This window comes from Lacticaseibacillus zhaodongensis (genome assembly GCF_009687905.1).
Taxonomy (GTDB): domain Bacteria; phylum Bacillota; class Bacilli; order Lactobacillales; family Lactobacillaceae; genus Lacticaseibacillus; species Lacticaseibacillus zhaodongensis.
Window position 1 is genome coordinate 228,125 of sequence record NZ_BLBG01000001.1, and the last position, 113,838, is coordinate 341,962.

Sequence of the window (113,838 nt, forward strand, 5' to 3'; positions counted from 1 at the left end):
TCCTTCCATTTCCGAATGGACGACAACACGTTCTTGTCGCCTAAGTACATCGAGGCCCAAAAGGCTGGCACACCGAGCGGGATGTTTTATGATCGTTCGATTCTTGGCCTGTGGGTTACTGGTGAGGGCGTCATTTACTCCGACTTTGATGAGCGGTCGATGGTGCAGCCACATATCAGCCTCCCAAATGGCGCAACTGTCTACTGCGGAGTCGATTGGGGCTATGAGCACAAGGGCAGTATTGTAGTCATGGCTGATGACCAATGGGGCAACACGACGTTGCTCGAGGAGCACACCGCTAAATACAAGGAAATCGACTATTGGGTACAAGTTGCAAAGGATATACAGCAAAGATATGGGCCTACTGTTCCATTCTATGCTGACAGTGCTTAACACATCAGGCACTTAACCCTGTGAATTGCTGGAAAGCCCTTATAGTTCAACTGGCTACAACGTGATTGGAAACAATGAGCGTGAATGCTTAAAAACAGTTGAAATTGGGTAATCAGCAGCAGTTTCTTCACCTTTCTATTGTGATATAGTTAGACCATAAACAATGGGGGTGATTCGTTGTGAGAGTAAGAATAAACACGTTGCCTGGATATGAAAACATTAGCGACAATTATTGGATTTCGGATGATGGCAGTTTGCTTTCTGCAAGGCGGAAATTCAAGCCATTGAAGCAGGACAGAACCAAGCCAACAAAAAGGTCCAGGAATAGATATCTTGAATCATGCTTGCTTTGGAAGCATAACCGGACCAAGAAAACCTATGTTAAAACGCATAGGCTTGTAGCTCTGGCATTTGTCCCGAACCCGAATAATTTACCCCAAGTTAACCATATTGACCAAAACGGGTTAAACAATCGAGCTTCAAATCTCGAGTGGGTTACGGGTAAACAAAATTCACGTTATTCCAATGCCAAGAAAGTATATTGCTATGATATGTCCGGACTGGTAAAGGTTTACGGCTGTTGCGCAGACACCAAGGCAGACGGCTTTAATCCTGGACATGTTGCTAGTGTTTGCCGAGGCGATGTTGCTAAAGGTATGAAAAATCCAGCAATAAGGCACAAAGGCCATGTTTTTTCTTACAAGCCAATGGATCAAGAGGAAGTTGTTCAACGACTATCGAAAAGGCCTAATTACAAGCCAGATAATAGAGTGGTCCCACACCATTATCGTAAACGTAATCAGGTAACCAAGTAGAGTACATCCAAGTGGATGGAAGTGCAGGGGACGCATCTAGCGTCAAAATATAGTCTATTCTCATGTAAAAGCATGAGCTGCAGTATTGCGGCTGTGGATTAACGACCCACAGTGAATATAAAGAGACCTGAGCATGTGGCCCGGTTTATTGAAGAAGGATTCAACTGTAGTAACGCAAACAAATCAGTTCTATCAGGCATTGAAGCAGTGGCCTCGTTGATGAAACAAGGCCACTTTTATGTATCACGAGATGGCATTCCAGAGAAGACGCAGAACGATGACGTGATGGACGCAATTCGCTACGCAATCTACACGCAGCATCATCAGATGGTTACTATTTCAGCAATCAAAGATTAAGGAGGTGGCCTGAATGGCTCTAGAGGTATTAACACCAGCACTAAGCAATGAACATATGCACAAAGCTGGCGTCACAGACAATGGTGAGTACACCTATCCAGCTGGCGAGGAGATTACGGGACCAGACCTCCTTAGTCTCATCAGCAACCATGAGCAGGAGTACGCAACCCACTACTACAGAGACCGCAAATACTACAAAGGCGATCACAAGATAAACAAGCAAACACCCAAGGCGAGCTACAAGCCTGACAACCGGGTGATTTTTAACTTCCCGCGTAAGGCCGTAACGACTTTTAATGGGTACTTTATTGGTAATCCTATTAGCATCGACACGGCCAAAGATGCACAGGCTGATGCATTTATCACCGAGTGGCGACGCGCAAATGATTTTGATGCTGTCATGTCCGATGTCAGCAAGATGGCGTCCATTTACGGGCACTCATACATCCTGGTCTATCAGAGCGTGGTAAAAGACGACAGTGAGACCCCAGAGGCACGTATCACCGCACTGGACCCGCTAAACGCCTTTTTGATTTACGACGATACCTACGCTCATGAGGTCAAGTATGGCGTGCTCTACAGTTACGACTATCAAGGCCACCTGCAGGTCACACTTTACGATGACACCTTCATGCGGGAGTTTAGCCGCACTACTGACGGCCTGACACAAGAACACGCCTATGCCAACCCGTACCAAATGGTGCCACTCATCGAGGTGGACGAAAACTCCGAGCGCATGGCTTTATGTGACGACATTATCACGCTGGTTGACCAACTTGATAAGGCTGTCAGCAACAAGGCTAACGACAACGACTACTTTGCCGACGCGATTATGAAAATCGTGGGCGCTAAGGTTGATAAGAACACCTACAAGGAAATGCGTGACCAGCGGGTTATCAACGTTACTGGCCCCCAGGCAAAAGATGCTGACGTTGAGTTCCTGGACAAGCCGGACAACGACACCAGCCAGGAGCATCTCATTAACCGCTTAGTTAGCTCCATTTACGAGATTGCCAACGTCACCAACCTCAATGATGACGCCTTTAACGGCAATCCTTCCGGTGTTTCGCTGCAACTCAAGTACCAGGCCATGGACAACATGGCTAAGACCAAGACGCTCAAGTTCCAGCAGGCACTGCGGTCCTTGTTTAAGGCTGTCTTTGCTGTTTCCTACAACGAAGTGAGCCCTGATGCTTGGAAGTCCTTGGACTTTGAGTTTAAGCGGTCGATTCCGGTCAACATGCTTGAAGAGTCGCAAGTCTTGGCTAATGCGGCCGGCAAAATCAGCAACAAGACACTGTTTGCCCAGATGCCATTTGTTTCTGATCCCGACGAAGAAATTAAGCAGCTCAAGAAAGAGCAGCAAGAGGCCATGCAGACTACGCAAAGCGTGGTCCAGAATGCGCTCAATGGTGCTCAGACTGACCAGCAGAGAGCAGGTGTAGCAAGTGATAACAGCCAAGCAAACTCGTCAGCGGATAACTCAACTGGTCAAGCAGGACTCGCAAACCGCCCAGCAGCTAGATAAGGACACCAAGCAGGCGCTCGACTTTATCAAGCAGCACCTGACTGTTTTTTATGCCCACTACGCTAGTGAGAACGGCATTTCGGTGTCGATGGCACAGCAAAAGGTAAGCAAGTGGGACCTTGAGCAGTGGCAAGCCGTCGTCGATGAGCTCAAAGACGAGGACTGGCTACCAGAGGCCAAGACACGAGCTAACGTTATCGGCACCTTTGCGGGGATGAGCTTAGGCATGATGGTCGGTGCTATTGGCGCTATGGCTATCTTGCGACTGCAAAACCGCAAGCAACAGCTTGTGCAAGCCAAGCGTGACGAGGAGCAGCGAAGCAGCCTCGACCTGGTTAACAAGAATATGGCAAAACCTACCACCAAGAAAGCCGTTCAGAAGGCGTATGACGCCGAGATTGCTAAAGCCCAGGAGAACTGGGAGCAGAAAGCTAAAGCCGCACAGAAGGCCGGAAAACAGCCACCTGAGCGAATCTTGCCCGGTGCGGAGCTTAGCGACCGACTGTGGAGTGACTCAGACAAGCTATTAGCCGATGTGCAGACAAGCATGTTCGATACAATGACACGCTCACACACCGTGTCCGACCTCAGCAAGCTAGTTGACGCGCACCGCAAGGCAAGCAGCCGTGAGCCCGCAACGATTGGTGACAAGGCACAAGCCAACAACTACGTTACTGAGCGGCTCTTACGCACCGAGCTGGCCCGCATGACTGATTCAGTCAACACCGCGAGCTATATCAGTAATGGCATTGGTTGGGTCAACATCGTGACGGAGCCAGGTGTGTGTTCTTTGTGTGCGCCGCTTGCTTCTGGCGGGCCATACAAGATTGATTCAGCACCATTATTGCCCGATGATACACATCCTAACTGCAGGTGCGTTAAGGTGCCTGCTATGGGCCCTGCTGATAGTCCAGATTTGACCGATGACACCATCAAAGCTAGTGGGGCAGTGACTGGTAGGTACAACGATACGAATGACCCTCACTTAGACAAACGAGACGAGATTGCGACTACCATGTATGATGAATTTAAGAAAGCACGTCGATCTAATCTTGTATCCAAAATTTCCTTGAACACCAGTGTTGATACTGAAACAGTTGCATCGGCATTAACGCATGTTTTTGATAGTAAATACAGCCTATACTCTCCTACAGCTTACATTTCCGGTGGCCCCAGCCATGTTATTAAGCATTTTGACCCTGATTATGACATGGCATTATCCATACAACGTTTGAGGATTGGCAAGGCTATTTCGCCTGATATTATCATGTTGAAACATGAAGCGTTAGAAGCTAAACTTATGGATGAAAAGGGTATGAAGTACGATGATGCCCATGCTGAAGCTAATAAGAGCTTTAACTATGTTGCAGCATTAATCAAATGGAAGGAGGCTCATCACGAACAATGATTGTGTTTACAATGGTTTTAGACAATGATTCTAAACGTATCTACTCTGTCGATGCTGACCCTGATAAACACGGTAAGGTTACTGTTAATAAGAATGACTGGTCAACGAGTTACTCTGGCGATACTGGCGCGATGAGACCACCTCTATGGATGCAAGATAGAGCTCTGGAAGCTACGAAAGCTGGAATCCCAGATAAATCATTCACTATTGGATTTGGATAATCATTGAATCAATAAGACCTTAAAAGCGCTCATCTATAAAACATAGGTGGGTGCTATTTTTTTGTTCAAAATCTAGGAGGCATCATGGACAACAAAACATCAGGTGGCAAATTAGGCTTCTTTTTATGGGGCCTAGCTTTTGCTTTTATTGTGCTGCGGCTTGCACACATCATCAGCTGGCCGTGGCTTTGGGTGCTCACACCGATTTGGATTCTCATCGGATTGTGGGTGCTTTTTGGTATCGGCATGCTAATCGTGATGATTGTCGGCTTTATCGACATTCACCGGAGGTATAAGCGTGCCATTAAGGAATTAAACAAGTAACTAACAAGGACGTCCTCAAGTAGGGCGTCTTTTTTTGTATAGCCCAGGCGGGGAACGGCGTTAAAAGCTCCGGAAAGTGTAGGCGTGGACCACTTTAAAAGCTACGGAAGATGCAGGCACGGATCCATCTAAAAAGCTGTGGAGAGGAGTTTTCGATTATGTTCAAGAATTTTGCTTTGTCACGTCCTTTTGAGTTTCTCGATGCCGATACCGGTGATGGTGCAGGTTCAACTGCGTCCACTGGCGCTTCTGGCACTGATGGTGGCTCAACTGCGACTGCAGGCGACGACACAGGCAGCAAGCCAGGTGCGAACACCCCAGCATCTGACGACAAGCCCAAGAAGTACAGCGACGACGACGTGAACGAAATCGTCAAGCGTAAGAAGGCCGAATGGGCCAAGCAGGTCGATGAGTCTAAGAAGCTCGAAGGCATGTCTGACGCCGACCGCAAGGAAGCCGAAAAGCAAAAGGCAGTTGAAGAAGCTGCTGCTGCTAAAGCCGAACTTGCGACCTACAAGATGCGCGACACGGCTCGAAAGATGCTTACGGACGAAAAGGTTCCTGTCTCAGACAAGGATCTAAGCATTGTTGTTACTTCTGATGCTGACACCACTAAAGCCAATGTCAGCCAATTGATTGACTTTGCAAAGCGTGTTCGCAAGTCAGCCGAGCATGATTTCCTGAACGGCGAGCAACTCCACAAGAACACGAATAAGGCCGGGGCTAAAGGCACGTTGGGCGAGCAACTCGCTAAGACAACGATTGCTTCTAGTACCCGGCCCAATCCTTACTTTCAAACAAATAAGCAATCCAAATAGGAGGAATTAAGCAATGGAAACAAAGACTTACGGCGGTCCTACACAGATTCTCGGGACCCTTGCCAACAAGGTCGCTTTCAGCTGCATCGTCGATGACCAGGGCGTTGATACCGGCTCAGATGGTAAAAAGATTATTCCTGCTGGCACTCCTGTCGGCGGCGACAACGACTTTTTAGCCGATGACCAGAAGCCACTCACTACGTCAAACGACGCTAAGGCACAAGGCGTGCTTGAGCACGACGTGGACGTCACTAGTGGCCAGGGCAATGGCACTCTCATCGTCAACGGCTACATCAACGAATACCGCTTGCCAGCAGGCGTCACCATCACTCCAGAAGCCAAGGCGGCTCTGGCAGATGGCAAGGCTGGCAAGGTCATCTTTTTCAAGCGGAACAAGTAAAGGAGTGAACAAATAAATGGCTACAAACATTTTTGACGATATCAATGCTTCTGATATCGCGACATACTGGACCACACTCCAGCAGCAGGAAGCACCTTATCTTGGTGAAATCCTGTTCCCAAGCACGCGCATTCCAACCAGTGATGTGACCTGGTTCCGTGGTCAGACTTCCGCGCCTGTACCACTTGCGCCGTCTGCGTTTGACACCAAGACAAGCCTCCGTGGTCGTGATGGTTACACAAAGCAGTCCGTACATGCCAACTACTTCAAGGAAGGCAAGTACATCGACGAAGCCATGCGGCAGCAGTTACTGACCGTTGCTAACTCGCCAATCCAGGGGCAGAAGGATATTATCCTCAACCGGATTTTTAATGATGATGCGCAACTGATCCGTGGTGCTGCACTCACTCGCGAAATCCTGCGCATGCAGCTCCTGCAGACTGGTAAGTACAGTATTGCTGGAAACAAGCAGATCTATGCTGACGATTACCAGATGAAGGCAACCCACCAGGCAACTGCTGCTAAGGCTTGGAACGCCGATGGTGCAACACCAATCGACGATATCCGCAAGGCTAAGGACGTTGTTGGTGCTGATACTGACCAGACCATCACTCGCGCCATCATGAACCAGAAGACCTTTGATGCTCTGCTTGCTAACGAGCAGCTTAAGTCCACCATTTTGGCAAATAACGCAAACACAGCGCTCGCTACTGTGCCTCAGACCGTGCTTCTGCAGTGGATTCAGGCCGAATATGGTCTCACCATTCAGGTTTACGACAAGTCCTACACAGGTAGCGATGGCGCTATTCACCGCTTCCTTGATGATGGCAATGTCGTATTTATGCCAGACGGTGACTTGGGCTCAACGTCCTTTGCACCAACACCAGAAGAAACTGACCTGCTTGCATCTACAAGTGCTGACGTTTCTATCGTTGACGGCGGTGTTGCGGTCACGACCACACTGGAAACTGACCCGGTTACGAAGATGGTTCGTGTATCCCAGAACTTTGTGCCAACATTTGAAAACATCGACGGCGTATACGTACTCAAGTCTTTTAGCTCAGCCTCTGGTAGCACTACTCAGCCTACTGGAGGCACCACTAATGATGGCGGCGGTACAAAGCCAGCGGATGACAGCAAGCCAGCCGACAACACTCCTAAGACTGTAGCGGTCACTGGTGTAACTCTCGACCAGACTACGGCTAACGGTACTGTTGGCGGCACTGCACAGCTCAAAGCGACTGTAGCTCCTGCTGACGCAACCAACACCAAGGTCACCTTTAAGTCCAGCGATGAGACTGTCGCGACCGTTGATGGCAGTGGCAAGGTCACCTTTGTCAAAGCCGGAACTGCTAAGGTAACGGCTACTACTGACGATGGCGCTAAGACTGCTGATTGCACCTTTACTATCGCTGACAAGCCAGCAGCTGACGCAGGAACAGGCACCACAACGCCGCCAGAAGCTTAGTAAGGAGGTAGTCGTATGAGCTACACAACGATTAAGTCCTTTACTGACAAGAATCCTAATTCTGCCGAAGCTCCTGGTGCACCAAAGCACATCTACTGGAAAGGTGATCGATACCCGACCAAGGGTGGCTACATTGGTGCAACAACCAAAGCTCGTCTTGATGAACTTATTTCAGGCGGGTGGATTGAAAGGGATGATGACTAATGCCAGTTATTAACGTGGTTCGGAGTGGTCAGGCAACACGCAAAGTGCAGCCGGGTGACACGCTCTTTTCTATTGCTGAGGCTGCAGGCGTTTCTGTTGGCAGTATCCGCAAGCTTAACGACCTCAAGAGCGATGAGCTGCGGGTCGGCAAAGTTATCAAGCTCAAGTAGGAGGCGATTGCATGGCTGATGATATGACCAGCAATGTTGCGAGCCGTATCAAGATCATTGCTCCGCAAATCACGGGGCTCGATGATAGCAGCATGCAACAGTTTGCCGCTGATGCGCTTGCTGATGCGGCGGTCGATGGCTTTACGGACGACCTGTTAGAGCGAGCGGCTGGGTATCTGGCTGCTCACTATGCATTTATCGCCTTTAACCAAAATCAGAACGTCAAAAAGGAAGCCGCTGCGGTCCTGTCTCGTGAATATTTTGACTCGCAAGGGTCAGATGCTTACTTGGCAGAGTATGAGCGGCTTCTGGCGTCTCTGCAGGCAGAAAACGGCGGCGCAAGTCTAGCGAGGTTTATGTGATGGTCAGTGTGGATTTAAGTATCGATGTTAGTGGCGACTCTGGCATCAAAGACATGATTGAGCGGCTCAAAGCAGCTGACAATCAAGTTGTTGAGGCTGGGGTTTTTGGCGGCTTCGCTGCTGATAAAGCAATGTGGAACGAGTATGGCACTAGTCGGGGCATTCCTGCACGGCCATTTCTCCGCAACACACTGTATGAAAAGAGCGCTAGCTGGGCCGTCTTTGTGAAGCCAGTCTTCCAGAGCATTCTGGAGGGCGGTTCGCCTGATATTGCCGGAAAGCTGGGGCCAAAGATGGCTGACGATATTCGTTCGACCATTGATGGAGGCGGCTTTGCACCACTAGCGGCCTCAACTATCGCTCGTAAGGGCAGCAGTAAGCCTTTGGTCGATACCGGTGATATGTACGGCTCTATCACGTGGAAGAAGGGGTGAGTAGATGAGCTTTTACATTGATGCGACGTCCATGTTTGAGACGTTTGCGACTAGCCTCATCGTCTACCCCAAGAACACGCAAAAAGACGGCCATTATGAAGACGGTCGTTGGATTGATGACCCAGAACCGGCACCCAAAACCGTCGATGAGCCATTTATCCCGATGGGCCGCGTCAGCGACTACTCAGCAATGCTCATGACGCGTGATACTGGTGACCTGCAGCGCTACTCAGCTGAGTGGCTGTCCAAGGGTAAGTATGAGATGGGAACAGCGGTGATTGTCCACGGCGTGCGCTACATCGTGCGTGACAAAGATGACTACACTAGCTACTCCAACCTCACCATCTACTACCTGCAGGCTGACGATCAAGACCAAAAGGACGGGGATGAGAAGATTGGTACAAGCTCCACACTATGACTACAAGCTGCTATACAGCCTCTGCAGTGATGCATGCGAGGCTAACGGCTTGCACATGCGCGAATTAGGCGGCAAGGGTCCACAACCTGAGCCGCCTTTTGTGTCCTTTGATATCATCTCGCCTCATATCCGTACCAGTTACGTCGAAGACGACCCGAACAATGAGTTTGCGGTCGTTTTGTCGCTGACTGTGTACGACCTTGACCGGCAGAACGCCTATCAAAGCGCAGATGCGCTGCGTCAGTGCATCGGCAGCAAGAGCCAAGACGTGATGCAAGCTCTGCGGAATGCCGGGGCAGTTCTTGAGGAACGTATGCCGCTGCAGGTCCGCAACATAACCAACATTAACGAGCCAGCAACTATGGTCGGCTTTGACTTCAAGGTTCGGGTATCCGAGCCATACACAGAGCCTGACCAGATTGAAAAGATTAATTTTGAGGAGGAAACAAATGGTTAATACGCTCAGCGACGTCCAGATTATCTTGGACGTTCAGAAGCCAGCCGCGCCGGTTGAACTCGGCGAGCTGGCTATTTTTATGCCCGCAGCAGCCATGAATTTCAAGACCTACACCGCCATGGACGACCTGTCCGCTGACGTAACAGATCCTGACGTTCTTAAAGTTGCAGAAGGCTATTTTGACCAGGACGAGCACTACAAGGACCTGGCAATCATCTCCTACAACGACGTGACCAAGGCACTTGATGCGTACTTCAACAGCGGCTGGGAGTTTGCCACCTTGGCCGGTGCTAAGCCTGCAGCACAGACGACTACGCCACCAGCAAACACCAGCACTACGCCAACCGATTCTGGTTCTGGTGATGGCAAGACGGACGACAGCAAGCCCGCTGATGGCTCTGATACCGGTTCAGGCACATCTACCACACCGGCAGCAACGCCGGCTCCAGAAGCTGCACCAGCGCCTGCTGCGGACGATGCGCAAACAATCAGCAACTATATCGAAATCAAGAAGCGCCGGTTCTTCGTTGAGGGCCTGATTGCTACGACTGACACCGCCGACAACGCTGCAGACCTCAGCAAAAAGTACGACGGCAACGAACGGACGATTCTGTTTGCTTCCGGCACTACTCAGCAAGAAGCCGAGTACGGCGTTGGTGCCTTGATTGGTGAACTTGCCAACCAGGTAGTCGGCAGCATCACCTGGAAGTTCAAGACGCTGAACGGGGTCAAGCCTACTGACTACACCCAGTCTCAGGTCAACCGGATGCATGACGCTGGCATCTTTACCTACGTCTCCAAGGCTGGCATCGAGCAGACGTCCGAAGGCCTCACCGTTTCTGGCGAGTTTATTGACGCACTGCACGGTGATGACTGGGTTAAGGCCGAGATGGAATCTCAGCTGCAGGACTTGCTTAGCCAGTCCAAGAAGATTTCATACGATACCGCTGGCATCGCGGAAATCAAGGCGGTGGCTAACACCGTCCTCACTACTGCGACCGCTAACGGCATCGTCTTAATCGACGCCACGACAGGCAAAGGTACCTTTACTGTCACCACGGTATCACGTGCAGATACGCCAATCGAGGACATCGAGAAACGGCAGTACAACGGCATGAGCTTCACCTACAAGCGGAGCGGCGCTATCCACGCCATCACCGTTCACGGTCTGGTTCAGCTGTAGGAAGGAGGAAACTAAATGTCAGCACCTACTAAAATTCCACTCTACGATGCGCGAGAAGTTTCGCTGGTTATTGATAACCGGATTGTCCAAGGGTTCCAAGAAAATGACATGGCGGTCTTCACTGCAAAGGAAGACCGGATTCAGACTTCTGTTGATGCGCAGGGGTATCCTTCTGCAGCTGTCAACAACAACCACCTGTCCCAGTTGGTCGTTAACCTGTCTGGCAACTCGATTGATCACCAGCGTCTCACAGAACTGGCAAACAACAGTAACCAGTTCGCTGTGACGTTGGACTCACCGATTGAAACCATCACCGCTAACCAATGCTTTATCACTAAGGTCCCTGACTCGGCTTACGGTAAGTCAACGCCAGCACGGACCTACACTATTGAAATGCTCGATGCTAACTACACCGTCCACACGCCACAGACCAATTAACGCCAAGAGCGCCGGGTTCGACTCCCAGCGCTCTTTTTGCACCATAAATTAATTTCTATCACACAAATTTTGGAGGTTATCAAATGTCAGAAGAAATTCAGAACCCAACCGCACAAGTAACAGCTGCACCAAAGCCAGCTGTACCAGCACAGCCAACGCAACCAGTACCCGCAGCAAATGCAGCACTAAACGCCGGTGCAACGCCTGCGCAGCCCGCTCAGAGTGTGCCAACACCACAGCCATACAAGATTGATCGGCTTGGCGAGAACAAGGACTTCACATACACCGACAAGAACGGATATGTATGGCACTACACTTTGCAGTTCCCAGGTTTGAAGAAGATGTACGAAATTCTTGATAGTTCCAACAACGATAACGGGACTACATCACAGTCCAAGCTCTACGAGAACTACCTCAAGTTTGTGGTCGTAAAGCCTGCTGGACTGACCATCGACTCATTCAACACAATTCCTGGCTTCTCTGAATTAATGAACGCGGCCGACACCTTTTGTGGCGAGCGGATTAGCCTCTAAACCCAGCTGGAAAATTGAAAAGCAAGCCGACAACGAAGAACAGTATTGGTTGCCGGTTGCTATGGGCGCGGCGACCCGTGAGGAAGTCAATTGGGCCACAGCTAGTCAACTGCAGCTCTACAACGAGATAGCAATACGCATTTTCAAGCTCAAGTACGGACAAGGGGGTTCGGACACAGATGGCGAATGAGACAACAATTCAGGTCCGAACCGCTGTTACCGGACTTGATCAGCTCGAAAAAGCCAACAGCATGATTGAAAAGCTCAAGGCAAGTGCCAAGGGCTTAGGCAGCATGAGCGGCGGTGATTCTGGCTTTAGCAAGATGACTGCCCAAATCGAGAAGGCCACGCTCAACGCCGACAAGCTGAAAGTATCACTTAAATCGGCAATGGAAGCAGGCGGCGGTCACGATAGCGGCATCACGTCGATGCAAGAGGGCCTGTCAAAGAGCACATCATCTGCTGAAAAGCTGAACAAGGCTCTGCACGAGTCCGCCAGCGCATCGAAAGGCTTCTCCGAATCACAGTCGCGGACTGTTGACTACAACGAGCGGGCCGCTGCGTCAGCTCAAAAGATGGCCGAGTCTCACAAAGCCATTAACCAAATGGGCAACACCAATATGAACTCGGCGTCACGCTTTGCTGAATCATCAGCTAAGGCCGAGGGCTCATGGGGCAAGATTAAAGGTTCAATCAAAGATGCCCTGAGCATGTTTTCAGTGGGTATGATGGGGGCCGCCGCTGTTTCTGCAGTTGGTACCGGCATTAAAAAGGCCGTGAACCTCGGGTATGAGGGCATCAAGGAACGACAGTCAGGTCAAGCAATGTGGGCTACATCTGTTGCTGATGCTCACCCAAATGTCAGTGGTAAACAGCTGCGAAATCAATCCGCAAAGGCCAACATGGCCATGCTGTCTACCGCTATCAAGGCTGGTAACAGCTTTAACGAAGCCAACTCAATGGCTAAGCAAGTCTATTCTTCTTCTGCTGGGAGTTACTCTGGCAACCTGAAGAAAACCCAGTCCCTAGTTAGTGGGATGTTCAACATTCAGGATGCTAACCAGCTGAATCAAATGGATATGAACCGTTTCAAAATGTCCGTTGGTAACATCGGCGATCTTGGCAAAATGAATGGTGGGATTGCGAAATCTCTTAACTTGCTTGATGGCAAGATTGGTCAACACATTCGTGAAGAGTACACCAAAGAAACCGGTAAGCAACTGGCCAAGACAAAATCTGGCAACTGGGACTGGGGCCAGGTCAACGCGCAGACCGCCTATGCTGGGATTGATGAGTATGGACACAGCCGCGGTGTTGGTCATGCGTCCGAACGAGCTAATGCAACGCTAGGCGGCATGACTCGGGCCGGTGGCGAATTTGTTAAGCAAGCGATGACGAACTTTGAACAAAAGTTTGCTGGCAATATTGGTAAAGCGTTTGGCGGCAAGGGCGGCATTATCACCAAAATGTCGAAGTACTTCACTAATGACAAGAACTTCCAAAATCTGGGGGATGCTGCAGGCAACAAGCTGAGTGCCTTTGCAGTTCAGATTGGTAAGGTCGCTAAAGCCGTAGCAGGCGCGGGCAAGGCAATTGCCCCGTATGTAGCTACGTTTAGCAGTGGCTTTGCCAAAGGGTTTATTGGTGAAATCAAAACTGTTGGCACTGGCATAAAAGCCACTTACGACAAGATTAAGGGCCTTGGTAAGAGCGCCAGCAAGATTATTCCACCAAAGGCTTTATCAAGCATTGGCCAAATCACCGGTAAGGTTAGCGCCTTTTTGCTTGCTCTACGTGGTTTTGGGAAGCTGCCAGGCATGGCGGGAGTGGTTTCCAAAATAGTCACGCCGCTTACTAGCATGCTCAGCAAGCTGCCGATTGTCGGTAAAACAATCAGCAACATCATTTCTAAAATCACCGGCACCAATTCCCCACAAATGAGTGCTGGACAAACGATGATGTCTGCTGCCAACACGATGCAGGCTGCTGCCGACAAAATGCTCGGTGGTGGCACTGGAGCTGGAGGGGCGGCACTCAACCCTGATGGCAGTGTCATGACTCGCGAAGAACTTCGCAATGGTGGCAAGAAAATGCCGTGGTACACGCGGTTCAGTCAGGAAGGCGATGAGCTCCTGAACAACGGGGCTCACGCTGCTGACCGAGGCACTTGGATGAGCCGCCTTAAAGGCAACACGCTAAGCAAGCTCGGCGGCTGGGGCGAATCATTCGCCAACTCTAAGGCCGGTGGGCTACTTAGCTCTATTGGCAGTGGCATCGGCAAGACTGGCAGTTTTCTCGAAAAAGGCAATGGCGCTCTGAACGCGCTGTTCGCTGGCGTGGACGTTGCTAATACGATGTCTAAAACCAAAGCGGGCAGTCTATCGCGACACAAGGGCGTTGGCGCTGATATTGGTAACGGCGTGGGTGCAACGCTTGGCGGCGCAGCACTCAGCGGATTAGGGCCTGCAGGTATGATTGCTGGCTCAATGGCCGGTGGTTGGCTTGGTGGTAAAGCCGGTTCGTGGATTGGCGGTCTTTTTGGTGGCAGCAAGCCAAAGAAGCGTGGCAAGTCTGCGGCTCAGATGGCTGCTGAGGCATATCAGCACGCGCAAATAGATTCACAGGCGGCATCTGTCGTAAGTCTCGGCGGTGCAGCAAATACTGCCCAGGCTAAGGCACAGTACCGATCCATTCAGAAAGCTACTCAGTCCAAGAGCAAAGGTGCGCAGCGTCATGCTGCTAATGCCTCACTCGATTATGAGAATGGTGACATGGCTAAGTACCAGGCCGAAACCAAGGCGGCAGCTAAGGATACTGCGGTGTACTACCGCAAGCAGGCTAAGGCCAAGAAGTCGGAGGTTGCATCAGCTGAACGCGCAGCGGCACGAGCCAAGAGCTCATACCGTAAGCGTGAAAAGGATAATCCTGGTGCTGTGGTCGATGATTCCAAAGTCAAGGCAGCAAACAAGCGGCTCAGCTCTGCCCGTAAGGCAGCTCGTTCCGCTAGTGGCAAAGCTTCTCAGGCAGACAAGGACAGTATCGCGCTTGGCAACAAGTCCGCATCATCAACCAAGAAAGCAACCGAGGCTACTAAGAAACACACGGCTGCAGTTAAGAAGGACGGCGCGGCCTCTAAGAAGGCTGCTTCTGATCGTGACAAGGCCGACAGTAAGTCCACAAAGGGCTTTAGCAAGCTGACCAAATCACAAAAGAAAGAGCTTGCTAAGCAAACCAAGAACTTGAAGTCCGAGAACGCTAAGCAAGCCCGTCAAATCAAGTCGGCTAACGCCAAGGTCAAGCAAGCACAGAGCAGGGCAGCTAAGGATATTTCCAAAGCGGACAAAGCTGCATCTAAGGCGATGTCTAAGAATTACAAGACAGCATCAAAGCAGATCAGTAAGGCCGTCAAATCTGGAATGAGTAAGGCTGCCTCCGCTGCCAAGACTGGCTCCAACAAAATCAGCAAAAACATTAAGTCTGGGCTGAAAAATGTCGGGAAAGTCGGTAAGACCAGCTTCAAGGGCCTGACCAACGGCGTTAAGTCCGGCATGAAAGGTGCCGAGCGGGCGGCCAAGTCGGGTGCGAAGCGCATCGGCACGGCGCTCAAATCTGGGCTAAAGAGTGCAAGTCGTGTCAGCAAATCGTCCCTAAAGGGCGTCACTACTGCCGTCAAATCTGCACTCAGCAAAGCAACGAGCGCGGCCAAGTCCGGCGCTAACAAAATCGGCTCAGCTTTAAAGAGCGGATTCAGCAAAGCCGCTAGTGCGGTCAAATCCAGCATGAGCAAGGTCAACTCCGCAATGAGCTCAGCGATGAGTAAGCTGCAAAGCACGGCAAACCGGGCCACATCTTCAGTTGCTAAGAGCTTTAGCAAGATTGGTGCTGCTGCTACGGCGGCGGTCGGCAAAATCAAAGCTTTGGCTTCGGCGATGAACTCGCTCAAGTCCAAGACGATCACTTTAAAAGTCAACGTATCCGGCAAAGGTGCCAGCAAGCTATCGACTGGGACGCCTGGGGCTAAGGCTCCATGGCATCTGGCAGGCGGCTGGTCACCTAATGGCGGCACGCAGGCGGGAATCTACACGGTCAATGACGGTCACGGCGGTCACTGGCAGGAAGGTTTCCGCCTTTCTAATGGGCTGATGGGTCTGTTTCCAAAGAAGCGGGACTTTAAGGCGCACTTGCCTGCAGGGACGCAAGTCTTTAACGGCGACGATACGCACCGGCTTTTCAAACATTTGAAGGCTGGGACACCTGGTGCCAAGAGCAGCAAACCGCATGAGCGCAGCAAAGCACCAGTGATCAACATCACGGTCAACGTGACGGGCGACACTGGTGGCGGCTCGCGGGGCAGCGTCAGCACCAAGCTTGCAAACCAGATTGCTAATGCAATTGGTGAAAAGTTCTTGAAAATTTTCCCAACTAACGCGATTTAAGAAAGGAGCTAACGCATGGGCGTTTTAAGTGACGGCAAAAAGAAATTGAAGCTTTTTGTCCAGACCGAAGAAGAAACAGCAACCAACACAATTGCTCAGTACCCTGTGCAGCGTGGTCAGCCTATCATCGACCACACGCAGGCCGAGAGTAAGACTTGGGACTTTGAGGGTTGGATACAAGGCAAAGACCAAAAGGCGATTGACGCGACTTACCAGCAGCTTTTGAGCTGGCAGTTTTACGGCAATCTGCTGACGTGGAATGGTGCGGTGCATCACCCGAACATGATCATTAGCGAGCTCCACAAAAGCTATGACGATGGCGGAATGACCAACGCACTGAAATTTACCATGTCACTGACCTGGGTAAACCTGGTCAAGTCCTCAGCCAACACGGCCAAAAAGTCGCAAGGACCAAAGTCGCCGGTCAAAAAGGCGTCAGCGCCGAAAAAAGGCACGTACATGACCGTCAAGGCTGGTAACACTTACTGGGCATGGTCGCAAAAGTACAACGTGTCTGTGGCTCAGCTGCGGGCCTGGAACAAGTGGCCGGACCGCAAAATTCCGGTGGGAGCGAAGGTGAGGGTTAAATGAGTTCACGAGGCAAATTCGACCTGGACTTTTCCGAGTGCCCGTTTGAGTTTGAGGCCACGTTTGGCACTGACAGTTTTTACATCGGCATCAACTACAACGAACTGGGCGACTTTTACACGGCCGATCTATACGACGTGTCCCACAATCCGATGCTGCTGGGCGAAAAGCTGGTTTATGGCAAATGCTTGTGGCGGCGCATGGTCGATGAGCGGTTTCCGATGGTGGATATTCTGCCACTTGACGAGTCCGGTCAGACCCACGAAGTTACCAAAGCAACGCTAGGCACCACGGTCTTTTTGTACCAAGATTCAGCCGATGGTGATGAGCCAGATACAGGAGGTGATGACAGTGACAGTCCAGAAAGTTAGCGGCGCTAAGTACAACTTTGAGATTCGCTGCGAAGTTCAAAGCTCTGGCGGCGCGCTCTCCTTTATGTATGGTAAAGACCCAAAAAGCAGCATCGAGATTCATTTCGACGTGCCGTTCTCCGAACAGCCAGAAAAGAACATCTCTGAAATCACACTCTACAACATTGATCCGGCCGTTTTTAACAAAATCAAAAAGGGCGACAAGGTTACGCTCAGAGCCGGTTTTACTGGTGATATTGGAACACTGGTCGAAGGCACTATCTTCCGCACCACGGTCCCATCACTGGAAGATGCTGACACGGCCTATGTGCTGCGGGTACTGGAAGGGCAAGATTACTCCCGGTACAAGAAGCAGCACATCACCTTTAAAAAAGGCAGCAAGGCTAGCACCATCATCAAGTCTGTGGCCGCTAAAGCAGGCATTGACCTGACTTACGTCTCCCTCAAAACGGATAAGACGTACAAAGACGGCTACACAGCCGATGGACACCCGATGGACACGCTTAGTGATATCGCCGATGACTGTAAGACCTCACTGTTTTATTTGCGAGGCAAGCTACGAATCCAATACATCTACGGCGGCGCTAACACGGGGACTTTTGAGCTCACTAATCAAACTGGCTTGCTCCAAAGCCCTACGCGTGAGAGCCGTGATGATGATTGGGTCGATGATGACGACGACGATGGACTGGGCAAGTACAGCTGGTCTGTGGACTCGGTGCTCAACTACAAAATCTGTCCGTTTTCCAAGGCAACCATCAAGACGCCGTATGTAAATACGTCGATGATGGTGCTTAACGGTGAGCATGAGTTTGACGGTGATCAGCCAACCACATCATTTGAGGCGGTGCAGAAATAATGGCAGCAAGAAATTATGACACACAGTTTATTAAGTCCTTGATGCAAAATCTCAACGTTGGCATTAACGTGTCGCAACTGGGTCGCATCGTTAACCTTAACGGCAACACGGCGGACGTCCAACCGCTCGCTCATGACCTCAAAACGGACAACAAACGAGCTATGCTACTGGACGTGCCTATCACGCGCAACGTCACAGATGCTATCAAGGCCGCTGAGGACACGCTCAAAGTGGGTGATGCCGTGATTGTGGTCTTTCTAGACCGTTCAATGGAAAACTGGACTGGCGGCGCGGGTGACTTTTCGCTAGATTCGGGCCGCATGCATGATTTGAACGACGCGGTGATTGTGGGGGTGTTTTAAATGATTGATTTACAGCTTGACCAGCAAACACAAGACCTCACTTTTGACGATGATTTGCACCTCACAGACGGAGTGCAGGAAGTCATGCAAGCCGTGGCCACGTCGCTGCGCACCCGAGTTGGCGAGTTTTTTGCTGATGATCAGATGGGCCTCGACCAAGAATACGTGCTTGGCAAAGCCTACAACGCGGTTTATGCCGCCGGGGCTATCTCTGACTGCATCATGGAAGACCAGCGAGTGGTGTCAGTTGGCAACGTCGAGCTAGTGCAAGGGCCTAAGCGGACACTGACGGCTAACGTTTCCTTTGTGGTTGACCCGTCGGTTCCGGTACAGATGGAGGTGGACTTATATGCTTGATGAGCATGGCTTTAGCAGACCCACTTATGATGAGCTAGTTAATCTGCTGATAGACAAATGGCACGAGCTTTTCGGGGATAATGCCAATGTGGCCACCAATTCTGTTGGTGGTATTTTTATCCGCGTTATCGCCTTTGTGCTGAACCAGGTCTACCAGTTGGCCGAAAAGGTCTATCAGTCCCAGTTTGCTGACTCGGCAACTGGCGTCACGTTGGACCAGCTTGCGGCTAACCAGGGCCTTGTACGCAAGGCTGCACAGGACGCAATCGGTGGGATTCGCATCTTTGGAGTGGCTGGCTATGTAGTCCCGGCGGGCTTTCAGGTCCAGACAGCGGACGGCTTAACCTACGTGACTACCGAGGATATTAAGCTCGTGGGTACTGGACAAAAGGTCTTCCACCTTGACGAAGCGGGCTACACCACCATTGACTATAACGAGGAAGAAATCGGCACCGGTGAAAGCAAGCTACTGTATGCGCTCGGTACTGGTGCCGGTTATAACAAACCCGGCGCTTACGCTGATTACCCGGCAGTGGCCGTCAACCCGGTTGAGGAAGTCCGTGCTATTGAAGTCGAGCAAATCAGTGGTGGCGCTGACCTCGAAACTGACGACCAGTTGCGAACTCGCTTAGAGCAAGCCAGTGATGAGGGGCCATCAAGCCCAATGAACGGGGTTATCTCGGCAATCAGCAAGGTTATTGGGGTCAACTCCGTTAAGATCATTGCCAATGACACGCTGGAAAAAGATGATTCTGGTAACCCACCCAAGACATTACACATATACGTGGACGGCGGTATCAGTGATGACATTGGCCCAGCAATTTTCAATTCCGTAGCGGCAGGGGTGCAAACCTACGGAACTATTCCAGTAGTTTTAAAGGATATTGCTGGTATGCAGCACACGGTCTACTATGACCGGCCAACGCCACTCAATGTACATGTACACATCAAATTGACAACCAATGACGAGTTCCCCATCGACGGGAACGACCAGATTGTTGCGGCCGTCATGGCTTACGTCCAGTCCGTCCCGATGGGTGATGCGGTCCGCTACTCCTACCTGTACCGAGCCATTTATGACCAGGTGCCAGGCATTGTAGTTGCGGATATCACCATTGGCCCAGATACAGACCACTTGGCTGCACAAGATATCGCCTTGGGCGGTGTTCAGCGGGCTGCCTGCACTACGGACATGGTGGTGATTGATGCATGACCTACTTTCAGACCTTTATCGACCACCTGCCCAGCTCGCTTAACAAGGCCGGGACAAACATTCAAAAGATTGCCCGCTTTGTCACTGAGCCACTCGATGACGCCAGCTCATTGTTAAATCAGGTTGAGGCTTGGCGCAACATCGACAAGGCCGAGGGCAAAGCCCTGGACAAGCTCGGTCAGAAATACGGTCAGTTGCGTGGCCAAGCCGACGATGAGTTTTATCGCTTGATGATCAAGTCCAAAATCATCGTTCGTACTGGTGACGTTACTGTGGACGGTGTTTTGCGAGCTATTCAAAGCTCACTGAATGCTGACCCGACGGGCATCAAGCTAGAGACGTTGCGGCCCGGGCCAAAAGATGATGGTGAACCATTGGCTATCAAAGTCGAGGGCATTCCCCTTTCCATTGCACCAAATGAGTGGGAACAGGAATACCTCATCAACCGTGTACGTCAATCCGTTGCTGCAGGGGTGCGCGTGGCGGATATCAACTTCACAGTGACCACGCCAGCATATTTCTATGTTGGCTCCCTAGCACGTGAAGACCGCGAGATTCACACGCGCTCTGATTTGCTCGACGACCGTATCGCGACAGTTGACCCGACCGGCTTGTATTTGGCCGTGTTCGCCAGCATGGACCGCACGATTGAAACCCGGTCAGACTTACTAGATGACCGCAGCAGCAGCGTCACGGCGGGCCAGATGGCAAATCAGGGTATTGCTCGCACACAGCGGACGCAGGTCGTTCCAAGCGACGTCCTCAGCAATCGCCAGACAACTGCAACCGGCAATGCCTGCTTAGGCACAGCCGCGCAGAGCAATGTTTTGCTGACTACTGACGCAACTTACACAGATTCAAATTCATAGGATAGGAGGTAAAACATGGCTTTAACCTTACAATCAATTTTCACCGCTGCGGGTATGTCACTAGCCCAGGACGCCTTAGCGGGCAATTCCAAGATCGTTTTTACTCGCGGCGTTGCCTCCATTGCTGATTGGTCCAAAAAGAGTGCGGACGATATTCGTGCTGCCACCAAGCTTGATGATGAAACGCAAACGACCGGCATTGGCGGTATCGCTACCCGCAAAGATTCAGGCGGCAAGACCGAACAAAATGCCGTGGACGTTCTCATCACTTTCAATCAAAAAGACGTAAAGGCCGACTATCAGCTTATGACAGTCGGCCTTTTTGCTGCTCCAGTAGTCGATGGCAAACAGGGTGCAGAAGTGCTCTACAACGTCACTTGCTACTCAGAGCCGCAATGGATGCTGCAAGACAGCAATGGCAGCACCTTTACGCTCAGCATTGCAACTATCGTTGGTGACCTGGGCAACGTGACTGTTGTGCTGCCGTCCAATAGCGACGGTGGACTCACACAGGACGCGCTCGATTTATTCCACGCGCAGCTCACTAAGGAGTATGACGCCAAGTATCAAAAAGCTGGCTCCTACGCCACCAGCGATGACATCAAGGACATGGCGACCAATGAAGGCGTTGATGGCAAGCTCAAAAATTACGCCCAGAACGGCGCGCTCGCTGACATGGAGACTAAAACAGACGCCAAGGCAACCTATCAGCAAAAAGGCGATTGGCAACCTGCTCCGGAGGATATGCAATCCCAGATAGACACGTTAAATAACAAAATTTCTGCTCTGCAAGCCGAAATTTCGGGGGGAGGGCGTAACCTCTTGAAAGATACAACGTTTATTAAAAAACAATGGGCTGCGGACTATGGTCGCCCACAAATTGAGTTTACAGATGACGGCCTGAAACTAACGTCAACTATGTCAGGGCAGTTTGGTGCGCTTAATACAGCAGGGATTCCCGCATTGGTTGAGGGCCACACTTACACGGTTTCTGTGGAAGCACGTGGCACAACCAAAGCACAGTTTTACATGATGGGTACGCCGAATAACTCGCAGCTGTTTGACTCTGACGGTAAAAGTGGCGAGGAAGTTGATAGTGCAGACTGGACGCCGATTAGCGTAAGTTTTGTTTACCATGCGCCAACGACTAGCATATCTGGTTTTGAGATTTTTGGTGCAGAAGGCGGGTGGATCGAATTCAGAAAGAACACGCTTATGCTCACCGAAGGCTCAGAAGTTGTTCCTTGGGAACCAGCCGCCGGAGACCCTGCACTGACTCCCGACTTGGCGGCATTAACAGCCCGAGTTGCAGCCCTGGAAGCGAAGTAAAAATGAAAAAGGAGGATACACATGGCAGATGAAATGCGGTCAGTCTTTACTAGCGCTGGCATGGCGCTAGCGCAGGACGCGCTTGCGGGTAAGGTGAAAATCACATTTACTCGTGGGGTCGCATCAATTGCCGACTGGTCCCAGCGAACGGCCGATGACCTGCGAGGGGTCACTAAGCTGGCAGATGAGACGCAGGTCACAGGCATTGGTGGCATCGACACCGAGAAGCAAGCGGACGGATCCACGAGCCCGGATAAAATAGATGTAAGCCTGATTTTTAGTCAGGGAGCAATCAAGACCGACTACGCGATGAGCACAGTCGGTCTTTTTGCTGCCCCGGTTGTGGACGGCAAGCAAGGTGATGAGGTGCTGTACACCGTCACCACCTTTAGTAAGCCTCAATGGATGAGTCAGGATAATAATGGCTCGACCATCACGCTCAAGGTGTCCACCATTATCGGGGATACTGCACAGCTCACAGTCATTTTGGCATCTGCGCAAGGTGAGGGTGGCTTGTCTCAGGGCGAGCTGGACGTCTTTAAGGCACAACTGGATAAAGAGTACGACGGCAAGTACGTCAAGCTCTCATCGCTCCCAGATGACACAGGCGCGGCTACTGGCGACAATCCGGTTGTCACCAAGTCCTACCTGGTCAAGTATCTGGCGGATAACGTAGTCGGTAAGCCTGGTGCTGATGGTGCTTCGGCCTATGAAGTATGGGTCAAAGCAGGCAACACCGGCTCACAGGACGACTACCTGAAATCCCTGATTGGGCCTAAAGGTGCAGACGGTAACTCCGTCACTGGGCCCAAGGGTGATCAAGGTCCCGCTGGTCCTGCCGGGCCAAAAGGTGACACTGGTCCTATCGGTCCTGCGGGTCCCAAGGGTGATGCTGGCCCTACCGGTGCGACTGGGCCTGCAGGTACGGTCGCTATTGGTACTGTCACCAAGGGCGACACGGCTGCAGTCACTAATGCCGGGACACCACAAGCGGCCAAGCTAAACTTTACGTTGCCCAAGGGTGACACAGGTGCGCAAGGTCCTAAAGGTGACACGGGTGCTACTGGTCCCAAGGGCGACACCGGGCCACAGGGTCCAACTGGCCCTGCTGGTAAGGACGCGCCTGCTAATGCAGTGCTGCAGCCGCAGCTTGGCGGCATTACGCAGTTTGTCACTATCTCGGCGGCTGACTACAACAAACTGGCGACCAAAGACCCGACAACGCTGTATCTTGTATCAGAATCGTAGGTGACATAGATGCCTGCACATTTTAATACCACACGCATAGGCGCTGGTTACTTGGACAAAGCCAAGTTCACCGGTGCCTATTTAAATGGCGCGTATTACCCATTTGGCTCATTGCTTGAATACGCCGTTTATACAGGCTTGGCTGTTCCACCCGAATCTGAATGGAAGCCTTTTGTTAGTACCATTAGTGGTACATGCCCATCAGGCAGCGTGCTTTGGATTGATATTCGTTCAACCGGAAGCAAGATCGTATCAGTTTCTGGGCAGGATGCGTACACAACCTTTAACAAAAATTCTAGTCTTCCCAACGTTCTGAATATCGTCATTCCGGGCGCCGATGTTGCTTATGACGGGGTGGTAGAGCCTGGCACTTTTACTATTACGTTTGCCAACGGCTCCAAGGAAACGTTGGTGGCAAAGGGCGACGGGAAGAACACCGTAACCGTTTCAATCGAATAGGAGGATTCAAAATGCTGTTATTTAATTCGGGGGGGGACACTAGCCCTCTAACACGTTACAGAAAGTGGGCGTTATAATGCCTGCTTTTTTTGATGGAAAATCAGTCTACGGTCTCTACTTGAATGGCAAGCGTGTGAACGTTGCGTATATGAATGGCGTTAGATATCCGTTTGATTCAGGGCTCATGTATGCGTGGGATGTCGATGAATGGAAGCCACTAGAGAGTGGCGTATTCCTTGAAGCACCGTCTCAATCATCTACTTTCAACATCAAGGCTGCTCATGGGAAACTAGCCAGCTATACCGATAGCAACGGCTATGTCGATACTCGAGATGATGGCGTCTTGATTTTGGCCCCCTCAGCTTGGGGACTGCAGAAAGGTGTCACTGCATACATCACTCTGACGGATGGTGAGCAGATTCACTATCATACAAGCTTCAACAATTCGACCGGCGTCACGTACTACTTTGATTAGGAGGAAGATTATTACTCTGGCGGCGCGCCGCTACACAGCAGTAATAAAACAATCTCAATCGAAATTGAAAATGCGGACGGCATCAAGTCAGAAATGACTGGCAGCCTGCAGGTATCGTAACACGGCAATAGAAAGGAAGATTTAAATGACAGACGCACAACCAATGAAGACGATGTACCAGATCAGCACCGCACCAGTAGATGATGCTGGTAATTTTTATTTTCCAGTCCTCGTACCAACGAACGTTAAGGATTACCCGGTCACCTTTACCGACGTGGCTCCAACCCAGGAACAGCTCGCGGCTGGTAAGGCTTTGAAATTTAATTGGGCTACTCAGACTTATGTACCAAGTGGTGCTGACCCGATCGTTCTGCAGATGGCTCAACTTGCTAAGAGTTTTGCAACTCAGACAGCTGCAACCAAGCAGCAACTCGCAAGTATCGGACTTGCTGTCGCCAAGTCACTCAAGCCAGCAGATGAGGCACAAAAGCCGGACGCCTCAGATGCAACGACGACCACTCCATCAACTGATAGTGCTCAGCCTGCAGCTGACAGCTCATCTCAGACAGCAAATTCCACACCTGTAGCACCTACAAACGGCGATACAGCGGCATCTACTGGCCAGACTGCTCCAGCACAAAACACCGACGCAACTCAGGCTTAATTTAGGAGGATAAGACATTATGGATAGCTTTGTAGAATACTACGACTCAATTTACAGCAAAGACGACCTGCAGACATTTGCGGACGCCGGTCTGATTGCTCAATCAGTTGTCGATGCTCGTATCGCGGAAGTTGCTGCAGCCAAGCAAGCACCAGCGGCCTAGCCTATGAAAGAGATACGTCGATTACTGGCTAAGCTTAAAGCCAATCATAGTTGGATTTTTATTGGACTTGAGACGCTCGTCGTCGGCGTGTACTTTCTGGCCTGCCGCAACAGCGTCAATGGATTCGTTCCGGGCCACATTCCTATCGGCGGCCTTGACGATTGGTTTCCGGCGGTCATTTGGATTTTGCTTGGTGGGTTTACCATCGTTAATAACTTGTTTGATGTGTTGCCTGATCGCAACCGCCCGACAGCCTACTTACTAATAGGTTTGTGGGGCTTTTATTTTGGATTGATGTTAGTGCGCGACCTTAACGACCCGCATCCGCCGGTCATTGGTATGAGCACTATTTTTTTCGGCATTATCATGCTTCGCATCATTGTGCTGCTGCTATTTGATGAGACTAGTCAGCACCCACATCCACATCGGAAACGGAAAGGAGGCCGCAAGTGAGCACAGCTCTTTTTAGCGGCCTGATATCTGCTGTGGTAGCCGTGACCGTAGCCATGGTTTCCGCAAAGACGGATTTAAAGACCACAGATAAAAACGCAGCTGCAAGCACTGAGGGCATTTATGCTCAGCAACTGCCTGAGCTGCTCGAAAAGATTGGTGACCTCCAAAAAGAGCGGAGTCACTTGTCCGACCAGCTCTTAAAAATGCAGGAAGAAAACGGGAAGCTACGTATTTCGGTACATGATCTCAATGCAAAGATTGACCAGCTCACCCAGTTACTAGAAAAGGAAGGTATTAAATATGGAGATGACTAGTATTCTAGTCGCAATGCGCACTGCTGACGTTCTCGAAGGTCGTGCAACTTTAGACATGGTGGAACCCGCGTTAAAGGCCAAGGTAACCGAAGCCTACGCGGTCTACACCCAGGCACGCACTGCACCAGTAATCGACAAACTGGATAATGATGACACCTTGCCCGATAAACCAGCTGATGCAGACGCTGATAAAGATGCACCACAGGACGGCAAACCAGCAACACCAGTCGCACCAGCACCTGCGCAGCATGCAGCTCCAGCACAGCCAGAGAATACGGCTCCCTCCCAGCCGGGGGAGGTGAGTGCAAATGAGCCAGCAGCTTAGCAGCATCCTCCGCGATTTTCTGACGGTTGTTGTAGTGCCACTGATTCCGGTGGCCTTTGACTATCTGTATGCACAAGCTAAAACTGTCAAGCAGAAGGCGTTCATCAGCAACCTGGAAAAGTTTGCGGAGATGGCGGTGCATGAAGTCGAGCCCGCTGCGACTGATAAGAAACCGCTCAGCAATACGGACCGTAAAAACACTGCTATGGAAATTGTTACTCATGCGCTCGGTAAGAAGGGCCTCAAAGCCGATCCAGAGCTCATCTCCGGCGCGATTGAGACGGCAGCGGATAAGATGCACCAGGAGCACAGCCAGTCAGGTGTGATTGAAACACCCGTGTCACCAATGCAGACGGCGCCAGCAGCAGACCAGGTCAAGGTATACAAGCCAATGACCAAGACGGCCGTGGCTCCGGCAGTATCAGCTCCGCAGTCAGCACCGGAAGATACAGCCAAGCACCTACATTTTGGAGGTGATGAGAGTGACCAGAACGCAGGGAACTGATAACGCAGTATACCAGGGCAGCCTCGGCATGTACGGCCAGGCTTCTGACACCTTTTTGATTGCACAGATTGGTGGTTATAACGGCCGGATGTATTGGCAGCCCACCTATGCCAGCCAGGTGCGCAACGCTTTAGCCAAGGGCAAACACGCACACGCCTATATCTGGGGCCAGTTTGGTGGTTCGCAGACTATTGCCAAGCAAGTCATGGACACCTTTTTGCCGCACATTGGCTTACCCAAAGGTGCAATTGTCGCGATTGATTACGAGGCCGGTGCCTCACATAGCAAAGCGGCTAACACGGCGGCGATTGCTTACGGCATGCGGCGTATCAAGCAAGCTGGATATACACCGATGTATTATTCGTACAAGCCGTACACCCAGCTTTACGTTGACTCAGCTGCCTTAGTTCGTGAGTTTGGTAAAGACAAGCTGTGGATTGCATCATATCCATATTTGAGGCCAGTCCTGACGCCAGATTTCAACTACTTCCCTTCATTAGAGGGCATTGGCATCTGGCAGTTCACCAACAAGTACGGGCGTGAGGGCGGCCTCGATGGCAATGTTGATCTGACCGGTATCACGCTCAATGGCTACACTAAAAAGCCAACAGCAATCAAGCTGCCAGCTAAGAAACCTGTGAAGAAGGAAGATGAAGAAATGCAGAAGCGCAGTTTGTGGCCTGTCGATTATGTGGGGGTCGCGTATCCATACGAGGATGCTGACACCTATAAAGACGTGGCTATGCGCACCAAGTTCCATCGAATCCAGAAAGGCAAGGCATACCGCATTTTTGAATTGCGGGATGGGGTAGTTGACCTGGGCAGCCAGTGGGCCGCAACGGGCAACTTGAATTGCAACTTTAATCCGCTGCCGTCTGGCGGCCAGAACGCGGTCTACAACGCCAAGCCAGTGCTAAAGACGAAGAAGGACGGCTCGACCGTCACTCTCGAAGCGGGCAAGTGGAAAGCATTTGGCCTGAAAGATGGCCGTGTTGATCTCGGCGGCGGCGAATCTGGCAGTGCGTCTGATTTTCGCGTGCTCCTCTAATTTAATACAGAAAGAACAGCTCACTCGCTTCGGCGGGTGGGCTATTTTTTTGTGCTCAAATGAAACCACGATTCAGCACATCTCTTACTATAGTGGTATAAAATTGTGTCAAATGAGTAATGGAGGCCATGCAAAATGAATGACGAACGGTTGCGCTCATACCACCTGGGCGAAGCATACGGACTATATATGGCACTGGCTTCAACGCATCCAGACACACCGAGCATTGGAATGGAAGATGGAGATGCTAGAACTGCATTGCGAGAAATACATGATTTTCCAAAGCATCCGATCACTTCGTTGAACAAGCTCTTTCATCGTAGCAAGCCAGACACGCGTTACTACGCTTTGCACAAAGTGTTGGCTGACAAAATCAGAAAAGGCTCGGAGTGGACCGATGAGCCACTAGTAACAAAGGGCTACCTTGCTGGCATTCGTGACGTCAATAATCGCATGCAGGCATTCGAACAACACGTTCCCGACCGACAATCGGCGGCAAGCCTCCTGACCAGAGCAATGATGGATAAGTATGTGACCAATAAATTCAACAAGGCGTATATATACGAGCAGGATGCTGATAACAGAGCGGCGTACTGGAAGGCAGTCAAAAAGGCCATATAACAATTAAGGCCTGTCCGTTTTGGACAGACCTTTTTTGAATTGTGCAAATCTGCATCCGTTTGCGAATCCTATATGAGTAGCACACAAAAAATGGTATTCATATAGGAGGAACAGACATGGACAAACGTTCAGCAGAATGGATGACACAGACTTTTCAGCAGTTGATTTGTGACCGGACAGCAGTCCAAGTAAGGATTGATGCACTTAAACGCACCACAAAGGTACCAGACAGCGCTAAGAGCAAAGAGTTTAACGAGGGCTATATCGCTGGCCGTCTCAGTGCATGGCGGACAATCGAAGTAGAACTACACTATCGGTTTACCGACATGAATGAGGCAGCCCTTATTGCGGGCGGAAAGGAGCACGTCAAGCAGCTTGTTGGCAGTTCTGAGCAATGTTGCAAGGCAGATACGCGTGCCATTGCTCTAATGCACCTTTACCTAGACTTGAGGTCGCAAGGACGCTATGCTGAAGCACAAGTGATTAGTGAGAAGATTGCTGTACAACAGGACGAGGTAGACTTACTTGCTAAGGAAAATCAGCAGAAGATGTTGGCCCTAGCCAAAGCACTCGAAAATAGTCGGGCGGGATGGCCGGACGGGGAATTATTGACTGCCTGGGCAGGTGAAGGACAGTACGACCCGCTCAGGGAGTTTGACGAGCTGTAGCTCCGCAAAATTGGTAAAACCCACAGTAAAGAAAAAAGTATAGACGCCGGTAAACGGCTGGTATTGATAAAATGTCAGATGCTACGATAAACGCCGTTGCTGAGGCATTTGTTACCTGACGATATTTATGAAATACCCCTTGTATACAAGTCCAACATGTTCGCTCTTCTTGGCCGTCCTGGCTACGAAGAGAAGACCAAGGAACTCAACTCACGCCTGTAATTACCGCGTGATTGTTCAATCCTGAGTAAAAAAGTGACCGCTCGTTTCGGCATTAGTCGAAGCGGACGGTCATTTTTTATGCGCTGCCGGGGATGTGCAATCAATTAATTCATGTTGCTTGTGTTATGCTGAAAGCGAGAATGATTAAAAAAGGAGTCCAAATATGATCTATCGGCAATTAGGTAAGACTGGTTTTAATATCAGTGAGGTTTCGCTGGGCACGTGGCAGCTCGGCGGCAAGTGGGGCGCACCCTTTGACCAGCAGGTTGCTGACGCGACCCTGGCAGCTGCGTATGAGGAGGGTGTGAACTTTTTCGATACCGCTGACGGCTACCAGGATGGCGCCAGTGAGCGCACGGTTGGGGCCTTCGTGAAGAAGCACCCCGACGTGCACTACACGACCAAAATTGGGCGGAAGGACCCCGAGTTGTCCATCGCGCATTTCCAGCCGGCTGCTCTGGACCGCTACGTTGACGCGTCGCTGAATAACATGCAGACGGATGCGCTCGATCTCGTTCTGCTGCACTGCCCGCCAATGCCCGCGTACTATGATCCCGAGATTTTTGCCCACTTGGACCAACTCAAACAGGCCGGTAAAATCCGCAACTACGGTGTCTCCGTTGAGCGGGTTGAAGAGGGCTTGAAGGCCTTGGATTACGGCGTCTCGACCGTTGAAATTATCTTCAACATGTTCCGCCTGCGTCCTGCCCGCTTGTTCTTTGAGCAGGCTAAAGCGCATAACGTTGGGATTCTGGCCCGGGTTCCACTCGCATCTGGCTTGCTGTCCGGCAAGTTCACCGCGGACACCAAGTTTGCCCCGACTGACCAACGCAGCAATAACCGCCACGGTGAGCTCTTTGACAAGGGTGAAACATTCTCCGGCGTCGATTACCTGACCGGGGTCAAGGCTGCGCAAGAGCTGAAGAAGCGGCTCAAAACCGATAATTTGGCCGCAATCGCCCTCCGCTACATTTTGATGTACGATGCAGTCTCTGCCGTGATTCCAGGTGCAAGTAATCCGAACCAGATTACGCGCAACACGGACGCCGCTGCGCTGCCAGCATTAACCCACGAACAGATGGGTATCGTGCAGGATGTTTATGATGAATACATCAAGAATCCAGTTGAATATCTGTGGTAAAACAAAAACAAGCAGGTTGCTCACGTGGGTGAGAAGCCTGCTTGTTTTGTACATAATGTAGCAATCAGTGGTGTATTCAAGCATCAGCCGCCCTTAGTGCCAGGCAGTGAAGGCGGCAATCAGCGCTAAGGTCACAATTAAGCGGGTGACATGGTGCCCGAGGTGGACCTGTTTGGCGTTTGTTCCGTTCCAAAATGCTAGCGCGGCAACGGCGACAAGCCCGAGAATTAAAATCGCTCTAGCGGTGATAAAGTCCGGGATGAGCGGGGCGAACGCGATAATTACGCCTGCCAGAGCAAATAATAGTACGCTTTTTGCTTGCCGCTCGCGGTAATCCATGATTCCGGCAGCGACTCCACTTAAACCATAGAGCATAATGATAATTTTAACTAAGATTGCCATTAGTCTTCGTACTTGCTGCCCTGGATGATGGTGAGGATGCCACTAGCAAGTGCCAGCGCACTTGCTACCAGTGCGGTTCCGGCGGCGCTGGTCGCAATGATGCCTAATACCATAGTCTTTTTTGCCATGAGCGGGTTCTCCTTTGTTTTGATAGCCCAATTCTAACGCAGTTGTGACAGCTTGTCGTTCAATCCAGCGTATTTACTGGGGGTAATTACGGAAGTTAGTGGCTGACAGTGAATTCGGGGCTTGACACTGGGCTGAATTCCTGTAGAATGTTTCTTGTGCTTAAAAAGTTTATTGCCCGTTGGTCAAGGGGTTAAGACGTCGCGTTCTCAGCGCGAAAACATGGGTTCGATTCCCATACGGGTGATCATGGTGCTAAACCAGCAGGGTTTAGCACTTTTTTTGTGCATTTTTATAAAGTTTGGGCAATACAGTTCCAAAAGTGGTGGTAGTACCAGGTGCGAACTCGATGCTATCCAAAAGAAATCCAATGTAGCTGACTGGGTAATCCTGATCTGGTTAATATTAATTGACAGTTAAAAACTACTAGTTAATCATTGGCTAAAGATTAAGAAATGGTGTACTGTTAGTGGCAAATATTAAATGTGAATCGCACATAGCTAGAAGGTAGCGAATGTCAGGCTAATACTTTGGCACAGGCTCTTTGTGCTATCAGCCGTTTGCTTTAAAGAGGTGCTACATATGGGGAAGATTCTGGCTCAAAGTAAACTACGCACTTTGGTGATCCTGCTCGTGCTTGCAGCAGGTCCCGGTGGGGAGACACTCAGTGCGTTTGCCATTGCGGCGGCAATTAACGCGATAGTGGCAAGGCACCTGCGCCTGTTTTTGCTGGATTCACTTTTGGCTGCTGTGTGCTTCTTTGGCGGCTCGGTGGGGATGTACATTGGCCACGTGCTCTACGCAAAAAGCACGCAGGAATTCCTGCACCAGGCCCGGGCGGCGTACGTGACAACGGCAAGCCGTGATTATGTTCCTTTTAGTGATGTCAACGTGACGGACGGTTTGAACGCAACGACCAACGACCTGAATCTGATCAACCAAACCAGTTTTACTGGCTACATTGGGGTTTACTTAACGGCTTTGAACGCTATATTTGCCAGCATTGGCCTCTTCGTGTTTCACTGGTCACTAGCCGTGCTGGCAATTGTGCTCGCGGTGGCGATGTTCCTGATTCCTAAGCTCGCCAAACCGGCTCTGCTCAAGTCCACTGACGCCATTTCCGTTGCTAACGCCCGGTATACGCATGATTTCAAGAACTGGCTGACCGGGCTGAATGATTTGTTCTGGGCGAACAACATTAACCGGACCTGGCAGCGCATTTGCGGAACGTCCAAAGAAATTGAGACTAGTAACGTTAAACAGACACGAACCAACCAGTTGGTGTCGGCACTTGTTTTGAGTCAAAATATGTTGTCGCAAACCCTGATGTTGATTCTTGCCGGCATCTTGGCTTTCAATGGTCAGGTCAAATTAGGGGTTGTCATCAGTGTGGGTAACTTGGCGAGCCAGTCATTCAGTGCGCTGGGTGCAATGGCGAACAGTATGGCTCTAGTCAACTCGGGGCGCAGTTTGCTCACGAAGGCCCAGAATCGTGTTGCCGCTGCCCAGGCCGCTGGTAATGCATCCCCAAAGCCACTTGTTGTACCTGATGATGCAACGATTCAGTGCAGCGGGTTAACGGTCCGTTTTACCGGGCAGCCCCGCATCAACTATCCTGATTTGCGTGTTGCTGCGGGCGAAAAGGTGGCCATTCTTGGCGCCAGTGGTTCGGGCAAAACGACCCTGCTCAAGGTGCTCGCGGGGGTGGTGCAGCCAGCCAGTGGTAGTGTGACAATTGCCGGCCAAGATGTTACCCAACTTAGTCCGGATCAAATTGCGACCATCGTGGACATGGTCCCTCAAGCACCGACGATATTTGACGCCAGCGTACGCGAGAACGTTAGTCTGGGGCAAAAGCTCACGACCGAGGATGTGCAGAAAATTTTGCAGGCAGTCAACCTGGAAGACCGGGTTCAATCCTTAGGCGCGGGGATCGATACGCCGATTAATAAGGACACGCAATTGTCCGGTGGGGAGCAGCAGCGGCTGGCGCTGTCGCGGGTGCTCGCGCGGCATAAACACATACTGCTGGTCGATGAGGGGACTTCCGCGCTTGATACCGCCAATGCGCGTAGCTTCGTCAACCTACTGCTAAAACTCAAGGACACGACCATCTTGTTCGTGACCCACTCAGCGGACCAAACCATGCTGAATAGTTTTGACCGCGTCGTTAACCTGACTCCAGCGGCTGCCAGTTAGTGGTCATAAGATTGGCATAATGGAACATAAAAAAACACGCTGACGAAAATTCGTCGGCGTGTTTTTGCATTGATCACCCGTATGGGATTCGAACCCATGTTTTCGCGCTGAGAACGCGACGTCTTAACCCCTTGACCAACGGGCACTAACAATTAACCGTACATTAATTATACGGGAATTGCCTGGATTGTCAACAGGTCTTGGCGTTGTGATTAGCGGCTAAAAATTACGGAATTGATACCCATAATGTTGAATACGTAGAGTACGGCGACTAACGCGTTAACGACAAAGGAGAGCGCGATGATGCCGAAACGGAAGGTGAAGGGGTGGTAAGTATCGGTCCAGTAACGGTGCCGGCGCCGGCCTTGGTAGCTGAAGCACATTACTAGCAGTACGAGGGTCATTAGGATCTGGAAGCCGGTGCCGACCATCAGCAGGGGCCGGGCCATTGAACTCTGGGCCTGGAAAAAATAGGCGCCAGTCGTGATGATATCGATTAAGATGGCAATAATTGACATGGCTTATCTCCTTGTATAAAAAATGGTGTTGGGTTACTTGCCCAACACCATTATACGATATTCATTTTGCCGAAAAAATCAGGCGCAAGTCTTAGAGATTCTTGTCCATGTCGAAGGTCAGGCGGGAGAGGTTGATACCTTCCATGATCATCTGGTTGATCTGGTCCTTAGTCGCAGCCTTGGTCATCGCAACGACTTTGTAGTTGGCTTCGGTCAGGTACTTGGTGAGGTCCTTGCCGCTCAGCTCGCTGGCACCGTTGTCCGTGTCGTAGACGAACTTGCGGTAACGCCGGTAGAGTTCGGTGAGGTAATCGCGGTTGCCCTGCACGAACTTGCTGTAGTGACTCTCAACGAGCATGGAGTTAGTGCGGTGCAGCCAGTATGCGGAGTCGGCGTCTACATCCATCTTGAGGGGCGTGGTGCTGTAACTCGGGTCCGTGTCCGTTGCGTTCGTGTAGAACGGTACGTAAGGACTGAACTCAGGGTAACCCAAGCAGAGCCACATAATGCCTTCGAGACCTTCCTGGACGTTATCACGCACTTCGAGCACGTGGGAATTCTGGGTCCGGTTGAGCCCGATTGGCCGGTAACGCAGGCGGTCCTTGTCATCGCCGTGGCCGAATGGGTCGAAGCGAGTTTCGTTGTAGTGGCTGCCGAGAATCTGTGCAATATCCTCAACGCTGATGCGGTGGCTGGTGCGCATGATGAATGGGAGTTCAGCTGATTCAGGCTCTTCAGGCGTCTCGGGGTTCAGAATATGGTGCGCGTACCAAACCCGGGGCGTGTTGTAGTGGCGGTCCTTTTCGTTCATCGTCCCGAAGATGTGGCGGAAGTTCCAGCCGCTCTGGTCGGGGTTGAGCTTGTGCTCAGCAACGAATTCCTGAATGCCTTCGCTCCAAGCAAAATTATCGGTGTCGGTAAAGTCGACTTGTTGAATCGCAACCTGGTTAGCCGCAACCGCGTAAGCATCATCGGGGATGCGCTGCGCAACCCAGTGGTGACCAGTAACGATTTCCATGTACCACACGTTGTCCTTGTCGGAGAACAAGACGGAGTTACCAGCGGGTGAACCGTACTGCTTGATCAGCTGGCCGAGGTACTCAACCCCGTGGCGGGCGGATTCAATGAAGGGGAGGGTCATGTTGACGATGAGGTCTTCATCGAGCCCGTCCTTAACGAGGGGGTCAAAAGCGAGGGTGCGCTCGTTGCCGTAAGTACTCTCGGTAGCACTCATCGCGACGTTCTTTTCGTTAATGCCGCTTTCCTCGTAATCACCCAGGTGCTCGCGGTCCACGTTTGGCACCGCGTTGTAACGGTAGCCATTTTCTGGCAGGTCGGCTTCGAAACCGTTGAGTGGGGACTTCAGGTGCAGGCCCTTTTCACCCTTCCAAGCGGGGTGCATGTAGAAGCGCTGGGGGGTGAGGGGCAGGAACGTGTCGTCGTTACGGGCGATCATGGTGTTACCGGTCAGGCTAGCTTTTTTGCCGACCAGAATCGAGGTGCAAGCAGATTCGTAGTTCATCGAATACCGATCCTTTCCATTGCAGGTGGCAGCTGGGCAATGCGCTCAGCCGTCAAACCCAATCCAAAACGATATGTTACGGTGGTACAGACAATTAAGTGTTGAAGCATCCGCTACGGACACGTTCAACACATTCTTAAGTAAATTCTAAACCCGAACGCCTATAAAAGCTAATTCGATGTAAACTGGCAGATCCGCGGTCCCTCAATGCAGTTGATTATTTGCAGCGATTAGATGCTTGGCAAGCGGGCCGTGCCTGTTAGCAGAAGTGTGTGTCTTTGCCCGTTCAAAAAAGTTGTGGCATTTTAATACGACCCGTTGACAAGGGCTGCGAAAGCCGGTATAGTAATATTCGTTCTTGATTAAGGACGAGCAATGTTATTGGGTATTAGCGAAGTGGTAACGCAATGGACTCTGAATCCATAATCCTAGGTTCGATCCCTAGATACCCAATTGCCAAGTGGTGGAATAGTGATATGTATCGCTTGACAAGTATATGGTTTCACAATATAATTGCTTTTGTTCTTCAAATGAATATTTTTTATTGGGTATTAGCGAAGTGGTAACGCAATGGACTCTGAATCCATAATCCTAGGTTCGATCCCTAGATACCCAATCAGTGTAAACGGAGCAGGCGCTCCGTTTTTTTTTACCCCAATTTCTTGGTCGCCGATCCGCGGTCGCCCGCATGACGTGTTGTCCACTGTGGATAATAAAAGGATTGAGAACAATGAGTGGCTTCGCAGTGACTAACTACCATCGCTGCCGGCCGACTCCTGACCGTTCGTAATTATGGTGAGGAGTCGGCCTGTAAACGTGGCCCACAATGCACCTCCTTGCGCTTAGCTAAGAAAACACTGTATTCCCAAAGTTCGGAAATACAGTGTTTTCTTTCTAATGCTCAGGAGCTGACCGCATTGTGGTCCACTATTGCAATAGATGCTCATTATTCAAACGAAATTTGAATCAACCAGTGGTGCATTTGCGGCATGTAGCTTCCAGTGAACCAAATCTCCTTTGGTTCGGGGATGGCTTTGTCAGGACTGATCAATTTAGCCAGCCAGCGCACCAGGTCAGGGGCGTCAGTTTTGAACGTCGCGGCCAAACGGGTAGCGTGCAAACGATTTTCTGGAAACAGTTCCTTGTGACCCGGGAAAATAATGTTGTCACTGACGAAGAAGGTGACCTCATTTTGATACATATCGCGTCCCAGGGTGTAACTTGCTGGCCGTTCTTGCAAGTAGTGAAGCATGTCCATGACTAAGCTGGTTATTTGCATTGCCAGCACCTCCGCATAATTAGATGCTTTCATCATAGCACGTCCGGCATGCCGGTGGTATTCACTACTGGATTTACTTACAGAAAATGGTGCTAGGGCATTGACGATTTACTTACTAAGAGTATAATGACAAGTTGTCACATGACACAGCGTCATGAATACTTGGGCGAAAGGAGAGTCGGCATGCCGAAAGCAACGTACTTCCACTTACCAGAAGAAAAGAAGCAGCGCTTGATGAATGCTGCGATGAAGGAATTCACCAGAGCACCGTTTGCCAAGGCGTCAATTTCTAACATCATTCAGATTGCAGAAATTCCGCGGGGCAGCTTCTATCAGTATTTTGAAGACAAGGAAGACATCTTTCAGTATATGCTAGCCAATCTGGGCGCAGAATTAGGCTCACGTTTTCGGGAGATAGTTTTGCGGAATAAAGGGGCTTTGATTCCCAGTCTGCGTGAATTCATCAATTACGCGTTGGATCGGTCACTTGAGGGCCAGCAGAGCCAGCTGTTTCAAAATATCTTCATATATATGGATTATCGTTCAGCTTCAAGTGTGTCACTCGGAACGAAGAAAAACCACCAGCACGACCTGCGCACATTTTTAATGGACAACGTTGATTTCAGCAACTTGCGCATTAATAATGAACGGGAGCTCGCCTTATTTGTCCACATGGCGATGGGAATCCTCATGCAAATAGTCAGCAAGTTTTATTTCGCCGCTCGCTCCGGACACCCGATGGATGTTGCGGAAGCCAAGCGGACCATGAGCACCTCTCTCGATTGGCTAGAGAACGGTGTTGCTAAAAACCAAGGAGGCCGCCATGATTAAAGTAGCAAAGGGCCGCATGTCCGTTTGGGCAATTGTCGGCTCAGTATTTTTTATGATTGTGCAGGTTATTAGTAGTCTGTACCTGCCAAACTTAACTTCTGATATCGTTAATAATGGTGTTACAACCGGGAACATTGCCTACATTTGGCGGGTGGGTGGCAAAATGGCCATCTTCGCACTGATCAGTGTGCTCGCATCCGTTTGCAACGTCCTGCTTGCCGCAAAAGTGTCCCAACGCTTGGGCTCTAACTTGCGGAAGGACATCTACCGGAAAGTAATCAACTATTCCCACGATGAAATGGATCAAGTGGGGACCAGTAGTCTGATCACCCGGACTACCAACGACGTTGTGCAGATTCAAAACGTTGTGATGATGTTTCTGCGGATGATGATCATGGCACCAATCATGCTGGTCGGCGCTAGTTTCCTCGCGTACCAGAAGAACCACACCTTGACGATGATTTTCATTATCGTCATTCCAATCATGATGGTTCTGATGGGCATTGTGATGTTCTTCGCAGTGCCACTGTTCCGCGCGATGCAGCAAAAGACTGATAACATCAACCTGGTTTTCCGTGAAGGTTTGACCGGGGTCCGGGTGATCCGGGCCTTCCGTCAGGACCAGTTCGAACAGGACCGCTTCGACGGCGTCAACAAGGATTACACTAACAACGCCGTGAAGGTTTTCTCCATCATGGCGGTAATGTTGCCAGTCATGACCCTGATCATGAGCGGGACCAACATCGGGATCACCTGGTGGGGCGGTCACCTCATTGCTCAGCAAGCGATGAACACCGGGAACATGATTGCCTTCATGACCTACGCGATGCAGATTCTGATGAGCTTCATGATGCTCGCGATGATTTTCGTCTTCGTTCCCCGGGCCCAAGCTTCAGCAGTCCGGATCAATGCGGTCCTCGATCAGACGACGACCATCAAGAACCAAGACGAAACGGTTAGCTTGAAGGAAACGCAACCTGAACTGCATTTTGATCACGTTGATTTCCGCTACAAGCACGCCGAGAATCCGGCTCTGACCGGGCTTGACTTCAAGGTGAAAGCCGGCGAGACGCTGGCCATCATTGGTGGAACTGGATCCGGTAAGTCGACCTTGGTTAACCTGATTCCACGATTCTACGATGTGGAAAAGGGTAGCGTCAGTGTTAACGGCATCGACGTGCGCAAGTTGAACATGAAGGATCTGCGTGATCACGTTGCCTTTGTTCCCCAGAAGGCCGTACTGTTTGCCGGGACCGTGCGCGACAACATGCGTTACGCCAACGACAACGCCACTGATGAGCAGATTTGGCACGCCCTCGAAGTTGCCCAAGCTAAGGACTTTATCGAAGCTGGTGGCAATGGCCTTGATTACCCTGTTGAACAGGGCGGGGATAACTTCTCCGGTGGGCAAAAGCAGCGGCTGGCGATTGCGCGGGCGCTCGTTAAGGACGCCTCCATCTACGTCTTCGATGATTCATTCTCCGCACTGGACTTCAAGACTGACGCTGAATTGCGGGCAGCCCTGAAGGAAGACGAGATGATCAGTTCCCGGATTGTTGTCATTGTTGGGCAGCGGGTTTCGACCGTTGCCGACGCGGACCAGATCGTCGTGCTTGATGAAGGCAAGATGGTTGGTTTAGGCAAACATGCTGAACTGAAAGCAAACAATGATACCTACCGAGAAATCGTTGAGTCACAGATTCGCAAAGGGGATGAAGACTAATGGCTGAAAGTAAAACACGGCGGCCAGCAACTGGCGGTCACGGCCCCGGGATGCGCGGTGGCGTCGTTGAAAAGCCGAAGAACTTTTGGCACACAACCGCCCGCTTGTTGCGGTACATGCACTCCCGGCTGCTCGGGGTTGCGGTAGTCATCATTCTGGCAATTGTTTCCGTAATCTTCCAGATTCGGACACCAAAGATTTTGGGTAAAGCTACAACCGAAATCTTTAAGGGCGTAATGAAGGGCCAGTCGCAACAAAAGGCTGGCATCCACATGACGCAGTACCCGATCAATTTTGACAAAATCGAACACATCATCGTCATCGTCATTGCGATGTACCTTGCCAGTGCCCTGTTCAGTTTCTTGCAGCAGTTCATCATGACCCGCATCAGTCAGGTCACCGTTTACGACTTGCGCAAGGAACTGAAGGACAAAATGCAGCGGGTCCCAATCAAGTACTACGACACGCACAACAATGGTGACATCATGTCCCGTGCCGTTAACGATATGGATAATATTGCCAGCACCTTGCAACAGAGTCTGACCCAGATGGTTACCAGTACGGTGACCTTCATCGGGACCTTGTGGATGATGCTCTCGATTTCCTGGCAGTTGACCCTGATTGCGGTCATTACCGTACCGTTGTCCCTAGTCATCGTCGGAATCGTTGCGCCAAAATCACAACGTTACTTCGCTGCTCAGCAAAAGTCCCTGGGGCTCATTAACGATCAAGTTGAAGAAACTTATGGTGGTCAAGTCATCATCAAGGCCTTCAACAAGGAAGACGATGAAATTTCCCATTTTGAAGAGGAAAACGAGCGCTACTACCAGGCAGCTTGGAAGGCGCAGTTCGTTTCCGGAATCATCATGCCGCTCATGACCTTCCTGAACAACATCGGCTACGTCTTCGTTGCCGTCTTTGGCGGGGTGCAGGTGGCTAACGGTAGCGTCACTCTTGGGAACGTGCAGGCTTTCCTGCAGTACACGCAGCAGTTCAGTCAGCCAATTTCCCAGCTTGCCAACCTCGCTAACACCATTCAGTCGACCATTGCGTCCGCTGAACGTGTCTTCGAAGTTCTCGATGAAGAGGACATGAAGGACACAAAGAGCGCCGAGCCTGTGGTCACCAAGACCGATAACCTACTCGAAATGGATCACGTCCAGTTCGGTTATGGCGACGACCTCTTGATGAAGGATTACAATCTAGACGTCAAGAAGGGCCAGATGATTGCGATTGTTGGGCCAACTGGTGCCGGCAAGACGACCATTATCAACTTGCTCGAACGTTTCTATGACGTTCGCGGGGGCCAGATTCGCCTGAACGGGGTCAACACGATGGATATGGACCGTGCTGATTTGCGGAGCCACTTCGCGATGGTCCTCCAGGATACCTGGCTGTTTACCGGCACCATTTGGGATAACCTCAAGTACGGCCGTGAAGACGCGACCGACGAGGACATCCTGAACGCGGCCAAGGCAGCCCACGTTGACAGCTTTGTGCGCCAGCTCCCTGATGGTTACCAGACGGTCTTGAACGAAGAGGCCAGCAACATCAGTCAGGGCCAGCGCCAACTGCTCACCATTGCGCGGGCGTTCGTTGCCGATCCTGAGATCCTGATTCTGGATGAGGCCACGAGTTCCGTTGATACCCGGACCGAGCTGCACATTCAGCACGCGATGGAACGATTGCTTACCGACCGGACCAGTTTCGTTGTTGCCCACCGGCTGTCAACGATTCGGGATGCTGACAACATCATCGTGATGAACCACGGTTCCATTGTTGAAACTGGGAACCATGACACCTTGATGGCCAAGAAGGGCTTCTACGCTGACCTCTACAACAGTCAGTTTAGTGGTAGCACCACCATTTAAAAGTTGGGTTCGCTGAAGAAGCCACTTCCGCATTTGGAAGCGGCTTTTTTTGCAGCCAAATTGCGTTAAAATGGGCCTATTGAGTTAATTATGGAGGCTGATATTTTGGCGCTAGTAAACGCACACTTAGCGATGGTTCAAGCACGGGTTGACGAGGGGCTGCACCATCTGGTCACGTCCGAGGTCACACCGGGTGTGAGTTACGCAATCATCGACCATGGTTCGGTATTGGAACGGCATTTTGGCGATTTGCAGCGGCTACCAGAACGTAAACCCTTGCCAGGCAACTATTATTACGACCTGGCGTCCTTGACTAAGGTCATCGGCACGACGCCGCTGTTGCTGCGGGCACTACTAGATGGCCTGCTGCAGCTGGATGAGCCGCTGGTTGCGGTGTTGCCGGACTTCAGTGTCCCCACAGTGACGATTCGTCAGCTCGCCACGCACACGTCCGGGCTGGAGGGTTACATTCCGCACCGGGACGAGCTTAGTGCGCCTGAACTGCGGCAGGCGTTCATGACGCAACTGCACGCCGGACCAGACGCCGGGCGCAAGGTCGTCTACCGGGACTTTAACCTGTTGTTATTGGGTTGGGCCCTGGAAAAGGTTTATGGCGGCGAAGCGATTCAGGACTTAATTAGTGACAGAGTGCTGCCGGCGTTTGGCATCGAGCACACCGCTAGCTTTGTCCCGCCAGTGGAAATGTGCGTGCCGACAACTTATTCTGTCACTGCCGGTTTGCGGCAGGGGCTGGTTCACGATCCGAAAGCCGCAATTTTGGGTGCACATTCTGGCGCAGCGGGACTGTTCGCCCAGCTTGATGGGGTGGTTGGCTTCGTCCAAGCCGCCTGCAATCTGCGGCCGCAAAGCTTGCTGCCGGCGGATTGGGCGGCCGACTTGCAGCGCGATTTCAGTGGCGGCTTGGGCCGGAGCATTGGTTTTGACCTGCGCCGCGGGCCAATCAGCGGTCGTTTATGGCTCTACCACACCGGTTATACCGGTACCTTCTTCTTGATTGATCCGCAAAGCCAGTCGGGACTCGTGGTCTTGGCAAACCGGGTTCATCCGGATGTGCATCCAGATTTTCTGCGGCAGCGGGATATCATCGTCCAGCGGTATTTAGCGGCCACTGAAAGCGCATAATGTGTTACCATTGCAGGTGGAAAACTAATTGATCAGGAGTTGATAATTGTGACAGAGCCATTTTTCTTGAAACCATTTTTCCAACCCAAAATCTGGGGTGGACGCAAGCTGGAACAGTTTGGCTATGATTTGCCAGAGGGTAAGATCGGTGAATGCTGGGCTATTTCTGCGCACCCACACGGTCCCGCAACGATCGAGAACGGCCCGCTTGCCGGCTTGACGCTGGCTGAAGCTTACGCGCAGCACCCTGAGTATTTTGGCAACCCCAAGGCTAAGGTCTTCCCACTTTTGACCAAGATTCTGGACGCTGAGGACAGCCTCTCCGTGCAGGTGCACCCTGACGACGAATACGCCGCAGTTCACGAACACGAACTGGGCAAGACTGAGTGCTGGTACATCATCTCCGCTGAGCCAGGTAGCTACCTGATTTACGGCCACAACGCCAAGACTAAGGCTGAGCTTAAGCAGATGATGGACGATGAAGACTGGGACGGCTTGCTCCGGAAAGTGCCAGTCAAGACCGGTGATTTTGTTTACGTCCCAAGCGGCACCATTCACGCCTTGAACAAGGGCATCATGGCTCTTGAAACGCAGCAGAGCTCTGACACGACATACCGGCTTTACGATTACGATCGCAAGGATAAGAATGGCAACAAGCGTGAATTACACTTGAAGCAGTCGCTTGATGTGACGACTGTGCCGCACGTCGACCCAAAGCTTGATATCAAGACTGATCAGGTTGGCGATTCCACAGTTACCACGCTGGTAACTGCACCAATCAGTCCCTTCTTCTCCGTCTACCACCTGCAGGTCAAGGGTGACTTGCAGCAGCAAAAGGGTGCTAACTACACCTTGTTCTCCGTCCTTGACGGGAAGGGCACGATTACCGCTGATGGCAAGAGCTTCGACATCAAGCGCGGTGACCACTTCCTGATGCCAAGTCAGGTTCAGGAATGGACCCTGAGAGGTGATTTGGATATCGTCTCCTCAACCCCAGCTGCTGAGAAGTAATTATTGATGCTTAATTTAAAAAGAAGCCTCAAGCGGGGCTTCTTTTTTGAATTGCGGGAGGTTCAAAATGGAAATTACTGACGCTCAGGGCCAAATAGTTAAGCTAAGCGCGCAAAATGCGGACATCACCAAACTTGCAGTTGACGCAATCGTGAACGCCGCGAATCCAAGTTTGTTGGGCGGCGGGGGTGTTGACGGTGCGATTCACCGCGCGGCTGGCCCCGAACTGTTAGCCGCATGTCGCAAGTTTAACGGCTGTGCGCGCGGGCAGGCGGTCATCACGCCGGGCTTTAAATTGCCAGCCCGTTTTGTCATTCATACCCCCGGGCCAATCTGGCGGGGCGGTAAGGAGAATGAGGTTGTGGTCCTCGCGCAGTCCTATGCGAACAGCTTACGGTTGGCCGCCGCTAACAATTGTCAGAGTGTCGCCATTCCGGCAATTAGTGCTGGGGTTTATCACTTTCCGTTGCAGTTGGCCGCGGCGGTGGCGGTCAGCGCGGTGACCAGCTTCATCAGCACGCAGCACAGTCAATTAGAGCAAATTAAATTTGTCGACGTGAATGCCGCCACGGTTGCGGCGTTTGCTAAACTGATTGCGGTGCAGTAAGGCGACTAGATGTACATGTTGATGTTGAGCTGCCGGCCGACTTCGGACCCTTCTTACTAGGAGCTAATTGGTGCGAAGTCGGCCTAAGAACGTGCAACGGAAGCTAACTCCCTCTCCGATGTCCATTCCACTATGGGCAGTAAGCTGCACTAGTGGAAATGGCTCCGCTTAACACAAAAACCGACTAAGCACAAATTTCGTGCCTAGTCGGTTTTTACGTTAATGCTCAGGAGTTAAACGGCTTTCGTTGCACTCCGATTTACTTCTCGAATCCTGCCTTAATCAATCCGGCATCCGCGAAGCTCTTGCGCAGGGCAAGCATGGCAGTGTAGGTTGCGAGCAGGTAAACCTTCTTTTCAGGGAAGCGCGCGATACGGTCGGGCAGCTTGCTGAGGTCAGGTTCGGTGATCAATTCAGCTGCGGGCACGCCGGCAACTTGAACCCGGTACTCAATGTCCTTGTAGCGTTCGCCACCGACAAGGTAGCTGGTGGCGCGCTTGCTGGCGACAAACTGCTCCAGATTGGTGTCCCAGATCCAGGACGTATCTTTCCCGTCGGCATACTTGGCGTTGAGCAAGAAGCCGAATGCAAAGTGCTCGTCGTCGTGGCCGATCATTTCGAGAACTTGGTTCATGCCCACGGGGTTCTTGACGAGGACGAGGGTAACGGCCTTGCCGCCGACCTGAATGACTTCTTGGCGGCCGAAGACCTGTTCATCGTAGGCGAAGGCCTTATCGATCTGTTCGGGCGTGATGCCGAACTCCTTACCGATAGCGCAAGCGGCGAGGGCGTTGTAGATGTTGTAGGTCCCGCCGATGCCGAGCTGGTAGTCGTGACCGTCAATGGTGAAACTAGAACTCGTTGGCGTCTGTGCGGTGATGGCGGTCATCTTGGTGCTCAGAGCCGGCCGCTTGAAGCCGCAGGTAGGGCAGAAGTAATCGCCCAGGTTGCTGTAGATGATTTCGTGGTAGTGCAAAATGTGCTGGCAGCGCGGACAGAGCACGCCATCCGTGTTGACCGGGGCGAACTCATCGGCGGTGCCGCCGCGGTCGAAGCCAAAGTAACGGACTGGATTCTTGAATTCCTTGGAGTGGAAAATTGGGGCGTCACCGTTGGCAATAACGGTTGCGTCCGGGTGCATTTCGATCCCGTCCAGGATTTTCTGGTAAGTGGTGTAGAACTCACCATAACGGTCCATCTGGTCCCGGAAAATATTGGTCAGCACGTAAGCCTTTGGGTGCAGGGCGGCTGAAACGGGGGCAACGTTAGCTTCGTCGACTTCCAGTACGGCCAGGCCGCGGCCCTTACCGTGCTTCTTGTGGGCAAGGAAAGCGGCGATGATGCCGCGCATCATGTTGCTGCCGGTGGGGTTGGTGAGAATGTCGTCGTACTTTTGGCTGAGCACCTTGACCACGAGGTTGGTGGTCAGGGTCTTACCATTGGTACCAGTAATGATGATGACGTCGTAGTTGCGACCCAAACTGCGCAACACGTCAGGATCAATTTTTTGTGCGAGCTTGCCGGGGTATGAGGAGCCGCCCTTAAAGATTCCGTGGAGAACGGAATAGGACAGTTTGCCCATCCCAATGGCGAGCGGTGCTTTGATGGGTGATGTCTTTGTCGTGATGACTCTTCCTCTCTGCGAACATAATGCTTTAATTCTAGCATATCTGTCCCAAAGGCGGTGCCCGCTGGTTTTAAAGATGGCTAATTTTTTGTATACTAGATGGGATTGGGTCGTGCCAGCCATTTTGAATCAAGACGGCGCGGCCAGAAAACGATGTGGGGGACACACATGGCACAACTTTTCTATCGTTACGGAGCAATGAACAGCGGCAAGAGTATTGAAATCCTGAAGGTGGCGCATAACTACGAGGAGCAGGGTAAGCACGTGGTCATCATGACCAGCAGTGTTGACTCCCGCTCCGGCCTGGGGATGATTGCCAGCCGCATGGGGCTAGAACGTAAGGCCGTGCCCGTATACCCAGAGACGAACATTTTCGAAATCGTTAAGGACATGCCGGAGCACATCGATTGCATTCTGATCGACGAGGCCCAGTTCCTGCAGAAGAAGCACGTACTCCAGTGCACCCAGGTCGTCGATGAACTCAACATTCCGGTCATGACTTTTGGCCTCAAGAACGACTTCCAGAACCACCTGTTCAGTGGGAGCGAGGCGCTGCTGCTGTACGCGGACAAAATCGAAGAAATGAAAACTATTTGCTGGTTCTGCGCTAAGAAGGCCACGATGAACTTGCGGGTGCACGATGGCAAGCCAGTTTATGATGGCGAGCAGATCATGATCGGCGGTAATGAGTCCTACTACCCAGTCTGCCGGAAACACTACAACCACCCGAATCTAGAGGAACTGGCTGCCAATGCGCAGGGCAAGGATCCGCTGAAGCACCGTTAGCGGCGCTACCAGTGCAATTAGTAGTAGCAAGGTGCAAAAGTATAGGAGGACCAAATGGATAAAATTTTTGACCAGCTCGAAGGCGTGCTAGAGCGCTACGAGGAGCTGGAAGAACAAATGTCAGACCCCGAAGTCATTAACGACACGAAACGCTACATGGCACTTTCCAAAGAGGAAGGGTCAATGCGGGAAATCGTTGCGGCTTACAAGAAGTACAAGGAAATCCAGGAAGACCTGGACGAGAGTGAAGAGTTACTGCGCGAGAGTAAAGACCAGGACATGATCGACATGGCCAAGGAAGAAATCGACAGCGACAAGGAGCAAAAGGACAAGCTGGAGGAACAGCTCAAGGTCCTGATGCTGCCGAAGGATCCGAACGATGACAAGAACATCATCATGGAAATCCACGGGGCCGCTGGTGGGGATGAAGCCAGCCTCTTTGCCGCCGACCTGCTCAACATGTACACCCGTTACGCAGAACGCCAGGGCTGGAAGACCGAAATCATCGACGAATCACCAACCGACGTCGGTGGTTACAAGGAAGTTGTCATCATGATCACCGGTGACAGTGTTTACTCCAAGCTGAAGTACGAAAACGGGGCGCACCGGGTGCAGCGGATCCCCGCAACTGAAAGTGCCGGCCGCGTGCACACCAGTACCGCAACCGTCGGCGTGATGCCTGAATATGAGAAGGTTGACCTCGTGCTCGACCCGAAGGACATCCGCACCGATGTTTACCGTTCCAGCGGTGCCGGTGGTCAGCACATTAACAAAACTAGTTCCGCGGTGCGGATGACGCACATTCCGTCCGGGATTGTCGTTGCGATGCAAGATGAGCGTTCCCAGCAGCAGAACCGGGTCAAGGCACTGCAGATTCTGACCGCGCGGGTTTACGACTACTACGAAAGTCAGAACGAAGAGGAATACGCCAACAAGCGCAAGACCGCAATCGGTTCCGGGGACCGGTCCGAACGGATTCGGACTTACAACTACCCGCAAAACCGGGTTACTGACCACCGCATCGGGCTGAGTCTCAACAAGCTGGACCGGATTATGAACGGTGAGCTGGACGACATCATTTCGGCCCTGATCGTGCAAGACCAGACCAAGAAGATGGAGCAACTGAATGTCTAAGACTTACCGGGAGGCGCTCCAAGGGGCGTCTCTCTTGCTGGAAAAGGCCGGGATTCCGGCTGATGGAGCTAATTTTGTGCTCGCCAGCCGCCTGCACTGGTCGCGCAGCCAACTGATTTTGCACGGCCGGGACGAAATGTCAGCCGCGGTTGCCGAGCAGTTTAACGCGGATCTGCACCGCCTGCTGCAAAATGAGCCGGCGCAGTACATTGTCGGCACCGCTCCGTTTTGGGGCCGCGATTTTGCTGTCGATGAGCGGGTGCTAATTCCCCGTTTTGACACCGAACTGCTTGTTGAGTGGGTTCTGAATGAGCAAACGGCTGCGCAAACAGGGCTCGACCTCGGTACCGGCAGTGGGGCGATCGGCATCACCCTGAAGTTGGAACAGCCACAGCTGAAGATGACACTCAGTGATTTGTCAGCGGGGGCGCTGGTGGTGAGCCGGCAAAACGCACAGACATTAGGCGCGGATGTTGAGTTTGTGCAGAGCGACCTGCTGGCGAATATTGACGGGCGCTTCGACTTCATCGTCAGCAACTTGCCCTACATTGATGTGGCCGAGCAGGACGTTATGGACACGAGCACGAAGCTGTTTGAGCCGGCGCTGGCGCTGTACGCACCGCAAAAGGGCTTGGCACTGTTCGAACAACTCTTCAGGCAGCTGCCGGCGCACCTGAACCCGGACGCTGCAGCTTACCTGGAGTTCGGCTACCACCAGCAGCCCGCCCTTGAGCGAATGATCAGTACCATGTTGCCAGACGCGAGCGCTGAGTTCCGGTGTGATGATGCCGGCAATCCGCGGGCAGTCAAAATCAGTTTCTGATTTCTTGGGTGGGCTTAACGCTTATTTAATATGAAAGGTCATTACGATAATAATGGAAACAAAGATTTTCACCAAGGCGACCGTTAAAGAGGCTGCCAAGTTGATCCAGGCTGGGGAGCTCGTTGCGTTTCCAACTGAAACGGTGTATGGACTGGGGGCGGACGCGACCAATGAAGTGGCCGCCGCTAATGTCTACAAGGCCAAGGGGCGGCCAAGTGACAACCCACTGATTGTCACGGTCGCGGACGTTGCAACGGTTGAACGTTTTGCAATCATCACCCCGGCAGCGCGCAAGCTCATGGACAAGTTCTGGCCGGGTTCACTGACCATTATTTTGCCGCTGAAGCCTGGCGCGCTGAACATGACGGTTACCGGGGGCTTGCACACTGCGGCCTTCCGGAATCCAGCCAACGAAACGACGCTCGCGTTGATTCGGGCTGCCGGGACGCCAATTGTTGGCCCGTCAGCTAATCTGTCTGGTAAGCCCAGCCCGACGACCGCGCAGCACGTGATGCACGACATGAACGGGCGCATCGCCGGGATCCTCGATGATGGACCGACCACGGTTGGGGTCGAGTCAACTATCATCGATATGTCTACCGATCAGCCGGCAATTTTGCGGCCCGGTGCAATTGATGAAGAAATGCTCAAGCCAGTTATTGGTGAGGTGCAGACCGACAAGCACCACGTTGGCGCCAACGAGACGCCCAAGGCACCAGGGATGAAGTACAAGCACTACGCTCCGGACGCTCAGGTAGTCATCGTTGACCACGAGGCGGATTTTGCGGCTGCACTGGCATGGGCGAAGGCTAGCGGCAAGGATTTCGGTTTGCTGGCAACGGATGGCATCTTGCAAAAGTATGGTCAGGATTTGCCGACCTACTCACTGGGCAGTGACATCACGAGTGCGACCCGCGATTTATTTGCTGGTCTGCGCTACTTTGACCTGCACCCCCAGGTCGAGATGGTGCTTGCAGAGGGCTTCCCGGCCCGTGGTTTGGGTGAGGCCTACATGAACCGCATCGAAAAATCTGCTGGTGGCATGCATTTTTCCGCAGATGCGCGTGCATAAGTTCGGAATTTGGATATAATAGAACAGGCTGTGCCTGCGTGGGGCACTCAAAGATAGGAGAACGCACAATAATGGGTAAGTTTACCGTTTTGAATCACCCGCTGATTCAGCACAAGTTGACACTGATTCGCGATAAGAACGCAGGGACTAAGGAATTCCGTGAGATTGCTAACGAAATTGCAGAACTCATGGTTTACGAAATTACCCGTGATTTGCCACTTCAGGACGTTGAAGTCGAGACACCAATGGGCAAGACGGTGCAGAAGGAATTAGCCGGCAAGAAGCTGGCTGTTATCCCGATTCTGCGGGCCGGGCTCGGCATGGTCGATGGCGTTTTGCGTCTGATTCCTGCAGCTAAAGTTGGGCACATCGGTATGTACCGGGACGAAAAGACTCTGAAACCACACGAGTACTTCGTCAAGATGCCTGCCGACATCGAGCAGCGTGACCTGTTCATCGTTGACCCAATGCTCGCCACTGGTGGTTCAGCGAACATGGCCATTGAGGCACTGAAGAAGCGTGGGGCAACCTCCATGCGTTTGATCGTGCTGGTTGCGGCTCCAGAAGGGGTTGCGGCAATTCAAGAGGCCAACCCTGATGTTGACATCTACGCTGCGGCGCTTGATGATCGCCTGACGGATTCCGGCTACATTTTCCCAGGTCTTGGGGATGCCGGGGACCGCTTGTTCGGAACTAAGTAAAGAGTGGGCCACAATGCGGTCAGCTTCTGAGCATTAGAAAAATCGGCGCCTATTCCCGAATTTTGGGGATAGGCGCCGATTTGGCTAAGCGGAGCCATTTCCACTAGTGCAACTTGTTGCCCGTAGTGGAATGGACAACGGAGTAGGAGCTGCATTGTGGGCCACGTTTGTATGCTGGGAGAGTTTGCGACTTGTCGCTTACTCTCCCACATCCGTAGCGTAGCGTAGGTGGCCGACTCCTCACCATAATTACGAACGGTCAGGAGTCGGCCGTGGGTGGTGGCGGTTAATGGTTGCGATGCCTACGCGGGACTTGTCCCCGGCTCTTTTGTTATCTACAGCTATTTTTACCCCCGTTTTCATGAAAAATAGTGGCATTGCGACAAAAAAATTTGATACAAAAATCTGTAATTGTTGCATCAAAATGCCGAATTAGTCAACACTACAACTGTTAAAGCCCGTTGCCATTGCGAGTTGGCGCTTTCATAGCGCGATGCTTGCTAAGCGCCGTCATACCGGCATTTGCTTTTGTCTTTTCATTGCCAAGGTGTTAAAGTAATCAGTGTATTTTGTGGGATGCTCTGCAAAATTCCGTAATTAAGAAAGTTGGGCCCTCTGCGCGTGTTTACATACACTCTGGGTACATGTTTTCGAAAAGGAGGTGAATTCTGTGAACGACAAATATCCCGAACTGCAAATTGGTCCGCTCCGTTTCAACCTTGCTAATGATATTGGCTTGCTTGTTGCCGCGGTGGTAGTGTTCCTGCTGGTTTACTGGTTATCTCGGAATCCGAAAATTCGGCCTGATGGTAAGCAGAACCTGCTTGAATGGGTCATCGATTTCACGAACGGTATTGTAAAGGGAGAAATGCCGGGTACTGAAGGAAATAAGTTTAAGCTGTTTTCCTTTACGATGTTTCTCTTCGTAATTGTGATGAACCAACTAGGTCTGTTCATTAACGTCAATGTTAATGGCTATACCTGGTTCCACTCACCGACCGCAAACCCACTCATCACGATGACGCTTGCGTCGATCGTGCTGATTTTGTCCCATTACTATGGGGTTGAGACGAACGGCTTAGGTGGCTATCTTAAGAGCTATCTGAACCCGATTAACTTGATTGAAGAGTTTACCAACTTCATGACGCTTTCCCTGCGTCTGTACGGTAACATTTTCGCTGGTGAAATCTTAGTTATGCTCTTACGGAACATGGCTTTGAGCGGTGGTTTGACCGGGATTCTTGCCTTCCCATTCGGATTTGTTTTCGAAATGGTCTGGCAAGTGTTCTCAGTGTTCATTGGCAGTATTCAAGCTTATATCTTTGTTATTCTCGGGTCAGTTTACATGTCCCACAAGGCAGTTAAAGAATAGTTTTTAGGAGGAAGAAACACTCATGAAAGATCTCGCAGCAGCTCTTGTAGCTGGTATCGCCGCCCTCGCCGCTGGTTATGGTAACGGGCAAGTTATTAGTAAGACAATTGAAAGTATGGCTCGGCAGCCAGAAATGTCTGGTCAGCTCCGTGGGACGATGCTTCTTGGTGTCGGTCTTATCGAAGCTGTGCCAATCATCGCTATCGCCATTTCATTCCTGATTCTCTTCATGTAATTGTTGAGACAGTCAAAAAGGAAGGGAGTGGCATAGATGATTCACGGATTAATTGGTGCCGCTGGCCTTGAACTCGGCGATATGCTCTTCACGCTGGTAACCTTTATTGTTCTGATGCTTCTCGTTGGGAAGTACGCTTGGGGTCCTGTCACCAAGATGATGGCCAAGCGTCAGGACAAGATTACTGATGATCTTGATTACGCTGACAAGTCCCGTGCGGAAGCACAGGAGCTGCTGAACAAGCGGCAGAGCGAACTCAAGAACACGCAGGCAGAAGCGGTTTCCATCGTGAACACTGCTAAGGCTAACGGTGAAAAGCAGAGCAAAGAAATCGTTGCCCAGGCGCACGCAGAGGCCTCAGACCTCAAAGCTAAGGCACAAGACGATATCGCCCAGGCTAAGCAAGACGCCCTTAACGGCGCCCGCGATCAGGTTGCGGATCTGTCCGTTACAATCGCAAGCAAAATCATCGGCAAGGAACTTAACGCTGACGATCAGCAGGCCCTCATTGACGATTACATCAAAGGGCTAGGTGATTAGTATGGCGCTTACGAATGCAATCGTTGCACCACGGTACGGAGCGGCGCTTTTCGCGCTCGCCAGTGAACAGGGTCAGGTTGACTCCGTTCACGAAGAACTGCAACAGCTTGAAGCCGTCATTAATGACCAACCTCAGCTATTAGCAGCCCTATCCGCACCGGAACTTACACCAGAGACTAAGCAGAGTTTTGTTGACATCCTGAAGAAGGACGCCAGCCAAATCACGCAGAATCTGATTCAAATGGTGTTTGATTACGGTCGCATCGCTGCACTGCCCGCTATTATTGATAATTACGAGCAGCAAATGCGCCAGGATGCTGGGCTCGTTACCGGTACGGTGACGACCGCAGTTCCAATGTCAAACGAGCAAGCCGCAAAGCTCTCAGCAGCAATTGCGACGAAGATCGGTGCTAAGAAGGCCGAACTTAAGCAGAACGTTGACACAAGCATTATCGGCGGTGTCCGGGTAGAGGCAGCCAATCTTGTTATTGACGGCACTGTCCGTAGTCGCATTAACAAGATTCGCGCCACACTATTAGCACATTAGAATTATTAGCGAAGAGGTGAAGTCATGGCTATTAAGTCAGAAGAAATTAGCGCACTGATCAAAGAACAGTTGACGCATTATGAATCCGACCTCTCCGTCGAGGAAGTCGGTACCGTAACCTACATTGGTGACGGGATTGCCCGTGCTCACGGGCTCGACAACGCCATGGCCGGTGAACTTTTGCAGTTTGCAAATGGTTCATACGGTATGGTTCAGAACCTTGAAACGAATGACGTCGGTATCATCATCCTTGGTGATTTTGACAACATTCGTGAAGGCGACACCGTGAAGCGCACCGGCCGGATCATGGAAGTTCCAGTTGGCGATGCCCTGATTGGGCGTGTTGTTAACACACTGGGACAACCTATTGATGGTCTTGGCGACATTAAGACTGACAAGACGCGGCCAATCGAGGCGAAAGCCCCAGGTGTTATGCAGCGGAAGTCAGTCTTCGAACCACTGCAGACTGGGCTCAAGGCGGTTGACGCCCTGGTTCCAATCGGCCGTGGCCAACGTGAACTGATTATCGGTGACCGGAAGACTGGTAAGACGAGTATTGCGATTGATACCATCATTAACCAGAAAGATCAGGACATGATCTGTATTTACGTTGCGATTGGGCAGAAGGACTCAACTGTCCGTAGTACTGTCGAAACGCTCCGTAAGTTCGGTGCCCTGGATTACACGATCGTCCTTTCAGCTGGTCCTTCAGAGCCAGCACCTATGCTGTACCTGGCACCTTATGCCGGTGCAGCGATGGGTGAGGAATTCATGTACAATGGCAAGCACGTCCTCATCGTGTACGATGATTTGACGAAGCAGGCTAACGCATACCGTGAAATTTCCCTGCTGCTCCGTCGGCCACCGGCACGTGAAGCTTACCCTGGTGACATTTTCTACACCCACTCACGTTTGCTCGAACGGGCTGCAAAGCTTAGCGACAAGCTCGGTGGTGGTTCAATGACGGCTTTGCCGATTATTGAAACCCAGGCTGGTGACGTTTCTGCGTACATTCCAACCAACGTTATCAGTATCACTGATGGTCAAATCTTCTTGCAGAGTGACTTATTCTACGCTGGGACGCGGCCAGCTATCGACGCAGGTACCTCCGTTTCCCGTGTTGGTGGGGACGCTCAGGTTAAGGCCATGAAGAAAGTTGCCGGGACCCTGCGTCTTGACCTTGCTTCATACCGTGAACTGGAAGCCTTCAGTCAATTCGGTTCCGATCTGGATGCGGCAACGCAGTCCAAGTTGAACCGTGGTAAGCGGACCGTTGAAGTATTGAAGCAGCCACTCCACAAGACCCTGCCAGTTGAGGACCAAGTGCTTGCACTTTACGCCTTGACGCACGGCTTTATGGACAGTGTTCCTGTTGGCGACATCGCTCGCTTCCAGGATGAACTGTTTGATTACTTCAAGGCTAACGCTAGTGACCTTGCTGACAGCATTGCTAAGACTGGTAAGTTGCCAGACACCGACAAGATGGATGCAGCAATGAAGTCATTCAGTGACGGTTTTGCCCCAACTGATGACGACAGCTCCGCCGAATAGGAGGTGCAACCATGGCTGATTCATTAATTGATATTAAGCGCCGGATTGCTTCAACGAAGAAAACCCGGCAAATCACCTCGGCCATGCAGATGGTTTCTGGTGCAAAACTGAATCAGGTTGAAAAGCGCTCTGGAGCGTACGAAATCTATGCCGACAAGGTCCGGGAAACCGTTACCCACTTGGCACAGAGTCAGTTGCTCACACTGGCTGCTCGCGAAGCAACCGATAAGAAAGACGACGACATGAAGGTCCTTGTCAGCGACCTGCTGCAACAGCGGGAAGTTAAGAAGGTCGGCTACCTCGTCATCACGAGTGATCGTGGTCTTGTTGGAAGCTACAACAGCAACATTTTGAAGTCCATGCTCGACGTTCTGAAGAGCGATGAGCACCCATCTTCCATCATGGCTATTGGTGGGGTCGGGTCCGACTTCTTTAAGGCGCGCAACGTGAACGTGGCGTACGAATACCGGGGTGTCTCTGACATTCCGACTTTCGATGAAGTGCGGGAAATTGTTAAGACCGCCGTTTCGATGTATCGGAACGAGGTCTTCGATGAACTGTACGTCTGCTACAATCACCACGTTAACTCACTTACATCAACGTTCCGTGTTGAAAAGATGCTGCCAATCAACGACCTTGATCCTGAGGAAGTTAGTGACACACCGATTCAATACCTGACCGAGCCAGATCTGGATTCAGTTCTGGATGCGGTCTTGCCCCAATACGCCGAGAGTTTGATTTTCGGTGCGATCATCGATGCCAAAACGGCGGAACACGCTGCATCAATGACAGCGATGAAGGCGGCAACTGACAACGCTGATGATCTGATCAGTAACCTGTCGACGCGCTACAACCGCGCCCGGCAAGCAGCCATCACCACCGAACTGACAGAAATTGTCAGTGGTGCGGCTGCGGTTGAATAGACAATAATTTTGCGGGGAGGACGACGCAATTGAGTAATTCTACAGGGAAAGTCGTACAAGTGATTGGCCCTGTCGTCGATGTAGCCTTTCCCATTAACGATTCCTTACCAAAAATCAACAACGCCTTGAACATTAAGATCAACGACGACACAAACCTGGTTTGTGAAGTTGCCGTTGAACTTGGTGATGGCGTCATGCGGACCATTGCGATGGCCAGCACGGATGGTTTGCAGCGTGGTGCTGTTGCCGTCGACACTGGTGCGTCAATTTCCGTGCCAGTTGGTAAGGACACTCTTGGTCGAGTGTTCAACGTTTTGGGAGACACCATTGATGACGGCGAGAAGTTTGGTCCCGATCACCAGCGCGATGTTATCCACAAAAAAGCTCCAAAGTTTGACGATCTGAGCACAAGTTCAGAAATTCTTGAAACTGGTATCAAAGTTATCGACTTGCTTGCCCCATACTTACGTGGTGGTAAGATCGGTCTCTTCGGTGGTGCCGGTGTTGGGAAGACGGTTCTTATCCAAGAGCTCATCCACAACATTGCTGAAGAACACGGTGGTATCTCCGTGTTCACCGGTGTTGGTGAACGGACTCGTGAAGGTAATGACCTGTACTTCGAAATGAAGGGTTCAGGTGTTTTGAAGAACACCGCCATGGTCTTCGGTCAAATGAACGAAGCCCCTGGTGCCCGGATGCGGGTTGCACTGACCGGTTTGACCATCGCGGAATACTTCCGTGATGTTGAAGGCCAGGACGTGCTGCTCTTCATCGACAACATTTTCCGGTTCACGCAAGCCGGTTCTGAAGTTTCCGCGCTGCTTGGCCGGGTGCCAAGTGCCGTTGGTTACCAACCAACCCTTGCTACCGAAATGGGTCAGTTGCAGGAACGGATCACTTCCACCAAGAAGGGTTCAATCACGTCTATCCAGGCCGTTTACGTGCCTGCCGATGACTACACTGACCCTGCACCTGCAACAACCTTTGCCCACTTGGATGCCACCACTAACCTGGAACGGCGTTTGACCCAAATGGGTATCTACCCAGCTGTTGACCCATTGGCATCATCATCCAGTGCCCTCACACCCGAGATTGTTGGGCAAGAGCACTATGACGTTGCGATGGAAGTTCAACACGTGCTGCAGCGTTACGCTGAATTGCAGGACATCATTTCCATCTTGGGGATGGATGAACTGTCTGATGACGAAAAGCTGGTCGTTGCGCGTGCGCGGCGCATTCAGTTCTTCTTGAGTCAGAACTTCAACGTTGCTGAACAGTTTACTGGGCAGCCAGGTTCCTACGTACCAGTTGCTGAAACTGTTAAGGACTGCAAGGCAATTCTTGATGGCAAGTACGACGATGTGCCTGAAGAGGCATTCCGTTTGGTTGGTAACATTGACGACGTTTTGGCAAAAGCTAAGACCCTCGGCTACGAACCAAAGACTACTGCCGCAGCTGCTGAGTAGGGGGGATCAACATGGCCGACGATAAGAACGTGCTGACGGTCAACATCGTCACGCCGGACGGATTGGTTTACGACCACCACGCCAAAATGGTGGTTGTCCGGTCCACAGATGGTGATCTCGGCATCATGGCTAACCACGAGCCAATCGTGGCTCCTCTGCAAATCGGTGAGGTTCGCATTCAGCGGATCGACAAGCCTGGTCATGAAGACCGGGTCGCCGTTAACGGTGGGTTCATGGAGATGAATGGCAACACTGCCTCCATCATCGCGGACTCCGCCGAACGGGCACGCGACATTGACTTGACGCGTGCGCAGGCTGCACGGGAACGTGCGCAGCGGCGCATCGATGCTGCTAAGCAGAAAAACGATGCTGACGAGCTTAAGCGCGCCCAAGTTGCTCTGCAACGCGCGGTTAACCGAATCAACGTTAAGAACAGCAAACTTAATCAGTAGATGTTCGCCAAAAGGCTGCTCCGTGTGCAAACACGGGGTGGCTTTTTGCTGTACATAGTGTTGTGTTGAAAGTCCGCCGGGAGGGGTACCACTGCTGTACTTCGCTACCCGGGCGGCGGGCGCATTTTCCTCCCACTTCGCTCGCGGTAGTGACAGACAGGCATGCTGGGGCCGTTGCAGGCTTGGCAAAGTGCGCCAAGTCTTCCACTGAGTTCCGAGCCCGCCGTGTTAGGGCAGCCCGAGCGGTAAACTAACAATCAGCGAATATATCCTCCTTGCGGTCTCTCCACTCTCCCCGATTATTGATAGTAATAGGCTGGTAAAGCCCACCAGCCTATTACTATCAATAATCGTTTCAGCATGGTCACTACCGCCAGCTACGTTCCCGGAAAAGGCGCCCGCTGCCCTACAGTGATGTTCTTAATTTATAGAAATCAACCTTACGGCGACTGTGTAGACGTCTACTGGCTACCTTAATTTCGCTGCAAGTGTTCGGGTTCTCCGGAACACTTGATAATATATTTAATTATATAGTTGCTGAGCGTCAATCAAGCTAATTTAACATCCACGTTGTCTAATTGATACCTTAGGCAACGGTGCAAATTAGTTAACGACTATTTGTTACGTAGTTAAACAATAGGGATGATATGCGAACTGCACCCTAATCAACAGGCTATGGTGACCATCGGAACCTGTTTCGCGTATTCACAAACTCAGAGGGGGCAGGTGATTAGTTAGTTGGTCTAATTCACTATCTGACGATTAGAAGTGAATGTAGCCGGGAGGGGCGTCGCAGCGTAGTGGAGTATATGCCGCGTAAAGCCCATACAGTTGTTAAGCAGTGGGTTTCTGCTTAACAAATGGGGGTGAATTTGGGACCGCGACTGAACGCAGTGAGGGCGGCCCCAAATTTAGGTGAAAGCCACACGGAGCAAAGCGGAGTTTGGCTGTAGCCGGCCCCGGGCTGTTCCACGCGAAAGCATATACGGAGCGAAGCAGTGGCGCCCCTCCCCGCGGCCGATCACTGCCAGCCCTGCAATTTTCTCACCACGGTAGTAGTAACGGTAAATAACTGGCTGCGGATTGCACTCAATTGTGAATCAATGGCGATAGCAGGCTCGATTTCTGAAAGTATTTATAATTATGTGCATACTTTTACTTGTTCTTAACCAAGAAGCTGCTATCAACGCTTTTTGTGGCCGCGATTTTTTGGTATGATTACAAGCGGAGGATTCTGTAATGACCCAATCGTTCGGTATTAACGGTTTATTCACTTTGTTATCGCATCTAGTGTTCATCATCATGGTTTGGCGAACACTGATTGCGCTGCGTTTTGACAAAATTTTGAAACCCAACCGGGTCCGGGAGAGTCAGTTACTGCTGTTTTTCGTTGCGGTTGCGTTGGGATACCTCGTGTCATCATGCTTCTTATCGCTGGTTCAAGCGGTACGGGACATGACTTACTTGATTAAATAATAATTGCCGCAGTTATTGCGGTTTAAAACTCTGAGGGGAGCATCATCCATGGCTAAAGACATCGGGATCGATTTGGGAACGGCGAACGTTCTCATCAACGTAAAGGGGAAGGGTATCGTTTTAAACGAACCTTCCGTAGTTGCTATCGATACCTCAAACGGCAAAGTAGTAGCGGTCGGCGCTGAAGCTTACCGCATGGTCGGGCGGACGCCTGGCAACATTCGTTCAATTCGGCCACTGAAGGACGGCGTTATTGCTGACTTCGATATCACCGAAGCAATGCTCGAATACTTCATTAACAAGTTGAATGTTAAGGGCTTTCTGAGCAAGCCGAACATTCTGATTTGTGCACCAACGAACATCACGTCAATCGAACAAAAAGCCATTATTGAAGCCGCTGAACGTTCCGGCGGCGGCAAGGTTTACCTTGAATTCGAACCTAAAGTTGCCGCTGTTGGTGCTGGCCTCGATATTTTCCAGCCCCAGGGGAACATGGTGATCGATATCGGTGGTGGGACCTCTGATGTCGCTGTTTTGTCCATGGGTGAAATCGTTACGAGTGAGTCATTGCGGCTTGCCGGTGACAAAATGGATGCGGCCATCGTTAGCTACGTTAAGAACAAGCACAAGCTGCTGATTGGTGAGCACACTGCTGAACAGCTGAAAATCGAAATCGGTGCCGTTTATGAAGCCAAGGAAGACGACACGATGGAAGTTCGCGGCCGCGACATCGCCACTGGTTTACCACGGGAAGTCGTTGTGACCTCTGTTGAAGTTCAGGACGCCCTCAGCGATGTCATGAACAGCGTAATTGCTGCCGCCAAGGAAGTCTTGGAGAAGACTCCACCTGAGCTCTCTGCGGACATCATTGACCGCGGCGTGATGCTGACTGGTGGTGGTGCGCTCCTCAAGGGTATCTCCAAGTTGTTCTCTTCCGAATTGCACGTTCCTGTCCTGCTGGCTGAAGACCCACTGGATGCCGTTGCTCTGGGGACCGGTGTTTTGCTTGACAACATTGCGCACCACAAGCAGTACTAAAAATCGAGGCTAGAGAATGAGTACATTCACCCAGGTGATGCGATACATTTTGATTATCATTCTTGTTTGCCTGCTTGCACTCGTACTCGGCAGTATGATCGGTTACGCGATTGGTGGCGGCAATCCTTTTGCTGTGTTCTTACCGAGCACGTGGGCGCACATCTTTGAATTCTTGAAGTGAGCATCATGAAGACGATTATGATTGGCCTCATTCACTTCTACCAGCGCTTCATATCGCCCCTGTTTCCGCCGTCCTGTCGTTACTATCCGACTTGTAGTCAGTATGCAATCGATGCGGTCGGCAAGCATGGCGCGATCCTAGGGCTCATAATGGGGACTGCCCGGATCCTGCGGTGCAATCCCTTTGTGCGTGGGGGGTACGATCCGGTTCCAGACCACTTCACGCTGCGCCGGAACAAACAAGTTGATAAGAATCAGTAATTTTCGAAGCGGAGGCAACATGACTAAAGAAAGAAAAATTAGTATAAGCATGGACGCTGTTGAGCGCAATGAGCGTACTGTGTCCGTATTAAAGATTGGCAAAGATGAAATTGGTGTGATTGAACCCCGGGGCGAGAAGTTTATGGCTTTCCCTAGCGGTAGCGATGGGGAACAACTCTTCAAGTCTGAAGAGGATGCTGTCAACTATGTGATTTCGACCTACCATTTGCACCAAGCTTAACGCGCCAATGGTAAAGGAGTGACTCTTTGACTGATAAATCAAGTTCCAAAAAAAACGATGGCGACCGGATCGACTACGGAATTATTTTGACCATCATGTTGCTAGGTCTCATCGGGATGGCGGCCATTTATATGGCGATGCGCAACGATGGGACTCAGGCCTCAGCAATCAAGGGCGTGATCATGCAGCTAGTTTGGTTTGCGATTGGTAGCGTCGGGGTGATCTTCGTCATGCGCTTCGACTCCGAGCAGTTGTGGCGCATCGCTCCGTATCTGTACGCGCTGGGAATTTTTCTCCTAGTTGCTGTGCTAGTCTTCTATGACCGGACGGTTGCGGCGAGCACCGGTGCCAAGTCTTGGTTTAAACTCGGGCCGATTACCTTCCAGCCTAGTGAAGTGATGAAGCCGGCTTACATCTTGATGCTGAGTCGGGTCGTTACCCTGCACAACACTGCGCGGGAACACAGCTGGAAGAACGATTGGGTCCTGATTGGCCGCATGCTTTTGTGGACCTTACCGGTTGCGGCACTGTTGATCTTGCAACATGACTTGGGGACCACCTTGGTCTTCCTGGCCATCTTTGCCGGGATCGTGCTCGTTTCAGGAGTCACTTGGAAAATTATCGCCCCAATTTTTGGGGGTGCGATCGGGATCGGTGGTAGTGCCTTGTACATGGCCGTGCAGCCGTGGGGGCAGGCAATCCTGCGCCACGTCGGCTTCAAAGCCTACCAGTTCGCCCGGATCGACTCGTGGCTCAATCCGTCTGGTGCAACCAGCGGTAGTAGTTACCAGATTTGGCAGGCGATGAAGGCAATCGGTTCTGGTCAGTTAACTGGCTCGGGACTCGGTAACATCAAGGTTGTCGTTCCGGTTCAGGAGTCCGACATGATTTTCTCCGTGATTGGGGAGACGATGGGCTTCGTTGGTGCGGCGATTCTGATCATTCTGTACTTCCTGCTCATTTACCAAATGTTGCGCGTGACCTTTGATACCAAAAATGAGTTTTACGCGTACATTTCCACCGGGGTCGTGATGATGATCGTCTTCCACGTGTTTGAAAACATTGGGATGAACATTGGATTGCTGCCACTGACCGGGATTCCGTTGCCGTTCATTAGCCAGGGGGGTTCCTTCCTACTAGCGGATCTCTTGTGTATGGGGATGGTGCTGTCGATGCGCTATCACCACCAGAGTTATATGTTCAGTAACAACGAGGGCTTTACCAGCCCAGAACCTAAGAAATAAGCACCAAGAAAGCCCGCAGCGATTTGGCTGCGGGCTTTCTTCATGGATAAATTCAGCTACTTCTTGAGGTACTTGCTGTAATCGGTGCCACCAAAATTGGGATTACCACTTGGCTTTTCGGGTATCTGGAGCAAAATTTTGCCATCCTTTAATTCACTTTGGTAATCATGATTAACAGCCTGTACAATCAGGTCGGCATCGATGGCGGTCAGCCCGGATTGCGCTTGGGTCTGCTGGTCGATGTTCATCATGTGGACATCTTCCCGGCCGCCAACGTCAGCGGAAATTTTGAGGCCCGGCAGACTGCTCCCAATGGTGTTCATGATTTGCGCAAGTGGTGAGTAGGGCCGGTGGTTGACGGTCATCCGCGCGCTAACTAGTTCTGCGGCGGCACCGTCAAGCGTGAACGGGGTGGTCTTGGCCTTGATTGCGGCTAAAAATTCGGGAATACTGCGCACTGTTTGCATAATCGTACCTCTTCGTCAGTGGTCCGGCAGCTCGCCAGACCGAATATAATTTAACCATAGCGATATTGAATGCCAAAAGCAACGGCTTTGGGGCCCGGGAGTCCGTGAATGCGGGTGTGTCGCTATTTTACCATCTAAATTAACTGTTAATTCTTAGTTTTGTATCATTAATTATTTTGGCGAGAAACCCCTGACTTTAGACAGGGGAGGCAAGATCGCACTGACTAGCGCTATTTTAACCTTTTTGCTGGGGTGCCCTGGCCTTTCTCCTTTCTGTTCTCTAATTTTGAATGTAATTGGCGACGGTCTCTTTTGACATGTCACCCAGCGTCCCCATGTAATAGCTTGGCGCCCATGAATGACTGCTCCAAAGTAGTCTCTTGGTTTCTGGGTGCGCGACAAACCAAGTCCGTGCTGACACACCTTTTAGAATTTTAACCACGTTTGCCGGTGCATACTTCGGTTTGAAGCTGAGCAATAAGTGTATGTGATCTGGCATCACTTCTGCCTGCTCGATGGTAATTTCGTTGTCGTTGGCAGTCGTGTTCAGAATCTCCAGCATATCTGCGACAAGTTGTGGCGTAGTAAAAACAGCGCGGCGACACTTAGTTATCCAAACCAGATGATTGTGAAAAGCACAAGCATAGCCGCATTCATTAATTATATTATTTGCTATCAAAGATATTATACTAAAGATATTGAAATAACGAAACTAATATTGCCTACATCATACTAAGCCAAGTATAATGTAAGAGCAAGGATGTGAAATTAAATGGCCAAGAAAATGGCAGATTTGAACTATTACTACGGCATCAAAATGCGCCTCTTTCCATCGTCCGAACAAAAGCGAGTAATTGACAACAACATCAACGCCAGTCGCTTTGCTTACAACGAAATGGTCGCCATCGACAAGGAGCTGTATTCGCTACGTCAGGTTAAAACTCCAATCGCCATCGTTCAAGACCGCATTGCTTATTTACAACGTCGCAAGAACAATACGCAAATGTTGTTCGCCATCCACCCATGGTTAGCTGGCACTGGAGTTGGGACGGACGTGGTTGACCAAGCGCGCCGGGCTTATCAAAGAGCATGGCGGCTGTTCCGCCAGGTACACCGCTCTGGGGTGCCGGTCTTTCATCGTAAACGTGACGCTGGCAGTTACCAATTGCCAACTCGCTACGCAAAAACTGGAGTAGGTCTTACGAACGGTTCCAACCGTTTCCTCGATAAGAAACATGTTGTTCTCAGTGGCCTTGGCAAAATCCGTGTTTCCGGCTCGCAGAAACGCCTATTCAGCCAAGTGAAGAGCATTCGTATTGGTACAATCACGATTCGTCGTGACGCCACCGGACGGTATTTCGTGTCCATTCAGTTAGGATCTGACACGCCATTCGTGCACGCTGCTAAGCCCGTTCAGTCGGCGGTAGGCATTGATTTGAATACTGACAATTTCTTAACTGACTCAAACGGCACTGTTGTTGCCAATCCGCGCTACTACCGTGCCATCAAAGGTCGGCTGGCAAAAGCTCAGCGCATTCTTGCTCGGCGGCGCTTACGGGCCAAGAAGGAACACCGGTCACTGCAGAATGCCAAGAACTATCAAAAGCAGCGGGTGCTGGTCGCTAACTTGCAGCGTAACGTGGCCAACCGCCGTAACGCATTTCTCCATCTTGTGTCGACGACATTAATCAAGAACCACGATTTAGTCGTAGCCGAAGAGTTGAGAAGCAAGAATATGTTACGTAATCACGCCCTGGCAATGAGCATTGCTGACGTTGGCTGGCGAACGTTTTTGAGTATGCTGGCGTACAAAGCCGACTTATATGGCCGCCAGTTTGTAACGGTCAATCCGCGGAACACTACGCAAACGTGTAGCGACTGCGGTTTCGTGATGGCCGGTGACCAGAAGCTCACGTTAGCTGACCGAAAATGGACGTGTCCGCAATGTGGAGCCTTTCACATTCGTGACCATAACGCATCGAAAAACATTTTGGCAAAAGGATTAGCTCTCAATTAGCAAGACAGTCCGTCTGGCCCTTCGGTGTCCGACGGAACTAAGGCGCTAAAGCGCCAAGTCCGTCTGGCAACCTGCGGACTCTAAAGGCTTTGGTAATTAGCACGTAAGACCCGCTTGCGGGCAAACGCTGTATCTAAGCAAATTGTAGTCGTGCCATCGTTAGGCGGCGCTCTTACAAGCCTCTGACTTTAGTCGGGGGTGGTTGATGCTCTTGACAAGCTCTAAGCAAAAGGCCATAATACAGACAATTGATTAAGACGAAACGAAGACGTGAGAGAGATAGCTACAACGGTTTGCAGAGAACCCCGGTTGCTGAGAAGGGGAAAACCAGTTGGCTTGAAGATGGCTCACTGATCGGTGCACTGAGGCCTGGGGCTAAGGTGACAATGGCTGGCATCCATTATCTTGCACAGGGGTTATCTGCCCCTTAGTGAGGTTCACGCGTGCGTGGACGAATTAGAATGGTACCGCGGAAAAACCGCTTCTAAGTTTAGCTTAGGAGCGGTTTTTTATTTTGTCTCAATCAGATTTACTTTAATTAATGGCTATTATTCCAAACATTTTAGGAGGATTCATCAATATGAAGAAGAACATTTTTGCAATTGCAGCTGCGGCTGTGCTCGTTCCATTGTTGCTGGCAGGTTGCGGTAAGAGTAGCAGCAGTGCGCCAAAGACAACTACCGTTAAGCTCGGGGTAATCGGTTCTGACGCTGACGTCTGGAAGCCAGTTGCTAAGCGCCTCAAGAAGCAGAACATCAACTTGAAGCTGGTCCAGTTCACCGACTACAACAAGCCTAACCAGGCTGTCCTCGACGGTGACCTCGACATGAACGCAATGCAGCACTACGACTTCTTCCACAACTGGGAGAAATCTAACCACGACAACTCACTCACCGCGATCGGTAAGACTTACATCGGCCCGCTGCGTGTTTACTCCAACAAGATCAAGAGTTTGAAGGACCTCAAGAAGGGGGACACGATCGCCCTTCCTAACGACCCAACCAACGAAGGCCGCGCATTGATCCTTTTGCAGACTGCTGGTTTGCTCAAGCTTGACCCTAAGAAGTCCCAGCCAACAACTCGTGACATCACGAAGAACAAGCTCGGCCTCAAGTTCACACCAGTTGACGCTTCCCAGACCGCTCGTTCACTGAGTTCCACACAGGCCGCCGTTGTTAACAACGACATGGCCCTGAACGCTAAGCTCAAGCCTGCCGATGCTATCTACGTTGAAAAGATCAACAAGGCCAGCGAACCTTGGGTCAACATCATCGTTACTAAGAAGAGCGAAAAGAACAACAAAGTTTACAAGAAGATCGTTAAGGCCTACCAGACAGCCGCAACCAAGAAGCAGATCAAGAAGATCTACGACGGCTCAACGATTGCCGCTTGGAACTACAAGTTTTAGAAATTAATTTCTACTGCTAGTTCTAAGGCTTATAATGTAACAGGAATTGTTAATTTCGGGCTTATCCGGTTTGCGGGTAGGCCCGAAGTTAATATTGGGCCCCGTAAAACGCTTACGGAGGCCAGAAAGATGCACGCTGGCTGGCGAACCGTCAATTTAGCTGCAGGATAAGGAAGGAAGTCACACATGAGCGCTGAAACAGTTGTTGATTTTAAAGACGTTGATGTCATCTTCAAAGAAAAAAACAAGAAGGCCGTTCATGCCGTTAATCACGTTAGTCTGAACGTTGAACGGGGCGACATCTACGGAATCGTTGGATACTCTGGTGCGGGGAAGTCGACACTGGTCCGGCTCGTTAATCTCTTGCAGCGGCCCACTAGTGGTAGTGTCACTGTCTTGGGTGATGACATGGCTAAGCTCAGTGCCAGCGAGCTGCGGCAGAAGCGGCGCAAAATTGGGATGATTTTTCAACACTTCAACCTGATGGCTAGCCGCACGATTGCCGATAACGTGGCCTTCCCCCTGCGCGGTGTTGCCAGCAAGGATGAAATCAAGAAAAAGGTTGCCGACCTGCTCGAACTAGTTGGTTTGACCGACCGCGCTAATGCTTACCCAGCCGAATTGTCTGGTGGGCAAAAGCAGCGGGTCGGGATCGCCCGGGCGCTGGCGTCTGATCCGGAAGTGCTGATTTCCGATGAAGCGACCTCAGCATTGGACCCCAAAACCACCGTCTCGATTTTGGACCTGCTCAAGTCAGTTAACCAAAAGCTGGGCATCACCATCGTGCTGATCACCCACCAAATGGAAGCCGTGAAGCAGATCTGTAACCGGGTTGCGGTCATGGATTCCGGGCAGGTGATCGAACGGGGCACGCTGCTCGACATCTTTGCCCACCCGCAGCAAAAGCTGACCAAGGATTTTGTCGACACGACGATGCAGATGAGTGCAACCATCAAGACCATCAGCAAGCAAAAGGCCGTACAGAATCTGGGTCCAGAAAAACGGCTCGTCCGCTTAACCTACCTGGGTTCTTCAACCGACCAGCCGATGATTGCAACGCTGTTCTCGCAGTACAGCGTGACCGCGAATATCCTTTTTGCGGACATTCAGAGCTTGCAGAACACGCCATTCGGTAATCTCATCGTGGTCCTGACCGGGACCGAGCAAGACATCGACAACGCTCTTAAATACCTGAACGATTCAGATGTCACCGTGACGCCAGTTGACTTGAAGGAGGTCGAAAGCAAATGATGGACTTAATTAAACATTTCTTTCCCAACGTCGTACCGCTGTGGAGCGGGGATGGTGGTGTGGTTGAAGCCATTAATCAGACCCTGTACATGACCTTCTGGACGACGCTGATTGCCGGGATTCTCGGCCTGATTATCGGGATCGCATTGCTGCTGACCGATGAAAACGGCTTGTGGGCTAACCGGCCGTTCTATTCCATTTTGGATAAACTGGTCAACATCTTCCGGTCGATTCCATTTATCATCTTGCTCGCGGCCTTGAACAACGTGACCCGGCTGATCGTGCACACCGGGATCGGCCCAACCGCTGCCCTGGTGCCACTGATCGTTGGTTCTGCACCGTTCTACGCGCGGCAAGTACAAAATGCCCTGGTTACCGTTGATCCTGGGGTCGTTGAGGCGGCTGAGTCAATGGGCTTGTCGCCAATGGCCATCGTCTTCCGCGTGTACTTGCGGGAAGGCTTATCTGAACTCATTCGGGTCAGCGTCTTGACGATTATTAGTATCATCGGGCTGACCGCTATGGCTGGTGCCATTGGTGGTGGTGGTCTTGGTAACTTGGCCATCAACACTGGGTACCTGCGTTACGAGAATGATGTCATTTGGGTTTGCCTTATCTTCCTGCTTGTCCTGGTCTTCATCATTCAATTTATCGGCGACCTGTTCGCTCGCAAGACGAACCACGCTAGCTAAACAAAACAAAATGAGCTCCCATTTGGGGGCTCATTTTAGTTTACTTGCCGATTGCGCGGCCGGGGGCGGGGCGTTCTACTTCATTTCGGCTCGGGGTTGCTCCATGCACAGGGCCGCGTTCGAGCCTTGCAAAAGCCGCAAGTCTCGCCGCTTAGCTCGGGCCAACGCTCCCGTTGGTCGCACTGTTGGTCCTGCGCTATCCCCAACAATTAACGGCAAGCCTGCACAAATCGCAGTCTCGCCGATAATTGTTGCGATGGCATGGAGCACCCCCGTGCCTCCGTTCCGTAGAACGTCCCGCCCCCTACAATGGATGTTTGTGACTACTGCGAGTGGCGGGGGGGGGAATCTTGTAGAAACTATTCCTATGGCTTTTGTTGTTCGTGTCTTTGCTGTGGATTGAAAAAGTTTCATCCTCAGCCCAAATGAATTCTGAATGGAGAATTGTTTTTCCCGTGCCCGCGTGCGAAGATGTTTCTAAACCAAGTGAGGAGATTACCCATGCAATTCATTATTGCTCCGGCTAAAAAAATGCGGGTTGATACCGATAATTTTGCCATCCAGAGTTGGCCGCAATATTTACCAGAGGCGGAACGGTTATTGGCGCGGCTGCAGACTCTTTCTTATGACCAAGCCAAGCAGTTGTGGCGCTGCAGCGACAAGTTGGCGCGGCCGAATTACGAGTGGCTCCAGCAACTGGACCTGCGCAAGAATGTGACGCCTGCTGTGATGAGTTTTATTGGCCTGCAGTACCAAAGCATGGCGCCAGACCTGCTGCCGAAAGCTGGCTTGCAGTACTTGGCGGCTAATTTGCGGATTTTGTCGGGATTTTATGGTGTCCTGCGTGCTTTTGATGCGGTGGTGCCGTATCGCTTGGAGCTAGGTAGTCGTTTGCAGGTGGGCCGCGCGAAGAACTTGTACGCATTCTGGGGTGACCGCCTGTACCGCGCATTGGACTGGACGCAACCGGTGGTGAATTTGGCCTCTGAAGAATACGCCAAGGCCGTGCGCCCGTACTTGCAGCCGGGTGATCAATTCGTCACGGTGGTCTTCGCACATTTGGCAGCAGGCCAGCTGCAGACACGGGCAACTTATGCCAAAATGGCACGCGGTGCAATGGTTCGCTACGCCGCGGAACAGCAAGTCACGAGCCTGGATAAGCTCAAGAACTTTGCAGATCCGCACTACCACTTTGCAGAGGCGTATTCTACGGCTACCAAACTGGTATTTTTGCGGGCTTCCTCCGCCAACTAAGCGCAAAGTCTGACCGCGCGTAGTGGTCAGACTTTTTGTGCGCTTATAGCGATTGCTACTTCCAAAATGGTGATTATGCGCAGTACTGAACATGTCGTAGCGCGTGCCACACATAATTTACAGCTTATGAATGCGCGGCGGGTGCAATTTTGTTGATATTATTTCCCCTCACAACTGAATATAATTTTAGACATAAGGAAGCGCATCCTTGTACTTGTCACTATCAATTATAGAGGGAGTGGTTTATATGAACAAAAAGGGGAATAAACAGCAACATGTGCGGGTGATTCAGGTTCGCGGGGCCCGGATCCGCACGCTCCGGCAACAACACGGATTGTCCCAAAGCCAGTTAGCGCGGGGCATCTGCACGCAAGCGACCATTAGCCTGATTGAAAAGCAGAACAAGTTACCCAGCATGAACACCTTATTGCAGCTTGCTAAGCGCTTGGACGTTGATATTGCCGAGCTGATCGATGGGCAAGAGCTTGGGGTGCGGGGCGCAATGCGGGAGGCTGAGCAAGCCATTCAGCGGCGGGACTTTAACCACGCCCTGGCCAAGCTCGCGCAGACTGGTGGCGAAAAGATTGCGGACACTAATGACCGCCGTCAGTACAATTACTTAGCTGGTGTGTGCGAGCTCTGCGGTCGGCACCGGGCGGAGGAGGCTATCTACCACTTCATGCGGGTGCTCGCACCGGGCGAGGGTGAGCGGAGCAACATGGACAGCCGGGCCGTTCTGGCGACGCTAGGGCTGGCGTTAGCCTATGCCGAGCAGGGCAAATTAGAGGGCTGTAAAGTTTACCTGACCGAAGCGCGGCATTACCAAAAGGCGTTGCGGCTGGATCAGGAACGCAACTTAGAGGTGCAACTTGTGATCAACCTGCATGGCGGCAAGTGCGCACTCGCGCTCGGGCAGTACCGCGAAGCCTTGCAGGCCGCTAGTGATGGCATCGAGCGCGCCGTTGCGAGTGGGCGCCTGTACCTCTTGGATGAGCTGTACGCCCTGCGCGCCGCGGCCAAACACCAACTCCAACAGGATGATGCAGACGACGAGCACACGGCCACGGTGTTAGCACAGGTGCTTGGCAATGAGCAGGCGAACGGGTCACCGCTCGCAATCCTTAATACAAAAGTTGCGACAGCCCCTTAAGTAAATTGAATCAAAAACACGAAAAATGGCTGTGTGCCCCCTTCTGAGCAGAGAAGGGAGCACACAGCCACTTTTTTTGTTTATAAATTTAATTAACAGTTTTTTCTAGCTTTGATCAGTTTTTCACTTCTGGTCCTTAGGCTTCCGGGTCGAAGCGAGGGCAGGCTTGTTGTCGAGATCCGTCCGCACAACGAGCACGTCGCAGCGCGCCTGGCGGGTAACGTACTCGGTAACGGAACCAATGAGGAGCCGCTCAACGGCGTTAAGACCAGTTGCACCAATCATGATCAAGTCGATTCCCCGTTGCTTAGGAATGTCGCGGGCAATAATCGTCTTCGGCGCGCCATACTCAATGGAGTAGGAGACGTTGTCCAGACCATTGTCCTTGGCGGTCTTGACGTATTCTTCCATCGTCTTCTTCGCCGTGGCGGTAACCTGTTCGACCATTGCGGAGTCGAAGCTGGAAACATTTTGGAAAGCGCGGGTGTCAACGATATGGATTAAATAGAGTTCAGCATTGTTTCTTTTGGCAACCGAAACCGCCTTCTTGAAGGCCAGTTCTGCCTCGTAGGAACCATCAACTGCAACGAGAATGTGTTGGTATTGTTGCAACATGACTAACACCCCTTTCAATTTCTAACCTAAGCATACATGGTTGTGAAAGCTTTTTCAAGAACACGCGACGGATTAATGGTTGAGGACGCGGGTCAGGCTGTTAGCGAAGAAGAAGATGAAAACTAAGGAGAAGGCGATGACGATCAGTGCAACCATCTTGGAACCGACAAACGCGGCCACGACCGAGGCGATGGCGCAAATGATGAGCAGGGTGGCGGTCACGGCCATGTTGGCGGCGAGGTCCTTGCTGGGCATGTTGAAGACTAGAAACTGGCGCTTGCGGTGCGTGAAGAGATAACCCGCCACCACAATCAGCAGCAGGGCGTAAAACAGCATTAGTATCCGAATCAAAATAAAATCCTCCAGTAAGTAGTCTGTATAATCAAAAAAACTGGCGCGAGGCCAGTCCAAAAGAAATCTTTTGTTATGAAGAAACTAGTAGTGCCGTTTATACTTCCCGAATCGAGTGAACCCGCTGGTTAGCAGGGGGGACAAGGTATTCGTGAGCTGTGTCCTACGTGATATAGGGCAATTGTCAAGAACACGCGACAGTCCCGATGTATTGAGAATGTTCGGTCAACTGATAGGTGGGAATCGCGCACACCTTAGTAACTTCATCCATAATATAGCATCTTGACGGACCCAATGCAAGAATCTTCGTAAGCGGTAACAATAATTGCTGAAGGCCACTGCTGCGCGCCTGTGGTATCATTTTGGTAAGAGAAACGGAGGATGACCATGTCAGATTATACGAAAATGCAAGCTTTGGGGATGGCGCCATTACGGACGGCCCTGCGCGTGCGGCTCATGCGCCTGTACTCATGGACTGAGGCGCTGGGTAGTAAGAAGCAGCTTGCAACCCGTTACTCGCCGTTTTACTTCGAGATGGCGAGTGACAATTTAATTATTGCGTCCAAGGCCGAGCAGAATTTGGCCTTGGCTCAGGACGAACTGGCTCTAGCTGTCCAGACTGCACCGCAACTGCGCCCGGGTGGGGAAATCAAACCGGTCGGCCTCGGAGTGCGGGTGCAGCTCGTCTTGCCTGAGGTCATTTTTACTGATCTGTATGAGTCTGAGGACTTCGGCAAAAAGGCCCCCCAGTATATTGCCTACCGCAACGCAATCTACTTGCGGCTTGCTAGTAAGCTAGCGGCTGTCAGCACGCAGCTCGTCCACATGCTGGGCGGCGCCGCGGCACCGGTTAAGCAGGCGGACCTCAGCTCGCTGAAAGCGTACGAGGACAGTAACCGGGACAGTCCGATCGGGGCCAGCCTCGGGCGCGTCACCCTGATGGGCAACCGGATGGCTGAACGGGGCATTTTGGGGCTCGAAATCGATGTACCAATGGTGACCGCCCAGAGCCGGGCCGCACTCAGCCTGCTGCGGGACACCGTGTGGGCACTGCTGGCTGCAGATGGTGCAATCACGGACCTGCAGGCTTACTTACGGGACTTTTATGCAGACAAGCTGCCGACTTGGCTACAAGATCAGCAGTCGGTGCTGGCACCGCCCGCAACCCCGTTCAAGAACCTGCCGGGCGCAACGCGAGCCTTCTTGGCGGCCGCAATTGCTGCTGGGGCTGATGTTGACGTTTTGGATGCCAAGCGCGGCGTGCTCCAGATCAAGCGGCACAAGCAAGCTGCGCTGGTCGTGGGTGGAACCGTTCGGCTGAACAACGCGGCCGCTCAAGAGCTGAGCACTAACCGTCTGGCCCGGTCCGTGATCTTAGCCGCGGCCAAAATTCCTGTCCCTCAATTAATGGCTTACAGTGACGTGGAGACGGCGATGCAGGATTTTGCTGGCCTGGCGCACAAGAGTCTAGTGCTCAAGCCCCAAGTGACTACCGCTAGTGGCCAGATGCGCTTGTATCCGCAGCCGGTCAGTGCGGACGCCTATCGTGCTGCAATCACACCGCTGATTGCGGACGGTGGGGCAATCACGGAGATGTTTGTTGCCGGTGATGCCTTACGCTTGCTCGTCCTGAAGGGAAAAGTACTCGGGGTGCTGGCAATCGATTCTGCCAGCGTTGTCGGCGATGGCCGTAGTAGTTTCAGTGCTTTGCTCGAACGACGGAACGCGCAACGCCAGACGCTGCCGTATGCCCCGTTAACGCTGACCGCGGCGGACGAGGCGGCGCTTGAGCAACAGGGCGTCAGCGCCGATACGGTGATTGCTCGCGGCACGCAGGTGTATCTGGAACGCAATTCGCGGAACTTGGCTTGCGGGGAGCACATGAACGGTTTGGGGATGCTCGATAAGAGCTATTACCCGCTTGCTGTGCAGGCAGCTGCCGCCTTGCAGCTCAAGTACTGCACTGTGGACATCGTGGTGCGAAACAGTTATGCGGCTTATGATGCAAGCAATCCCGACCAGTGCAGCGTGGTGGCGGTTGACGCGGCGCCTGATCTTTTGGAATTTGCCAACCCAACATACGGGCAGGCCCAAGAAGTCGTTAGCCCAGTCATCAACGCGATTCTGCGGACCCAGAAAAAGAAGTAACCGCAGCAACGAAAAAAGCATGATTTTCACCGTGAGAACGGCGGAAATCATGCTTTTTTTACTGAAATAATGAATGGAACCAACCAGTCTTTTTTTTAGGCGCTTCCGGAAGTGGTGGCAGGTCAATGTTCTCCTGGTTGACAGCCGTTCTGGCCACAATCAGCAAACCGTTGGCATCGGGGTCGAGTTGCGCGTTGTCATTGTTGATCAAGGTGAAGGGAATCGAGTTCTCTGCACACAGCTTGACGTACGGTCCGGTGATGCCGTTGCCCTGCTTGCCATTGATCAGAACGCTTAAGTCCTTGTTCTCGTATTGTGGCAAGATGTCACGGAAGCGGCGGACGGTGCTAGGAATCGCCATGTCGTGATTGGTGAGCCGCAGCTCCACGCGTTCCCGAAGCGAACCGAGGTAGTGCCGCCGCTCATCCGGCTTGGTGACCCGGGCGCCAAAGATGGCATTAGTTAGGTGGTCTTGAACATTATTATTATCATTATCAGCCATCAATAATCCCTCCTCGGCACTAGTAAGGTAATTGTAGCAAAAATGGGGCGGAATACCAAAAATGCGGGTGTGCATATACTAAAGTTTAAGAATTAACTGGTGCACTGACTGCTGGCGGTGGGCAATTTTTTCATGCGGATAAATAATCGATGCATTCAGTGCAGATTATTTAGGGCCCAGCAGCAGGCATGATCCGCAACAATCAGCTGCGTTCCTTACGGGAAAATGTTGTTATTTTAACTATGCTGTTTAATAACGTGCTTGCTGACTGCAAAGCGGTTCCTGCCGCGCTTGATTAGCAAATAAGTTAAGGGAGATGACCGGTGCTTTTGCCAGTAATTGGCTTATACTTATGTTCGCGCTTAAAAATAGCTAATGAAATCGTTTACTTTGGTAGGGGCGAGCCGATATAATTAATCTTGTAAGTTGCATATACAAGATTTTGGCCGAAATCATTTGCAAATTAATATTGCTGTGAAATGTCAATTTACAAATCAACCGTGCAGCGGCACGGACAAAAAGGTGGTTGAAATCATGAATGACTTTATCAACGACAAACTCTTACCCGGCGTGATGAAATTTACCAACAGTAAAATCATCACCGCACTCAAAAACGGGATGATTTACACCATCCCGTTCATCATCGTCGGTTCGGTATTCTTAATTCTTAGTTCGCTGCCAGTGGCTTCTTGGGCGGCCTGGATGAACAGCACCGGCCTGGTTCCGTATTTCAACCAGGCGACCAACTTTTCCTTTAATGCGATGTCACTGATTGCCGTGATCGGAATTGCGTACGAGTGGGCCCGCAACGAGGGCGTTGACCCGCTGCCGGCGGGGATCACCGGTTTCATCAGTTTCCTCGTGGTGTTGCAGCCGACCGCCCCAATCGTGGACGGTGCGGGCAAGGTGCTCGTCAAGGACGTGCGGCACCTCACCGGCTTCATAGACACCAGCTGGCTCGCGGGCAAGGGGATGATCGCCGCGATTATCATCGGGCTGATCACCGGTTGGATCTACTGCTGGTTTGTGAAGAGCAAAATTACAATCAAACTACCTGAACAGGTACCAGCAAACGTTGCGAACTCCTTCACGGCCCTGATTCCAGCGGCGGTTCTCGTGACCTTCTGGATGCTGGTTTACATGGCCTTTGATCACTTTGCCCACACATCGATGCTCCAGTGGATCTACAACGTGATTCAGACGCCGCTACAAGGAGTAACTGATTCCCTCGGCGGTGCGATAATCGCGCCACTGCTCATCTCATTCCTTTGGTTCTTCGGGATTCACGGTTCCTCAATCGTCAGCGGAATCATGACGGCGATTTTGCTCTCCAACGGGACCCAAAACGCGCAACTCTTCGCTGCCGGCCGCTTGACCCAAGAAAATGGCGGGCACATCTTCACCCAGGCACTGCTGGACCAGTTCGGAACCGTGACCGGTGCCGGGATCACGATCGGGATGGTGGTCTACATGCTCTGGTTTGCAAAATCTGCCCAGCTGAAATCTCTGGGCGGTTTGGAAATTGCCCCAGCCCTGTTTAACATTAACGAACCAATATTGTTTGGGATTCCGATCGTGATGAACCCGCTCCTGGCGATTCCGTTCATGTTGGTGCCAGCACTGTCCATGGGGCTGACCTACTTGGCAATTCAGTTCCAACTGCTGCCACTGTTCAACGGGGTTTACGTTCCTTGGACCACACCACCGATCATCTCTGGTTTCCTGGTTGGGGGCTGGCAGACCGCACTCTGGCAAGCATTCATGCTGCTGATGAGTTTTGCAGTCTACTTCCCATTCATTCGCCGGGTCGACCGGGTGCTGTACAAGCAGGAACAGGACAAGCTAGCCGCTGAGGAAGCTGCAGCTGGCATTAGCACCACAAGTGACGAACTTGGCGGCGTTATTGTTGCACCAACGGCCGATGAAGTGTAAGCCGTTGGACAACTAATAGGGAATCAGCAACGTGGACAAAACCACCGGGTTAAGGTCCCTTTGACCACCATCGTTGCTAGCTACCAATGAAAGGGTGATGAAAATGTTCCGCTACCACTTCCTCCGCGATAATATTCAAAGTGAGCAGGCGTTCTTGCAGCGCCAGGCGCAACAGGGCTATCAGTTACGCCGCTTCCGGGGTGGCCGCTATGATTTTCGGCAGCGCCCGCACGCTGTAAACCAGCCAGAGCAGGTTGCGTTGATAATCACCACAACGCCGCTGCGCTCAAAGCGACCCGGACAGCGGGTGACGACGGTGCGCTTGAGCCGTAATTTGTACTACAACGCACTATACGCACCGGCCGCGCAGCAGCTGGCGGTCAACAGTGATTCCGTTGCGCTGGCGGCTTTCCACCGCTACATGCTTGAACACGGTTCGCGGCAGCAGTGGAAGGGCGGTATCGCAATCTTTGCTGGCATCTTCTTACTCACATTGCAGGCGGGGGTAACTCAAGCAACTGGGCTTCCAAGTTCCTGGCCGCTCCGCATTCCGCTAATTTTAACCGGGGCCGCAGCAGTGCTTGCAGGTAGTTGGGGCTTGATGATTGGCCTGCGCAACACACTGGCGGCAGTTCACGCCAAGCAGCCGCGCGTTGTGGTTAAGGAATAGGTTTTCGAAAAAATGAGTCCCACCGCACATGATGTGCAGTGGGGCTCATTTTGGACTATTTGGCTCAGTTCATTTTGAAGGTCTTACCATCAATCGTCATGGCATTACGCCCGTTGTGCTTGCTTTGGTAGAGGTAGTGATCCGCTTTGCTGTAAATGTCGAGGTAGTTGTTATCCTCAGGCACGACGATCTCGAGGCCGATGGAAACGGTGATGTGGAAGTCAGTATCTGCAGCGTGGAAGCTCAATTCCTGAATTCGTTTGTTGATTTCCAGCCCAATCGCGGTTGCATCCTCCTTGCTGGGGTCATCGGTGGCCATGACGATGCCGAATTCTTCACCACCCATGCGGTACACCTGCGCATGGCCGTGCGCGACCGCAATTTGCTTCAGCGTTGCGGCGACCGCTTTGAGCACCTCGTTACCGGTGGGGTGGCCGTAAGTGTCATTGACGCGCTTGAAAAAATCAATGTCCAGCTCGTACAGGCGGTAACGAGCCCCCGTTGTCCTGTAATTCTTGTACAGTTTAGTGAGGTCGGTGTTGAAGGTACCCATGTTTTTCACGCCGGTGAGCCGATCGATCGTTGCCTCGTCATGGTATCTGAACATTTCCTGATTCTGCCGCTGGAGCGCATCGGCAGCAATCACCGCGCAGAGGTAGATAATGACGAGTGCACCAATTTGCCGGACCCAGAACCAAATGTCATTGGGCGCAGTATAGAGCATGCTGATGATTCCTAGTGCACTAGCACTGAATGCGGCGAAGCACAGATTGCAAAACAGCAGGTGCTCCTGCAAATACTTGCCGTGCGTTGAGATCCAGTACATCAGCAGGATTACAATGACCAACAGGATGAAGATGCGCAGACTGTAGCGGTGCGCGAAGACGAGAACGTATGCGGTCACGGAGAAGGCAAAAATCCAAAATTCCCCTTTGGATTGTAGAATCATGTTGAAGAGGAAGCAGGCAATGATCACGATATTTAAAAAGGTCCAGTGCATCCCGAAAGCATGCGGACCCAAATAGGTATTCGTTAACGACTCCAAGAAAATGTAGAGTATATAAATTGAGCTGATGACGTATTGCAACGTTGTGCGGTGCTTTGCGACAAACTGATTAGTCACGTTTCCCCGTACCCAGTAGAAGATGGCTAGCACGCCCAAAAAGACCGCAACGTTAGTTATCAGTGACATCCAAAAAGACACGCTAACCCATGCAAAGTCCATAAAGAGTCCCCCCAGGTTTCTTGCCCAATAATTCCATCCAGTAATAGTATAGACCGTTAAACAAGTTAGGAGGATACATTATTGCAATATTTGTTAGTTATAATTGGTAATTTGCTGTAAACAGTACACCGGAACGATTGGCCGCGCTGTCACCGCGTAACGGTCATGGTTCAAAATGGTGGGTCCGACCCGCGAAGGTCAGCGCATTGCGGCCGTTTTGCTTACTCTGGTACAAGTGGTGGTCAGCCTGACTGTAGATATCGAGGTAATTGTTGTCATCCGGATCAACGACAGCCAGACCGATTGAAACCGTGATGTGGAAAGTTTGACCCGCCGCGTGAAACGTCAATGCGTGCAAGCGCTGGCTGATTGTGGACCCAATCTTCCGGGGATCCTTGACGTCAGCAGCCCGCCGGGCCACTAGGAAGCCAAATTCCTCACCGCCCATGCGGTAAACAGCGGCGTCCTTCTCTTCGGTGGCTAACTGGCTGAGGGTGGCCGCGACTTGCTTCAAGACCTCGTTACCGACCAAGTGGCCATAGGTATCGTTGATCTGCTTGAAGTGGTCAATGTCGAGCTCGTACAGTCCGTAACTGCTGCCAGTCTTTGTGAAATTCTTGTACCTTGCAGTTAAGTCCACGTTAAAACTGCCCATGTTTTTGATGCCGGTCAGCGGATCGCGAGTGGCTTCCTTTCGGTACTCACTGAGCTCCTCGTTGCGCTTACCCTGCATCACCGCATATTGGGAAACGACCATACTGACCATAATGAAGGCTCCTACCTGGCGCAGCCAAAACCAGCCGTCAAGGTGGGCTGGGAAAAGTAAGGTCATGAGGGTAATAATCGCCGCCCCGAAGGCATTCAAGAAGAGGAACGATGCCAGTGGCTTCTTAATGAAGTAGTAGCCGCTGGTCCCGAGCCAGTACACCATAACGAGGACGATCAGGAGCATGCCCACGAGCGGAATGGTGTAGGTCTTGATTTGCAGGACGCAGTAGAGGAAGGTGCTGACGGAGCAGATGGCGGCGTGGACGCGGGATTGCCGTGAGAGGCTGAAGGTGAAGTAGGAAATCACCAGGAGGTTCGTGAAGCTCCAGTGCAGTCCGTAGGCATTGGGGCCGAGCCGGGGACTAACTAGTGATTCAACGACCAAATAGGCTTCAAACAGGAAGAAAATGGTCAATTGCAAGCCGTACTGGTGCTTGACCACAAAGGCGTTCTCCACGTTGCCATTCACCCAGAACAGCAGGGAGAGCACCCCTAAGAAAACAATAATATTCGTTATTAGTGACATCCAGAAGGACACACTCACCCAAAAAACACTCATTAATTAAGCCCCCCCAGGCTGTGGTACGACAACACTTACTTGATTTTACTTATGTATGATCACCGATTATGCAGGCAATTACTCTTTTATCATAGCATGTCCCTTGCAAAAACGCCCAATCTACCTGAGCAGCAGGTAGATTGGGCGCTTGCGGAGATCGTCAGCTGAAACTGTAGGTTTTGCCATCATAAGTAATGGCGTTACGACCACTGTGCTTGCTTTGGTACAGGTAGTGGTCGGCCTTACTGTAGATATCCAGATAGTTATTGTCTTCAGGAAGCACGACTTCAACGCCTAGGGAAACGGTGGTGTGGAAGTTGCCCTTAGGCGAAGTGAATTCGAGGGCGCCGATGCGCTGATTGATTTCCTTGCCGATTGTGTGGGCGCGATGCGGATCTGCTGCTGCGGTTTGCAGGATGATACCGAACTCCTCGCCCCCCATCCGGTAAACTTTAGTATCGCAGCCTTGTTCTAGAGCAATTTGCTGCAGAGTTGCGGCGACTTGCTTCAGAACCACGTTGCCGACCGGATGGCCATAAGTGTCGTTGATTTGTTTGAAATGGTCGAGGTCAAGTTCGAAGAGCCGGTAGCGCGCCCCTGTTTGCTCAAACTGGGCATAGAGGTGCATCAGGTCGGAATTAAAACTGCCCATGTTCTTGATCCCAGTCAGCGAATCGGTCAGCGCCTCGCTGTGGTATTTGTTCATATCATCATTGCGCCGTGATAGTGCTTTTGCGTACAGACCCGCGGCGATGGCCAGAATCAGAAAGCCCGCGATTTGACGCAGCCAGAACCAGCCGTGGGGTGGCACTGGGTCAAGCAGGTAGATAGCGGTGATACTGGCGGCAGCAAAAATCATGAGCGCTAGGCTGGCGGGGATGGGGTGGTGCAACAAGAATGCACCGTAACGGGTCAGTAAGTACTGCAACAAGACGATCACAACGATACCGAGGACGACACCAGCAGTGATTTGATTGCTTCGACTCAATACGTACAGAATTGTGGCGCCCATCCCGATCAGGAATTCCCACTTGGATTGCAGCACGATACTGAAGACGAAGTAGGCCATGATGAGTAGGTTCAGGAAGGACCAGTGCAGACCAAAGGCGTTTGGTCCGAGCCGGACGTTGGTGACCGATTCAATAAACAGATATGCTTCAAAAGCAAAACAAATCGTTAACTGCAAGCCCAGCGCGTGTTTGTGCACGAAGCGATTACTGACATTACCGCGCACCCAGTAGAAAAGGGACAAGACGCCCAAGAACACGACCACGTTGGTTATTAACGACAAGCCAAAAGATAAACTGATCCATCCGGTACTCATGCTGCTCACCACCTTCCATTTTGGTATAGTTATGTCGGCACTAAGTCCTTGCGTGAAAAATGAATATATTCAGCAATATGCAGACGTATATAACTGGGAATTATAAAGGATTAAGCGGGTGAACACCAGCAGACTTTTGATGATTATTTCTGAAATCTTCACGTTCTACACTAATCAAGTGCTAATGTGCATTTCTAGTGCTGATGGAAGCAAAACACCGTCCTTATGATGCTTGTCGGTATTGACCAAATTCGGCAGTTTATGTAAAAGAGCGTTGAAAATAGCGACAGCTTATTAAGATGCTTTGCAGACGGGCTGCTGGCGCTTAATCTAACTTAGATAATTTTTTTCGATTCAAAGGGCGCATGTTTTCAAGAGGGCACGTCGTTATTCGCTGCCCTTAGAAATTGGCCTAGCTTTTTACCGCAGATCAGAATGCTTGCCGTTGACAAGACATATCGCGGGGGTTAAGCTCACTGCAACAAATCAGGGAAGTTTTGCTGATGAATAGCGCCGGTGGTAAATATTCTGGGTATGCCTACTATCTTTAACCAGTGTGAACACGCGGGCGGGTCCTTGCTTCCCAGGGCCACATTCGGATGCATACCGGATCATTGAAACTATACTGTTAGCACCCGGATGAAGCGCAATTCAGCTGGGTGGCTTAAGGAGGAATCTCAGTGGAGTTTATGAAGGCCATGCGCGCAGAGCTGGCGGCCATTGCCGTGCCGCTCACCGCGAACACTGCGGCGGCCATGCAGACGCAGCTACAAGCTTTTTGTCAGAGCCCGGCACAAGTTGCCGAATGGCGTGTGGACGCGTGGCCGGACGTTGATGACCAGACCGCGGCGATCATCGGGACCCGGGTGCACGCGGCGGGCAAACTGTTGTTAATGACACTGCGGACGCATGCGGAGGGCGGTGCGTTTACGGGGGAAGAGGGTGAATACGTCGCCATGTACAGCCGGCTCGGCCACCGGGCACACCCGGACGCAATTGACGTCACGGACATTGTGTCCGTGACCGCGCGCCTGCTGCTTCTGGAACAGGCGCACCGACACGATTGCGCGGTGGTGGCTAGCCACCATGACTTCCAGGCGACGCCAATCGTGGTCCAGGCGGAGGCCCGGTTACGCGCGCAGGCCGCTTGGGCGGACGTCGTGAAGTTAGCGGCCATGCCGCAAGAACCTGCGGACACGCTGAATTTGCTGGCAATCAGTGCCTGGGCGCGGGCCAATCTGGCCAAGCCGGCAATCGTGATTGGAATGGGAACGCTGGGGCAACTGACACGAATCGCGGCGGGCCCGTTTGCACCCGCACTGACTTTTGCCAGTCTCGGAGCCGTGCGTGCGTCCGGTCAGCTCAGTGTTGCAACCGTCAGCGCGCTGCAAGTTGAACAAAAATGAACAAAAGCACAATGTTCCGGAAAATCGTCATTATTTCTTCACAAGCTGCCGCTAAAATCGATTCTATTAATTAATTGATAATTTTCGGGGGTAGCGCAATGCTTGCGTATGACTTTTTAGCTCCGCGTGCAAAGGATGCGGGCAAGACAATGGTTTTGGACAAAGGATTGGGGCTGCACGCCGCAGCGGACTTGGTGCAGACGGCGGGGGCGACGATCAGCTTCATCAAGCTCGGCTGGGGCACCGCCGCAACAATGGATCAAGAATTAGTGCGGCAGAAGATTGCCTATTACAAGGAAGCCGGAATCGTTGTTTATCCAGGGGGGACTCTGCTCGAAGTCGCTGAGGCGGCGGGCAAATACAGCCAATTCTTGACTGCAAGCAAAGAACTCGGCTTCACCGGTGTTGAAGTTAGTGATGGTTCCACGCAAATCAGTACCGAGCGGCGGACCGAGTTAATTCAGGAGGCACAGGCCGCCGGTTTTTACGTGATTGCCGAAGTGGGCAAAAAGAACCCGACGCTCGACCACGAACTCACACCGCAGGAACGGGTGGTTCAGATCAAGCAGGATTTGGAAGCGGGCGCTAATTACGTCATTATTGAAGCGCGCGAGGCCGGTAAGAATATTGGGATTTATGACCAAAACGGCAATATTATCGAGGATGAATTAGCCACCATTGCGCGGGTCGGAACTGAGCACCTGATTTTCGAAGCGCCACTGAAGAGTCAGCAGGCCGCTTTGATTTTGCAGTTCGGCCCGCAGGTGAACCTCGGGAACATTGCCACTGATGAGGCCACGTCGGTCGAAACCTTACGCCGCGGTTTGCGGGCCGATACAGTGGGGCGAATTTAATGAAACGGATATTCATCATTCGGCACGGCAAAACGGCGTGGAACCTCGAGAAACGCCTGCAAGGTGCTCATGCCGACAGCGAATTGCTCACTGATGACCTGACCGGCTATAAGCAATTGGCCCATTACTTGGCTGATTATCATTTTGCCGGGGTGTACTCCAGTCCGATTCGGCGGGCCACGCATACTGCCGAAATCGTGACGCAGGCGATGGGGTTGCATGGTGTGCACATTCAGCCACTGCCGGGGCTGACAGAAATTTCCTTTGGCCAGTGGGAGGGCAAGCGGCGCGATGATTTGATTGCCCAGCACCGCGAATTATTCGTCAAACTCTCGCATCGTGAAGATGACCCGCGGTTGCAGGCGCTTGGCATGGAATCTTTCGCCGCAGCCGGGCAGCGCTTCACGCAGGCACTGCGTGATATTGCGGGTCAACTTGGTGCCGATGACAATGCCCTAGTGGTTACCCACGGTGGAATTGGTCAGTTAGGAATTCGGACCGCAACTGGTAACGACCGCTTGCTCGGGCTGAAGAACCTGTCCACATCCATTGTTGCGTTTAAGGATGGGCAATTTTATCTTGATGTGTACAACCAGACCGCGTACCTGAAGAATGTTGATTTAAATGAAGGCAATGTTTCTATTCTCTAGGGTCAGTAGTTCAAAATAACCGTTATGGCAACAATGCTGTAGCGGTTATTTTGGTGCGGTGGAGATTAATTGCCTATGCTTTGCGCCTATACTAAGAGATTCAATATAAGCATTCGACATAGTGGACGGATGGCTTTACTCTTAAATCATTAGCAATTAACTCAAGTTGAGAAGAGGCAAAATTAATGATTAAAGATAAAGTTGTTGTCATCACCGGCGCATCTAGTGGGATTGGTGCCGAAACCGCCAAGTTGCTGGCAAGTCAGGGCGCCAAGGTAGTTCTCGGTGCCCGGCGTGTAGAAAAATTGCGGGCCTTGACCAACGAAATCAAGGTCGCTGGTGGTGAGGCGGTTTACCGCGTGACTAATGTGGTGCAGCCAGAGGACAGCGTTGAGCTGGTCAAGCTCGCCCAGGACACTTTTGGCTGCATCGACGTGATGTTCTTGAATGCCGGTTTGATGCCGAACTCACCACTGTCAGAACTCAAGACTGATGAGTGGAACCAGATGGTCGACGTTAACTTGAAGGGTGTCCTGAACGGGATTGCCGCCGCCTTGCCAATTTTTAAGGCGCAAAAGTCCGGGCACTTCATCGCAACGAGTTCCGTTGCCGGTTTGAAGGCTTACCCTGGTGGTGCTGTTTACGGTGCGACCAAGTGGGCCGTTCGCGACCTGATGGAAGTGTTGCGCATGGAGTCGGCGCAGGAGCACAGTAACATTCGCACTGCGACGATTTACCCGGCCGCGATCAAGACGGAACTGCTGAAGACGATTACAGATCCACAGTCTGCTAAGGATATGCAACAGACCTATGATGCGTACGAAATCACCCCGGACCGGGTGGCCAAGGTGGTGGCTTTTGCCATCGACATGCCGGAAGACACCAACGTTAACGAGTTCACAGTTGGGCCAACGAACCAGCCATGGTAATGGGTTAGGGTTTTAGAAGATACTTTTTAGCAGGCACTAGTCCGGATGGGGCTGGTGCCTGTTTAAGCATTTTGCCGATTTTGTCCTTGCCATGCAGCTAAGGACAGGGTTTACACTGAAGTTAACAACGCGGAAGCAGTCTTTTCGCTAGACAAAATAAGGAGCGGACATGACAACATATCAAGATCAGTATTTTGAAGGCGAACGGTCATTGTTTGCCGAACATGACGCAACAATCACGAACACGACTTTTGGCCCGGGTGAATCCCCGCTGAAGGAGAGCAGCAACATCACGCTGCGCGATTCGATTTTCAAGTGGAAGTACCCGCTGTGGTATAGCAAGCACATCAAGGTCGACCACAGCATTTTTGAGACCATGAGCCGCTCGGGTATCTGGTACACGACGGACATTGCCATCACGAACAGCACGCTGCAGGCGCCAAAATTATTCCGGCGCAGCCAGCAGATCAAGCTCGACCACGTACATTTTAGCGATGCGCAGGAGACTCTGTGGAGTTGTGACGATGTGCGGCTGACCGATGTGCAGGCAAGCGGGGATTACTTCGGCATGAACAGCAGCAATCTCTACTTGGACCACGTGAACCTAGTGGGTAACTACTGTTTCGATGGGGCCAAGAACGTTGAGGTCCACAATTCCACTTTTGTCTCTAAGGACGCCTTCTGGAACTGCGAGAACGTCACGATTTATGATTCAACCATCAACGGGGAGTACCTCGGTTGGAACACCAAGCACCTGACGCTCATCAACTGCACCATCGAGAGCGACCAGGGGCTGTGCTACATCGACCACCTGACCATGAAGAACTGCAAGCTGCTGCGGACCGACTTGGCCTTTGAATACTGCAGTGACATCGATGCGGATATCACGACCGCCATCATGAGTGTGAAGAACCCAATCAGCGGCACGATTCGCGCGCAGAGTATCGGCACGCTGATTCAGGACGACCCCAAGCTGGACACAAGTAAGGTCAAAATTGTGACCGCAACGCCAATTGGTAACGGGGAGGTGGCGTAATGTTTGATTTCACGCACGCACCGCAGCGGCGGCACAGTGATTCCATCAAGTGGCACGTTCAGGACGACGAGCTGCCGATGTGGATCGCCGACATGGATTTCCAGACGGCCCCGGCCATCGTTAGCGCGATGCAGCGGAAGCTGGAACTGGGCGCATTCGGTTACGAAGAGCCCCAGGCGGATTATTTTGGCGCCGTTGCGCAGTGGTACCAGCATGTCCACCACGCCACTGCTGACCCCGAGTGGATGACCTTCACAACCGGTGTCATTCCGGCAATTTCGGCAATTGTCCGCCGCATCAGCCACATCGGCGACAACGTGCTGGTGCAGGCACCAGTCTACAATATGTTCTACCACTCCATCGAAAACAATGGCCGCCACGTCCTGTCCTCCGACTTGGTCTATACGAAGGGTCAGTACGCCGTTGATTGGGCCGACCTCGAGCAAAAGCTGGCCGAGCCGCTGACGACCCTGATGATTCTCTGCAACCCGCACAACCCGATTGGCAGGGTCTGGACGCGGGCTGAATTGACGCGCATTGCTACGCTCTGCCAGCAGCACCACGTTGTCTTGCTCTCCGATGAGATTCACGGCGACTTGGTCCTGAACGGGCCAGACTACACACCAGTCTTCAGCCTGGATGCGGAGCTGGCACAGACCACGATCACGCTCGTCTCACCGAGCAAAACCTTCAACGTGGCGGCGCTGCACGCGGCAACGGCCATTGTGCCGAACACCAACCTGCACGCGAGTGTGGACCGCGGCCTGAATAGTGATGAAGTCGCCGAGCCGAACCTGCTGGCGATTCCGGGAACTATTGCCGCGTACACAAAGGGCGAGGAATGGCTGCAAGCTTTGAAGCAGCAACTGTGGCGTAATCACCAGTTGGTTACCGAGTTTGTGGCCCGAGAACTGCCTAGTGTGCACGTTGCTTCCGGTCCGGCCACTTACCTGATCTGGCTTGACATTAGCAGCTACGGTAAGAGTGCCACGGAGCTCACCCAGCAGATTCGGGAGCGGAGTGGGCTGATCCTGTCGGACGGTTCCGAATACCGTGGTAATGGCAGTCACTTCTTGCGGCTGAATTTTGCTTGTCCGGAGGCGATGCTGAAGGACGGGCTGCAGCGGCTGAAGAAGGGGCTCGCGGAGTAAGGATGATTTTGAATCTGCATGGAAAAGCCGCCTCATGACTTGGGGCGGCTTTAATGTCCGCAGAACGCTTAGCTGACTGCCTGCAACGAATTCGCGTTACACTTGAGACTGCAGGCGAAACACGTGCTGAGCTGAAAGGCGTAATTTTGCTTCGGGACATATTTCTAAATATGCGCAGCGACCCGCTGTAACCCGCGCCAGAACAGCGTTTGCGTCGATGGCAAAAATATGGCGACAACACACATCATGGTTTGCTTATGGTAAATTTTGGGATGATTTATAAGCGCCACATCCGGTGTGGATGGTTTATATTGCGACCTTCCATATTTTGTAACAATCGCGCAGCCCGCGTGGTTGTAGCTTTTTCAACGCATATTGCGTAAAATTGAAAATATGTCCCGAAGAATTTTTGACCATAGCACCGGTCCGGCGTTTGGCCGCGACCGCTCGGCAGAGGAGGAACGCAATGCAACAGGAGCCAGAACAAAAACTTGCCCGCAATCTCAAAGGACGGCACGTGCAGCTAATTGCTATCGGCGGCACGATTGGCACCGGCCTGTTCCTCGGTGCCGGCCAGTCGATTCACGTCGCCGGGCCCTCGCTCCTGCTTGCGTATCTGCTGACGGGGCTGGTGTGCTTCCTCATGATGCGCGCAATGGGCGAGCTGCTCATGTCGGACCTCACCCAACATACATTTGTCGATTTCATCAAGCGTTACCTGGGTGAAAAGGCGAGCTTTGTGACCGGCTGGACCTACTGGCTGTGCTGGCTGGCACTGGCGATGGCGGAGGTCACCGCGATTGGGCTCTACATCCGCTTCTGGTTCCCGAGCCTGCCGCAGTGGGTGCCGGGGCTGATTGCCGTGGTGCTCTTGCTGCTGATCAACTTGCTCTCCGTGGGCCTGTTCGGCGAGACGGAATTCTGGTTATCTTTGATCAAAATTGCCGCCATCGTCGGGCTCATCGTCATCGGCTGCTGGATGATTGCGGTGCATTACCCAACGGCCAGCGGGCACGCGGCCGTGACCAACCTGGTCAGTCACGGTGGCTTCTTCCCCAAGGGCCTGCACGGCTTTTTGGCCTCGTTCCAGATGGTGATTTTCAGCTTTACCGGCATTGAGGTCGTGAGCCTGACCGCCGGCGAAGCGCTGGAACCGGAGAAGGTGATTCCGGAGGCCATTAGGAAGGTGATGCTGTGGATGATTCTGCTGTACTTCGGGGCGCTGGCGGTTATCATGTGCATTTACCCCTGGTCAGCGGTGACGCCTAACTCGAGTCCGTTTGTCCAGGTGTTCAGCAGCGTCGGCATCAAGGCGGCGGCGAACATCATCAACTTTGTCGTCCTCACCGCGGCCGCATCGGCTTGCAGCTCAAGTTTGTACACCACGGGGCGGATGCTGTACTCGCTGGCATTGGAGAGTAAAAGTCCAATGCTTAAGCCCTTCGGCAAGTTGTCGCGGCGGCAGATTCCCGCCAACGCGATTGTTGGTTCCGCTGTGGTCGTGGCGCTGGCGGTACTGCTGAACATTTTCCTGCCGAGCGCGGTGTTCACCTTGATCACCTCCGTAGCCACCACCAGTTTCCTCTTTGTGTGGGCGATGATCGTTCTCGCTCACATCAAGTACCGGCGCGTGACGCCGCGACTGACCAGTTACGTGGCGCCGTTCTATCCGGTCGCCGACTACCTAGTATTGGCGTTCTTTGCGGGTGTCATTGTTATCATGTTGCTAGCGAAAACGACGGCGATGCCGGTGTTGCTTGCTGTTGCCTGGCTGCTCGTGCTCACGGTTGGGAAAATGGTGGGTGACCGCTATGCTCATGCTTAACTGATATTAAAAACAGCTTCTCCGCGTGACGTGAACCCCAAAATTTGAAAGCCTTGGTGTACTTTACGTAGGACTTACGTTTGGTAATGCCTTTAGTTCCATCATTGGCGTACATTTTTGGCCAGTTTGTGATGGCCTTGATGTTAACCTGATGCAGACGTGATTCTTCGGTGGGAGTATGAAGACCATTTTTAATTTCTCGAATGATAATTAGTCGGCTGTTGACCGTGGATTTTGATTTGGACAACTAAATAACTTCTATTTAAAGGATGTAGATATTTAATTGTCTCCCCAAACAGGACCATAGCAAATACAACAAGCAGCATGGCAGTTTTCCCAAACGTGAAATGCCATGCTGCTTGCTTCAGTTATAAGATTGGTGGGTTCGAAATATTTGTGAGACGTATCAGTTTGCGAGTGTTTGCTGTGATACTTACAGTTGCCTGCAGTTTAATTTAATTCGGCAAATTTCAGAAGTGTCCGGATCATCTGGCAGGTGAAGCCGTATTCGTTATCGTACCAAGCTACGGTTTTGATCAACTGTGTGTCGCCAGCCGTCACGATTTCGGTTTGGGTTGGATCAAACACAGACCCATAGGTGGTATTGATAATGTCCGCAGATACGATGTGATCTTCATTCCAGCCGAAACTTTCATTATCCTTGGTGTAGGGCTTGATGTGGGCGTTGACGTCGTTTGCGGTCAGATTATTAGTGTTGAGCACGGTGACGAGTTCGGTAAGGGAACCATCAGGTACTGGTACCCGCTGCGCGTGACCCTTCAGCTTGCCATTTAGACTTGGCAGTACTAAGCCAATCGCCTTAGCAGCGCCGGATGAGTGGGGAATTGTGCTGACGGCTGCGGAACGTGCAGCCCGCGGATTGCCACCACGAACGGGACCGTCGAGCAGCATCTGGGTACCGGTGTAGGCATGCACGGTGGTCATCGTGCCGGCAACGACCCCGAATTCTTTATCAAGTGCGTCAGCCATCGGTGCCAAGCAGTTTGTGGTGCAAGAACCGGCGGAAACAATCTTGTCGGCTGCAGTCAGGGTGTCATCGTTAACATTGTAGACGATTGTCTTAACGTCGTTGCCAGCGGGAGCCGAAATCAAAACCCGCTTTACCCCAGCATCAAGATGGGCCTGCGATTTTTCCGCTGAGGTGTAGAAGCCGGTACATTCGAGCACGAATTCAACCCCATCATTTTTGACCCAAGGAATCTTAGCGGCTTTTGGTTCGGCGTAGACATGGTACGCTTTGCCATTGACGACAATCGCGTCATCCGTGGCGCTAACATCGGCGTCTAACGTACCGTGTGCACTATCGTATTTGAGCAGGTGGGCCAACATTGCGGGGCTGGTCAAATCGTTGATTGCCACAACCTCAATGCTCTTGGATTCCTTGTTCAATTCCAAGATGCGCCGGAAAGCCAAGCGCCCGATGCGACCAAAACCGTTAATACCAATTTTTACTGTCATGAAAATTTCCTCCTTGTTGTTGTGTCCCTCTTGAACGGTTATAGTATGCAAGGAATGGAAATCATTATTAAGAGCGTGTTTATCAGGGGATAAGTTATCCCACCTTGGAGGTTAACGTGAACGAGAAAGTTTTAGGCCATTTTTTGCGCTACAAACGCGAGCATGTTGATCCCGCCGTGTACTCAATTGTCCCGGATAGTCGGCGGCGAACCCCCGGCTTGACTAGGGATGAGGTCGCGAGTATGGCGCACGTCAGCGTTGACTGGTATACGCGCATCGAACAGGGCCGCAGTAATGCGACACCATCAGCAGATGTCCTAACAGAGGTGTGCCGCGTGTTGCTCTTTGCGCGTCCGGAGGTTGAGTATGTGTTCAACCTGCTCAGCCTGGCGCCCCCGCGTGACGAGCGCAAGGGAGTAACTAACGCGGTCATGGACCTAATTGAGTCTCGTAACCCAAGCCCGGCCTTTGTCATGAATCAGAATCTCACGGTGCTTACGACCAACAAAGGCTTTCAGCAGTTGTACGGCGTTTGGGACCGGCAACTGCCATTGACCCGCAACTGGGTGTGGCGGACGTTTAATAGTGACTATTTCCGGCAGAGCCTATCCGGTTGGGAGCAGTATTCCCAATACGTGACCGCCGTGTTTCGCAAAATTTACAGTGAAGATACTGATTCCAAGTTCTTGTCTGAACTATACACTGCTGTACAAGAAGATCAGGCATTTATGAACGCCTGGAATTCACTGGCGGTGTCGGATTTCAAAACGCAGTATTTGTTGTTGGATAATCCCGATGTTGGGGAATTATATTTGATTGAGAACATTTTAGCGATTCCGGGAGCCAATCATTATGTCGTTTTTGAGGATGCTGGTGACCAGGCGACGCGGGTCAAATTAAAGCAGCTTGCGGCTAAAGCAGGTGACACAAAAAGCTGAGATTAATTCTCAGCTTTTTTGAATCGTTTTGTTCAATTGTTAGAGTCTTACAACTGTTTTGATGCCAGTAAGTATGATTCCAGTGGCCAACACCAACACGACAGCAAGTGCAATGAAAGTCGGGCTAATTGCCGCAACGCCCCAGCCAGTGAGCGCCAAAATTACGGTTAACACGCAGTTGCCAGTGATCGCTATGGCAACAGCGCGACTAGGGGCAGAGCGCCAAAATACCTTTTTGGTTCGGGTCATGATAATTGTCAGCATCGCACTGAAAATCAGGTAAACGTAGAGGCCGGTGCTGACCTGGCCATTTGTGAGGCCAATATTATTCAGCCATAGTAACCAGCCGTAACCTACCGCAGTCCAGCCGCCAGCCAGCAAGCCGGCAATTTTGCCGAGTTTTCGGATGCTCCAGTTTTCCGGCCGTTTGGTGATGGTGGTGTTATCTGTCCCGAGAACCAAGGTGACACAATCGTTCAGAATTGCGATCAAAATCATGGCGTTCAGCGCCAGCGGAATGAAGCGGAGGAAGAGGTAGCCTAGGGTCAGTAACATTGTCAGCTCGGCGGTCCGCGCCAGCTTGGTGATCGTCCAGGTCAGCATGCGCTGGTAGACGCGGTGCCCACTGTCCAGTATTGCGATGATTGGCGTGAGGCCTGGCGTTAGCAGGACCATTCTTGCTGAACGCTTGGCGAGGTCGCGCGCGTTAGCGACGGCAATGCCGACATCGGCTTGCTTCAGCGCCGGTGCGTCATTCACACCGTCTCCGGTCATCCCGACAATATAGCCCGCACTTTGCAACCGTTTGGCAATTGCCAGCTTGTTTTCCGGGACCACATCGGCGATTCCGGCTAGGGTGGCAACATCCGTATCAGCGTTTAAGTTCGCATAGGACACGACCTTGCCAGACAGGCCAACGGATTTAGCCACGGCAGCGGCAGTTTCCTGCTTATCACCCGTCAACATGATCGTCTTGACGCCCCGGGCTTGAATCTTCTTGAGTGCCGCCGCGGAATCGGCGCGGGGCTGATCTTGCAGGATGAAGAGCGCCACTAATTGGTCATCAACCGCCAGTGCGACCGTGCGTCCGGCTGTGTAATCAATGTTGGGCAACTCTGGTTTGTTGGTGGTGACAGTGGTGAGCTTTTTGAGCGCACCAAGTCGCAGCATCTTTATTCCGCTAGCGGTGGTCACGTTAGTTTGTGCATAGCCGGTGGTCGAATCGAAGGGAATGAAGTTGGCCTGTGCTAAAGGCGTAACGTCTTGCGAGCGCGCATGGTTTACAACGGCGGCGTCAATGACACTAGCGTTGCGCTGATCCGTGGCGGAAGCTGCTAGTTGCATGACGTTTTGATCTGCCAACTGCGACAAATTATAGAATGCGACTACTTCCGGTTTGTTAGTCGTGATGGTGCCGGTTTTATCAACTAGGAGCAGGTTCGTGTTGGCTGCTTCCTGAATACCCGTTAGGTCACTAACCAGAACGTTGTGCTTGCTTAAGACTTTGGCCTCCACGGAGTTAGCGACCGCAAAACTCGATGGCATCGCGATGGGGATGGTGGCGATGAACAGCATTGCAAGGAAGGGCAGCATTGCAATCAGGCTCTCGTGCCGGATAAACGCCGCGCTGATCAAGATGACGGCAAGGATGCTGTCGACAGCGGCGAGGTAGCCGATGACCTTACCGAGGAGCTTTTCCAAGTGGCCGGGAGCAGAGCTTTGGTTGATGAGACTGATCGTTTTGCCACTGCGGCTCGCCGCACCAGTGGCCGTGACGCGGGCGAGCGCGCTGCCCGTCACAATTTCGGTACCGGCAAAAGCGGTGGTGCCGGGGTGGTGGGTGATGGTTTTGGATTCGCCGGTGATGGAACTCTCATCAATTTCCAGCGCGGCGGAAAGTAACTTCACGTCGGCGGGAACGATATCGCCCTGGCGTAAACTGATGAGATCACCGACTACTAACTTTTTGGCTGGAAGCTTGGCCCACTGGCCGTCGCGCTTAACGGCGGCGGTGGGGGTCAGGTCGTGGGCCAGACTGTGCAACACGATGCTGGCCCGCCGAGATTGAATTGCGCCATTCACGGCAGCAAAAAGTAACATGATCACGATGAACGCAGCTTGGATGCCTTTGCCCAGCACGATTTCGAGAATCAAGGCTGCTTCCAAAATCCAGGCACTCGGTTCCCACAACCTGCTCAGGATTGCCTTAGTGAAATTAAAGGCGGGTTCTTGGACTTCATTTGGGCCGTCCGTTGCCAGCCGTTGTTCAGCTGCAGCTTGCGTGAGTCCCTTTGCTTCAATATTATCTTGCATGTGCGCCCCTCACTTTCTATGTACAAGCAGCGGCTGAAGCTGGCTCCAGCCGCTTAGGAAACTAATTAGTCAAATCCAACTGACACTAACTGTGGTTTACTAAGTTTGTATCGGCCGTAACAACATGTCCAGAACTTAACAGTTTCGATTACTACGGACATAAAAGTACTCCTTCCGGTAAAAAAAGATGACGCCTACTGCAAGAAAAAAATTGCAGTAGACGTCATCAAATTGCTTACCAATTAATTTTAGTGGCGAACGTCATCGCCGATTAACTTTGAACAGCTACAGAGTACACCCGTGTGCAAATCCGCGCAAGTAGCATTTGCAAATTTTCAAAACAGCAGCTTGCGTCCGGAAGAACAGTTTTGCTATAATGCTGGTCGTTATTCAAAATTATTCACGAGCCAAAGCTGATGCATTCAGGCAATTGGCGATGAGAGGTGAGCACTATGTACAGAATCAAGTACCCAGATATTGCTGCCGTGTTTATCGGCGGTTGCTGCGGTGGGGCCGCACGTTATGGCATCGGTATCTGGCTCAACGATAGCAAAACGTTACTGGGTACCACGGCGGTCAACCTCGTGGGGAGCTTCTTACTGGCGTTGATCACCTATGGCTTGGCTGAGTATTTCGATTTGCCCAACTGGCTGATCTTAGCCCTCGGGACCGGTTTTGTGGGGGCGTTTACGACCTTCTCAACACTCGTGTTGAATCTAGTCAAGCATGTGGGGCAGCAGCCGGTTTACGCCCTGAGTATCTTCTTGCTCAACTTAATTGGCGGTTTGCTAATGGCGTTATTGGGTTATCTTGTCGCGGAGTGGTTTGGAAGGCGGCGGCAAGCATGGTGATTTTTGTTGCATTAGGTGCCGGTTGTGGTGCGGTAATTCGTTATTTGTTGACCCAAGCTGGTAAGCAGTGGTGGCCAGGAACGCCGCTGGCAACGTTAGTGATTAACGTGACGGGCGCTTTTTTGGCGGGCTTGCTGGCACTACTGTTGCTGCAGGAGCCGTGGTCACTGTTGCTACTAACAGGGTTTTGCGGAGGCTACACGACCTTTTCAACATTCATGACCGACGCGTTAATCTTGCTATGTAACGGCCGGCGCAAGGCGTTTGCATGGTATTACCTAGGGACCAGTGGCGCTGGTATTGTTGGGTTATTACTGGGCGCTGGGTTAGGAAGATTAATCACTCGTTAAATACTTTGCTTAGCCCAAAAATAGGTTCAAAATGCTCTGTGCTGGTTAATGCGCACAATGGGGATTTTGAACCTATTTTGGTTTGCGCAAGGCGTGCGCACTTATTTCTTCATGATCATTTTAACTGCTTGCTTGATGTGCTCCTCTTGTTTACTACTGTCATCCGTCAGTAAACAGTCCGTGAGGTTTTCGGCGACGATCAGTCCAATTAAATTATCGAGACTTGAGCGGACGGCGGTCAATTGACTGACGACGTCCTGACATTCAGCATCGCTGGTCATCATGCGCATGGTGCCTTGCAGCTGCCCATCGGCGCGTTTGAGCCGGTTCGCCATGGCTTTGGTGTAGTGGATGGTCATGTTAGTTCTCCTTCCGGTCGGTGGTCAGTAATTCGCTGCGGACTTGCTGGTAGAGGCCAATCGCCCCGTCGAGGTTTTGCACGTGGAAGCCGTGGCCGCGGAGCAGGCGCTCGGCAATGTAACTGCGCAGGCCGGTCTGGCAACTCACGATGTAGTCCTGCTTGGGGTCGAGTTCATCAAGGTGCTCCCGCAGCTGATCAAGGGGCATGTTAATTGCGGCGGCAAAATGCCCCTGGGAGTATTCGTCTGGGTCGCGCACGTCGAGTAGCTGTTTGCCCTGAGCGAGGGCAGCCTTGAGCTCGTGCCACTGGATGGTCTGCGAGGTGCCGCGGGCAACATTACTGGCGACGTAGCCGAGCATGTTGACGGGGTCCTTGGCAACGCCGAATGGTGGGGCGTAAGTCAGCTCGAGCTCCGGCAGGTCGAAGACGGTCAGCCCGCCCTTGATTGCGGTAGCGAGAACGTCGATCCGTTTGTCCACGCCGTCGGTACCCACGGCGGCGGCACCGTAGATTTTGCCGCTATCCGGAGCAAAAATTGCCTTCAACCAAATTGGCTGGGCACCCGGGTAGTAGGTGGCGTGGCTCTTGGCGGAGATGTGGGCGACCTTGAGGTGTAGGCCGAGTTTGTGCGCATGAGCTTCACTGAGGCCGGTCGTCGCTGCGACCGTCTCGAAAACGCGCACGATTGCGGTGCCAATGCTGCCGCGGTTGGTCGTGGGCACACCGGAGAGCACGTCGGCCACCTGGCGGCCCTGACGGTTGGCCGGGCTGGCGAGGGCAATGAGCGCTGGCTGCTCGGAAATCTGGTTGGTGACTTCGATGGCGTCGCCGACAGCATAGATATCCTTTTGGGAAGTCTGGTAGTGTTCGTCCACGGCAATGCCGCCGGTCGGGCCGAGCTTGATGCCGGTGGATTGCGTCAAGTCGGTATTCGGTTTGACGCCGACCGCGAGCAAAATTATATCGGCTGGCAACTGTTGACCGGAGTTCAGGGTAACAGTTTGCCGCCCGATTTCCTTGACCGCATCGTTCAGGTGGACCTGGACGCCGTGCGTCCGCAGACTAGTTGCGAGCGGGGCGGCCATTTCCTCGTCGAGGGCGGGAAAGACGTGGCTGCCGGCCTCAACTAAACTGACCTGGAGTCCGCGCCGCCGCAAATTTTCCGCCGCTTCCAGACCGATGGCGCCACCACCGATTACAACTGCAGTCTGGGCGCCGGTCGTTTGGAGATAGCTATCGATGCGGTCCGTGTCGGGGATGTTACGCAGGGTGAAGACATTATCTGCAGTTTTCAGCCCCGGTAATTGCGGCACGATTGCTTTGGCGCCCGGTGAAAGAATCAGCGCGTCATAATTTTCGCTGTAGGTGTGGTCCCCACTTTGGACGGTGACCTGCTTGGCAGTGGGGTCGATCGCGGTCACGGTGCTGTTTTCGCGGACATCGAGGTTAAACCGCGCCTTCAACTTGGCTGGAGTTTGCACCAAGAGGGCTTCACGGTCCGTGATTTCGCCACCGAGGTAGTAGGGTAAGCCGCAGTTAGCAAAAGATACGTGCGGACCCTTTTCAAAAACAATGATTTCTGCGTCTTCTTGTAAGCGCCGCAGCCGGGTAGCGGCGGACATCCCGCCCGCAACGCCGCCCACGATTACATACTTTCTACTCATTAGACTGTTCTTCCTTCCCACGCCAGCATGCCGCCAGCAACATTAGTCACATTAAGTCCGCGTTTGTGCAGCAGTTTATAGGCCTGCTTGGACCTTGCGCCCGAGCGGCAAATGACGTACAGCTTCGTGTTTGCCGGCGGGTTGTAGTCGGCAACGCGGCGCAGGGGCACGTTTTTGGCGCGGAGGATGTGCCCCGCCCGGTATTCGCTCGGCTCCCGTACGTCTAATAGTTGCACGTTGGGTTGCTGCAACTGCTGCGCCAGTTCAGCGGTCGAGATACTGTGGACTGGGGTCAAACCAAACATTATTCTACCTCCGTTGCGCCGGGCCAGGCCAGCATGCCGCCAGTCACGTTGATCACGCTCTGACCTTGCTGGGCAAGGTATTCTTGAGCCGAGGCGGAACGTGCACCAGAGCGGCAGATCACGTAGGCACCGTCAGGGATTTCCTGATGGCGCGCGACCATCTGGCTCAGCGGAATGTTTTGCGCACCGGGGATGTGGCCAGCGGCGAATTCGTCTTCTTCCCGCACGTCGATGATGACGGGGTTAGTTGTTAAATTGTTAGCTAAGGTTGTAGTGTCAATGTTTTCCATGGGTTTCCTCCGTGATGTAATCTGCAAAATACCTATAGGGGTATCTTCTCAATAAGGCCAGAATATACCCCCATAGGTATCTCGTCAAGAGCAATCATGCTACCTAATTTGATGCTGAGTCGCCGGTAGAGGCACTTTTTTCAGAATGATGGCTTTTGACCTACAGTAATGGTTCATACCACCGCGGTGAGTGGTACGATAATAACCGGTTGGCAACAACAATGCCGCTAACAAAGAGGGAGATAATTGTCATGAGCAAAGTACTAGTTATCAAGGCGCACCCATTTGGCCCTGACCGTTCCCGTAGTATGCGGGTTCTGGAAACATTTATGAAGAGTTATGAAGCAGCGCACTCGGATGATGAAATCACCGTGCGGAGCCTGTACCAGGAAAACTTCCCGGAGCTGGATGGCGCAATGCTAGCTGCTTTTGCGCCCGATGCTCAGCCAAGCGCTGACGTCGCTGCTAAGCTTGCGGTCTTCAACAAGTCACTTGCAGAATTCAAGGCAGCTGACAAAATTGTCATCGCTAACCCAATGTGGAATTTGGGGATTCCCACCAAATTGAAGTCCTGGTTCGATTCAGTCACCGTCGCTGGCCAGACTTTCCGTTACACCGCCACGGCTGCCATTCCGCTGTGTCCTGGCAAAAAGGTACTGCACATCCAGGCCGCCGGTGGTAAGTACGCCGGCAAGGACCCTGCGACCCTGTACGTTCACACCGCGTGCCAGGCGCTCGGTTGTCAAGAAGTCATCGACCTGCCCGTTGAAGGCATGGACCACTTCCCAGATGAGGCCAAGGACATCGTGGCCGCGGCTGAAAAGCGGGCTGTGGAGCTTGGTAAATCATTTTAATTGAATAACGCAACAACGGCCACCGAGGATAAATCCCCGGCGGCCGCTTTTTATTTTGCTAGCTCGCGACTCGTTGCCACCCGCTTCATCAGTACATTTTGGGGTGTACCAGCGTCCAGCTGGTAAGACAGCCAGTGCTTCTTGTTCATGTGGTAGGCGGGCAGGGCTGCTCCGGTTTGGAGCTGCTCAGTAATTGTCTCAGGTTCTGCCCGTAGCACCAAAACGTCTGTTGGGTCCGTGCCGCTTAAACCCACCTTATCCGCGCTCACCTTCACCAGCAGTGCATACCACTTGCGGTTGTCGCTGCGGCGGACGATTGCGTTGTTGGGGAAATTGGCCCATAAGTACTCGGGATGTTCACCGTACTGCTCGCCAATCGCCGTAATAATTGCCGCCATTTGGCCCGCGGCAAACATGCTGGATGTGAAACAATCCTTGGCAATTTTTGTCAGGGTTGCGGTATAAGCAGTCCGAATTTTGCCGACAAAGGTGCCTGAGTTGGCGGGGTCAAGGTGCAGGGTGTAGGGCAGACCGGAGTCCGTATCAGTGACCTGCGTGGTGATCGTGTCCCCGGTGATGGTGACGTCCAGTGTGAAGCCTGGGGTGAGCACGGTTTGGTACGCCCATGTGTCACCAGTGTGCGTGAACCCATAGGCAGCAAGCTTGTTGGTGTCGGGCTGCTTGTCCTTAAAAATCTCTTCTTGAATACTGGTCATGGTGTTTCCTTCTTTCAATGGCAAAAGGCAATCATAAAATTTGAAATCAGTGCTTGACTGTCACGTAAGAACACAGTTTAAACTGAATTTGTTGCGAGGAAGATGTTGGTAAAACGACTGCCGTGAAGCCGCCGCTAGCGCTTTAACTATGAAAAGCATGTACGTAATCGTTGCGCTACAATAGTTATAAACTATAACGTCACGTAACAGTCAAATCAAAGGATGACAGAATGCTGAAAATCAGTGAGATGGCAGAACTTGCCAATACGACCCGGCGCACATTAATTTTCTACGATGAGCAGGGCGTGTTTCAACCAGCGAAGAAGAGCAAAGCGGGCTACCGTTACTATGACTACAAGCAGCTCTATAGTTTGCTAACGATTCTCGGGATGCGCAAAATTGGCTTGTCACTTGAGCAAATCAAGGCGGTGCAGTCGGACAGTCAGCTTGTGCCGGAAGAATTGCACCAGGCGCAGGCAAAAATTAGCAAGCAGATTCAGGAATTGCAACGGGTCCAGGCGGTTCTCGAGCAGCGGATACACACGCAGACCAAAGCCGCGCCACCACAATTATACCAAGCTGAGATTGCGACACTTGGCCCCGCAACATTTTGGTGCTCCCGCAAGGCCGTTGATTGTACCGAGAAGGAAGTTGCGCAGCTATTTGCGGAGTTCTACCGGGATCTGGACACACTGGCGCTCTTGGACACGGCGACATCTGGTTTTCTGACCGATTTGCCCGTCAGTAATCCTGAAGGCTATATGGATGCCGCATTCCGCATTCTAAAGGCCACGGACCAGCACGCCGGCGAAAACTACATTCCCCTGATTGAGAAACCGGCGGGGCGCTACGTGCGCGTTTGGGTCGCAAACACTGCGGCGGGGATCGACCGGGGCTTAAAGGCACTCAAGACGTATTGTCAGGACCAGCAATTAAGCTGCTCTGACCGCTTGTGGCAACTTAATTCCACTGATGCGCTGGTTGAAAACGGCGCGACCAAGTACGGCTGGCTCGAGTACGCCCTTAAATGATTGTCGTTAGCTAAGTAGCTGCACATTAATAATGTACGCAGCCAGGAAAATTTTAAGGAGGAACATTGATATGCAAGCAATTCAACTAACGGGCCCATGTGCGGCCAGCGAACTGAAACCAGTGACGGTACCAACCCCTGAACCGAAACCAGGCTACGACCTCGTCCAGGTCAAGGCTTTTGGCGTCAACGAATCTGAAGTCACCAGTCGCAAGGGCGAGTCCGACGCAGACTTCCAGTACCCACGGATTCTCGGCATTGAAGGGGTCGGCGTGGTGGCAGATATCTCTGCCGATTCACCTTTCAAAATCAACCAAAAAGTAGCGATGATGATGGGCGGCCTCGGCCGGGCCATTGACGGCACATACGCGGAGTACTGCCTTGTTCCGCACGCAGCCATGATTCCGATTACGACCGACCTCAACTGGGACATCGTTGGTGCTCTGCCAGAGATGCTGCAGACTAGTTACGGCTCCCTGCATGAGGGTCTGGACTTGCAGGCCGGCGACACGCTCCTTGTGCGCGGCGGTTCTTCCACCGTTGGCTTGATGAGTATCGCGCTGGGCAAAATGCTCGGTGCGACCGTGCTGGCCACGACGCGGAACCCGAACAAGGTTGCGAAGATGCAGGAGATCGGTGCGGATCACGTACTGATCGATGACGGCAAAATTGCCGCCAAAGTGCACACAATCGTCCCTGCAGGCGTGGCTAAGGCCCTGGAACTCGTCGGCACAACCACGGTCTTTGATACATTTAGCGCCGTTGCTGCCGGCGGGCGGGTTTGCATCACCGGTGGCCTTGGTGGCGGTTGGGAGATCGAGCACTTCTCACCATTCATGATTCCAACCGGCAAGTTGCTGACCAGTTACGCTGGTGAAGCTAAGGACTTGCCAGCCAAGATTTTTGACCAAGTGCTTGCGGAAGCAGCCAGCAAGGAGCTGACGGTGCCGATTGCAAAGGTTTATCACGGCCTGGACCAAGCAGGTGCTGCACAAGCCAACCTTGAATCTGGCCACTTTCTGGGCAAGCACGTGGTGGTATTGCACTAATACCTTCGTTTCTTCCACAATCCGCGGATATATTCGCAGTTTTATTTTGGCCAACTAACTGTTTCTGCGCACCAATAATAGCCACCTTTACCAGCAAATTCTGGGGAAGGTGGCTATTATTATTGATTGATTTTTAATTTTCCCAAAACCGTGTTCAGTTTGGTCTAGATTTCTGGTGTACTTCGCTTAGCGACTAATTCCTAGCATCTGGTAAGGTGATAAATACAGTTCGCGCATGATAATGTGTGCGACTTCACTGCTAGTTAGGTTGTCGTTACCGCTCAACCAGACCATTATTGTGCTAACAATCGTGTTGGTTACTAGGTTGATAGCATAGGTACGCGGAATTTCCGAAATGAAGTTTGCATTTCCTTTGATGGTGCGCAGTTCGCGAACGATAGCCGCTTGTAATTCATTCACGATTGTGCCGTAAAAGGATGCATCACCATTTGGACCGAGCAGTAAGGCCATTAGGGGCTTGCTGCTTGAGAACAGTGAAAGCACATCGATAAGAATTGGGTACGGTTCTCCAGCGGCCAGTGCCTGTTCGTCCATGGTGTTAATCATCTCTCTGCCAATTATTTGCCTGAATTTAACCATGAAGTGACTTTTTAACTCTTCGAGAAGGTCTTCCTTGTCGAGATAGTGCAGGTAGAAGGTACCCCGACTGATGCCAGCGTTTTTGATGATATCAGTGATTGTAATTTGGTTTAGCGGCTTGTTGTGACCGACAGTGACCAGGGCGGCAACGATTGCCGCCTCAGTCTGGGCATTGCGTTCTTTGTGCGTTGTCATGTGAGCCTCCAGTTATTTGATGAACACCTTTTTAATTATTGACCATAGAAAAATATGGCCGGGATGGTTTAATAGCCACATAGTTTGATAAACACAGTGTTCATTATTTGCCAAGTGGAGGAGATATGCAATGACAAGTTTTATTTCGGTCAATGATGAGACCAAGACGTACGGAACAGGTAATCGTGCGGTGACCGCGAACAAGGCTATCAGCTTTGAAATTGAACCGGGCGAGTTGACGATTATTTTAGGTGCATCGGGGGCCGGCAAGTCGACCCTGCTTAACGTGCTTGGGGGTATGGATCATCTGACCTCTGGTTCCGTGAACGTTAATGGTGTGGAGTTGGGTGAGTTAGACAAACGTGGCCTTAATACTTACCGACGCAAGCAAGTCGGGTTCGTTTTTCAGTTTTACAACTTGGTTCAGAACCTGACGACCGTTGAGAACGTTGAACTCGCCTCAGAAATCGCGCCGGACGCCGTCGATGCGGTTCAGGCATTAACACAGGTAGGGCTGAAAGATCGCATCGAGAATTTCCCAGCTCAGCTTTCCGGTGGGGAGCAGCAGCGTGTGGCAATTGCCCGCGCCATGGCCAAGAACCCCGACCTGCTGCTAGCGGACGAACCGACTGGTGCCTTGGATTACAAGACTGGTAAAAAAATTTTGCAGCTGTTCCAAGATTTCGCGCGGGAATCTGGGAAAAATGTGATCATCGTGACGCATAATTCAATGATTCGGTCCATGGCAGACCACGTGATCGAAATCGCAGACGGTCAGGTCAAGGCGGACGAGCGCAACGAGAAGCCAACGCCTGTGGCCGATATTGAATGGTAGGCGAGCGCGATGAAGATGCTGAATAAAAATATCGCGCGTGAGTTTAAGCTTTCGATTGCCCGTTTTCTCTCGGTTTCGGCGCTGCTGATGCTTGGTGTGTTCGTTTTGATTGGGCTGAATGTTACTGGCCCGAACATGCGCCAGACCGCACAGAAGTCCTATACCGCTGAGCGGCTTGCCGATGCCAAAGTGACATCAACGGTGGCGCTTGATGCTAAAGACCGGAAGACGGTGCGTCAGTTGTCCGGGATCAAAACCGCAGAGTTCGGACACACGACCGACGTGCTAATCAAAGGCAGTCGGCACACCATGCGGATTCAGAGTAACCCGGAGACGCTGTCGAAGCTCACTTTAACGAAAGGCCGCAAAGCGCAAGCCGCTGATGAAATCGTCTTGAGCGATAAGCTGTCTGGCAAGTATCAGCTCGGACAGCATGTCACTTTTACTTCCGGCAAGACCGGCAGGACAGCCGGCTTGAGGAAGCAGAACTATAAAATTGTCGGCTTTGCCACTTCAACCGAATTTCTGAAGAAGGATAGTCTCGGTTCCACCAGCCTTGGCAGCGGGACGCTTTATGGTTTTGCTTACGTGACCAAGTCGACATTTTCCAGCAGCAAGCCGAATGTCGCCCGCTTAGCCTTTACTAATCCCAAAGGCCAGGCGTACTCAAGCAGCTACGAGCACCACGCCAAAACGCTGACGGACAAGCTGCAAAAGAAGCTGAACGCACGCAACAAGACGCGGGTGGCGGACCTGCGCACAGAGCTGAATGACAAGGTCAACTCTGGGGAAAGTCAGATTCAGACCAATGAAGCAGCAATCAAGACTGCCAGCACACAGCTGACTGCAGCGCAGCAACAGCTGACAACGCAGCTTGCCGCAGCCCAGGCAGCGAATAGCCAGGTGGCAGTTGCTCAGGTTGAGGCCAGGCAACAAGCACTCAAGAAACAAACGGCTGCATTGAAGTCTAAGCAAACAGCCCTGGTGACCGCCAAATCCGATTTGGCAGCGGCCAAGACAACGCGCAAGCAGCTTGGCGACGTTACCTTTACCGTTGAAAGCCGGAACGATTATAACGATGGCTACAATAATTATGGCGAAGACGCCCAGCGAATCGACGTCTTGGGCCGCTCCTTCCCAGCGTTCTTCTTCCTGATTGCGATTCTGGTTAGCTTCACAACGATGCAGCGCATGGTCGAAGAAAAGCGAATTGAAATGGGGACTATGCGTGCGCTTGGCTACACCAACGGTGAAGTCATGCGTGAGTTCCTTGTTTACAGCGTGACCACGGCAGTCACTGGGACGGTGCTTGGTAGCGCCCTTGGGTTGGTGGTTTTGCCGCGCATCATCTTTAACGCCTACACGGCTAACTTCAACTTTACGACACTGCTGCTGGCACCCCATCTTGGCTATGTAGCGGTGAGTCTGGTATTAGCCTTAGCCTCAACAGCTTTGGCATCGTGGCTGGCAGCTCGGTCTTCTTTGAAAATCATTCCGGCTGAGTTGATGTTGCCGAAGCCGCCGGCGAACGGCTCGCGCATCCTTTTGGAACGGATCAAACCGTTGTGGCGGCGGATGAGTTTTTCCTACAAAGTGACCGCCCGCAACCTGTTCCGTTACAAAGGTCGCATGTTCATGACAATCATTGGGGTCGCCGGGGCTACTGCGCTGATGATTACTGGCTTTGGGATTCGTGACTCACTGAATACCATTGTTGATCGGCAGTTTGGCAACATTAGTCACTACGATCTCGTGACCGTGTATAATCCCAATGCCGGCACCAGCACAGTGCGTAAGGCGCAGAAAGCGGTGACGGATTCAAACCAGGTCAAGCGCGACACCGCGGCGTATTTTGCCAATGTGTACGCGACCGTAAGTGGTTCTGATACGCGGGAGAATATTGCGTTGATGGTGCCGCAGTCTGAGGGGCAGCTAGATCATTACATCAAGCTGCGCGATTACAAGACCGGTAAAAAGCTTTTGCTTACCAAAGACGGTGCAGTGCTGTCGCAGAAGTTAGCAAAACTGCAAGGTGCGAGCGTCGGCGATACGATTAGTCTAAAAGATACTGATGGCACAGCACACAAGGTTAAAGTCGCCGCGATCACCGCCATGTATGCCGGGCATTACGTTTATATGAACCGGGCATATTACCAGAAGGTCTATGGCAAGTCGGCACTGCCAAATGCCTATCTGGTCACCTTGAAGCACAACACAAGCAGGTCGGTGAACACTTTTGCGGCACGGTTCAACCACCACGAGGCTGCCGTCGAAACCGTCCAATCTAGAGAAACTAAGAAGACCATTACCAATATTTTGGGCAATCTGAGCAACCTTATTCTTGTGCTGGTAGTCAGTGCATCACTACTGTCGCTGGTCGTGCTTTACACATTAACGAACATCAACGTCTCAGAGCGGATGCGGGAACTATCAACCCTGAAAGTATTGGGTTTCTATCCGCGCGAAGTGTTGATGTACATTTACCGCGAGACCAACATTTTGACCGGTGCAGGAATCCTGGTCGGTGTCGGTGTTGGCTATCTGTTCCATGCCTACATCATGGGTCTGCTACCGCCAGCAACAGCGATGGTTGCTCCGGGACTGACGTGGATCAACATCTTGATCTCCGTTGGGTTGACCATCGTCTTCTCGTTGATGGTCATGTTCCTGATGAACCGGAAGATTCAAAATGTGGATATGCTTGAAGCGTTGAAGTCGGTGGATTAGCGATTATGCCAAAGTGAATAGGACCCTGCAGCTGATTATGGTAATCAAGGCTGCAGGGTCCTATTTTTTGAGTGGTAGTAGTAGACAACAAGTTACTAAACATCCAGTTGCCAGGAACTGCTGGCGGTCATTTGACCGACAAGTACGATGAGCATGTGACCTTGCCAATTGCGATGGGTAAGATTGTCAAAGCAGACAACTGAAACCACATTAAGGCTTGGCACACGTACCAGTAGCTAGAAGTAATTAAACGTGCATGAGCCAAACAGCCACTTGAATGTGGCTGTTTGGCTGACTGCCGTTAACGATATAGAGTCCAACATAAAGTGCAACGAAGAACTAAATAGCGGATCAGGGGGGACAATTCAATGACAAAAATGGATTCTTTTTGGCCGCGAACAGTCAGATCTCACGAGTCGTTGAGCATCCTCTTTTGACCGGGACACAGCTTGATGATGTGCATTTCAGTCTATCTATACGCAAACAAGCAGTCAGTGTATCAGACTATCGTCGTTGCCGACGGGGAATAACTACTTTCTGATGTGGATTGGTAAAGAATTATGATAAACTTTTGGGAACAACTTGAAAGGGGCTCATTATGAAAAACTTGCAGGCTGGCGGCTTCCTCTTCGTTGGCGGCGCCATCATCATGACGGTCACTCAGTTTGGTAAAGTCGTTCCCATCATCGGCGGGGTGTGCGCGCTGCTTGGCGCAGGCATGCTGATTTATTATCTGTTTAGCAACGAAGGTAAGTATTAAACGAGTTGAGTCTGGGTGACCGTTTGCGGTCGCCCATTTTTTTACCCTCATTTGGTGGGATTAATTTTTTCCCGCGGAGCCGGCGGGTGACCTTCGTTGGGACCTCGTCGCCCAAGTAGATGAGAATAATGAACGAGCCAATGATTAGGGCGACGTATGGGACAAGCGCGCTGAGAATCAGGCCGATGATTTGCAGCGTAATCGTAAAATAGATACCGCGGCTGGTAGGAACGCAAGCCAGAGCACGACTGCCATGCGCAAGACTTCCATGTCGCGACTTATCAATTGCTATATAACGCATCAATCATGGTCAGCGCCGTCTTGGAGGTGGCAATTTGTTTGGACTGGATTATTAACACTGCTGCAAGCAACTTACGCTTCATTCCGCTTTGGCTAATAATTGAGGGCTGAGCCAGTTTGATTTGGCCAAAGGCAGTTCCGCTGTCCCCAGCCGCGCGGGTGTCCGTGGACGCAATGATGGCAAGTTTGCAGATTTAGGTCTGGTAAGGCCCACACCGACTATGTAAAGTTGACAACACAAAAAGCATTGACCAAGTGGCCAATGCTTTTTGTTTACAAGCAGTTGCTGAATTACAGCATCTGGTTGTAGTATTCAACGACAAGAGATTCGTCGATTTCTGGTTCGAGTTCTTCGCGCTGTGGCAGACGAACAAGAGTACCAGTCTTCTTGTTTTCGTCAAAGCTGACGAAAGCAGGGCGGCTAACGGTTGCTTCAAGAGCAGCGTTAACTACGACCAGGTTCTGTGAACGTTCGCGCAGGCCGATTTCCTGACCAGGCTGAACTTCGTATGAAGGGATGTCAACGCGCTTGCCGTCAACAGTGATGTGACCGTGGTTTACAAGCTGACGAGCCTGTGCACGTGTGGTAGCAAGACCGAGACGGTAAACAAGGTTGTCAAGACGCTGTTCGAGCAGGATCATCAGGTTCTCACCATGAGTCCCTGCAGTGATCTTGCCGGCGCGAACGAAGAGGTTACGGAACTGACGCTCAGTCAAACCGTACATCATGCGTAACTTCTGCTTTTCGCGAAGCTGTGTACCATATTCAGAAATCTTACGGCGAGAGTTAGGACCGTGGTCACCAGGTGCGTAAGGGCGACGAGCGAGTTCTTTACCAGTACCGGAAAGGGACATCCCGAGACGACGGGATACCTTCCATGTAGGGCCAGTATAACGTGACATAGAGTAATTCCTCCAAAAATTTTTATTGGAGTAAAATATACGTTGATGGATTTAGCACACGGGCAGTTGCACTACGTTTCGGCCTTGCAGCAAGCTTACTTCGATGTGTTGCTTGTGCAACTGGAGCCGACCATGCCGTCCACTGCTGCAGTATTTTACACGCTGACTAGCTTAACGCATTCACGGTAGCGGTGTCAAGGTGTTTTCCTAGACGCGCTGCAAATTCATTGACAGTTTCCTCGTCCGCAGCAGAAAAACGGTCCAAATCAGGGGAGTCAATGTCGAGCACCCCGATGATTTTGCCATTAACGCGCAGTGGGGTCACTAGCTCGGCGTTACTTGCGGAGTCACAAGCAATGTGGCCTGGGAACTCGTGGACGTTTGCCACGCGGATCGCTGTTTCCTTCTGGTAGCAGTTGCCAACCACGCCACTGCCGGGTTTGATGTGCATGCAGGCCACCTTGCCCTGGAAGGGACCGAGGTCTAATTCACCGGTCGCATTATTTAATAGGTAAAAACCACACCAGTTGATGTCGCCGAACGCGTCGTACAAAAGTGCGCTCGCGTTCGCAAGGTTGGCCACGTTGTTGTGTTCATCGGTCAGTAATGCGTCCACCTGTTCATTAACGATTGGGTCGAGGGTCTTCAAGTTAATTCCTTCTTTCACAAGTAAATTGGAATAAAGTGTTTCCACATGCGGCTTTTTTTGTCATACTGGAGCATGAGAAGTTTTATAATGGTACAACTACTATAGATTAACATAGTTTGTGGCGAGATTTCGGCTGTTTACTTACTTTTATTCCGCTTGGAGACGTCATTAAGAGGGTGCATTAGATGCTGTGGTTCGCAATTATTCTGTTGATTATCATTTTAGCCGCGCTCATTGCCGTGTGGGTGGTGCAACGCAACTACCGCAAGAAGCTGAGTGATCTGGATAAGCAGATGACCGGCCTGCCGGTGGCCCACATCGACAAACAAATTCGGGCGCTCAAGGGGCTGCATTTGACTGGTGAGAGTCTGAAGTCCTTCACCAAATGGCAGCGGGAATACCAGAAGTTGTCTGAGGGTGATGGGGCGCGCGCTGAGGCCCTCATGATGGACGCCGAGACCGCTGTTGCCAAGTTCCAGCTCGGCAGCGCCAAGAATATGTGTGCGGAATTGGCAGACTTGATTGCGGCCTTGGGCAAAAAATACGCTAATATCGCGCAAGAAGTTGAGAAAATCTACCAGGATGAGGAGAACAACCGCAAGCAACTCGATCAGCTGCGGAAGGACTACCAAGAAGCCCGCAAGACGCTGCTCGCCAAGAATTTTGCTTTCGGCGATACCATGCCCGCGCTGGATAAGCGGCTTAAAGCGGTGGCAAGCGAGTTCGATGCGGTCGACGAAATCACTGCCAGTGGGGATCACCAAGCAGCCCACGAGCGGATCCTCGCCCTGAGTGCCGAGGTGGCTGATCTGACCTCTTTGACCAAGACGATTCCGCCACTACTCACGGAGCTGGTGAAGGAGTTCCCCGAGCAACTCGAAGAACTCACTAGTGCATACCACAAGTTGCGCGGTGAGCACTACCAGTTCGCGAACGTGGACATTGCGGCTGAGCTTAAGAAGGTGCAGGTGGCAATCAAGAATAGTCAAACGGCCCTCAACAGCCTGAACGTTGCAGCCAGCACCGAGCAGAACAAGGCGACCGCCGCAACGATTGACTCCCTTTACGACGTCATGCAAAAGGAAATGGACGCTAAGCGGGTGGTCGTCGATACAGGTGACCGTATCAGCCAGTTCCTGCAGCACGCGCTGCGGCAGAGCCACCTGCTTTTGCTGGAGCTCGACCACTTGAATCAGTCCTACTCACTGAACCACGATGAAATCAAGACCGCAAACGCCTTGCGCCAGGAACTGAACTCCCTGAACGCCGAGAATGAGGCCGACCAGCAGGCACTCGCCGACAAGACGGCTGTTTACTCCGTGGTCGCAAAGCACTATCAGGATGACGACAAGCGGCTGCGCGAAATTGAGCAGCAGCAGCACGACATCAACGAGTCCGTTTCCGGTCTGACTGCGGGTGAGAAGTCCGCGCAAAAGGCCCTCGATGAGTTCGCCCGCGACTTGCGTTCCGTGCGCCGGGAACTCGAGGCCCTCTCGCTGCCAGGCTTGCCGCAAGACTTTTTGGACCGCTACGCTCACGTTAAGGAAGAAATCACCTCGATTGGCCAGCAGATGGACCGGGTCAAAATCGACCTCGATGATATCGGCAAGCAGATGATCGGCTTGCAGGCCGACATGGATAACCTCCAGCAGGCCAGCACCGAAATCGTGGACGCGGTGGGGATGTGCGCTCAGCTGCTTCAGGCTGCCAACCGCTACCGGGATGAACACCCTGAATTAGCCGGGGCCATCACCAAGTGCAAGGCTCTGTACGCACAAATCGAATACAAGGAAGCCGCGGACACACTCGCAGCAGCCCTTGAGGAAGCCGTGCCTGGAAGTTACCAGAAAGCGGAGGATGCTTATCTGAGTGACAAGACGGCGACGCCGCTATAAGCAGCAGTCAAACAACTAATTTTGCCTAAACAGAAATACCCACCAGCCTGTGGCGGTGGGTATTTCCTTGTTTATGCTATAGACGCGCGACAGTAATTTGGTATAATACGTTTAGCTTACTTATTGTTAGAAGGGACAAATAATGATTTACTTTGATAATAGTGCCACCACGAAGCCGCTTGCCAGCGTCCTGGATACTTACCGGACGGTTGCGACTGAATTTTACGGAAACCCCAGCTCCCTGCACAAGTTAGGTGATAAAGCGAAGGCGGTTGTTGACCAGTCACGCGCGCAGATTGCCGCGATCCTTGGTTGCAAGCCGGATGAGATTTACTTCACCAGCGGCGGCACGGAGGGGGACAACTGGATCATTAAGGGCACCGCAATGGCCAAGCGCCAGTTCGGCAAGCACATTATCACCAGCAGCATCGAACACGCCGCGGTCGGCAACAGCATGAAGCAGCTCGAAGAACTTGGCTTTGACGTGACTTACCTGCCCGTTGACCACCGCGGTTTTGTGGATCCGGATGATGTTGCGGCCGCACTGCGCGACGACACGATCCTGGTCTCCGTCATGGCCGTGAACAACGAAATCGGTAGCATCCAGCCAATTGACAAAATTGCTGAAGTACTCAAGGACCGCCCGACTGTGCACTTCCACGTTGACGCCGTGCAGTCTGTCGGTAAGGGCGTCCGGGACCTCATCACCAACCCGCGGGTCGACTTCTTGACCTTCTCCGGGCACAAGTTCCACGCACCACGGGGAACAGGTTTCATCTACGCTAAGGAAGGCCGCCGGATCGAGCCACTCATGGCTGGTGGTGGTCAGGAGTCCAACATGCGCAGTGGGACCGAGAACACGCCCGGGATTGCTGCGATGGCCAAGGCCCTGCGCCTAGCCGTTACTGACGAGGACAAAAAGGTTGCGCGGGAGCAGGCAATTCGTACGGAAATCACCAACTACGTGAAGAAGTTCGACCACATGCGCTTCTTCAGTGAGCTGACTCCGGATTTTGCGCCCCATGTTTTGACCATGGCGATTCAAGGGGTGCGTGGTGAAACCATCGTGCACGCATTTGAACAAGAAGGGGTCTACATGTCCACGACCAGTGCCTGCTCCAGCCGCAGTGGCGAGGAGAGCAGCACGCTGGCCGCAATGAACGTGCTCCAGAGCGATGCCGAGTCTGCATTCCGGATCAGCCTGGACGAAGAGAACACGATGGCTGAGGCCAAGGCGTTCGAAAAGGCTTTTGATAAGGTTTACGCTGGCTTTGAACGGATGCGGCCCCAGAAGTGGACCGCGACTGCTAGTCAGAAATAGAAGGAGAATTATTAGTGGAATATTCTGAAATTATGGTTCGTTACGGCGAACTGTCCACCAAGGGCCGCAACCGTCAGGCCTTTATCGGGCGCCTGAACGGTAACGTCGCGAAGACGCTGCATGACTTCCCAGAGCTCACCATCCGGCCGAAGCGCGACCGCTTGCACATTGAGCTGAATGGGCAGCCATCCCAGCCCGTGATGGACCGGCTCAAAATGGTTTTCGGCATCCAGTCATTCTCACCGAGTGTGGCCGTGGCTAAGGACATGGACAAGGTCTACCCGGCCGTACTCGACCTGATGAACGCGACCGTACCGCAGGGGAGCACCTACAAGGTCATGACCAAGCGTTCCGATCATGATTTTGAACTCGACACCAACGGCATGAACCTGGCCGTCGGGGACTACTTGGATGACAAGCGGCCTGACCTCGTCGTTAAAATGAAGCAGCCAGAGTACACACTGCGCGTTGAAGTGCGGCGCGAGGCCATCTACCTGTCCACCGAGACGATTCTCGGTGCGGGCGGCCTGCCAGTCGGCACTGCCGGCCACGCGGCGATGATGCTCAGCGGTGGTATTGACTCACCCGTTGCGGCTTACCTGGCTTTGAAGCGGGGCGTGGACATTGAGATGGTCCACTTCTTCAGCCCGCCATACACTTCCGAAAACGCGCTGAACAAGGCTAAGGAATTGACCGCCAAGCTCACGCCTTATGGGGGCCGCATCGACTTTATTGCCGTGCCTTTTGCCCACATCCAGGAAGAAATCAAGGCGAAGGTGCCAGAGGGTTACCTCATGACCGTGCAGCGGCGGCTCATGCTGCGGCTGACGGAAGCCATCGCCAAGCAGCGTGGCGACCTGGCCATTTTCAACGGTGAGTCAGTCGGCCAGGTTGCTAGTCAGACGCTGGCGTCCATGGCGGCAATCAACGATGTTACAACAATGCCGATCGTGCGCCCCGTTGCAACGATGGACAAGGTTGAAATCATCGCCGAAGCCGAGAAAATCGATACTTACGAGCTGTCCATCATGCCATTTGAAGACTGCTGTACGATTTTTGCACCGCCGTCACCAAAGACCCAGCCCAAGATCGACAAGGCTCGTTACTACGAGACCAAAATCGACGTTGAAGGCTTGATGGCAGAAGCGATGGCCGGCTTGCAAATCACATCAATTCGCCCTGGCGACGAGTTCATGAAGCAGGATGAAGATATCATTGCGGAATTGCTGTAGAACACAGAGCGGAGCGGGACGGTTTGAAGCTGAGCATTAACGGACTCTGGGCAAAATGCCTGGGCTTTAGGCATTTGGACCAGAGTGTGTTAAGCGGAAGCTTCAGTCCCGCGCAGCTCGACTCGGCACCGTAAGCTAGAAAATGCCTGGGCTTTAGGCATTTGGACCGGAGTGTGTTAAGCGGAAGCTTCTGCGGGCCGCAGCTCGACTCGGCACCGTAGAATATTTTTTCTCTTACCAAAACTAAACAGCTCTATCTCAGTGGTTCCACATGATTTAACCAAATCGTGTGGAACCACTTTTTCTGTCTAGCCTAGATCTGAACTGCGGTGGAATCACACCAGATAGGCAGGCGACCAGATAATCAGAGAAAACATTGACAATGTAGTATACAAGGATTAGATTAGCCTCAATGTAAGGGCTTTCCATGATATTTAACAGCAACATCATGGACTTTTCCCACTGTGGCTTTCACTCGTTGAAAGAAGGTAATGCATCTATGACGATTAAGATGCCAACTGGCAAGATTGATTCTAAACGACCGTTAGTTGACCGGCTCCGATTTAGCCTGCTGCCAACAAATTTACGGTTTGCTTCAAATCAATACCCAGACTCTTGGAAATTAGTACTGCCTAGGGACAGCACTTACCGAAAAGTGCAGCCAATCGACGTCACTTTTAGGACTTCAGAGGTTGCACTCTCTGACTCAAAGGGGGAATCGCTCAGTATTCCATATGCCCAGGTCAAGACGGTTCAAATTGCGGCAAACGGTGCTGAGCTGAGCGGCGGTGTTGCTCTTGTGCCCATGTCGTATAAGTACTTCAATGCGGTCATTATCATCACCCAGACAAATGACGTCTCGTACTTTCTCACCTTGCCCACCTTCAAGTTTGTGGGACCATTTATCGACTTCCTAATCGCGCAACAAGTTGCTGTTAGTGACCCGCTGTGGATTGCAGACCACCTGACTGATATTAACGACTGCCTGAAGCGACAAATCGCGGCGAAATCGTAGCTCACTGAAAAGAATCTGGATTGCTGACGCCGTGGCAACAAAATAAAGGCTGCGTTACATGGTAAAACCGCCAAAGATAAAAGTTATCCCGCAACACCAGTTGGATAACGCAGCGGTTGAGAATTGATCCAAATTGCAACAGGTTTTAGAATGCAGGCGTCCTTAATTGGGCGCACGTATGAAAGGACTTAATATTATGCACATTGGGTTTATAGTACTAGGGGTTGTCCTGATCATTATTGCTGCTTTTGAGTTTATTGAAGTCAGAAAAATGGTTCACAGGTTGCAAACGGAAGGCGGTCCAGAAACTTCTTCTTTTATTGGCTATGCCCTCTGGTCTGCAGTCGTCGTGGCCATCTTCTTAGTCTTTGCAGGCATCGGGGTAATCGCCCTATCTCTTTAGCACACAAGCACGTGTCCTGAGCCCAAACTAAAGCTCAGGGCACGTGTTATTTTTGTGTGCGGCAACACGACAGGTGTAAAAAGTTGGTAAGCACACTTATTTGCTTGGCTTTTGTGATTGAATACGCTATCATAAAGTTATACTTACTAAATAAAAGGAGTGATACCATGACGACCATTTTTGATTTGCACGATGTTGCCTACGCCCCTGAGCAGCAACCGATTCTGCAGGCGATTAATCTGACGGTCGAGACTGGTGAGTTTCTGACCATTACTGGGCCGTCTGGTTCCGGTAAGAGCACCTTGCTCCGGCTGCTGGCGACTTTATTGACCCCAACGAGCGGCACGATCGAGTATGCGGGCAAACCGCAAGGCGATTACGACAAGGTCACATACCGGCGCGAGGTTTCCTACTGTTTCCAGCAGCCTAGTTTGTTTGGCGAGACCGTTGCCGACAACTTGGCCTTCCCCTTCGCAATTCGCAAGCAGGATTTTGACGAAGACAAGGCCAAAGAGGCTTTAGGCTGGGTCGATCTGCCAGCGACGATGTTGAACAAAAAAATCACTAGCCTCTCTGGTGGTGAAAAACAGCGGATTGCTTTAATCAGAAACCTGCTGTTCAGCCCGCGGGTATTACTCCTTGATGAGGTGACGACCGGTTTGGACAGTGATACCAAGGACATTGTGCACCGGCTCATTCGCGATTTGAACGCTAAGGGAATGACGATCATCGCGATTACCCACGATGAAGGTGAAATTGCCGCTGCGGACGCGTTGGTCGACATTGTTGCCGGTAGATTGGAGGCGCACCATGCAAAATAATCTGATTGTGAGCCCGACCGCTTTGGGCTTGGCGGTACTGCTAGTCTTAATTGCACTAATCATCAACTTTAAAGAGCACATTGGCCTGCAAAAAGACATTATTATCGGCGTCGTGCGGGCCGTCATTCAACTGACCGTGGTGGGTTACGTGCTGACTTACATCATCAAGGTGGACCGGGTGTGGTTGACACTGTTGATGGTGGCAATCATCATCTTCAACGCTGCCTACAATGCGCGCGGGCGCGCAAATGGCATTCCGCACGCGTTTGTCATCAG

At 51.9% G+C, this 113,838-nt stretch carries 123 protein-coding genes, 4 tRNA genes, 1 pseudogene and 1 riboswitch (2 of these 129 only partly in view); of the genes and pseudogenes, 103 read left to right on the forward strand and 25 right to left on the reverse strand.

Annotated elements, in window-relative coordinates:
• The 41 genes and pseudogenes from GN107_RS01165 to GN107_RS01365 all read left to right on the forward strand — a co-directional run.
• Positions 1-390, forward strand: a pseudogene (locus GN107_RS01165) (PBSX family phage terminase large subunit) (its annotated part extends 549 nt beyond the left edge of the window); the annotation flags it as partial.
• A 182-nt stretch (positions 391-572) separates the two neighbouring features.
• Positions 573-1,208, forward strand: a complete 636-nt coding sequence (locus tag GN107_RS01170; RefSeq protein WP_230678527.1) for an HNH endonuclease — start codon at positions 573-575, stop codon at positions 1,206-1,208.
• Between the two features lie 216 nt (positions 1,209-1,424).
• Positions 1,425-1,565 carry a hypothetical protein gene (locus tag GN107_RS01175; protein ID WP_155286057.1) on the forward strand — a complete coding sequence of 47 codons (141 nt, stop codon included), beginning with the start codon at positions 1,425-1,427 and terminating at the stop codon, positions 1,563-1,565.
• Between the two features lie 13 nt (positions 1,566-1,578).
• Positions 1,579-3,093: a phage portal protein gene (locus GN107_RS01180; RefSeq protein WP_155286056.1), complete on the forward strand. Its 1,515-nt coding sequence runs from the start codon at positions 1,579-1,581 to the stop codon at positions 3,091-3,093.
• The gene (locus GN107_RS01185) at positions 3,014-4,501 is read left to right on the forward strand and encodes a hypothetical protein (protein ID WP_155286055.1); all 1,488 of its coding nucleotides are present in this window, start codon (positions 3,014-3,016) and stop codon (positions 4,499-4,501) included. The genes GN107_RS01180 and GN107_RS01185 overlap by 80 nt, the downstream gene beginning before the upstream one ends.
• On the forward strand, positions 4,498-4,722 hold the full coding sequence (locus GN107_RS01190; RefSeq protein WP_155286054.1) for a hypothetical protein: 225 nt from the start codon (positions 4,498-4,500) through the stop codon (positions 4,720-4,722). The genes GN107_RS01185 and GN107_RS01190 overlap by 4 nt, the downstream gene beginning before the upstream one ends.
• Positions 4,723-4,806: 84 nt before the next feature.
• The gene (locus tag GN107_RS01195) at positions 4,807-5,046 is read left to right on the forward strand and encodes a hypothetical protein (RefSeq protein WP_155286053.1); all 240 of its coding nucleotides are present in this window, start codon (positions 4,807-4,809) and stop codon (positions 5,044-5,046) included.
• 158 nt (positions 5,047-5,204) lie between these two features.
• Positions 5,205-5,864 (forward strand): DUF4355 domain-containing protein, encoded by a 660-nt coding sequence (locus GN107_RS01200; protein WP_196246205.1) that lies wholly within the window; start codon positions 5,205-5,207, stop codon positions 5,862-5,864.
• Positions 5,865-5,877: 13 nt separating this feature from the next.
• A complete protein-coding gene (locus GN107_RS01205) occupies positions 5,878-6,264 on the forward strand; it encodes a hypothetical protein (protein WP_155286051.1) in 387 nt (128 codons plus the stop codon).
• Positions 6,265-6,280: 16 nt separating this feature from the next.
• Positions 6,281-7,732 carry a major capsid protein gene (locus GN107_RS01210; protein ID WP_155286050.1) on the forward strand — a complete coding sequence of 484 codons (1,452 nt, stop codon included), beginning with the start codon at positions 6,281-6,283 and terminating at the stop codon, positions 7,730-7,732.
• A gap of 15 nt (positions 7,733-7,747) precedes the next feature.
• A complete protein-coding gene (locus GN107_RS01215; protein WP_155286049.1) occupies positions 7,748-7,936 on the forward strand; it encodes a hypothetical protein in 189 nt (62 codons plus the stop codon).
• Positions 7,936-8,106 (forward strand): LysM peptidoglycan-binding domain-containing protein, encoded by a 171-nt coding sequence (locus GN107_RS01220; protein ID WP_155286048.1) that lies wholly within the window; start codon positions 7,936-7,938, stop codon positions 8,104-8,106. The genes GN107_RS01215 and GN107_RS01220 overlap by 1 nt, the downstream gene beginning before the upstream one ends.
• Before the next feature lie 11 nt (positions 8,107-8,117).
• Positions 8,118-8,468 carry a DUF4054 domain-containing protein gene (locus tag GN107_RS01225; RefSeq protein WP_155286047.1) on the forward strand — a complete coding sequence of 117 codons (351 nt, stop codon included), beginning with the start codon at positions 8,118-8,120 and terminating at the stop codon, positions 8,466-8,468.
• Positions 8,468-8,902 carry a hypothetical protein gene (locus GN107_RS01230; protein ID WP_155286046.1) on the forward strand — a complete coding sequence of 145 codons (435 nt, stop codon included), beginning with the start codon at positions 8,468-8,470 and terminating at the stop codon, positions 8,900-8,902. The genes GN107_RS01225 and GN107_RS01230 overlap by 1 nt, the downstream gene beginning before the upstream one ends.
• Before the next feature lie 4 nt (positions 8,903-8,906).
• Positions 8,907-9,320, forward strand: a complete 414-nt coding sequence (locus GN107_RS01235) for a hypothetical protein (protein WP_155286045.1) — start codon at positions 8,907-8,909, stop codon at positions 9,318-9,320.
• Positions 9,289-9,777, forward strand: coding sequence for a phage neck terminator protein (locus tag GN107_RS01240; RefSeq protein WP_155288044.1), 489 nt, complete (start codon positions 9,289-9,291; stop codon positions 9,775-9,777). The genes GN107_RS01235 and GN107_RS01240 overlap by 32 nt, the downstream gene beginning before the upstream one ends.
• Complete coding sequence (locus GN107_RS01245) at positions 9,770-10,960, forward strand: DUF3383 family protein (protein WP_155286043.1); 1,191 nt, start codon at positions 9,770-9,772, stop codon at positions 10,958-10,960. The genes GN107_RS01240 and GN107_RS01245 overlap by 8 nt, the downstream gene beginning before the upstream one ends.
• Before the next feature lie 15 nt (positions 10,961-10,975).
• Positions 10,976-11,398 (forward strand): hypothetical protein, encoded by a 423-nt coding sequence (locus GN107_RS01250; protein WP_155286042.1) that lies wholly within the window; start codon positions 10,976-10,978, stop codon positions 11,396-11,398.
• A gap of 83 nt (positions 11,399-11,481) precedes the next feature.
• Entirely contained in the window at positions 11,482-11,931 is a 450-nt protein-coding gene (locus tag GN107_RS01255) for a hypothetical protein (protein WP_230678526.1), read from the forward strand.
• A gap of 179 nt (positions 11,932-12,110) precedes the next feature.
• Positions 12,111-16,367: a hypothetical protein gene (locus GN107_RS01260; protein ID WP_155286041.1), complete on the forward strand. Its 4,257-nt coding sequence runs from the start codon at positions 12,111-12,113 to the stop codon at positions 16,365-16,367.
• Positions 16,368-16,382: 15 nt separating this feature from the next.
• The gene (locus GN107_RS01265) at positions 16,383-16,958 is read left to right on the forward strand and encodes a LysM peptidoglycan-binding domain-containing protein (RefSeq protein ID WP_155286040.1); all 576 of its coding nucleotides are present in this window, start codon (positions 16,383-16,385) and stop codon (positions 16,956-16,958) included.
• A complete protein-coding gene (locus GN107_RS01270; RefSeq protein ID WP_155286039.1) occupies positions 16,955-17,326 on the forward strand; it encodes a phage baseplate plug family protein in 372 nt (123 codons plus the stop codon). The genes GN107_RS01265 and GN107_RS01270 overlap by 4 nt, the downstream gene beginning before the upstream one ends.
• The gene (locus tag GN107_RS01275; protein ID WP_230678525.1) at positions 17,307-18,185 is read left to right on the forward strand and encodes a phage protein; all 879 of its coding nucleotides are present in this window, start codon (positions 17,307-17,309) and stop codon (positions 18,183-18,185) included. Before GN107_RS01270 ends, GN107_RS01275 begins: the two co-directional genes overlap by 20 nt.
• A complete protein-coding gene (locus tag GN107_RS01280) occupies positions 18,185-18,547 on the forward strand; it encodes a Gp138 family membrane-puncturing spike protein (RefSeq protein ID WP_155286037.1) in 363 nt (120 codons plus the stop codon). Before GN107_RS01275 ends, GN107_RS01280 begins: the two co-directional genes overlap by 1 nt.
• A complete protein-coding gene (locus tag GN107_RS01285; RefSeq protein WP_155286036.1) occupies positions 18,548-18,904 on the forward strand; it encodes a contractile injection system sheath initiator in 357 nt (118 codons plus the stop codon).
• Positions 18,897-20,117: a baseplate J/gp47 family protein gene (locus GN107_RS01290; protein ID WP_155286035.1), complete on the forward strand. Its 1,221-nt coding sequence runs from the start codon at positions 18,897-18,899 to the stop codon at positions 20,115-20,117. The genes GN107_RS01285 and GN107_RS01290 overlap by 8 nt, the downstream gene beginning before the upstream one ends.
• A complete protein-coding gene (locus GN107_RS01295) occupies positions 20,114-20,986 on the forward strand; it encodes a hypothetical protein (protein WP_155286034.1) in 873 nt (290 codons plus the stop codon). The genes GN107_RS01290 and GN107_RS01295 overlap by 4 nt, the downstream gene beginning before the upstream one ends.
• A gap of 15 nt (positions 20,987-21,001) precedes the next feature.
• Positions 21,002-22,315 (forward strand): hypothetical protein, encoded by a 1,314-nt coding sequence (locus GN107_RS01300; protein ID WP_155286033.1) that lies wholly within the window; start codon positions 21,002-21,004, stop codon positions 22,313-22,315.
• A 21-nt stretch (positions 22,316-22,336) separates the two neighbouring features.
• Positions 22,337-23,563 carry a phage upper tail fiber protein gene (locus GN107_RS01305; RefSeq protein WP_196246204.1) on the forward strand — a complete coding sequence of 409 codons (1,227 nt, stop codon included), beginning with the start codon at positions 22,337-22,339 and terminating at the stop codon, positions 23,561-23,563.
• A gap of 51 nt (positions 23,564-23,614) precedes the next feature.
• Positions 23,615-24,022 carry a hypothetical protein gene (locus GN107_RS01310; RefSeq protein ID WP_155286032.1) on the forward strand — a complete coding sequence of 136 codons (408 nt, stop codon included), beginning with the start codon at positions 23,615-23,617 and terminating at the stop codon, positions 24,020-24,022.
• Between the two features lie 76 nt (positions 24,023-24,098).
• Entirely contained in the window at positions 24,099-24,497 is a 399-nt protein-coding gene (locus GN107_RS01315) for a hypothetical protein (protein WP_155286031.1), read from the forward strand.
• Between the two features lie 145 nt (positions 24,498-24,642).
• The gene (locus tag GN107_RS01320) at positions 24,643-25,161 is read left to right on the forward strand and encodes a hypothetical protein (protein WP_155286030.1); all 519 of its coding nucleotides are present in this window, start codon (positions 24,643-24,645) and stop codon (positions 25,159-25,161) included.
• Positions 25,162-25,180: 19 nt separating this feature from the next.
• Positions 25,181-25,324: a hypothetical protein gene (locus GN107_RS01325; RefSeq protein ID WP_155286029.1), complete on the forward strand. Its 144-nt coding sequence runs from the start codon at positions 25,181-25,183 to the stop codon at positions 25,322-25,324.
• A 3-nt stretch (positions 25,325-25,327) separates the two neighbouring features.
• Positions 25,328-25,777 (forward strand): hypothetical protein, encoded by a 450-nt coding sequence (locus GN107_RS01330; RefSeq protein WP_155286028.1) that lies wholly within the window; start codon positions 25,328-25,330, stop codon positions 25,775-25,777.
• Positions 25,774-26,091: a hypothetical protein gene (locus GN107_RS01335; protein ID WP_155286027.1), complete on the forward strand. Its 318-nt coding sequence runs from the start codon at positions 25,774-25,776 to the stop codon at positions 26,089-26,091. Before GN107_RS01330 ends, GN107_RS01335 begins: the two co-directional genes overlap by 4 nt.
• On the forward strand, positions 26,078-26,416 hold the full coding sequence (locus tag GN107_RS01340; RefSeq protein ID WP_155286026.1) for a hypothetical protein: 339 nt from the start codon (positions 26,078-26,080) through the stop codon (positions 26,414-26,416). The genes GN107_RS01335 and GN107_RS01340 overlap by 14 nt, the downstream gene beginning before the upstream one ends.
• A complete protein-coding gene (locus GN107_RS01345; protein ID WP_155286025.1) occupies positions 26,400-26,921 on the forward strand; it encodes a phage holin family protein in 522 nt (173 codons plus the stop codon). The genes GN107_RS01340 and GN107_RS01345 overlap by 17 nt, the downstream gene beginning before the upstream one ends.
• Positions 26,899-27,969, forward strand: coding sequence for a GH25 family lysozyme (locus tag GN107_RS01350; RefSeq protein ID WP_371863470.1), 1,071 nt, complete (start codon positions 26,899-26,901; stop codon positions 27,967-27,969). Before GN107_RS01345 ends, GN107_RS01350 begins: the two co-directional genes overlap by 23 nt.
• Before the next feature lie 135 nt (positions 27,970-28,104).
• Positions 28,105-28,590, forward strand: a complete 486-nt coding sequence (locus tag GN107_RS01355; RefSeq protein ID WP_155286023.1) for a hypothetical protein — start codon at positions 28,105-28,107, stop codon at positions 28,588-28,590.
• Between the two features lie 116 nt (positions 28,591-28,706).
• Positions 28,707-29,258 carry a hypothetical protein gene (locus GN107_RS01360; protein WP_155286022.1) on the forward strand — a complete coding sequence of 184 codons (552 nt, stop codon included), beginning with the start codon at positions 28,707-28,709 and terminating at the stop codon, positions 29,256-29,258.
• A gap of 385 nt (positions 29,259-29,643) precedes the next feature.
• Positions 29,644-30,621, forward strand: a complete 978-nt coding sequence (locus GN107_RS01365) for an aldo/keto reductase (RefSeq protein WP_155286021.1) — start codon at positions 29,644-29,646, stop codon at positions 30,619-30,621.
• Positions 30,622-30,714: 93 nt separating this feature from the next.
• Here GN107_RS01365 and GN107_RS01370 read toward each other — a convergent pair whose 3' ends face one another.
• Both GN107_RS01370 and GN107_RS11450 read right to left on the reverse strand, forming a co-directional pair.
• Entirely contained in the window at positions 30,715-31,023 is a 309-nt protein-coding gene (locus GN107_RS01370) for a hypothetical protein (RefSeq protein WP_155286020.1), read from the reverse strand.
• Positions 31,023-31,151 (reverse strand): hypothetical protein, encoded by a 129-nt coding sequence (locus tag GN107_RS11450; RefSeq protein WP_269057678.1) that lies wholly within the window; start codon positions 31,149-31,151, stop codon positions 31,023-31,025. Before GN107_RS11450 ends, GN107_RS01370 begins: the two co-directional genes overlap by 1 nt.
• A 173-nt stretch (positions 31,152-31,324) precedes the next feature.
• On the opposite strand from GN107_RS11450, the gene GN107_RS01375 reads away from it, so the two are divergent.
• Both GN107_RS01375 and GN107_RS01380 read left to right on the forward strand, forming a co-directional pair.
• Positions 31,325-31,396, forward strand: a tRNA-Glu gene (locus GN107_RS01375).
• Between the two features lie 335 nt (positions 31,397-31,731).
• Positions 31,732-33,348, forward strand: a complete 1,617-nt coding sequence (locus GN107_RS01380) for an ATP-binding cassette domain-containing protein (RefSeq protein ID WP_155286019.1) — start codon at positions 31,732-31,734, stop codon at positions 33,346-33,348.
• Positions 33,349-33,421: 73 nt separating this feature from the next.
• Here the strand turns inward: GN107_RS01380 and GN107_RS01385 are convergent.
• The 3 genes from GN107_RS01385 to GN107_RS01395 form a co-directional block, all read right to left on the reverse strand.
• A tRNA-Glu gene (locus GN107_RS01385) sits at positions 33,422-33,493 on the reverse strand.
• Between the two features lie 67 nt (positions 33,494-33,560).
• Positions 33,561-33,866 carry a hypothetical protein gene (locus GN107_RS01390; RefSeq protein WP_155286018.1) on the reverse strand — a complete coding sequence of 102 codons (306 nt, stop codon included), beginning with the start codon at positions 33,864-33,866 and terminating at the stop codon, positions 33,561-33,563.
• A 91-nt stretch (positions 33,867-33,957) separates the two neighbouring features.
• Complete coding sequence (locus GN107_RS01395) at positions 33,958-35,388, reverse strand: C69 family dipeptidase (protein ID WP_155286017.1); 1,431 nt, start codon at positions 35,386-35,388, stop codon at positions 33,958-33,960.
• A 382-nt stretch (positions 35,389-35,770) separates the two neighbouring features.
• Between GN107_RS01395 and GN107_RS01400 the strand changes: the two genes are divergently transcribed.
• A tRNA-Gln gene (locus tag GN107_RS01400) sits at positions 35,771-35,841 on the forward strand.
• A gap of 92 nt (positions 35,842-35,933) precedes the next feature.
• A tRNA-Gln gene (locus GN107_RS01405) sits at positions 35,934-36,004 on the forward strand.
• A gap of 330 nt (positions 36,005-36,334) precedes the next feature.
• On the opposite strand, the gene GN107_RS01410 is transcribed toward GN107_RS01405, so the two are convergent.
• The gene (locus tag GN107_RS01410; protein ID WP_155286016.1) at positions 36,335-36,667 is read right to left on the reverse strand and encodes a hypothetical protein; all 333 of its coding nucleotides are present in this window, start codon (positions 36,665-36,667) and stop codon (positions 36,335-36,337) included.
• A 183-nt stretch (positions 36,668-36,850) separates the two neighbouring features.
• Between GN107_RS01410 and GN107_RS01415 the strand changes: the two genes are divergently transcribed.
• The 6 genes from GN107_RS01415 (at position 36,851) to GN107_RS01440 (ending at position 43,853) form a co-directional block, all read left to right on the forward strand.
• Positions 36,851-37,498: a TetR/AcrR family transcriptional regulator gene (locus GN107_RS01415; protein WP_196246203.1), complete on the forward strand. Its 648-nt coding sequence runs from the start codon at positions 36,851-36,853 to the stop codon at positions 37,496-37,498.
• Entirely contained in the window at positions 37,491-39,221 is a 1,731-nt protein-coding gene (locus GN107_RS01420; protein ID WP_155286014.1) for an ABC transporter ATP-binding protein, read from the forward strand. The genes GN107_RS01415 and GN107_RS01420 overlap by 8 nt, the downstream gene beginning before the upstream one ends.
• Positions 39,221-41,092 carry an ABC transporter ATP-binding protein gene (locus GN107_RS01425; protein ID WP_155286013.1) on the forward strand — a complete coding sequence of 624 codons (1,872 nt, stop codon included), beginning with the start codon at positions 39,221-39,223 and terminating at the stop codon, positions 41,090-41,092. Before GN107_RS01420 ends, GN107_RS01425 begins: the two co-directional genes overlap by 1 nt.
• 132 nt (positions 41,093-41,224) lie before the next feature.
• A complete protein-coding gene (locus GN107_RS01430) occupies positions 41,225-42,235 on the forward strand; it encodes a serine hydrolase domain-containing protein (RefSeq protein WP_155286280.1) in 1,011 nt (336 codons plus the stop codon).
• A 48-nt stretch (positions 42,236-42,283) separates the two neighbouring features.
• Positions 42,284-43,246, forward strand: coding sequence for a mannose-6-phosphate isomerase, class I (manA, locus tag GN107_RS01435; protein WP_155286012.1), 963 nt, complete (start codon positions 42,284-42,286; stop codon positions 43,244-43,246).
• Positions 43,247-43,313: 67 nt separating this feature from the next.
• On the forward strand, positions 43,314-43,853 hold the full coding sequence (locus GN107_RS01440; RefSeq protein ID WP_155286011.1) for an O-acetyl-ADP-ribose deacetylase: 540 nt from the start codon (positions 43,314-43,316) through the stop codon (positions 43,851-43,853).
• A 259-nt stretch (positions 43,854-44,112) separates the two neighbouring features.
• Here GN107_RS01440 and GN107_RS01445 read toward each other — a convergent pair whose 3' ends face one another.
• A complete protein-coding gene (locus GN107_RS01445) occupies positions 44,113-45,435 on the reverse strand; it encodes a Mur ligase family protein (protein ID WP_155286010.1) in 1,323 nt (440 codons plus the stop codon).
• Positions 45,436-45,648: 213 nt separating this feature from the next.
• On the opposite strand from GN107_RS01445, the gene GN107_RS01450 reads away from it, so the two are divergent.
• The 19 genes from GN107_RS01450 (at position 45,649) to GN107_RS01540 (ending at position 61,522) form a co-directional block, all read left to right on the forward strand.
• Positions 45,649-46,266: a thymidine kinase gene (locus tag GN107_RS01450; RefSeq protein WP_155286009.1), complete on the forward strand. Its 618-nt coding sequence runs from the start codon at positions 45,649-45,651 to the stop codon at positions 46,264-46,266.
• 54 nt (positions 46,267-46,320) lie between these two features.
• Positions 46,321-47,400 (forward strand): peptide chain release factor 1, encoded by a 1,080-nt coding sequence (prfA, locus tag GN107_RS01455; RefSeq protein ID WP_155286008.1) that lies wholly within the window; start codon positions 46,321-46,323, stop codon positions 47,398-47,400.
• The gene (prmC, locus tag GN107_RS01460) at positions 47,393-48,223 is read left to right on the forward strand and encodes a peptide chain release factor N(5)-glutamine methyltransferase (RefSeq protein ID WP_155286007.1); all 831 of its coding nucleotides are present in this window, start codon (positions 47,393-47,395) and stop codon (positions 48,221-48,223) included. The genes prfA and prmC overlap by 8 nt, the downstream gene beginning before the upstream one ends.
• Before the next feature lie 52 nt (positions 48,224-48,275).
• The gene (locus GN107_RS01465) at positions 48,276-49,295 is read left to right on the forward strand and encodes an L-threonylcarbamoyladenylate synthase (protein WP_155286006.1); all 1,020 of its coding nucleotides are present in this window, start codon (positions 48,276-48,278) and stop codon (positions 49,293-49,295) included.
• Positions 49,296-49,366: 71 nt separating this feature from the next.
• Positions 49,367-49,996: a uracil phosphoribosyltransferase gene (upp, locus tag GN107_RS01470; RefSeq protein ID WP_155286005.1), complete on the forward strand. Its 630-nt coding sequence runs from the start codon at positions 49,367-49,369 to the stop codon at positions 49,994-49,996.
• A 670-nt stretch (positions 49,997-50,666) separates the two neighbouring features.
• A complete protein-coding gene (gene atpB / locus GN107_RS01475; protein WP_155286004.1) occupies positions 50,667-51,368 on the forward strand; it encodes a F0F1 ATP synthase subunit A in 702 nt (233 codons plus the stop codon).
• 22 nt (positions 51,369-51,390) lie between these two features.
• The gene (atpE, locus tag GN107_RS01480; RefSeq protein WP_155286003.1) at positions 51,391-51,603 is read left to right on the forward strand and encodes a F0F1 ATP synthase subunit C; all 213 of its coding nucleotides are present in this window, start codon (positions 51,391-51,393) and stop codon (positions 51,601-51,603) included.
• Between the two features lie 36 nt (positions 51,604-51,639).
• Positions 51,640-52,143 carry a F0F1 ATP synthase subunit B gene (atpF, locus tag GN107_RS01485; RefSeq protein WP_155286002.1) on the forward strand — a complete coding sequence of 168 codons (504 nt, stop codon included), beginning with the start codon at positions 51,640-51,642 and terminating at the stop codon, positions 52,141-52,143.
• A 1-nt stretch (position 52,144) separates the two neighbouring features.
• Positions 52,145-52,690, forward strand: a complete 546-nt coding sequence (atpH, locus tag GN107_RS01490) for an ATP synthase F1 subunit delta (protein ID WP_155286001.1) — start codon at positions 52,145-52,147, stop codon at positions 52,688-52,690.
• 24 nt (positions 52,691-52,714) lie between these two features.
• Positions 52,715-54,241 (forward strand): F0F1 ATP synthase subunit alpha, encoded by a 1,527-nt coding sequence (gene atpA / locus GN107_RS01495; RefSeq protein WP_155286000.1) that lies wholly within the window; start codon positions 52,715-52,717, stop codon positions 54,239-54,241.
• 11 nt (positions 54,242-54,252) lie between these two features.
• Positions 54,253-55,164, forward strand: coding sequence for a F0F1 ATP synthase subunit gamma (locus tag GN107_RS01500; protein ID WP_155285999.1), 912 nt, complete (start codon positions 54,253-54,255; stop codon positions 55,162-55,164).
• 29 nt (positions 55,165-55,193) lie between these two features.
• Positions 55,194-56,630 (forward strand): F0F1 ATP synthase subunit beta, encoded by a 1,437-nt coding sequence (gene atpD, locus GN107_RS01505; protein WP_155285998.1) that lies wholly within the window; start codon positions 55,194-55,196, stop codon positions 56,628-56,630.
• 11 nt (positions 56,631-56,641) lie between these two features.
• Entirely contained in the window at positions 56,642-57,082 is a 441-nt protein-coding gene (locus tag GN107_RS01510) for a F0F1 ATP synthase subunit epsilon (protein WP_155285997.1), read from the forward strand.
• Positions 57,083-58,321: 1,239 nt separating this feature from the next.
• A complete protein-coding gene (locus GN107_RS01515) occupies positions 58,322-58,558 on the forward strand; it encodes a DUF1146 family protein (RefSeq protein WP_155285996.1) in 237 nt (78 codons plus the stop codon).
• 48 nt (positions 58,559-58,606) lie between these two features.
• Entirely contained in the window at positions 58,607-59,596 is a 990-nt protein-coding gene (locus tag GN107_RS01520; protein ID WP_155285995.1) for a rod shape-determining protein, read from the forward strand.
• Positions 59,597-59,612: 16 nt separating this feature from the next.
• Positions 59,613-59,777 carry a DNA-directed RNA polymerase subunit beta gene (locus GN107_RS01525; protein ID WP_155285994.1) on the forward strand — a complete coding sequence of 55 codons (165 nt, stop codon included), beginning with the start codon at positions 59,613-59,615 and terminating at the stop codon, positions 59,775-59,777.
• Positions 59,778-59,782: 5 nt separating this feature from the next.
• Complete coding sequence (gene yidD / locus GN107_RS01530; protein WP_155285993.1) at positions 59,783-60,037, forward strand: membrane protein insertion efficiency factor YidD; 255 nt, start codon at positions 59,783-59,785, stop codon at positions 60,035-60,037.
• 19 nt (positions 60,038-60,056) lie between these two features.
• Positions 60,057-60,278, forward strand: a complete 222-nt coding sequence (locus GN107_RS01535) for a DUF2969 family protein (protein WP_155285992.1) — start codon at positions 60,057-60,059, stop codon at positions 60,276-60,278.
• A gap of 26 nt (positions 60,279-60,304) precedes the next feature.
• The gene (locus tag GN107_RS01540; RefSeq protein WP_269057679.1) at positions 60,305-61,522 is read left to right on the forward strand and encodes an FtsW/RodA/SpoVE family cell cycle protein; all 1,218 of its coding nucleotides are present in this window, start codon (positions 60,305-60,307) and stop codon (positions 61,520-61,522) included.
• A 56-nt stretch (positions 61,523-61,578) separates the two neighbouring features.
• Here GN107_RS01540 and GN107_RS01545 read toward each other — a convergent pair whose 3' ends face one another.
• Both GN107_RS01545 and tnpA read right to left on the reverse strand, forming a co-directional pair.
• Positions 61,579-61,989, reverse strand: a complete 411-nt coding sequence (locus GN107_RS01545; RefSeq protein ID WP_155285991.1) for a hypothetical protein — start codon at positions 61,987-61,989, stop codon at positions 61,579-61,581.
• Between the two features lie 280 nt (positions 61,990-62,269).
• A complete protein-coding gene (tnpA, locus tag GN107_RS01550; protein ID WP_443093568.1) occupies positions 62,270-62,674 on the reverse strand; it encodes an IS200/IS605 family transposase in 405 nt (134 codons plus the stop codon).
• A gap of 87 nt (positions 62,675-62,761) precedes the next feature.
• Here tnpA and GN107_RS01555 point away from each other — a divergent pair, with 87 nt between their 5' ends.
• The 6 genes from GN107_RS01555 (at position 62,762) to GN107_RS01580 (ending at position 69,761) form a co-directional block, all read left to right on the forward strand.
• A complete protein-coding gene (locus GN107_RS01555) occupies positions 62,762-64,006 on the forward strand; it encodes an RNA-guided endonuclease InsQ/TnpB family protein (RefSeq protein WP_155285989.1) in 1,245 nt (414 codons plus the stop codon).
• 580 nt (positions 64,007-64,586) lie between these two features.
• Positions 64,587-65,414, forward strand: coding sequence for a MetQ/NlpA family ABC transporter substrate-binding protein (locus GN107_RS01560; protein WP_155285988.1), 828 nt, complete (start codon positions 64,587-64,589; stop codon positions 65,412-65,414).
• A gap of 186 nt (positions 65,415-65,600) precedes the next feature.
• On the forward strand, positions 65,601-66,665 hold the full coding sequence (locus tag GN107_RS01565; RefSeq protein ID WP_155285987.1) for a methionine ABC transporter ATP-binding protein: 1,065 nt from the start codon (positions 65,601-65,603) through the stop codon (positions 66,663-66,665).
• Complete coding sequence (locus tag GN107_RS01570) at positions 66,662-67,357, forward strand: methionine ABC transporter permease (RefSeq protein WP_155285986.1); 696 nt, start codon at positions 66,662-66,664, stop codon at positions 67,355-67,357. The genes GN107_RS01565 and GN107_RS01570 overlap by 4 nt, the downstream gene beginning before the upstream one ends.
• A 501-nt stretch (positions 67,358-67,858) precedes the next feature.
• Positions 67,859-68,611: a peroxide stress protein YaaA gene (gene yaaA, locus GN107_RS01575; protein ID WP_155285985.1), complete on the forward strand. Its 753-nt coding sequence runs from the start codon at positions 67,859-67,861 to the stop codon at positions 68,609-68,611.
• Between the two features lie 247 nt (positions 68,612-68,858).
• Positions 68,859-69,761, forward strand: a complete 903-nt coding sequence (locus GN107_RS01580) for a helix-turn-helix domain-containing protein (RefSeq protein WP_155285984.1) — start codon at positions 68,859-68,861, stop codon at positions 69,759-69,761.
• A 123-nt stretch (positions 69,762-69,884) separates the two neighbouring features.
• Here the strand turns inward: GN107_RS01580 and GN107_RS01585 are convergent, their stop codons facing one another.
• Positions 69,885-70,376 carry a universal stress protein gene (locus GN107_RS01585; RefSeq protein WP_155285983.1) on the reverse strand — a complete coding sequence of 164 codons (492 nt, stop codon included), beginning with the start codon at positions 70,374-70,376 and terminating at the stop codon, positions 69,885-69,887.
• A gap of 72 nt (positions 70,377-70,448) precedes the next feature.
• Complete coding sequence (locus GN107_RS01590) at positions 70,449-70,727, reverse strand: hypothetical protein (protein WP_155285982.1); 279 nt, start codon at positions 70,725-70,727, stop codon at positions 70,449-70,451.
• Positions 70,728-71,114: 387 nt separating this feature from the next.
• Between GN107_RS01590 and GN107_RS01595 the strand changes: the two genes are divergently transcribed.
• The gene (locus GN107_RS01595) at positions 71,115-72,875 is read left to right on the forward strand and encodes a hypothetical protein (RefSeq protein ID WP_155285981.1); all 1,761 of its coding nucleotides are present in this window, start codon (positions 71,115-71,117) and stop codon (positions 72,873-72,875) included.
• A 58-nt stretch (positions 72,876-72,933) separates the two neighbouring features.
• Here the strand turns inward: GN107_RS01595 and GN107_RS01600 are convergent, their stop codons facing one another.
• Positions 72,934-73,377 (reverse strand): YueI family protein, encoded by a 444-nt coding sequence (locus tag GN107_RS01600; RefSeq protein ID WP_155285980.1) that lies wholly within the window; start codon positions 73,375-73,377, stop codon positions 72,934-72,936.
• Between the two features lie 534 nt (positions 73,378-73,911).
• Between GN107_RS01600 and GN107_RS01605 the strand changes: the two genes are divergently transcribed.
• Entirely contained in the window at positions 73,912-75,309 is a 1,398-nt protein-coding gene (locus GN107_RS01605; RefSeq protein WP_155285979.1) for a PTS sugar transporter subunit IIC, read from the forward strand.
• Positions 75,310-75,412: 103 nt separating this feature from the next.
• Positions 75,413-75,979 carry a hypothetical protein gene (locus tag GN107_RS01610; RefSeq protein WP_155285978.1) on the forward strand — a complete coding sequence of 189 codons (567 nt, stop codon included), beginning with the start codon at positions 75,413-75,415 and terminating at the stop codon, positions 75,977-75,979.
• 64 nt (positions 75,980-76,043) lie between these two features.
• Here GN107_RS01610 and GN107_RS01615 read toward each other — a convergent pair whose 3' ends face one another.
• The 3 genes from GN107_RS01615 to GN107_RS01625 all read right to left on the reverse strand — a co-directional run bounded on the left by GN107_RS01615 (position 76,044) and on the right by GN107_RS01625 (position 79,855).
• Positions 76,044-77,204, reverse strand: coding sequence for a GGDEF domain-containing protein (locus GN107_RS01615; protein ID WP_155285977.1), 1,161 nt, complete (start codon positions 77,202-77,204; stop codon positions 76,044-76,046).
• A gap of 163 nt (positions 77,205-77,367) precedes the next feature.
• On the reverse strand, positions 77,368-78,531 hold the full coding sequence (locus GN107_RS01620) for a GGDEF domain-containing protein (RefSeq protein ID WP_155285976.1): 1,164 nt from the start codon (positions 78,529-78,531) through the stop codon (positions 77,368-77,370).
• A gap of 160 nt (positions 78,532-78,691) precedes the next feature.
• The gene (locus GN107_RS01625) at positions 78,692-79,855 is read right to left on the reverse strand and encodes a GGDEF domain-containing protein (protein WP_155285975.1); all 1,164 of its coding nucleotides are present in this window, start codon (positions 79,853-79,855) and stop codon (positions 78,692-78,694) included.
• A 689-nt stretch (positions 79,856-80,544) separates the two neighbouring features.
• Here GN107_RS01625 and aroD point away from each other — a divergent pair.
• The 7 genes from aroD (at position 80,545) to GN107_RS01660 (ending at position 87,706) form a co-directional block, all read left to right on the forward strand.
• Positions 80,545-81,261: a type I 3-dehydroquinate dehydratase gene (aroD, locus tag GN107_RS01630; protein ID WP_230678535.1), complete on the forward strand. Its 717-nt coding sequence runs from the start codon at positions 80,545-80,547 to the stop codon at positions 81,259-81,261.
• Positions 81,262-81,359: 98 nt separating this feature from the next.
• Positions 81,360-82,115 carry a phosphosulfolactate synthase gene (gene comA / locus GN107_RS01635; protein WP_155285973.1) on the forward strand — a complete coding sequence of 252 codons (756 nt, stop codon included), beginning with the start codon at positions 81,360-81,362 and terminating at the stop codon, positions 82,113-82,115.
• Complete coding sequence (locus tag GN107_RS01640) at positions 82,115-82,765, forward strand: histidine phosphatase family protein (RefSeq protein WP_155285972.1); 651 nt, start codon at positions 82,115-82,117, stop codon at positions 82,763-82,765. Before comA ends, GN107_RS01640 begins: the two co-directional genes overlap by 1 nt.
• Positions 82,766-82,950: 185 nt before the next feature.
• A complete protein-coding gene (locus GN107_RS01645; protein ID WP_155285971.1) occupies positions 82,951-83,694 on the forward strand; it encodes an SDR family oxidoreductase in 744 nt (247 codons plus the stop codon).
• 169 nt (positions 83,695-83,863) lie between these two features.
• Positions 83,864-84,730: a DUF3737 family protein gene (locus tag GN107_RS01650; RefSeq protein ID WP_155285970.1), complete on the forward strand. Its 867-nt coding sequence runs from the start codon at positions 83,864-83,866 to the stop codon at positions 84,728-84,730.
• Complete coding sequence (locus GN107_RS01655; protein ID WP_155285969.1) at positions 84,730-85,881, forward strand: MalY/PatB family protein; 1,152 nt, start codon at positions 84,730-84,732, stop codon at positions 85,879-85,881. The genes GN107_RS01650 and GN107_RS01655 overlap by 1 nt, the downstream gene beginning before the upstream one ends.
• 466 nt (positions 85,882-86,347) lie before the next feature.
• Positions 86,348-87,706: an amino acid permease gene (locus GN107_RS01660; protein ID WP_155286278.1), complete on the forward strand. Its 1,359-nt coding sequence runs from the start codon at positions 86,348-86,350 to the stop codon at positions 87,704-87,706.
• Positions 87,707-88,156: 450 nt separating this feature from the next.
• Here the strand turns inward: GN107_RS01660 and gap are convergent, their stop codons facing one another.
• Positions 88,157-89,185, reverse strand: coding sequence for a type I glyceraldehyde-3-phosphate dehydrogenase (gap, locus tag GN107_RS01665; RefSeq protein WP_155285968.1), 1,029 nt, complete (start codon positions 89,183-89,185; stop codon positions 88,157-88,159).
• A 116-nt stretch (positions 89,186-89,301) separates the two neighbouring features.
• Between gap and GN107_RS01670 the strand changes: the two genes are divergently transcribed.
• Positions 89,302-90,123: a helix-turn-helix transcriptional regulator gene (locus tag GN107_RS01670; RefSeq protein WP_196246202.1), complete on the forward strand. Its 822-nt coding sequence runs from the start codon at positions 89,302-89,304 to the stop codon at positions 90,121-90,123.
• Between the two features lie 39 nt (positions 90,124-90,162).
• Here the strand turns inward: GN107_RS01670 and GN107_RS01675 are convergent, their stop codons facing one another.
• Positions 90,163-92,436 carry an HAD-IC family P-type ATPase gene (locus GN107_RS01675; protein ID WP_155285966.1) on the reverse strand — a complete coding sequence of 758 codons (2,274 nt, stop codon included), beginning with the start codon at positions 92,434-92,436 and terminating at the stop codon, positions 90,163-90,165.
• A gap of 210 nt (positions 92,437-92,646) precedes the next feature.
• A riboswitch (Fluoride riboswitch) is annotated at positions 92,647-92,714 on the reverse strand.
• 174 nt (positions 92,715-92,888) lie between these two features.
• On the opposite strand from GN107_RS01675, the gene GN107_RS01680 reads away from it, so the two are divergent.
• Both GN107_RS01680 and GN107_RS01685 read left to right on the forward strand, forming a co-directional pair.
• Positions 92,889-93,287, forward strand: coding sequence for a fluoride efflux transporter FluC (locus GN107_RS01680; RefSeq protein WP_155285965.1), 399 nt, complete (start codon positions 92,889-92,891; stop codon positions 93,285-93,287).
• On the forward strand, positions 93,281-93,637 hold the full coding sequence (locus tag GN107_RS01685) for a FluC/FEX family fluoride channel (protein WP_155285964.1): 357 nt from the start codon (positions 93,281-93,283) through the stop codon (positions 93,635-93,637). Before GN107_RS01680 ends, GN107_RS01685 begins: the two co-directional genes overlap by 7 nt.
• Positions 93,638-93,738: 101 nt before the next feature.
• Here GN107_RS01685 and GN107_RS01690 read toward each other — a convergent pair whose 3' ends face one another.
• Genes GN107_RS01690 through GN107_RS01705 form a run of 4 tightly spaced genes read right to left on the reverse strand, consistent with a single transcriptional unit; the run spans position 93,739 to position 96,257 of the window.
• A complete protein-coding gene (locus GN107_RS01690) occupies positions 93,739-93,996 on the reverse strand; it encodes a metal-sensitive transcriptional regulator (protein WP_155285963.1) in 258 nt (85 codons plus the stop codon).
• Position 93,997: 1 nt separating this feature from the next.
• The gene (locus tag GN107_RS01695) at positions 93,998-95,662 is read right to left on the reverse strand and encodes an FAD-dependent oxidoreductase (RefSeq protein WP_155285962.1); all 1,665 of its coding nucleotides are present in this window, start codon (positions 95,660-95,662) and stop codon (positions 93,998-94,000) included.
• Positions 95,662-95,967: a rhodanese-like domain-containing protein gene (locus GN107_RS01700; RefSeq protein ID WP_155285961.1), complete on the reverse strand. Its 306-nt coding sequence runs from the start codon at positions 95,965-95,967 to the stop codon at positions 95,662-95,664. Before GN107_RS01700 ends, GN107_RS01695 begins: the two co-directional genes overlap by 1 nt.
• Positions 95,967-96,257, reverse strand: a complete 291-nt coding sequence (locus GN107_RS01705) for a rhodanese-like domain-containing protein (RefSeq protein ID WP_155285960.1) — start codon at positions 96,255-96,257, stop codon at positions 95,967-95,969. The genes GN107_RS01700 and GN107_RS01705 overlap by 1 nt, the downstream gene beginning before the upstream one ends.
• 251 nt (positions 96,258-96,508) lie before the next feature.
• Here GN107_RS01705 and GN107_RS01710 point away from each other — a divergent pair, with 251 nt between their 5' ends.
• Positions 96,509-97,111 carry an FMN-dependent NADH-azoreductase gene (locus GN107_RS01710; RefSeq protein WP_196246201.1) on the forward strand — a complete coding sequence of 201 codons (603 nt, stop codon included), beginning with the start codon at positions 96,509-96,511 and terminating at the stop codon, positions 97,109-97,111.
• 50 nt (positions 97,112-97,161) lie between these two features.
• Here the strand turns inward: GN107_RS01710 and GN107_RS01715 are convergent, their stop codons facing one another.
• Positions 97,162-97,827, reverse strand: a complete 666-nt coding sequence (locus tag GN107_RS01715) for an MmcQ/YjbR family DNA-binding protein (RefSeq protein ID WP_155285958.1) — start codon at positions 97,825-97,827, stop codon at positions 97,162-97,164.
• A gap of 230 nt (positions 97,828-98,057) precedes the next feature.
• Between GN107_RS01715 and GN107_RS01720 the strand changes: the two genes are divergently transcribed.
• Positions 98,058-98,858, forward strand: coding sequence for a MerR family transcriptional regulator (locus GN107_RS01720; RefSeq protein ID WP_155285957.1), 801 nt, complete (start codon positions 98,058-98,060; stop codon positions 98,856-98,858).
• 70 nt (positions 98,859-98,928) lie between these two features.
• The gene (locus tag GN107_RS01725) at positions 98,929-99,906 is read left to right on the forward strand and encodes a zinc-binding dehydrogenase (RefSeq protein WP_155285956.1); all 978 of its coding nucleotides are present in this window, start codon (positions 98,929-98,931) and stop codon (positions 99,904-99,906) included.
• A 186-nt stretch (positions 99,907-100,092) separates the two neighbouring features.
• On the opposite strand, the gene GN107_RS01730 is transcribed toward GN107_RS01725, so the two are convergent.
• Positions 100,093-100,701 carry a TetR/AcrR family transcriptional regulator gene (locus GN107_RS01730; RefSeq protein WP_155285955.1) on the reverse strand — a complete coding sequence of 203 codons (609 nt, stop codon included), beginning with the start codon at positions 100,699-100,701 and terminating at the stop codon, positions 100,093-100,095.
• Between the two features lie 130 nt (positions 100,702-100,831).
• Between GN107_RS01730 and GN107_RS01735 the strand changes: the two genes are divergently transcribed.
• The 4 genes from GN107_RS01735 (at position 100,832) to GN107_RS11290 (ending at position 105,023) form a co-directional block, all read left to right on the forward strand.
• Positions 100,832-101,536 (forward strand): ABC transporter ATP-binding protein, encoded by a 705-nt coding sequence (locus GN107_RS01735; protein ID WP_155285954.1) that lies wholly within the window; start codon positions 100,832-100,834, stop codon positions 101,534-101,536.
• Between the two features lie 9 nt (positions 101,537-101,545).
• Positions 101,546-104,263, forward strand: coding sequence for an ABC transporter permease (locus tag GN107_RS01740; RefSeq protein WP_155285953.1), 2,718 nt, complete (start codon positions 101,546-101,548; stop codon positions 104,261-104,263).
• A gap of 71 nt (positions 104,264-104,334) precedes the next feature.
• Complete coding sequence (locus GN107_RS11455) at positions 104,335-104,466, forward strand: hypothetical protein (RefSeq protein ID WP_269057680.1); 132 nt, start codon at positions 104,335-104,337, stop codon at positions 104,464-104,466.
• 395 nt (positions 104,467-104,861) lie between these two features.
• Entirely contained in the window at positions 104,862-105,023 is a 162-nt protein-coding gene (locus tag GN107_RS11290; protein ID WP_164506147.1) for a hypothetical protein, read from the forward strand.
• Positions 105,024-105,614: 591 nt separating this feature from the next.
• Here GN107_RS11290 and rpsD read toward each other — a convergent pair.
• Both rpsD and msrC read right to left on the reverse strand, forming a co-directional pair.
• Positions 105,615-106,226 carry a 30S ribosomal protein S4 gene (rpsD, locus tag GN107_RS01745; RefSeq protein WP_155285952.1) on the reverse strand — a complete coding sequence of 204 codons (612 nt, stop codon included), beginning with the start codon at positions 106,224-106,226 and terminating at the stop codon, positions 105,615-105,617.
• Between the two features lie 166 nt (positions 106,227-106,392).
• Positions 106,393-106,875, reverse strand: coding sequence for a free L-methionine (R)-S-oxide reductase MsrC (msrC, locus tag GN107_RS01750; RefSeq protein WP_155285951.1), 483 nt, complete (start codon positions 106,873-106,875; stop codon positions 106,393-106,395).
• Between the two features lie 185 nt (positions 106,876-107,060).
• On the opposite strand from msrC, the gene ezrA reads away from it, so the two are divergent.
• The 7 genes from ezrA to GN107_RS01785 all read left to right on the forward strand — a co-directional run.
• Complete coding sequence (gene ezrA, locus GN107_RS01755; protein ID WP_155285950.1) at positions 107,061-108,770, forward strand: septation ring formation regulator EzrA; 1,710 nt, start codon at positions 107,061-107,063, stop codon at positions 108,768-108,770.
• Positions 108,771-108,912: 142 nt separating this feature from the next.
• Positions 108,913-110,091, forward strand: coding sequence for a cysteine desulfurase family protein (locus tag GN107_RS01760; protein ID WP_155285949.1), 1,179 nt, complete (start codon positions 108,913-108,915; stop codon positions 110,089-110,091).
• A gap of 14 nt (positions 110,092-110,105) precedes the next feature.
• Positions 110,106-111,323 carry a tRNA uracil 4-sulfurtransferase ThiI gene (thiI, locus tag GN107_RS01765; protein ID WP_155285948.1) on the forward strand — a complete coding sequence of 406 codons (1,218 nt, stop codon included), beginning with the start codon at positions 110,106-110,108 and terminating at the stop codon, positions 111,321-111,323.
• A gap of 499 nt (positions 111,324-111,822) precedes the next feature.
• The gene (locus tag GN107_RS01770) at positions 111,823-112,338 is read left to right on the forward strand and encodes a hypothetical protein (protein WP_155285947.1); all 516 of its coding nucleotides are present in this window, start codon (positions 111,823-111,825) and stop codon (positions 112,336-112,338) included.
• A 166-nt stretch (positions 112,339-112,504) separates the two neighbouring features.
• Positions 112,505-112,741 carry a hypothetical protein gene (locus GN107_RS01775; RefSeq protein ID WP_155285946.1) on the forward strand — a complete coding sequence of 79 codons (237 nt, stop codon included), beginning with the start codon at positions 112,505-112,507 and terminating at the stop codon, positions 112,739-112,741.
• Between the two features lie 167 nt (positions 112,742-112,908).
• On the forward strand, positions 112,909-113,562 hold the full coding sequence (locus GN107_RS01780; protein WP_155285945.1) for an ABC transporter ATP-binding protein: 654 nt from the start codon (positions 112,909-112,911) through the stop codon (positions 113,560-113,562).
• On the forward strand, positions 113,552-113,838 hold the start of the coding sequence (locus GN107_RS01785; RefSeq protein WP_155285944.1) for an ABC transporter permease. Its footprint extends 475 nt past the window's final position; only the first 287 of its 762 coding nucleotides appear in the window; it begins with the start codon at positions 113,552-113,554; its stop codon lies off the right edge, out of view. Before GN107_RS01780 ends, GN107_RS01785 begins: the two co-directional genes overlap by 11 nt.

Bases quoted from the DNA above. Each gene is read 5' to 3' on its own strand.
- GN107_RS01440 (WP_155286011.1), top strand. From the start codon at position 43,314: ATGGAAATTACTGACGCTCAGGGCCAAATAGTTAAGCTAAGCGCGCAA.
- GN107_RS01285 (WP_155286036.1), top strand. From the start codon at position 18,548: ATGATTGATTTACAGCTTGACCAGCAAACACAAGACCTCACTTTTGAC.
- GN107_RS01725 (WP_155285956.1), top strand. From the start codon at position 98,929: ATGCAAGCAATTCAACTAACGGGCCCATGTGCGGCCAGCGAACTGAAA.
- GN107_RS01355 (WP_155286023.1), top strand. From the start codon at position 28,105: ATGAATGACGAACGGTTGCGCTCATACCACCTGGGCGAAGCATACGGA.
- GN107_RS11450 (WP_269057678.1), bottom strand. From the start codon at position 31,151: ATGGCAAAAAAGACTATGGTATTAGGCATCATTGCGACCAGCGCCGCC.
- atpE (WP_155286003.1), top strand. From the start codon at position 51,391: ATGAAAGATCTCGCAGCAGCTCTTGTAGCTGGTATCGCCGCCCTCGCC.
- GN107_RS01215 (WP_155286049.1), top strand. From the start codon at position 7,748: ATGAGCTACACAACGATTAAGTCCTTTACTGACAAGAATCCTAATTCT.
- GN107_RS01225 (WP_155286047.1), top strand. From the start codon at position 8,118: ATGGCTGATGATATGACCAGCAATGTTGCGAGCCGTATCAAGATCATT.
- GN107_RS01620 (WP_155285976.1), bottom strand. From the start codon at position 78,531: ATGAGTGTTTTTTGGGTGAGTGTGTCCTTCTGGATGTCACTAATAACG.
- GN107_RS01730 (WP_155285955.1), bottom strand. From the start codon at position 100,701: ATGACAACGCACAAAGAACGCAATGCCCAGACTGAGGCGGCAATCGTT.
- GN107_RS01660 (WP_155286278.1), top strand. From the start codon at position 86,348: ATGCAACAGGAGCCAGAACAAAAACTTGCCCGCAATCTCAAAGGACGG.
- comA (WP_155285973.1), top strand. From the start codon at position 81,360: ATGCTTGCGTATGACTTTTTAGCTCCGCGTGCAAAGGATGCGGGCAAG.
- rpsD (WP_155285952.1), bottom strand. From the start codon at position 106,226: ATGTCACGTTATACTGGCCCTACATGGAAGGTATCCCGTCGTCTCGGG.
- GN107_RS01330 (WP_155286028.1), top strand. From the start codon at position 25,328: ATGAAAGAGATACGTCGATTACTGGCTAAGCTTAAAGCCAATCATAGT.
- GN107_RS01365 (WP_155286021.1), top strand. From the start codon at position 29,644: ATGATCTATCGGCAATTAGGTAAGACTGGTTTTAATATCAGTGAGGTT.
- GN107_RS01390 (WP_155286018.1), bottom strand. From the start codon at position 33,866: ATGTCAATTATTGCCATCTTAATCGATATCATCACGACTGGCGCCTAT.
- GN107_RS01420 (WP_155286014.1), top strand. From the start codon at position 37,491: ATGATTAAAGTAGCAAAGGGCCGCATGTCCGTTTGGGCAATTGTCGGC.
- GN107_RS01195 (WP_155286053.1), top strand. From the start codon at position 4,807: ATGGACAACAAAACATCAGGTGGCAAATTAGGCTTCTTTTTATGGGGC.
- GN107_RS01770 (WP_155285947.1), top strand. From the start codon at position 111,823: ATGACGATTAAGATGCCAACTGGCAAGATTGATTCTAAACGACCGTTA.
- GN107_RS01585 (WP_155285983.1), bottom strand. From the start codon at position 70,376: ATGTTGCAACAATACCAACACATTCTCGTTGCAGTTGATGGTTCCTAC.
- ezrA (WP_155285950.1), top strand. From the start codon at position 107,061: ATGCTGTGGTTCGCAATTATTCTGTTGATTATCATTTTAGCCGCGCTC.
- aroD (WP_230678535.1), top strand. From the start codon at position 80,545: ATGAAGGCCATGCGCGCAGAGCTGGCGGCCATTGCCGTGCCGCTCACC.
- GN107_RS01545 (WP_155285991.1), bottom strand. From the start codon at position 61,989: ATGCAAACAGTGCGCAGTATTCCCGAATTTTTAGCCGCAATCAAGGCC.
- GN107_RS01425 (WP_155286013.1), top strand. From the start codon at position 39,221: ATGGCTGAAAGTAAAACACGGCGGCCAGCAACTGGCGGTCACGGCCCC.
- GN107_RS01445 (WP_155286010.1), bottom strand. From the start codon at position 45,435: ATGGGCAAACTGTCCTATTCCGTTCTCCACGGAATCTTTAAGGGCGGC.
- GN107_RS01500 (WP_155285999.1), top strand. From the start codon at position 54,253: ATGGCTGATTCATTAATTGATATTAAGCGCCGGATTGCTTCAACGAAG.
- GN107_RS01465 (WP_155286006.1), top strand. From the start codon at position 48,276: ATGGAAACAAAGATTTTCACCAAGGCGACCGTTAAAGAGGCTGCCAAG.
- GN107_RS01270 (WP_155286039.1), top strand. From the start codon at position 16,955: ATGAGTTCACGAGGCAAATTCGACCTGGACTTTTCCGAGTGCCCGTTT.
- GN107_RS01315 (WP_155286031.1), top strand. From the start codon at position 24,099: ATGCCTGCTTTTTTTGATGGAAAATCAGTCTACGGTCTCTACTTGAAT.
- GN107_RS01265 (WP_155286040.1), top strand. From the start codon at position 16,383: ATGGGCGTTTTAAGTGACGGCAAAAAGAAATTGAAGCTTTTTGTCCAG.
- GN107_RS01245 (WP_155286043.1), top strand. From the start codon at position 9,770: ATGGTTAATACGCTCAGCGACGTCCAGATTATCTTGGACGTTCAGAAG.
- prmC (WP_155286007.1), top strand. From the start codon at position 47,393: ATGTCTAAGACTTACCGGGAGGCGCTCCAAGGGGCGTCTCTCTTGCTG.
- GN107_RS01180 (WP_155286056.1), top strand. From the start codon at position 1,579: ATGGCTCTAGAGGTATTAACACCAGCACTAAGCAATGAACATATGCAC.
- GN107_RS01280 (WP_155286037.1), top strand. From the start codon at position 18,185: ATGGCAGCAAGAAATTATGACACACAGTTTATTAAGTCCTTGATGCAA.
- GN107_RS01450 (WP_155286009.1), top strand. From the start codon at position 45,649: ATGGCACAACTTTTCTATCGTTACGGAGCAATGAACAGCGGCAAGAGT.
- yaaA (WP_155285985.1), top strand. From the start codon at position 67,859: ATGCAATTCATTATTGCTCCGGCTAAAAAAATGCGGGTTGATACCGAT.
- GN107_RS01780 (WP_155285945.1), top strand. From the start codon at position 112,909: ATGACGACCATTTTTGATTTGCACGATGTTGCCTACGCCCCTGAGCAG.
- GN107_RS01410 (WP_155286016.1), bottom strand. From the start codon at position 36,667: ATGCAAATAACCAGCTTAGTCATGGACATGCTTCACTACTTGCAAGAA.
- atpH (WP_155286001.1), top strand. From the start codon at position 52,145: ATGGCGCTTACGAATGCAATCGTTGCACCACGGTACGGAGCGGCGCTT.
- GN107_RS01320 (WP_155286030.1), top strand. From the start codon at position 24,643: ATGACAGACGCACAACCAATGAAGACGATGTACCAGATCAGCACCGCA.
- GN107_RS01570 (WP_155285986.1), top strand. From the start codon at position 66,662: ATGATGGACTTAATTAAACATTTCTTTCCCAACGTCGTACCGCTGTGG.
- GN107_RS01210 (WP_155286050.1), top strand. From the start codon at position 6,281: ATGGCTACAAACATTTTTGACGATATCAATGCTTCTGATATCGCGACA.
- GN107_RS01325 (WP_155286029.1), top strand. From the start codon at position 25,181: ATGGATAGCTTTGTAGAATACTACGACTCAATTTACAGCAAAGACGAC.
- GN107_RS01230 (WP_155286046.1), top strand. From the start codon at position 8,468: ATGGTCAGTGTGGATTTAAGTATCGATGTTAGTGGCGACTCTGGCATC.
- GN107_RS01560 (WP_155285988.1), top strand. From the start codon at position 64,587: ATGAAGAAGAACATTTTTGCAATTGCAGCTGCGGCTGTGCTCGTTCCA.
- GN107_RS01555 (WP_155285989.1), top strand. From the start codon at position 62,762: ATGGCCAAGAAAATGGCAGATTTGAACTATTACTACGGCATCAAAATG.
- GN107_RS01715 (WP_155285958.1), bottom strand. From the start codon at position 97,827: ATGACCAGTATTCAAGAAGAGATTTTTAAGGACAAGCAGCCCGACACC.
- GN107_RS01290 (WP_155286035.1), top strand. From the start codon at position 18,897: ATGCTTGATGAGCATGGCTTTAGCAGACCCACTTATGATGAGCTAGTT.
- GN107_RS01625 (WP_155285975.1), bottom strand. From the start codon at position 79,855: ATGAGTACCGGATGGATCAGTTTATCTTTTGGCTTGTCGTTAATAACC.
- GN107_RS01430 (WP_155286280.1), top strand. From the start codon at position 41,225: ATGGTTCAAGCACGGGTTGACGAGGGGCTGCACCATCTGGTCACGTCC.
- GN107_RS01360 (WP_155286022.1), top strand. From the start codon at position 28,707: ATGGACAAACGTTCAGCAGAATGGATGACACAGACTTTTCAGCAGTTG.
- GN107_RS01345 (WP_155286025.1), top strand. From the start codon at position 26,400: ATGAGCCAGCAGCTTAGCAGCATCCTCCGCGATTTTCTGACGGTTGTT.
- yidD (WP_155285993.1), top strand. From the start codon at position 59,783: ATGAAGACGATTATGATTGGCCTCATTCACTTCTACCAGCGCTTCATA.
- GN107_RS01240 (WP_155288044.1), top strand. From the start codon at position 9,289: ATGAGAAGATTGGTACAAGCTCCACACTATGACTACAAGCTGCTATAC.
- GN107_RS01515 (WP_155285996.1), top strand. From the start codon at position 58,322: ATGACCCAATCGTTCGGTATTAACGGTTTATTCACTTTGTTATCGCAT.
- GN107_RS01520 (WP_155285995.1), top strand. From the start codon at position 58,607: ATGGCTAAAGACATCGGGATCGATTTGGGAACGGCGAACGTTCTCATC.
- GN107_RS01740 (WP_155285953.1), top strand. From the start codon at position 101,546: ATGAAGATGCTGAATAAAAATATCGCGCGTGAGTTTAAGCTTTCGATT.
- GN107_RS01305 (WP_196246204.1), top strand. From the start codon at position 22,337: ATGGCAGATGAAATGCGGTCAGTCTTTACTAGCGCTGGCATGGCGCTA.
- GN107_RS11290 (WP_164506147.1), top strand. From the start codon at position 104,862: ATGAAAAACTTGCAGGCTGGCGGCTTCCTCTTCGTTGGCGGCGCCATC.
- GN107_RS01380 (WP_155286019.1), top strand. From the start codon at position 31,732: ATGGGGAAGATTCTGGCTCAAAGTAAACTACGCACTTTGGTGATCCTG.
- GN107_RS01735 (WP_155285954.1), top strand. From the start codon at position 100,832: ATGACAAGTTTTATTTCGGTCAATGATGAGACCAAGACGTACGGAACA.
- GN107_RS01600 (WP_155285980.1), bottom strand. From the start codon at position 73,377: ATGGCTGATAATGATAATAATAATGTTCAAGACCACCTAACTAATGCC.
- atpF (WP_155286002.1), top strand. From the start codon at position 51,640: ATGATTCACGGATTAATTGGTGCCGCTGGCCTTGAACTCGGCGATATG.
- GN107_RS01250 (WP_155286042.1), top strand. From the start codon at position 10,976: ATGTCAGCACCTACTAAAATTCCACTCTACGATGCGCGAGAAGTTTCG.
- gap (WP_155285968.1), bottom strand. From the start codon at position 89,185: ATGACAGTAAAAATTGGTATTAACGGTTTTGGTCGCATCGGGCGCTTG.
- GN107_RS01650 (WP_155285970.1), top strand. From the start codon at position 83,864: ATGACAACATATCAAGATCAGTATTTTGAAGGCGAACGGTCATTGTTT.
- GN107_RS01680 (WP_155285965.1), top strand. From the start codon at position 92,889: ATGTACAGAATCAAGTACCCAGATATTGCTGCCGTGTTTATCGGCGGT.
- prfA (WP_155286008.1), top strand. From the start codon at position 46,321: ATGGATAAAATTTTTGACCAGCTCGAAGGCGTGCTAGAGCGCTACGAG.
- atpA (WP_155286000.1), top strand. From the start codon at position 52,715: ATGGCTATTAAGTCAGAAGAAATTAGCGCACTGATCAAAGAACAGTTG.
- GN107_RS01690 (WP_155285963.1), bottom strand. From the start codon at position 93,996: ATGACCATCCACTACACCAAAGCCATGGCGAACCGGCTCAAACGCGCC.
- GN107_RS01580 (WP_155285984.1), top strand. From the start codon at position 68,859: ATGAACAAAAAGGGGAATAAACAGCAACATGTGCGGGTGATTCAGGTT.
- GN107_RS01370 (WP_155286020.1), bottom strand. From the start codon at position 31,023: ATGGCAATCTTAGTTAAAATTATCATTATGCTCTATGGTTTAAGTGGA.
- GN107_RS01645 (WP_155285971.1), top strand. From the start codon at position 82,951: ATGATTAAAGATAAAGTTGTTGTCATCACCGGCGCATCTAGTGGGATT.
- GN107_RS01205 (WP_155286051.1), top strand. From the start codon at position 5,878: ATGGAAACAAAGACTTACGGCGGTCCTACACAGATTCTCGGGACCCTT.
- GN107_RS01700 (WP_155285961.1), bottom strand. From the start codon at position 95,967: ATGTTTGGTTTGACCCCAGTCCACAGTATCTCGACCGCTGAACTGGCG.
- GN107_RS01535 (WP_155285992.1), top strand. From the start codon at position 60,057: ATGACTAAAGAAAGAAAAATTAGTATAAGCATGGACGCTGTTGAGCGC.
- GN107_RS01760 (WP_155285949.1), top strand. From the start codon at position 108,913: ATGATTTACTTTGATAATAGTGCCACCACGAAGCCGCTTGCCAGCGTC.
- GN107_RS01640 (WP_155285972.1), top strand. From the start codon at position 82,115: ATGAAACGGATATTCATCATTCGGCACGGCAAAACGGCGTGGAACCTC.
- GN107_RS01720 (WP_155285957.1), top strand. From the start codon at position 98,058: ATGCTGAAAATCAGTGAGATGGCAGAACTTGCCAATACGACCCGGCGC.
- GN107_RS01300 (WP_155286033.1), top strand. From the start codon at position 21,002: ATGGCTTTAACCTTACAATCAATTTTCACCGCTGCGGGTATGTCACTA.
- upp (WP_155286005.1), top strand. From the start codon at position 49,367: ATGGGTAAGTTTACCGTTTTGAATCACCCGCTGATTCAGCACAAGTTG.
- GN107_RS01200 (WP_196246205.1), top strand. From the start codon at position 5,205: ATGTTCAAGAATTTTGCTTTGTCACGTCCTTTTGAGTTTCTCGATGCC.
- GN107_RS01675 (WP_155285966.1), bottom strand. From the start codon at position 92,436: ATGCAAGATAATATTGAAGCAAAGGGACTCACGCAAGCTGCAGCTGAA.
- GN107_RS01605 (WP_155285979.1), top strand. From the start codon at position 73,912: ATGAATGACTTTATCAACGACAAACTCTTACCCGGCGTGATGAAATTT.
- GN107_RS01295 (WP_155286034.1), top strand. From the start codon at position 20,114: ATGACCTACTTTCAGACCTTTATCGACCACCTGCCCAGCTCGCTTAAC.
- GN107_RS01525 (WP_155285994.1), top strand. From the start codon at position 59,613: ATGAGTACATTCACCCAGGTGATGCGATACATTTTGATTATCATTCTT.
- GN107_RS01510 (WP_155285997.1), top strand. From the start codon at position 56,642: ATGGCCGACGATAAGAACGTGCTGACGGTCAACATCGTCACGCCGGAC.
- GN107_RS01610 (WP_155285978.1), top strand. From the start codon at position 75,413: ATGTTCCGCTACCACTTCCTCCGCGATAATATTCAAAGTGAGCAGGCG.
- GN107_RS01220 (WP_155286048.1), top strand. From the start codon at position 7,936: ATGCCAGTTATTAACGTGGTTCGGAGTGGTCAGGCAACACGCAAAGTG.
- GN107_RS01340 (WP_155286026.1), top strand. From the start codon at position 26,078: ATGGAGATGACTAGTATTCTAGTCGCAATGCGCACTGCTGACGTTCTC.
- GN107_RS01710 (WP_196246201.1), top strand. From the start codon at position 96,509: ATGAGCAAAGTACTAGTTATCAAGGCGCACCCATTTGGCCCTGACCGT.
- GN107_RS01235 (WP_155286045.1), top strand. From the start codon at position 8,907: ATGAGCTTTTACATTGATGCGACGTCCATGTTTGAGACGTTTGCGACT.
- GN107_RS01565 (WP_155285987.1), top strand. From the start codon at position 65,601: ATGAGCGCTGAAACAGTTGTTGATTTTAAAGACGTTGATGTCATCTTC.
- GN107_RS01595 (WP_155285981.1), top strand. From the start codon at position 71,115: ATGTCAGATTATACGAAAATGCAAGCTTTGGGGATGGCGCCATTACGG.
- GN107_RS01615 (WP_155285977.1), bottom strand. From the start codon at position 77,204: ATGGACTTTGCATGGGTTAGCGTGTCTTTTTGGATGTCACTGATAACT.
- GN107_RS01655 (WP_155285969.1), top strand. From the start codon at position 84,730: ATGTTTGATTTCACGCACGCACCGCAGCGGCGGCACAGTGATTCCATC.
- GN107_RS01685 (WP_155285964.1), top strand. From the start codon at position 93,281: ATGGTGATTTTTGTTGCATTAGGTGCCGGTTGTGGTGCGGTAATTCGT.
- GN107_RS01395 (WP_155286017.1), bottom strand. From the start codon at position 35,388: ATGAACTACGAATCTGCTTGCACCTCGATTCTGGTCGGCAAAAAAGCT.
- GN107_RS01255 (WP_230678526.1), top strand. From the start codon at position 11,482: ATGTCAGAAGAAATTCAGAACCCAACCGCACAAGTAACAGCTGCACCA.
- GN107_RS01695 (WP_155285962.1), bottom strand. From the start codon at position 95,662: ATGAGTAGAAAGTATGTAATCGTGGGCGGCGTTGCGGGCGGGATGTCC.
- GN107_RS01705 (WP_155285960.1), bottom strand. From the start codon at position 96,257: ATGGAAAACATTGACACTACAACCTTAGCTAACAATTTAACAACTAAC.
- GN107_RS01260 (WP_155286041.1), top strand. From the start codon at position 12,111: ATGGCGAATGAGACAACAATTCAGGTCCGAACCGCTGTTACCGGACTT.
- GN107_RS01190 (WP_155286054.1), top strand. From the start codon at position 4,498: ATGATTGTGTTTACAATGGTTTTAGACAATGATTCTAAACGTATCTAC.
- GN107_RS01415 (WP_196246203.1), top strand. From the start codon at position 36,851: ATGCCGAAAGCAACGTACTTCCACTTACCAGAAGAAAAGAAGCAGCGC.